Origin of the sequence: Nonomuraea sp. NPDC050404, assembly GCF_040655495.1 — a bacterium.
Classification (GTDB): domain Bacteria; phylum Actinomycetota; class Actinomycetes; order Streptosporangiales; family Streptosporangiaceae; genus Nonomuraea.
Window position 1 is genome coordinate 1 of sequence record NZ_JBFAKB010000044.1, and the last position, 91,264, is coordinate 91,264.

Below are 91,264 nucleotides of genomic sequence, written 5' to 3' on the forward strand. Positions count from 1 at the left end.
GCGCAGGAGAGGTCAGCCGGTTGGCCACCAGCACCTCGATCACCTGCCCATGCGTCAACTCGGCCACGTCCCGCACCGGGCAGGCCGCATCCACCCACTCCCGGATCCGCAACCGCGAGCAGAACGCGGCCACCACCGGTAATGCCCCGAGCATCTTCTCCACACTGGCCTGGCCCCACTGCGCACGCTGTCTCACGAGCCCAGGTCATACCGCGCGACGATCACCACGGCAAACTCAACGATCTTCACTTAACTCCACGTGCGGAAAACGGGGCTAGCCGCCCGCGCCTGCAAGCCGGTTAAAGGTCCAGCCGCCAGCCGATCCACTCGTCGAACAACTCGAACCCCATGGCCTCGTTGATGGCGAGCATGTGGGCGTTGGACGTGGCGTTCCAGGTGATGACGCGTTCGACGCCGGGCTCCCGTTCCCGCAGCCAGAGCGCGTTGGAGAGCTTGAGCAGCAGGCCCAGCCGGTGGCCGCGGTGCTCGCGCAGCACCGTCGTGTCCGCCTGCTCGGCCCAGCCGGCGGCGCCGTCGGTGGCCAGCACGATGCGGGTGTATCCGGCGGGAGCCCCGTCGGCGTCGCGGCGGGCGACCATGGTGTACGCGGTCAGGCCGCTGCGCGGGATGCCCTCCTCGCGGGCGCGCAGGCGTTCGAGGCTGTAGTCCGTATCCTCGGAGTCGTCGTCGCGCGGGGCGTCGTTCATGCCGGCCGCGATCGTGGCCAGGTCGGGCAGCAGTTCGGGGGCGGCCGGGCCGATCCAGCGTTCCAGGCTGTAGCCGTCAACCTTGGGGATCATGCGCTCCAGGGCCGTCCAGTCGGCCTTGCGCAGGTCGAAGGTGCGGCGAGCCTCCACGATCGACTCCGTCAGGCCGTGCGCCCGGACGAAGCGGGCGCCGGTGCCGATGGCCGGGGTCTCGGTGAGGAGCAGGGTACGGCCGTGCGCGCGCAGGCGGCCGATGGCGTGCTCCAGGAGCGCCGAGCCGACGCCGCGGCCCCGGTGCCCGGGGCGTACGGCCAGGAAGGGCATCTGGCCGACGTGGCGGTTGTCGAGCTGGTAGAGCCGCACGGCGTAGCCGCCGATGACCTCACCGCCCTCGATCGCCGCCCAGGCCTCGATGCGCGCGCCGGGGGCGTGCGTACAGACGTTGTTGCGGAAACGGGGCAGATGGTACGGGGGTCCCGGGTTCTCCCCGGCGTAGGCGGCCTCGTACGCCGCGTGCAGGTCCGCCACGAGCTCGTGGGGCGGCCCGTCCGCTTTGTCTGCCTTGTCCTCGATGGGGATGGGCTGGATCACCATGCCCTCAGACAAGCGCACACCACCCTGCCGGGGCGACCGATTTTCCACCGGCGGCAGTTGTCTACTGGCGGTAGTTCTGCACCTCGCCCGCCGGCCGGGCGGCGGCGCCGTCCGGGTCCCCGCCCGCGTCGCGCCTGGCCCGGCGCTGCCTGAGCAGGTCCCAGCACTGGTCGAGGGCCGTCTCCAGCTCCTTGACGCGCGCGTGCTCCGCCTCCGAGGTGACCTCGCCCTTGGAAAGCCGGCCGCGCAGCTCGTGTTCCTCGGTGACCAGCGCGCTGATCCTGGTGAGAATCTCGTCGTCCCGCATGCCCAAGACTCTAATCACCGCGTGATAGAACACGCCCTATGTCTGGTATGGCGCTGGTAAGAAAGCCCGGTCCGCGGATCGCCGAGGGCATCGTCACGCACATCGAGCGGGAGCCGGTCGACTACGAGCGCGCCGCCGCCCAGCACGACGCCTACGTCGAGGCGCTCGCCGCGGCGGGCTGGCGGCCGGTGTACGTGCCACGCGCCGACGACCTGCCCGACGCCCCCTTCGTGGAGGACACGGTGCTGGTCTCCGGGCGGCTGGCCGTGCTGACCAGGCCGGGGGCGCCGGAGCGGCGGCCCGAGGTGGAGTCGGTGGCGCGGGTGGTGCGCGAGCTGGGGCTGAACTCGGTCAGGATCGCGCCGCCCGGCACGCTGGACGGCGGTGACGTGTTGCAGGTGGGGTCCACTGTGTACGTGGGGAGGTCGGGGCGTACCAACGACGAGGGGATCGGGCAGCTCATGGCGCTGTTGCCCGAGCGGGAGGTGGTGCCCGTCGAGATGAGCGGGGTGCTGCATCTGAAGTCGGCGGTGACGGCGTTGCCGGACGGGACGTTCATCGGGGATCCGGTGCGTGTTGACTTGCCGGGGATGGTGGTGCCGGAGGAGGAGGCGGGGGCGCATGTGGTGCAGTTGGGCGGTGACCGGCTCCTGCTGGCCGCGTCGGCTCCCCGGACCGCCGCAATGCTCGAAAAGCGCGGATTTTTCGTTGTTACGGTGGATATTTCGGAATATGAGCGCCTGGAAGGCTGCGTGACCTGCCTCAGCGTCCTCATACCGGACTGACCCTGCCTCAGCGTCCTCATACCGGACTGACCCTGCCTCAGGGTCCTCGTACAGACGTGGCCTCCTCATCGTCCTCGTACGGACTGGCCTGCCTGAACCTCACCCGTACCGGAATGACCCTCCCAGGCGTTCCCGAACGAACCTGGCCTGTCCTTTCTCAGGATCTGAGATCCTGGGCGGTGCATGCCGAGACGTCTGGTACCGTTCATGACATGCTTCGCGGCCTCCTTCTTAGCTGCCGCGGCGGGGGCCTCTAAGGCCGGCTCCCTCGCCGCGGAGCGAGCCGTGCGCGTCGGCCATTTTCTTTCTGAGACCGACGAGGAGCACTCGATATGACCGCTCAGCAGCCCAGTCGCATGCCGATTCACCGCTATGAGTCCTATCAGCCCGTCCGGCTGACCGACCGCACCTGGCCCGACAAGGTCATCACCGAGGCGCCGCGATGGTGCGCCGTGGACCTGCGTGACGGCAACCAGGCCCTGATCGACCCGATGGACTCCCACCGCAAGCTGAAGATGTTCGAGCTGCTGGTGAAGATGGGCTACAAGGAGATCGAGGTAGGCTTCCCCGCCGCCTCACAGACCGACTTCGACTTCATCCGGCAGATCATCGAGGAAGACCGCATCCCCGGCGACGTGGTCATCCAGGTGCTGACGCAGGCCCGTCCCGAGCTGATCGAGCGTACCTTCGAGTCCATCGAGGGCGCCAAGCAGGCCATCGTGCACCTGTACAACTCGACCTCCACCCTCCAGCGCCGCGTCGTCTTCGGCCAGGACAAGGACGGCATCACCGCCATCGCGGTCGAGGGCGCCAAACTGGTCAAGAAGCTGGCCGACGCCAGCGAGGTGGACGTGCGCTTCCAGTACTCGCCCGAGTCGTTCACCGGCACCGAGCTGGAGTACGCCGTCGAGGTGTGCGACGCCGTCAACGACGTGTGGCAGCCCACCCCCGACCGCAAGGCCATCATCAACCTGCCCGCCACGGTCGAGATGGCCACCCCCAACATCTACGCCGACCAGATCGAGTGGATGCACCGCAACCTCAAGCACCGCGACTCGATCGTCCTGTCGCTGCACCCGCACAACGACCGCGGCAGCGCCGTGGCCGCCGCCGAACTGGGCTACATGGCCGGCGCCGACCGCATCGAGGGCTGCCTGTTCGGCAACGGCGAGCGTACCGGCAACGTCTGCCTGGTCACCCTGGGCATGAACCTGTTCTCCCAGGGCGTGGACCCCGAGATCGACTTCAGTGACATCGACGAGATCCGCCGCGTCACCGAATACTGCAACCAGCTGCCCGTGCACCCGCGCCACCCGTGGGGCGGCGAGCTGGTCTACACCGCCTTCTCCGGCTCCCACCAGGATGCCATCAAGAAGGGCTTCGAACACCTGGAGCGCGCCGCGGCCGCGGCCGGCGTGCCGGTGGACGACTTCACCTGGGCCGTCCCGTACCTGCCGATCGACCCCAAGGACATCGGCCGCTCCTACGAGGCCGTCATCCGGGTCAACAGCCAGTCCGGCAAGGGCGGGGTCGCCTACATCATGAAGGCCGACCACCAGCTCGACCTGCCGCGCCGGCTGCAGATCGAGTTCTCCAAGGTCGTGCAGGCCCGCACCGACCAGGAGGGCGGCGAGATCAGCCCGGCCGCGATGTACGACATCTTCCGCGACGAATATCTGCCCAACCCGGCCAACCGCTGGGGCCGCCTCAGCCTCCTGGCCCACCGCCACGAGTCCACCGTGGACGAGAAGGACCGCATCAGCGCCGACGTACGCCTCGACGGGGAGATCCGCGAGATCGCCGGCACGGGCAACGGGCCGATCTCTGCCTTCATCGACGCCATCGCCGGGGTGGGGATCCAGGCCCGGGTCCTTGACTATGTGGAGCACGCGATGAGCGCCGGAAGCGACGCCAAGGCGGCCTCTTATCTGGAGTGCGAGGTTGACGGGAAGGTGCTGTGGGGGGTTGGCGTCGACGCCAACGCCACCACGGCCTCGCTGAAGGCGATCATCTCCGCGGTGAATCGCGCTTCTCGCTGATTTTGTTTCCGGCCGCGTCCTCTGGTTGGTGGGGGGCGCGGTCGGTTTTTGCGCTGGGGGTGCAGTTGTGCAGCTTGCCGTAGCGGGTTTGCGCGATGCGCATGAGGTCGATCAGGTCCTTGATGGCGTCCCTGCCTTTCGCGACCTGGGGCAGATAAATATCGATCAGCCGGTCCACACCATCGCAGGGAAATCTGGAGCTTGCTCGGTAGGGCTGCTCGGCGAAGGGCGCACTGGCCACATACGCGACCAAGCCGTCGCCGAGATCGGCGGGAAGCGCGACACCGCCATGCCTGCTGTACAGCCGACGTCTGTCTTTCATGAGGAAGTCCAGGTGTTCCTTGCCCGTCTTCCCGTCCGCCTGCAGCCAGTTCACTTGGAGAGACCGAGGGGTCGTCTCGGGAGACTGGCATTCACCGCTCTCCTCCGTGCCGGTCGTTTCCTCCCCGAAGGATCCGCTGGCTCCGCTCACCAAGCGAAATGCCTGTGCAGAGACGAGCTTGCAGACGTAGGGCGGAGCATCGACGATCGGCTGTGGGGGTGCCGGGGCGGAAACGATGGCTTTCTCGGGGGTGCAGGCGGATATCAGCAACACGAGAGCAGCAGCCAGGCGAAAAGGCCTCATTTTTCAACTCCGGAGGAGGCGGATGGGATCCGCAGCCCGAGATAGTCGTTCACTTTGCTGGTTTCGCGAGAAGCACCGGCGAAGCGGTCGAGCAGGGAACTGCTCCCGCCCTTCGCCCGGGCCCAGCGGAGGAAAGCGCTGTATTCTCGTGAGTTCATTGCGGTGAAAGGCTTTATCGCTGGTGGAGTTCCGGTGGTGAAGATTTCGCCTTCTCTGGGCGCCTGGTCGAGCGCGCCCTTGTTCAGCAGGGCCGTGGCGAGCAGTTGCTCCCCGAGCCTGTCCACCGCCAGTCGATTGCCGGCCAGCGTCTCGTGCGTGTCGTCCATGGTCCGGCCGTGGTTGCCCATTCGCTGCCCGACCTGTTTGGCGATCTCGTCATATGCCACTCCGGCGAGCTTTTCGTAGTCCTTGCCGAGCATCTCGCCGAAGGCTCCCCTGGCCAGTTCGCTCACCTGTTTCGCGCCCGGAACGGGGAGCAGTCCTACCGCGTTGCTCACCATGGTTTTGAGTGCCTCGTCCGCCTTCTTGTCGTCCAGTCCTTGCGCGATCAGCACCTGCCTGCGAATTTCCACGAGTTGCCCGAAAGCCTCCCCCTCCTCCACGGACCGGTCTTCCAGGAAATGCAGGAGGTCGTCCTTGTCGACGAGCCCGTTCTGGTTGAGGTCGTACTGCTTGACGTCCGCCTTCGAGAAGCCGAACAGTTCGGCGTTGGCCGCGTTGAGTCCCACCGGTGGCACCGTGTCGAGTGCGGCTCGCATGTGTTCGGTCTGGGCTGCGATCAGGTTCTCGAAGGTGGTGTCGTCGGCGGTGGCCAAGGTCAGGGCGTATGACAGGTGTTCGGCTGTGGCGTCGCCGAACTTTTCGTGGTTGAGGAGGAGTTGGGAGAGTTGGTCGATGTGGGCCGAGATGGCGCGTCCCAGTGGGTAGGCCAGCGGTGTGTAAAGGTCGAACAAATCCCTGTTCCGGAGTTCCAGGTTGCCGTCCGGGGACATGCCGAAGGCGCCGCGTACTTGGTCGGAAAGGATTTTGGTCAGGTCGGCGGCGAGTTTGGCCGAGGTTGGGTCCTGGCCGGTGGTTGCGGTTACCAGGAGGTCTCTGAGTGGTTTGTGGTCGTCCAGGTGGTTGGCGGCGCCCCAGCGGGTGGTCAGGAGGTAGTCCAGGATGGACTCCTTCCAGCCGGGCGGGGTGTGGTGGAGCAGGGCGTGGGAGGCGTCCCGGCTGAAGGTCGCGGCGTGGAGGAGGTTGTCCACCATCGCGGTCTGGTGTTTGGCGTCCGGGGGGTTCGCGTGGGTGCCGGGGTGTAGCAGGGTGCCGAGGCCGAGGGCGGTGGCCAGGTCGGTGATGGGGAGGTGGCGGGTTCCGTAGGCGGTGTTCAGGGTCCAGGAGTTCTTGCGTTGCTCCTGCTCGTAGACGATCACGTCGCGTCCGACGGTCTCCATGAACTCCTTCGAGTACGGTGGCCTGCCGTCGTGGGCGCGCCAGATGAGCGCCTGGGCCTGGTAGCCCGCGTAGGTGACGCTTCCTGCCTTGTGCTCGGCTCTGCCCTGTTTGGTGAGGTCTGTGAGGAAGTCCGGGCCCTGGTAGGCGGGGCTTCGCCGGTCGGTGCCGGTGGCCAGCGCCGTGCTGAGCATGCGGAGGATGCTTTTGCCCTGGCGCGAGAGTTGGGTCACGGCGGCGGTGTCCTGGCGGGTTCTGGCGTCGCGGATCTGCCGGGCGAGTGAGCCGGGCAGGCGGGTGAGGCCGGCGGGGCCCAGCAGGCCGAGGAAGGTCCTGACGAAGTCGGGCTGGCCGGCGCGTGAGGCGTACTTCTCCAGTTCGGCCACCGCCTTGGCGTCCCCGTCGGCGGCCCGCAGTGCGGCGCGGCCCGCCAGGGTGCCGTCCAGGAGGCCCTGGGCCGCCTCCAGACTGTCGGGCAGTTCCAGGTAGCCGCCGGTGGGTGTGCAGCCGCCGAAGGTGACCTGCCGGCGTTGCAGTTCGTGGAGGAGTTTCTGACGTCGCCGCAGGTCCTGGGCCTGGTCGGTGATCCGCCCCGCCAGTTGGCGCAGTCGTGCGGCCGGGAGGGTGTCGAGGCCGGCGCCGGAGAGTTCGTCATGCAGGCTCGCCGCGAGCTCCGCCAGGCGGGTGGCGGCCTCGGTGTGTTTGGTGGCCATCGCGTCGAATTCGGGCTGTCTGACCCCGGTGAAGTCGGTCATTTCAGGTCCGGGGTCGAGGCCAGCCGCTGGTTCGCGCTGTGGACGGCCTGGGCGAGCATGTCGCGCAGTTCCCGCTGGTCGGCGTGGACCTGGGTGTCGAACCGGCGGCCGGCCGGCCCGACCCACGCGTCCTGCTCCATCAGGCGGCAGGGGAGGTCGAGCGCCTGCCAGTGCTCGTCGGACAGGCGCTGGATCCGCTCCGTCGCGGCGCGCATCGCCTGGCGGTCGAGGTCGGGCACGTGGATCCCCTTGTACGGGTCGGCAGGCGACTACGGGCGGCAAGCGACACGGACGGCAGGCGACGTGTTCGCGCGTGTACACACCGTAATCAAGGTGGGTCGGCGGAACAAGCGAAGTCTGGTGAATGGCATGACTTGGCTGTGGGTGATAGTGAACGTTGCGTTTCTATGCGGCGAAGCCTATTCTGGTTAGAGAACGTAGCGTTTACTAAAGGGGCGGTGTCATGGGGCTCGTGTTGGCGGGGTTGATACTGGCGATGCTGCTCGGCGCCCTGGACCAGACGATCATGGCGCCCGCGCTGCCCGCCGTGGCCGGCTCGCTCGGCGGGCTCGACCGGATGCCCACCGTCATCACCGCCTACGTCGTCGCCGCCACCGTCGTCATGCCCGTCTACGGCAAACTCGGCGACCGCTACGGCCGCAAACCCACCATGCAGGCCGCCATCGTCCTGTTCGTCACCGGAGCCGTGCTCTGCGCGGTGGCCACGTCCATGCCGCAGTTCATCGTCTTCCGCGCGCTGCAGGGGATGGGCGGCGGCGGGCTGATGATCGGCGCGCAGGCGATCATGGGGGAGATCGTGAGTCCCCGGGAGCGGGGGCGGTATCTCGGGTACATCGGGGCCGCCTACGTCGTGGCCGCCGTGGGCGGGCCGCTGGTCGGCGGGTTCTTCGTCGATGAGCTGAGCTGGCGGTGGATCTTCGCCATCTATCCGCCGATGGGGCTGCTGGCACTGGTGGTGCTGAGCGTCGCGCTCAAGCTGCCACGGCCGCGAATCCGGGCACCGCTCGACGTGGCGGGGGCCGTCACGCTGGCCGTCGCCGTGGTGGGCGTGGTCATGGTAGGGGAGAGCGGCAGTCCCGCCTACCTCCTGCTCGCGGCCATCGGGCTGGTGGGGTGGCTGGTCAGCGCGCGGTACGCGAAGGACCCGATCCTGCCGCTGCGGCTGTTCAGGGACCGGGCGTTCGCCGTGCCCGTGCTGATCAGCCTGCTCATCGGGTTCGCGCTGTTCGGGACGATCACGTACATGCCGGCGTACGTGCAGGTCGCCTGGCACACCAGCGCGACGGGAGCCGGGCTGCTGGTGACCGCGCTGATGGGCGGCGTGCTGCTCACCACCGTCGTGTCGGGGCGGCTCATCACGCGCACCGGGACGTACAAGCCCTATCCCGTCGCGGGCACGGCCTTGGCGGCGGCGGGGCTCGGGCTGATCGGGCCGGGTGGCACCTCGCCGGTGCTGCTGGGCCTGGCGATGTTGCTGACCGGGCTGGGGGTCGGGCTGGTCATGCAGGTCATGGTGCTGGCCGCGCAGAACGCCGTCGAGTACGCCGACCTGGGCGCCGCCACCTCGTCGGTCACCTTCCTGCGCCAGATCGGCGCCTCGGCCGGGGTCGCGCTGGTGGGCGCCCTGATCACGCTGCGGTCCGGCATCTCCGGCACCGCGACCGCCGACCTGCCGCCACACGTACGCGAGGCGTTCGCCGCCGCCGCGCCGCCGGTGTTCGCGGCCATGGCGCCGCTGCTGGTCGTGGCCTTCTTCCTCGCGCTGGCCCTGCCGGCGCGCCCCCTTCGCACCACCGCATACGCCGAGGAGAGATCTTGAAACTCGTCGCACCCCTGAACGCCTTCGGCCGCGCCGACCTGGCCATGGCCGGTGGCAAGGGCGCCAACCTGGGGGAGCTGGTCAGGAACGCCTTTCCGGTTCCCGGCGGCTTCGTCGTCACCACGCACGCGTACGAGATCGTCGCCCGGGGCGGACGGAACGTGCGTGCGTACTTCGAGCGGGTCGAAATGCCCGGTGAGCTGCGTCAGGCGATCACCGGCGCCTACGCGGCGCTCGGCGGCGGGCCCGTGGCCGTGCGGTCGAGTGCCACCGCCGAGGACCTGCCGGGGGCCGCGTTCGCCGGCCAGCAGGACACCTACCTCAACGTCGTCGGCGAGCAGGCGCTGCTGGATGCCGTACGCCGCTGCTGGGGCTCGCTCTGGACCGACCGCGCGATCGCCTACCGCGCCAGGCTCGGCATCGACGACGCCGAGGTGAAGATCGCGGTGGTCGTGCAGAGCATGGTGGCGGCGGAGGTGGCGGGCGTCATGTTCACCGCCGATCCGGTCAGCGGGGACCGGGCGCGGGTGGTGATCGACGCCAGCGGCGGCCTGGGTGAGGCCGTCGTCTCCGGGCTGGTCACGCCGGATCACTATGTGGTGAGCGGCCGGGACGGCAGGATCGACTTCACGCCAGGACGCCGCGAGGTGGTCATCAGGGGCGTCGCCGGCGGCGGTGTCACCCATGAGAGCGGGACGGCGGAGGCGGGCGCGCGCCTGCCGGACGAGGTGGTGACAGAGCTGGTCAGGCTGGGGCGGGAGGTGGCCGGGCACTTCGGCCGGCCGCAGGACATCGAGTGGGCGTACGCGGGCGGCCGCGTCCACCTGCTGCAGGCCCGGCCGATGACCGCGCTGCCGCCGCCCCCGGTGGGCAGGCTCAACCCGGTGCAGCGCCGGTTGGCCACGGTCCTGCTGGAGTACCTGCCCGAGCGGCCCTATCCGATCGACATGTCCACCTGGGTCCCGTACGGGCCTGCGGGGCTGATGAGCAGGATCATGGGGAGCTTCGGCGTGCGGCACGCGTTTGAAGGGTTCCTGCGTGAGGAGGACGGTGTCGCCTACGCCCTGCTGCCGCGAACACCGCGCCCGACCGTGCGTACGCTCGCCGCGCCGTTCCAGGTGCTGGCCAAGGCGCGCAGGTACGACCCCGCCCGGTGGACCGGGGACCGGCGGTTCCGCGACTACCTGGCGCAGGTCGAGGAGCTGGCCGCGCGGGACCTGAAGGCGATGCCGTGGGCCGAGTTGGTGCGCGTGCCCAGGCAGGCGCTCGCCCTGGTGGCGCCCGTCGCCGACCTGCGCACGGACTACCTGCCGGGTGCCGGGCTGGCGCTGCTGCGGCTGCTGGTGACGCTCGGGTTGTTGCGGCGCCGCGTGTTGTTCGCCGATCTGCTGCACGGGGCGCGCACCCGTACCTCCGACACCAATCGGGCGCTGGAACACCTGGCCGAGGTGGCGAGGCGGACGAAGGCGCTGGAGGCGGATCCGCTGCCGCCGGAGTTCGCGGCCGGGCTGGCGGCGTTCCTGGCGGAGTACGGTCACCGCGAGACCGCGAGCCCCATCCTCGTCACCCCACCCGCGTGGGCCGACGCGCCCGAGGTGGTGCTCGACCTGATCAAGGTGCTGGCCGGGGAGAGGGCGCCGACCGGGGAGCCGGTGCCGGACGGGGCTCGGGGGCCGATCGGGGAGCCGCACCCGTGCGGGGAGACGGACGACGCGCTCGCGCGGTTGCTCACCCACCCCCTGCTGCGCGGGGCGGGCCGCCGGGCCAGGATCGTGCGCTGGGTGGAGGCGGCGCGCGCGGGCGTGGCCTTCCGGGAGGACAGCCACTTCTACTTCACGATGCCGCAGCCCATCCTGCGCAGGTCGCTGCTGGAGCTGGGAAACCGGTTGTGCGAGGCCGGCGTGCTGGAGGAGCCGGAGGACGTCTTTCACCTGCGGCTGGAGGAACTGGAGGCCATAGGGGACGTGGCGGACCTGGAGGCCATAGGGGACGTGGCGGACCTGCAAGCGGGGGAGTCGGGGGACGTGGCGGGGCCGCGGGTGGCGGAGGGCGAGCGGTTGCGTGAGACGGTCAGGGCGCGGGCGGCCAAGCGGGAGGAGTTGTCCGGCGTGCGGCTCATCGATCCGGCAGCCGTCTTCCCCGTGGCCGAGACGGGCGAGGCGCTGCTCAGGGGCGCGCCGGCCGGCGGGGGATCCGCGACGGGACCGGTGAAGGTGATCAGGAAGCCCGCCGACTTCGGCCGGCTAGCCTCCGGAGACGTGCTCGTCTGCCCGTACACCAACCCCTCCTGGACGCCGCTGTTCCAGAGCGCGGCGGCCGTGGTCGTGGACACGGGTGGCGCGGCCTCGCACGCCGCCATCGTGGCCAGGGAGTACGGCATCCCGGCCGTCATGGGTACCGGCAGCGCCACCTCGGTGCTGCAGGACGGCCAACTGGTCACCGTGAACGGTGACACCGGCACGGTAACCCGGTCTACCTAAAATGCATCACATGGTCAACGACCACCGCAAGCTGCCACGACGCCGGGGCGAGGCGCTCAGCGCCGCCATCTACCAGGCCACGCTCGACGAACTGGCCGAGGTCGGCTACGCCGGGCTGACCATGGAGCGCGTCGCCGAGCGCGCCAAGGCCGGCAAGGCGTCGCTGTACCGGCGCTGGCCCACCCGGATCGAGCTGGTGATGGAGGCGGTCTACCAGTCGCTGCCCACTCCGGAGAGCGCGCCCGACACGGGCAACCTGCGCGACGACCTGGTGGCCATGCTCACGCTGACGGCGCGCGCCCTGTCGGGCCCGGCGGGTGAGGCGATGCGCGGGCTGCTCGGTGAGGCGCTGCGCGGGGAGTCGCCGCTGGGCACCCTGCGGCGCAACTCCCAAGGCACGGCCAGGAAGCTGATGGAGGAGGTCGTGCGCCGGGCCGTCGAGCGCGGCGAGATCGACCCCGAGCGGGTCACCCCTCGCCGGCTCGACGCCGGACACGCGCTGCTGCGCCACAACTTCCTCTTCGAGGGCCCGCCGATCGCGGACGGACTCGTCGTCGAGATCGTGGACGAGGTTCTCATGCCGCTGCTCAAACCGGGATCGGGCTGAGCTCCGGCTCGTACGGGGCGCGCCTGAGCACGGTACGCGCGACGAGCGCCGTCAAGCCGGTGCTGACCAGCGCGCCGGCCGCCACCGAGGTCACGTACCACGGCGACGCCTGCCCCAGCCCCAGCGCCAGCAGGCCCGTCACGGTCAGCCATGCGATCGCGTTCAGCATGGCCGCCACCGCCAGCGACTTGCCGGCGGCGCGCGCCGCGCCCGCGATCGCGGGGGAGGATGCCGCGATCAGCGGCAGCGGCAGCACCAGGACCATGAGGGTCGGCACGAAGAAGCCGGCCGCCATGGCGTCGCCGAGCGCCCCGAAGGGATGGGTCAGCTCAAGGACGAGGTAGAAGCCCAGGACGAGGACGATCGGGCAGGCCACGACGACCGCCGTCCTGAGCACGCGTCGCCCGGCCGTCCGCGCCTGCACGCCGTAGGGGGCCCGCTTCCCGGCGGCGCGCGCGGCGATGCCGAGCTGCCAGGGCGACAGCAGCGCCATCGCGCCCGCCGCGGTGAAGCACGACGTGGCCGTCCTGAACAGCCAGCCCACGTCCGCAGCCTGTGCCACCGAGAACTCGAGGCGAGCCGCGCCGCCCACGGCCGGGCCCCACAACAGCCACAGGCCGCACAGCCCGGCGACCAGAACCGCAGCGAGCGGCGGGCGCAGCGGCCGGGCGCCCGGGATGCGCCGGTGGTGCAGCCAGGCGTCGCCCGCCCCGCGGACCAGGTCGGCCACGGTCCGCAGCCGCGCCGGCCGCGCCTCGATCAGGTCGGCGACCTCCTCGCCGTAACGCTCCCGCCACGCCGCCGGATACAGCCTCAGCATCCCCCGCGCCACTGCCCGCATCATCATGCCGTCCCCCATGCCACGCTCCGCCTGACCCCCGCCTGCTCGATCCTGCGAAGCGTGGCGAGCTGCTCGCGCAGCGCGTCACGCCCGCTCTCGGTGATCCGGTACGGCTTGCGCCGCTCCGCCGACGCGACGGCCTCGATCCAGCCGCGCTCCTCCAGCCGCATCAGCGCCCCGTAGAGCGTCCCGGGCTCCAGCGATGTCCCAGAAAACTCCTCTATGTCGCCGATCATCCGATATCCGTGTTTCTGCCCCTCTGCGAGGCTGATGAGCACCAGCAGCGCCACGTCTGTGAAGCGGCCGAGCTCCTGTGACCTACGAGCCATGTATTCAGTAAAACTTAGTAAGTCTCACTGAGCAAGTCCGATCGTCTCCGCCATCCGCCGCATCGCATGGTCGAACGCCCCGCGCCGATCCACGAACGAGTGATTGAACTGCCCGAACACCTCGAAGCTGACCCACCCGTACAGTGCCGTCCATGCCGTCACCGCCCGCCAGATCACGCCGTCGGGCACCCCGGGCATGAGCTCGCGGAAACCCTCGACCCCCTCCTCCAGCTCCTGCGGGACCTCCTCCGCCGGGGTGCGCAGCGCGCCGGCCCGCCAGGCGTCGGAGGCGATGCGGCCCAGCACGGTCACGTCGCGCACCCGGGCCGCCACCGTGTCCTGGGGCGCCTGGTAGCCGGGCACGGGGGAGCCGTAGACCAGCGCGTACTCGTGCGGGTGCGCCACGGCCCAGTCGCGCACCGCGTGGCAGGCCGCGAGCCAGCGCGCCGTGTGGTCCTCCTGCGGGGCCGCCGCGTCGGCGCGTTCCACGGCCTCGCCGAGCGCGTTGTAGCTGTCGATGATCAGGGTGGTGAGCAGGTCGTCGCGGCTCGGGAAGTAGCGGTAGATGGCCGAGGAGACCATGCCCATCTCCCGCGCCACGGCCCGCAGCGACAGGCCGCCCGCCCCCTCGGTGGCGAGCTGGCGCCGGGCGATGTCGGTGATCTCCTTGGTGAGCTCGGCTCGAACCCGTTCTCTGGCGCTTCGGCTGGCTGTCATGTGCAGGAGGTTATCAGAGCAGTGGAAAAAATCGAGAGCACTGCTCTTGACGAGCGCCGCTCTTTTGAGAGAGCATTGCTCTCGTAAGCGACCCGCCCAAAACGGAGATCACGGAGGCTGCAATGCTGGTCCTGGCCAAGAACGCCAATGCGTTGCTGATGTTCCTGCTGGAGCTCGGCGTGCTGTTCTCCGTCGGCTACTGGGGCTTCACGCTCAGCGCGGGCTGGGCCGTCAAGCTGCTGGTGGGGATCGGCGGCCCGGCGCTGTTCGTGGCCGCCTGGGCGCTGTTCGGGGCGGGCGGTGGCAAGAACGCCACGTACCCGCTCACCGGCCTGGCGCGCGCCGCGCTGGAAATCCTCTGGTTCGGCGGCGGCGCCCTGGCGCTCTACGCCTCGGGGCTGGCGGCCTCCGCCGCCGTCTTCTACGGGCTCTTCATCGTCAACGCGGTCCTCCGCATCGTCTGGAACGAGGTCTGATCATGGGTAAGCACGTCGTCGTCGGTTCCGGCCAGGTCGGCGGGCACGTGGCCGCCAAGCTCATCGCACGGGGGCACGAGGTCGTCGTCGTGACCCGCTCGGGCAGCGGCCCGGAAGGCGCGGTCAAGGTGGCCGCCGACGTCGCGGACGCGGCCAGGCTGAGCCAGGTCGCCAAGGGCGCCGACGTCCTGTACAACTGCGTCAACCCGCAGTACCACCGCTGGCTCACCGACTGGCCGCCGATGGCCGCCGCCTTCCTGGCCGCCGCCGAGTCGAGCGGCGCCGTCTACACGATGCTCGGCAACCTCTACCCGTACGGCCCCGTCACCGGCCCGATGACCGAGGACCTGCCGCTCGCCTCCACCGACCCCAAGTTCCGCGTACGCGCCAAGATGTGGACCGACGCCCTGGCCGCCCACGAGGCCGGCCGGATCAGGGCGACCGAGGTGCGCGCCTCCGACTTCTTCGGCCCCGGCGCCTCCGACCAGGGCTACCTGGGCGACCGTTTCCTCGTGCCGCTCCGGCAGGGCAAGACGATCTCGCTGATCTGGCCCGCCGACGTACCGCACAGCTGGAATTACCTGCCCGACGTGGCCGACGCGCTGATCACGGCCGGGAGCGACGAGCGGGCCTGGGGCCGGCCCTGGCACGCGCCCACCGCGGAGCCGCTGACCTTCCGCCAGGTCGGCGAGCGCATGGCCGAGCGGCTCGGCAGGCCCGCGCCCAGGATGCGCACGCTGCCGTGGCCGGTGCTGAGGGTGACCGGGCTGTTCGTGCCCATGCTCGGCGAGCTGGGGCACGTCCGCTACCAGTTCACCGCGCCGTTCGTGCTCGACTCCTCGGCCTTCCAGCGTACGTTCGGCGCCGCGCCTACCCCGATCGACGAGGCGCTCAAGGCTACCCTCGACGGATGAAGACAGCCATGATCGGCCTGGGCGACATCGCGGAGAAGGCGTACCTCCCCGTGCTGGCCGCCCAGCCCGCTCTCGATCTGCACCTGTGCACCCGCAACGAGGCCAGGCTCGACCGGCTCGGCGACGCCTACCGGATCGGCGCCCGGTACACGAGCGTGGACGACGTGATCAAGGCCGGGATCGAGGCGGCGTTCGTGCACGCGGCCACCGACGCCCACCCGGAGATCGTCGAGGCGCTGCTCAGCGCGGGCATCCACGTCTACGTGGACAAGCCCATCGCCTACACCCTCGCCGAGTCGGAACGCCTCGTGCACCTGGCGCGGGCCCAGGACAGATCCCTCATGGTCGGCTTCAACCGCCGCCACGCCCCCGGCTACGCCGGCCTGGCCGCCCACCCCCGGCATCTCATCGTCATGGAGAAGAACCGGCACAACCTGCCCGACAATCCGCGCAGGGCCGTCTTCGACGACTTCATCCACGTGGCCGACACACTCAGGTTCCTGGCTCCCGGCGAGATCACCGGCACCTCGATCAGGACCCGCGTCAGGGACGGCCTCATCGAGCACATCGTGCTGGAGTTGTCGGGCGACGGCTTCACCGCCATCGGCGTCATGAACAGGATGAGCGGGGCCAGCGAGGAGACCTGCGAGGCCATGGGCGAGGGCGCCAAGCGCCGGGTGGTCAACCTCGGCGACGTCATCGACTACCAGGGCGGCGAGACCCTCGCCAGGCGGCCCGACTGGGTGCCGGTCGCGGGGCAGCGCGGCATTGAGCAGGTCAGCCTGGAGTTCCTGGCCGCGGTGCGCGAGGGCCGCCGCATCGACGCCGCCGACGCCCTGGCCACCCACGCACTGTGCGAAGAGATCGTCCAGGCGGCGGAGTACCGGGCGGGCGTCCAGGCGGCCGAGGGGGCCGTCAGCGCGTCGGGGTGAGCCGCATCTCCCGGTCGGCCCTGGCGTACATGCGCTCGAAGGGTCTTCCCCCCAGCCGGGTCAGCACGGTGTAGCCCTTGGCGTCGCCCAGCGGGCTGGATGAGGACACGACGCCCGCCACCGCGCCGCCGTACAGCGCGGGGCCGCCGCTGCCGCCCGCCGCGGCGTGACAGTTGCGGGTCACCATCAGCCCGGGACCCTCGGAGACCCCCTCGACCGTGTCGCCCAGACAGCGGTACATCGTCGAGCCCGGATAGCCCTTGCCCGCCGGATAGCCGAGCAGTTCGAGCCCGCGCAGCGCGGTCCCCCTGGTGGTGGGCATCGGCCGCAGGCCCCGGCCGGTGACCTCCTCCAGCGGGCGCGCGCGGCGCACGACGCCGACCAGGCCCACGTCGTACGGCAGCAGCTCCGAGGAGAAGGGCCGGTTGCGCCACCGGGCCGGCACGTACGTGCGCACGACCGGCCACACGCCCAGCCGCGGCCTGCCCTCGTCGTAACCCGGCAGGAACGCCAGGTGCTTGAGCAGCCGCCCGCCGTGGTAGAGGCAGTGCGCGGCCGTCAGCACCAGGCTGCGGCTGCGCGAGCCGATCACCGTGCCGCCGCACAACACGTCCGTCTTGGCGACCGGGTCACGGCCGAGCAGCACCCCGGTCAGCCGCCGCGCCCCCGTGAAGGGGCGCGGGACCGGCGCGTAGCCCAGGCGGTCCCCGTCAGGGGTCAGTACGCGGGGTACGGGGACGTTACGATGCGACACCTCGGCGACGGCGGCTGGATCGAGCAGGACCAGAGACAGCACCAACCTGAGCACCCTCCCACCATAGGACGGTGATGATCAGTGCCCTGAGCTGCGACATCAAGGTTTACCCTAACTTGTGTACGCGGAACCCAGAGCCCGCAGCCGGGCGTGCGCACCCTCGTAGACCGAGGTCCGGCCCAGATACGTCTTGGGCATCTTGGCGACCATCGTGTAGTTGGTGTCGCACACGTTCCCGACCGGCGCCTGCCCGGCCTGACTGACGAGCTGGTAGGCGTCGAGGGTGTCCAGGCCGGTCAGCTCCGAGGCCCAGGTGACCAGGTCGTGCTGGCTGATCCGGTAGGCGTCCTCCAGCGGCCTGGCCGATCCCGTGGACATCAGGTGCAGGTCGTCCTCCAGCCGCGGCCACGGCGTGGCGACCCCCTTGATCAGCTCGACCGCGACCACCGTGTTCATCGCCGACTCCACCGCGGTCCCGCACACCTCGCCGTGCCCCTGCAGCCCGTGCCCGTCACCGACGGCGAACAGCCCGCCCTCGACGTTGACGCCCAGGTAGACGGTGACGCCCGCGCGCAACTCGGGGGTGTCCATGTTGCCGCCGTGCGCGTCGGGGGTGATCGTCATGCGGGCCTCGTTCGCGCCCGGGGCCACGCCGACCGTGCCGTGCATCGGGTCGAGCGGCAGCGCCACGCTGAAGTCGCTGTTGCGGGCGTGGTAGACGGCCACGTTCCGGTCCAGGTCGATGTCGTAGCGCCAGACGCGCTCCTCCAGCGGCGGTTGCAACATGGCCGTGGTGTGGGTGCCGGTCAGCGCGCCGAAGTGCGGGAACGTCGTGGACACCGCCCAGTCCCTGGCCGGCGTGATCTTGATGAAGTGCAGCGCCAGCGTGTCGCCCGGCTGGGCGCCCTCCACGTGGAAGGGGCCGGTCACGGGGTTCAGGTACGGGAACTCGCACACCCGCGAGGGCAGGTCGTCCACGGTCCGCACCAGGCCGCCGAAGCAGTCCTCGGTGTACAACTCCAATATCGTGCCCGGCCGTACCTTGGCGACGGGCGAGCGGCCACCGAAGGTGTAGCTCAGCTCGTCCGGCTCGGGACGGTAGGAGAAGACGTTCATTTGACCTCCGAAGGCAGTACGGGCCGGCGGCCCAGCAGGTAGGAGACGCCGAGGACGACCAGGCCGGCGGCCAGCCAGATGCCGCCGGCCCACTGGGCGGCGACGTTCTGGTTGATCACGACGGCCACCAGGACGGCGAAGCCGATCACGGGCGCCACCAGGTGGGCCCAGTAGTTGCGGCTGCGCTGCTTGATCGCGTAGTGCACCACCACGGCGACGTGCAGCAGCAGGAAGGCGCTCATGGCGCCGAAGTTGACCAGCGAGGCCAGCTCGCCCATGCCGTTCTCCCTGATGCTCATGTAGATGCCCAGCACCAGGGAGATGCCGGCCACCGCGAGGGTGGCGTTGACCGGCACGCGGCGCTTGGCGTCCACGGACGACAGGAAGCGCGGGAGCTGGCGGTCGCGGGCCATCGCGAACAGCAGGCGCGAGGTGGCGGCCTGCGCGACCAGCGAGTTGGCGAAGCCCCACGCGACCGCGGTGGCCACGGCGGTGAGCACCGACAGCCACTGGCCGCCGGCGAACGCGGCCATGTCGTAGAACGCGCTGCCGGCGGCGTCGCCCTCGGCGATCAGCTTCGCGCGGTTGGGCGTGAGCAGCGCCGCCACCCACGTCTGGACCACGAACAACACGGCCGCCACGGCGAGCGCGGCCACCATGGAACGGCCCAGCCGCCGGGCGTCCTCGCGGTTCTCCTCGGCCAGGGTGGAGATGCCGTCGAAGCCGAGGAACGACAGCACGGCCACCGACGCCGCGGCGAACACCACGCTCCAGGTGAAGGAGGAGGAGTCGAAGAGCGGGGTGAGCGCGCCGGCCTGCGCCTTGCCCTGGGCCAGCGCGAGGCCGCCGACCACGAGGAAGATCGCCAGCACCGCCAGCTCGGCGACCAGCATGATGCGGGTGATCCTGGCCGTCATCTGGATGCCCAGGTAGTTGACGACCGTGTTGAGCAGCACGAACAGCACCAGCCATGCCCAGACGGGGACGCCGGGCACGAAGGAGTTCATCGCCGTGCCGGCCACCAGGTAGAGCAGCGAGGGGACCAGTACGTAGTCCAGCAGGATCGCCCAGCCGGCCATGAAGCCGACCGGGGGCGCGATGCCGCGCCCCGCGTAGGTGTAGACCGAGCCGGCCATCGGGAAGGCGCGGGCCATCTGCGCGTACGACAGCGCCGTGAAGGCCATCGCCACCAGCCCGATGACGTACGCCAGCGCCACCATCCCGTGGGAGATGGCGAAGACGTTGCCGAAGATGCCGAAGGGTGCGATCGGCACCATGAAGATCAAGCCATAGATCATCAGATCGGCGAAGCCCAGGGAACGCTTGAGTTCCTGCCGGTAGCCGAACTGCTCGATTGTGCTCATTACGGCTCCAAAGTGCTTGGGGGGCGTCTCGCACCTTAAAGCCAAAGTTTTCTACTGAAAAGGTTTCTCCAGGAAGAAGTCAAGGCCGTCGGCCCTGCCCAGATGTACGGGCCGGCGCACCTGCCGGTCCAGCAGCGTGAGCCTGCCGCGCGCGCTCGTGATCGTGGTCCCGTCGGCCACCGCGTCCAGTTCGGGCACCGCCAGCGAGCCCGCCCGCGCGCACAGCGCGGCCAGCATGGCCACCGCCTCGTAGCAGCCGTGGCCGTGGGCGTTGAGCATGGGCGCGTCCCGGCCGAACCTGGCCGCGTAGCGCTCGGCGAAGTCGAGGCCGGCCGTGGTGGTCAGGTCGCGGAAGTACCCCATGGATGAGAACAGCCCGCCGGTGGCATCGCCGCCGATGCCCAGCAGGCCGTGTTCCTCCAGCGCCCCGCACAGCCGGGCCGCGCCGAGCCCGGCGGCGGCGTAGGCCCGGTTGAAGGCCACCAGGTCGCTGCCGATCAGCGTCAGCAGGATGGCGTCGGGGCGCGTCTCGGCCAGCCGGTCCAGCCAGCCGGTGGCCTCGCCGTACCGGACGAACTTCTCGCCGATCACCTCGGCACCGGCCGCGCGCAGCCGTCTGCGGGCGCCGGCGTGCACCAGCCGGGGCCAGATGTAGTCGTTGCCCAGCAGGTACCAGCGGCGCGCCCGGCGCGGTCCCGCCAGCCACTCGATGCCCGGCGCGAGTTGCCGGTCGGGGGTCTCGCCGAGGAAGTAGACGCCGGGCGCCCTGCCCCCGCCCTCGTACGGCGGGGCGTACACGAACGGCACCCGCCCCGCGATCGCGGCCACCACCGCCACCCGCACGTCGCTGGCATGGGTGCCCGCCACGGCCGCCACCGTGCCCGATCTGACCAGCCCGGACACCTCGGCCGCGACCTGCCGCGCCGGTTGCCCGCCGTCGATGAGGACCAGTTCGACCGGCCGCCCCAGCACGCCGCCCCCGGCGTTGACCTCCTCGGCGGCCAGCACGGCGCAGTTGATCGCGCACGGGCCCACCAGGCCGAGAACCCCGGACACGGGGACGATCAGGCCGACCCTGATCGAGTCCGAAGGCAGGAGCCGGGCTTCGAGAGGATCGACGGTCGCCGCCACGCCGACGAGTATCCTCCCTCTTAACTCCCAGATGAAAGGACATTTCCCCATGACCGCTTCTGGGCTCGGGTCCTCGCTCGCCTACCTGCTGAGCCGGGCGGAGCGCAGCGTCAACAGGGGGCTGGCGGCAGTGCTCGTCGGCGAGGAGGTCACGGTCGAGCAGTGGCGCATCATGCGGGCGCTGGCCGACGGGCGGGGGGAGTCGATGGGCGAGCTGGCCGAGGCCGTGCTGATGCCGCATCCCACGCTGACCAAGGCCGTGGACCGGCTGATCGACCGGGCGCTGGTCTATCGCGGGCCGTCGAAGGGGGATCGGCGGCGGGTGGCGGTGTTCGTCTCGGGCCGGGGGGCCGAGCTGCTGGCCCGGGTGGACGGGGCGGTGGCCGAGCAGCAGGCGGTGATCGCGCAGGCGTTCGGGCGTGAGCGTACCGAACAGCTCATGCGCGACCTGGAGAGCCTGATGGAGGCGCTGGACTACGCCGAGCTGAGGATGTGACCTCAGTCCCGGTTGGTCTTCACGGCGGTGGCCGCGAGCAGCAACAATCCGCCGATCGCGGCCGTTCCCAGGCAGACGGGCACGGACAGGTCCACCAGCCGGGGCAGCAGACCCCATTGGCCGTCGAACCACTGCAGGCCGACGAAGGCGATGAGCCCCTGAGTGAACGCGATCACGCCGGCGATGTTCAGCAAAGATTTCATGTCTCCACGATCGCGAAACGGGGCCCGCCCCGGCATCGAACCTTGGGCGAGCCCCGTGCTACCAAAGCCGCGTGCTACTTGGGCCGCGTGCTACTTAAGTAGCACTCACGGATACAGTCCGCGCATCTGGTGCGCCTCGGCGACCCGGCCCACGCCGATGACGTGCGCCGCCTGCCGCAGCGACAGGCCGCGCTCGGCGGCCAGCGCACTGACCTCGGCGAAGGCGCCCAGCATGAGGTCGCGCAGCTTGAGCTCGATCTCGCCCGAGCTCCACGCGTACGCCTGCATGTTCTGCACCCACTCCAGGTAGGACACGATCACCCCGCCCGCGTTGGCCAGGATGTCGGGCACGACCGTGGTGCCGTTCGCGGCGAGGATCTCGTCCGCCCCGGGCGTGGTCGGGCCGTTGGCGCCCTCGACGATCAGGCGGGCACGCACCCTGGGCGCGTTGGCCTCGGTGATCACGCCTTCCAGCGCGGCCGGGACCAGCACGTCCACGTCCAGCTCGATCAGCTCGTCGTGGGTCAGTTCCTCGGCCTCGGCGAAGCCGCGCACGCCGCCGGTCTCGGCCACCCACGCGCGCAGGCGGGAGATGTCGAGACCGCCCGCGCGGTGAACAGCGCCGGTGGCGTCGGAGACCGCCACCACCTTGCAGCCGGCGTCCGCCAGGTACTGCGCGGCCGGCCCGCCCACCTTGCCGAAGCCCTGCACGGCCACGGTGACGCCCTCGGGCGAGCGGCCGAGCGCGGCCAGCGCCGCGATCTGCACGCCGCGTGAGGTCGCGCCCGCGCGCCCGAGCGAGCCGCCCAGCGTCATCGGCTTGCCGGTGACCACGCCGGGCACCGAGTAGCCGGCGCTGACGCTGTAGGTGTCCATGATCCAGGCCATGGTCTGCTCGTCGGTGCCGACGTCGGGCGCGGGGATGTCCTTCTCCGGGCCGATCAGCGGCAGGATCTCGCTGACGTAGCGGCGGGTCAGCCGCTCCTTCTCGCGCGTGCTGAGCGCGGCCGGGTCCACGGCCACGCCGCCCTTGGCGCCGCCGTACGGGATGCCGACCAGCGCGCACTTCCAGGTCATCCACATCGCCAGGGCGGTGACCTCGTGGATGTCGGTGGCCGGATGAAACCGGAGCCCGCCCTTGGCGGGGCCGCGCGAGACGTTGTGCTGGACGCGGAAGCCCTGGACGACGTCCAGGCGGCCGTCCTCGCGCCGTACCGGGACCGAGACGGTCAGCGAGCGGCGCGGCGTGGCCAGCATCGTACGGAGCCCGTCGTCGAGCCCGAGATGCCCGGCGGCCTGGTCGAGTTGGTGGAGAGCGGAGTCGAGGGCCTGACGGCCGGGTGAGGCCGGGCCTGGCGTATACGGGTACGGAGCCGTGGTGATCAGGGCAGCCGGCGTCTTTGACGGCACCATGATGCTCATGGAAGACAGTCCTCCTGTTGTAACGCCCGTTTGCGGGAAAAGCGCCGTTGCTTTCCCCTTTTGGGCGTTGTTGTCGCGATCATCCTAGAGCGGGTGGTTTGACCTTGCCTAGTTGTTGGTAGAAATCCAAGCCGTTGATCGGATGTTGTGGACCGTGCCACTCTGGCAGGCTTACGGGCGAGAGTGTGCCGGAACGTCGAATCGTCCGGAACGTCGAATCAGGAGGGTGAATGCCCGCACTCGTGGTGGGGCCGATGCTGCGCTACGTCGACTCTGTCAGCGCCTCGATCTGGGTGGAGACCGCCGAACCCTGCACGGTCACCATCGAGGCTGACGGCAGGGCTTACCGGTCGCCTACCTTCACCGTGCACGGGCACCACTACGCGATCGTGGATCTCGTTGAGTTGTCCCAGGATATCGCGTCGTATTCGGTTCGGCTCGACGGGGAGCAGGTTTGGCCCCTGGCGGGTCGCGCGCCGAGCCGGATCAGGCTGCTGCCCGCCGACGGGGTGCGCAAGCTGGCGTTCGGCTCGTGCCGCACCAGCGTGCCGCACGACGCCGCGCACGTGCGCACGTACGGCGACGACGTCCTGCGCGCGTTCGGCGCGCACCTGCCGGAGGCGGACGACGAGGAGTGGCCCGACCTGCTGCTCCTCCTCGGCGACCAGGTCTACGCCGACAACCCCTCGGCCGAGATGCTCGACTACATCCGCTCCCGCAGGAGCAACGAGCCGCAGGGGGAGATCGCCGACTTCGAGGAGTACGCCGAGCTCTACCGCCAGGCATGGACCGATGAGGAGATCCGCTGGCTGCTGTCCACGGTGCCGACCGCGATGATCTTCGACGACCACGACCTGCGTGACGACTGGAACACCTCGCAGCCGTGGCGCGAACAGATGGCCAAGACGTCGTGGTGGCGCCACCGGGTGGTGTCGGGGCTGGGGGCGTACTGGGTCTACCAGCACCTCGGTAACCTCTCACCCGCCGAGCGCGCCGACGACCCGCTGCTGGCCAAGCTCATGGCCGGCGACGGCGGGGCGGCGCTCGACGACTTCGCCGAGAAGGCCGACGTCGAGCCGAGCAGCAACCGCTGGAGCTACTCCCGCGACCTCGGCTCCACCCGTCTGATCGTGGTGGACACCCGGTGCGCCAGGCAGCTCACGCCCGGCGACCGGCGCATGCTCGACGCCAGCGAGTGGGCCTGGCTGGAGGAGCAGGTGACGCGGCCGGCCGACCAGCTGATCATCGGCTCGTCGATCCCGTTCATGCTGCCCGAGGGCGTGCACGGGGTGCAGAACTGGAACGAGGCGCTCTGCGACGGCAAGTGGGGCCCGGTCGTGCGGCGGTGGTCGGAGACGCTCAGGCAGGCCATCGACCTGGAGCACTGGGCGGCGTTCCGGCGCTCGTTCGACGACCTGGCCAGGCTGCTGATCGGGCTGGGCAAACCGGTGATGATCCTGTCGGGCGACGTGCACTACTCCTACCTCGCCAAGGCCGACAGGGGCCAGGTCTTCCAGATCGTCTGCTCACCGATCCGCAACCCGCTCAGCCGCATGCTGCGCTGGGCCAACGTCTTCACCCAGTTCTCGATCGCCACCCTGGTCGGCGCCCTGCTGGCGCGGCTGGCGGGCATCCCGCGCCCGCCGTTCCGCTGGCGGGTGGTCAAGGGGCCGGTGTTCCAGAACGCGCTGGCCACGCTCACCCTGCCGGAGGACCGGGTCACCTGGTACGGCTCCACCGGCGAGGTGGTCAAACCGATCGACAGTGTCCCTCTGCGCTGATGGGGGTCTTCCATCCGTTACGCGGTGCCGTGGTCTTCCACCCGCCGCACTTCGGCCGATGGCCCTCCAGGAAACGGCCGCTGATCCCTTCACCGGTGGCCCGCCGTTACGCGAGCCCACCTTGACCGGTCCGGTGGCAACAGAGCGCCGTGACGGCGCTCAGGCGGTGAACCGGAGAAGCGTCTCCCTGGACAGGGCCCGGCCACGTGCGGTGGGTGGGCCCTGCCGGGCGAAGCCGTAAAAGATCTATGTGGTTTTGAGCTCGTAGATAACGTCGACGAGCTGGTCGATCGCCCAGAGGAGGTCTTCCTCCGAGACCACGATCGGCGGGGCGAGGCGCAGCGTCGAGCCGTGCGTGTCCTTGGCCAGCACCCCCCGCTTCAGCAGCGCCTTGGACACCTCGCGTCCCGTGCCGATCGCCGGGTCGATGTCCACCCCCGCCCACAACCCGCGCCCGCGGACCTCCACGACCCCCTTGCCGATCAGCTCGCGCAGCTTCACGTGCAGCACGTCGCCGAGCTTGGCCGCCCTGGCCTGGAACTCTCCGGTGCCCAGGATCTCGATCACCGCGTTGGCGACCGCGCACGCCAGCGGGTTCCCGCCGAACGTCGACCCGTGCTGCCCCGGGTGGATGATCCCGAGCACGTCCCGATCGGCCGCGATGGCCGAGACCGGTACGACGCCCCCGCCCAGCGCCTTGCCCATGACGTAGATGTCGGGCACGACCCCTTCGTGGTCACACGCGAACGTCTGCCCCGTACGCCCCAGCCCCGACTGCACCTCGTCGGCCACCATCAGCACGCCCTCGGCCGTGCACAACGCCCGGATCTCGCTCAGGTACCCGTCCGGCGGCACCAGCACGCCCGCCTCGCCCTGGATCGGCTCCACCAGCACCGCGACGGTGTTCGCGTCCACGGCCCGCCTGATCGCCTCGATGTCGCCGTAGGGGACCAGCCGGAAGCCCGGCGTGTACGGGCCGAAGTTGTCGTGCGCCTCCGGATCGGTGGAGAAGCTGACGATCGTGGTGGTGCGGCCGTGGAAGTTGCCCTCCATCACGATGATGTTCGCCTGGTCCGGCTCGACGCCCTTGACCTCGTAGCCCCACTTCCGCGAGACCTTGATGGCGGTCTCGACGGCCTCGGCGCCGGTGTTCATGGGCAGGACCATGTCCTTGCCGGTCAGATCGCCGAGTCCGGTGCAGAACTGGGCGAACTGGTCGTGGTAGAAGGCCCGGCTGGTCAGCGTGAGCCGTTCGAGCTGCTCCTTCGCCGCCTCGATGATCTTCGGGTTGCCGTGGCCGAAGTTGAGCGAGGAATAGCCGGACAGGCAGTCCAGGTACCGCTTGCCCTCGACGTCGGTGACCCAGGCGCCGTGCGCCTCATGGATCACCACCGGCAGCGGATGGTAGTTGTGCGCCCCGCGGCGCTCGCTCACTTCGATCAGCTCTGCGCTGGTGGTCATGATCAGTTCTCCCCCCTGATCTCCAGTGTGCAGCACTTGGGTCCGCCACCCGCCTTACGCAGCTCCGACAGCTCGACCGGGATCACCTCGTACCCGCGCCGCTTGAGCTCCAGTTGCAGGTTCGACGCCTCGGCGTTGACGACCACGTTCGTGCCGTCGCTGACCGCGTTCAGCCCCAGGACCCCGGCGTCCTCGGCGGTCGCGACCACCGCGTCGGGGAACATGCGGCGCAGCACCGCGAGGCTGCCGGGCGAGAACGCGCCCGGGTAGTAGGCGACGTTGTGCCCGTCGAGCGGGAACAGCGCCGTGTCGAGGTGGTAGAAGCGCGGGTCCACCAGCGTCAGCGAGATCACCGGGCGGCCCAGGTACTCCTGCGCCTCCTGGTGGGCCACCACGTCCGTGCGGAAACCGGTGCCGGCCAGCACGACGTCCTCCAGCGTGAGGAAGTCGCCCTCGCCCTCGTTGACGTGCGCCGGAGCCAGCGCCGGGTAGCCGCGCTCGGTGAACCAGCGCAGGTAGGCGGGGCCCTCGGGGCCGCGCTGCGGGTAGGCGAAGCGCGCGCCGTAGACCCGGCCGCCCACGACCAGGGCGCCGTTCGCGGCGAAGACCATGTCGGGCAGGCCCTCGATCGGGTCGATCAGGTCCACCTTGTGGCCGAGTTCCTCGTACGCCGCTTTCAGGCCCTCCCACTGCCGGACCGCCACCTCGCGGTCCGCGCCGGTTTCGGGGTGCATCCACGGATTGATCGCGTACTCCACCGCGAAGTAGTCCGGACGACACATGAGGAAGTGTTTGGGCATGCAGCGCTCCATCGGCTCAACAAGGGAGGGAACCCCATCGGTGGGGATGCTCCCAGGGTAGGAATCGGAGTTTGCGCAGGCCAAGGGGTTGACATTGCGTGATGGCGGCGGTCTGTTGCGTCTCTCAGGGTGCGGTGGGGGATTCGTTGCGCGGGTCCGGCGCACCAGGCACGGGAGGGGGCACCGCGGCGCCCGGAGGGGTGTCCACGAGCCTCGACAACACGATGGCGCTCTTGGTCCGCACCACGAACGTCATCGCGGCGATGCGCTCGATCACCCGCTCCACGTGGCGTACGTCGGTGGCCCTGATGTGCAGCAGCGCGTCCGCCTCGCCCGTGATCGTGGCCGCCGCCACCACCTCGGGGAACTTCGACACCGCCAGCGCGATGTCCGACGGCTTGGTCTTGCCCTGGCAGAACAGCTCCACGTACGCCTCGGTCGTCCAGCCGAGCGCCCGCGGCGCCACCCGCGCGCTGAACCCCGTGATCGCCCCGGCCCCGCGCAGCCGGTCCACCCGCCGCTTGACCGCCGACGCGCTCAACCCCACCTGGTGGCCGATCTCGGCGTAGGTCTGGCGGGCGTCGTCCACGAGCGCCGCGATGATGTCACGATCGAGCTGGTCCAGTTCCACGCGCCCTGTATACCCCCTGGCCAGGCTGGCGCGCGACGAGCCGGGCGCGGGAGACTGGGTGCTTCGACCATGACGTGAAAGGCCGCCGCCGCGATGAGCACCTCGACTTTCCCCCGCGATTTCGTCTGGGGGGTTTCCACCTCGGCTTTCCAGGTCGAAGGGGCCACTTCCGCCGACGGCCGCCGGCCGTCCATTTGGGACACCTTCTCCGCGGACCGGGCCGAGGCGTGCGACCACTACCACCGATATCCAGAAGACGTGCGGCTGATGAAGGACCTGGGAATGGCCGCCTACCGGTTCTCGGTGAGCTGGGCGCGCGTTCTCCCGGAAGGGCACGGCAAGCCGAACGCGGCCGGCCTCGACTTCTACGACCGGCTGCTCGACGAATTGGTGGCGGCCGGCATCACGCCGTACGCCACCCTTTACCACTGGGATCTGCCGCAGGCCCTGGAGGACCGCGGCGGCTGGCCGGAGCGCGAGACGGCGCTGCGTTTCGCCGACTACGCCGCCGCCGTGCACGAGCGGCTCGGCGACCGGGTGGACACGTGGTTCACGCTGAACGAGCCGTGGGTGGCGGCGTTCCTGGGGTACGGCTCCGGCGTCCACGCCCCCGGGCGCAAGTCGGCGGCCGACGCCTTCCGCGCCGCCCACCACATGTTGCTGGCCCACGGCCTCGGCGCGCAGGCCCTGCGCGCGGCCGGCGCGGCGAAGGTGGGCGCGGTGCTCAACCTCTCGCCCGTCATGACGCCCGCCCAGGTGAGCGACTTCGGCAGGGAACTGTCGGAGGAGGACGCGGAGGCCGTGGCCAGGATCGACGCGCTGGCCAACCGGCAGTTCCTGGAGCCGATGTTGCGCGGCGCGTACCCGGCCGAGTCGCTGGCCGTCGCCGAGCGCAACGGCGGGGTCGAGCACATCAGGGACGGCGACCTGGAGCTGATCGCCCAGCCGCTCGACGTGCTCGGCGTCAATTACTACACCCCGTTGGTCGTGCAGGCGCAGCCGAGCGAGCCCGCCGACCCGGCATATCCCGGCAGCACCGGAATCCTGTTCTGCACGATTCCCACGGCGGTCACCGCGATGGGCTGGCCCATCGTCCCCGGTGGCCTTTCCCTGCTGCTGCGCCGCATTTCCCGCGAATACCCGGACCTCGACCTGATGGTCACCGAGAACGGCGCCGATTTCGTGGACGTCGTGACCGGCGACGGCATTCACGACGTGGACCGCATCAGCTTCATCGAGGAACATCTGCGGGCCCTGCGCGCGGCCATCGAGGAGGGCGCGCGGGTACGCGGCTATTTCGTCTGGACGCTGCTGGACAATCTCGAATGGTCCGAGGGCTACCGGCGTAAATTCGGCCTCGTGCACGTGGACTTCGCCACCCAGCGGCGGCGGCCGAAGGACAGCGCGCTGTGGTACCGCGACGTCATCCGGCGGGGCGGCCTGGCCGAGACCCGCCCCGCCCGCCCGACCCTGGAGACGGTGGCCGCCCGCGCGGGCGTGTCCAGGGCCACGGTCTCGCGCGTGGTCAACGGCGAGTCGTCGGTGAGCGCGCAGGTGCGCGAGTCGGTGATGCGGGCCGTCAACGAACTCGGCTACGTGCCCAACCTGGCCGCCCGCAGCCTGGTCACCCGCCGCACCAACGCGGTCGCCCTGGTCCTGTCGGTGCCCAGGCAGGGCGGCGACGCGCTCACGGCCGCCGTGGTCCAGTACGTCACGAGCCTGCTGGAGGGCGCGGGCAAGCAGATCACGCTCATGCTCGCCGACACGGCCGAGAGCCACCGGCGCATCGTCGCGCACGTCGAGGCCGGGCTGGTGGACGGGGTCGTGCTGCTGCCGCCCGACCGGGCCGACACGCTGGCCGAGCGGCTCTCGCGCACCGGGGTGCCGGTCGTGTTGCTGGGCAAGCCGGCGATCGCGTCGCTGGTGCCGTACGTGGACGTGGACAACGCCGGCGGAGCAGCGGCCGCCACCGAGCATCTGCTCGCCCGGGGCCGGACCACCATCGGCATGGTGTGCGGGCCCATGGACCTGGTCGCCGTGCAGGACCGGCTCGCCGGCCACCGCGCCGCGCTCCAGCGTGCCGGACTCGGGCCGCGCCTGGCGCTGGCCGACGGCCTGACCCGCGCGGCGGGCGTCTCGGCCACCCTGCGGCTGCTCGGCGACGAGCCCGCGCTGGACGCCGTCTTCGCCGCCACCGACCAACTCGCCATCGGGGCGCTGTGGGCGGCTCGGGAGGCGGGCAGGCGGGTGCCGGAGGACCTGGCGGTCGTGGGCTTCGACGACGTGGACGCGGCCTCGGCCACCACGCCCGGCCTGACCACCGTCCGCGTCCCGGTCGCCGACCAGGCCCTGGCGCTGGCCCGGCTGCTGCTCTCCCGCCTCGAAGGCCGCCACACGACCTCGGTTGTGGTCCCGGCCAGGCTGGTCGTCAGGGAGTCCGCTTAGAGCCGCTGCCGGGTGAACAGATGCGGGAAGACCTTGGCGACCTTGGAGAGCAGGTACTCGCCGTAGGTGCCGGTGAAGTCCACCTGGCCGTCCCAGCGGTGGCCGGGGGCGTAGGGGAGGGGCGGGACCTCGCTGTCCCGGCCGGGGTCGAAGAAGAAGGGGAAGCTGAGGCGCTCGTTGCCGCTGCGGTTGCGTACGCGGTGCGGGGTGGAGCGGTATTCGCCGCCGGTGAGCTTGTCGAGCATGTCGCCGATGTTGCACACGAACGTGCCGTCGATCGGGGGCGCCTCGATCCATCCCGACTTCGTGCGTACCTGCAGCCCGCCGTTGGAGTCCTGCAGCAGCAGGGTGAGCAGCCCGTAGTCGGTGTGCTCGCCGACGCCCCACGCGTCAGGGACGTCGGCCGGACCCGGCGGATAATGAAATATCCGGAAAAGGATGGTGGGGCGGGCCGTGTAGCCCGTACGGAAGTAGTCCTCGCTCAGGCCCAGGCTCAGCGCGATCCCGCCCATGATGGCCTGCCCGAGTGCCGTCATCGCGCCGAGGTAGGCGAGCACCGCCTCCCGCAGCTCGGGCACCTGGGCCGGGAACAGGTTCGGCCCGCGCAGCGGCAGCGGGCCCGGTGGTTCCTCGGCGCCGAAGTAGACGCCCTCCTTCAGGTCGGGACGGCCGGAGGTCAGCTCGCCGCCGACGGGGAAGAAGCCCCGCCACGCCCGGCCGCCCCGCTCCATGGCGATCTCGTTCTTCGCCTCTTCCGGCAGCGCGAAGAAACGCCGGCCGGCCGCGTCGAGCCGCTCGATGAGCTCCGGCGGCACGCCGTGCCCCGTCACGTAGAAGAAGCCGGTCTCCCGGCACGCCGCGCCGATCTCCCGCGCCACGGCCCGCCGGTCCGCGCCCGCCGTGAGAAGAGGTGACACATCAATCACCGGAAGTTCGCTCACTCCTACCATTGTTCCCGGATTTCTCCGGCTTTCATTCCGGGAATTAGCATCGAAGGCAGAACCCCCGCCGGGGAGGCCCGATGCGCTCATTCCGCCGCAACCGCCGCTCGGGACGGCGAACGGAACCCGATGCCGGCGACCAGATCACCCGCATCGCGCCCGTCATGGCCTACGACGGGGACCTCTACCGCCTGCCCGACTGGGCGCGCCGCCGCCGCGAGGAGCGCGAGCTCGGCCGCGCGCACGCCGCCGACGGCCAGATCGACACGCTCACCCTGCAGACCGGCAGCGTGCCCCGTTTCCACGAACTGGAGGACGAGCGGCTGGAGGAGCTGGCCAAGCTCGACGAGCGCGCGGAGCAGGAGGGCCAGCTCGCGCGGGCCGAGTTCGAGGGGCAGAAGATCCGCCTGGCGGAGTCGCAGCGCACGTTCGGCGAGGTCAGGAAGGCCCTGGAGGACAGCAGGCAGCGGGTCGCGGAGCTGGAGCAGCCCAGCCGCCGCCCCGGCGACGGCCGCCCCAGCTCGATCGCCGTCTCGGGCGGGCAGTGGCCCGTCGTCCGCCGCTGGCTGCCCGCCGCGCTGCTGCTGCTCCTGCTGCTCATCGTCGAGGTGCCGATCCTCTATCAGGTCATCCTGAGCTGGGGCGACAGCGTGGCGATGACCGCGCTGCTGGCCGCGGGAGCCGCGCTGATCATGCTGGTGGCGCCGCACATGTACGGGCGGGCGTTCCGGTCCTGGCAGGAGCACGGCTCCTCGGCCAAGGGGCGCCTGCTGCTGATCGGCGTGGCGGCCGTGTGGCTCGGCCTCATCGTCGCCGTGGCCGTACTGCGCCGTGACGCCCTGGTCAGGCCGCTGGTGGTGGACGGGCAGGAGATCGGGCCCACGTCCGGCGGGGTCGGGCAGTTGCCCACCATGATCCTGCTCCTGGCGCTCCTGGTGGCCACCGCCCTCATCGCCGCCGACCTGGGGCGGCGCATGCACAACCCCAACGACCGGCGGTTGTGGGAGCTGCGGGCCAAGCGCGACGCCGAGGCCAGGGCGTGCGCCGCCGCCCAGGCCGACTACCAGCGGGACGCGGGGTACGCGGAGAGCATCGCGCAGTACCTGCAAGGGGTGGAGCGGCGGCGGGCCAGCCGGCTGCGGCAGCTGGAGAGCGGTTTCGACAGCCTCGCCACGGCCTACCTCGGGGGAGTGGTGGAGGGACTGCGGGATCCGGAGGCGGCGAGCTGGGCCGAACGCATCGTGCTGCGCCGCCGCACGACGGCCCGCGACGGCCCGGACCACCCCTCCTGACTTTGGGCCGGGTACGGATTGACCCGGCCTCCCGGATGCTCTTGTCATCCGAGAGGCCGGGGGCTTGGGGGCTCGATCAGGAAGTGGCGAAGGTGAACCAGTTGACGTTGACGAAGTCGGCGGGCTGGCCGGAGGAGAAGGTCAGGTACACCGTGTGGGTGCCCGTCACCCCCGAGATGTTCGCCGGCACCGTACGCCAGCTCTGCCATCCACCCGTGTTGGAGATCGAGAAGTCACCGATGGGCGCGGCGGTCGGGCTGCCCAGGCGTACCTGCACCAGGCCGCCCACCCCGGCCGCAGCCCCGGAGGCCACCCGCGCCCTGAACTGCCTGGCCGCCGTGGAACCGAAGTTGACGCCGTCGAAGCGCAGCCAGTCGCCATTGGCGATCGCCCCGATGTTCTGCCCGCCGCCCGAGTCCGTGGTGGTCTCGGTTATGGTCCCCGACTGCGCCTGGTAGCGCTCGGCCTGGATGGTCGAGCGGGCGTCCACGCCACCGGGGTCGGGCGGGTCGGTCGGGTCGGTGCCGCCGCCGTTGCTCTGCCAGACCGCCACGTAGTCGACCATCATCGGCCGCCCGGGCACGGTCGCCGCGGTGGGGGTCTGACCGCCCAGCGCGTTGGGGAACGCCCCGCCCATCGCCACGTTGAGCAGCAGGAAGTAGCCCGCGTGGCCGGTCATGTTGTTCCAGGTCGTGGCGTCGAACTGGCCCTGGTTCACGCTGTGGAACTGCTGGCCGTCCACGTACCAGCGCAACTGGTTGGGGCTGACGCTGCGGTCCCACTCGAAGCGGTAGGTGTGGTAGGCCGACTGGCAGGTCGAGCCGGGGCAGGCGCGGCTGGCGCCGAGCCCGGTGGTCTCGTTGCACGGCCCGCCGGGGCTGACGCCGCAGTGCAGCACGCCCCACACGGAGTTGATGCCGTTGACGTTCTCCATGATGTCGTACTCGCCGATGCCCGGCCAGTTCCAGTAGTTGCCCCGGTACGGCGCACCGAGCGCCCAGAACGCCGGCCAGTAGCCCAGAGCGGCGTTGCCGGTCACGTTCGGCATCTGGATGCGGCCCTCGATGCGCAGGACGCGGCCGGCGGCGGGCTTGAAGTCGCTGCGCCGGGTCTCGATGCGGGCCGAGGTCCACTCGCCGGAGGAGCTGCGCAGCGGCGTGATGCGCAGGTTGCCCGAGCCGTCGAGGCTGAGGTTGGAGGTGCTGGAGGTGTAGTTCTGGACCTCACCGGTGCCCCAGTTGGCCGGGCCTCCCGGGTAGGAGTGCCCGGTGTCGATGATCCAGTTGTTCGACGAGGGAAGGGTGTTGGCGGAGCCGTTGAAGTCGTCGGACCAGACGAGGGACCAGCCCGACGGGGTGGGCGGCACGGACGCCAAGGCGCTGACCGCCGTGTGGACGAGCAGGCCGCTGAGTGTCACTAACGCCGCGGCCACGGCCGCCAGGCGGCTCCGGTGCCGTTTCGCTGTTGTCATACTCACTCCTGGGGGGTGCCTGAGCGCCGAGAGAGAGCGCTCTCTGCAAGATCTGAGCACACCCTTAACTTGCTGTCAATAAACCAAACAGGCGGCGGAGTAGTGGGGTGCGAGCGGTTCTGGAGAGCGCTCTCGACAGGGAATCCGCATGCCCGGCCTCTCCGGTCAGAGCAGGTCAACCGGGGATGCGCCGGACGCCTCGAACGCCTCCCGCCAGAAGCTCTCCAGCAAGGGGAAGCGATCCGGGTTCGACGTCTTCTCCCGCAGGAAGCCATGGACGATCACCGCGTACCCGGTCAGGTCCGGCAGGAGCCGTGCGTCGCGCAGCTCCTTGATCTTCTGCTGCTGGGCGCTCTCGGCCAGGTCCAGCCGGTTGATGTCCAGCTCGCCCCGGTTGTTGATCAGGTCGCTGAACACGATGATCTGGTGCGCCTTGTCCGGCTGACGCTGCGCGCTGAGCTGCTTGACCAGGTAACGCAGGGCGCCCAGGACGTCCGAGCCCTCACCCTCGGGCGGGCAGTCGAACAGCTTGACCGCCCTCGGCAGGACCTCCGTGCCGCGGTGCTCCCTGACGCGCTCCTCCACGACCGGGTTGTCGTTGGGGTTCTCGGCCCGGGTGGCGGCGATGGGCACGGGGTCCTGACGGCAGGTGCTGCTCTCCGAGCTGCCCGTCACCGCCGCGAAGCCGATCCAGTCGCATTCCCGGGCGAAGGCGGGGAGCTTGGAGGTGACGTCGGTTCTGGAGGTGGCGGGGTCGGCGTAGCTGGTGGAGTCCACGATCACACCACACACGGCCCTGGCCTCGGTGCCACACGCCGCCACCCCGGCCGTGGCCACGACCAGCAGGACGCCTAACGCGGCCGCGTGTGCTGGTCGTCCGCGGCGCGCCATGGGGGTTCCTGACTCGGCCGGGCGGGCTGGTTGTCTGCGGCGCGTCATCAGGGGCGGCCCTCACGTGAGTCGCCACTTCGCGGCGAGCCGTCCCTTTCCGAGGGCTCGCCGGCCTCAGAGGAGGTGGCGTCGGGGTTCGACTGCGCGAGTTGGGCGGGGCCGTGGTCGTGGGGGAGCCGTCCGGGGGCGGGGTCGTGGTGGAGTTGGGCGGGCATGACCTGGGCGTGCCAGAGCTCGATGCGGTGCTCGACCTCGCGCAGGATCCGCCCGATCTCCTCGCGCCCCGAGGCCGCCTCGGCCGTCTCGCCTCCGGCGTTCATCGCGATCACCTCGCCCTTCCACAGCGGCGGGATCTCCTCCTTGCGCGGATGGCTGCGCAGCACGCCGCTCTTGTAGGCGGCGATGAGCCGTTCGGCCCTGGCGTGCACGGCCTCCACCTCGTGGTCCCGCTCGATCAGCGCGCTCTCCCACTCCTGCGTGAGGTGCTCGATGCGGGCCCTGGCCCGCTGCACGCCGGCGTCCGACTCCTCGACCACCGCCCGCCGCCGCGCCTCCGCCCGCCGCACCCTGGACTCCGCGATCGAGATGAACGGGTCAGCCTCGCGAACATCCTCGCGAGCACTCTCATAAGGGGAGCGATCCTCGTGAGGGGCGGGTTCAGGCGGCCGGGGGCGGTCCGTGGCGGGTCGTGGGGTGACCGCGCGCACCGCGTGCCCGTTCACCTGCGAACGCGTGTCGCTCCTGCTCAGCTCGCGCAGGATCGTCTCCCGCTCCCCGAGCGCTCGCTCCAGCAACGCCGTACGCGTGGCGGCCAGCCGCCGATCGACCTGCGTGACCTCCTCGCGGACCCGGGCCCGAACCTCCGTCACGTACGCGGGCTGGAACTCCGGATCCGTGAACTCGCCCAGGGGATGCCGCCGGGCGTCCCGCATCCCCAGCCGGCGCGCTTGTTCCCGCTCGGTCGGCGGGTCGCCCGTATTGAACAGCCGCGACAAGAACGCCATCCGCGTCTCCTGGCTCCGGCCGGACCGGCAGCCGGCCCACGTGTTCGTCAAACCAGACTAAGTGGTCAGTTCCCGCGATGGAGGTCATGTCACTCGATAGCGGAAGGTATCGGCTCGACCACCTCGTCGGCCCAGGTGGCGCCGTTACGGTGGCGCGCCACTGAAGGGTCAGAGGCGTCACCCTGGAAGGTGCTGTGGCCGGTGCGGGTTGGGGGGTTCGGGGGCCGGCCGTACAAGATGGGAAAAAACACAGACGGCGCCGCACTGAGCGTGCGGCGCCGCATGAGGAGACGGCGAAGAAGAAAAACTAGCCCTTCTCCGCCTCGCCGGTGGCCTGTTCGAGGGCGTCCTCGGGGGAGGCCTCCAGGTCCTGTTCGGCGTCGGCGGTGGACTGGGCGGAGGCCTTGTCCAGGCGCACCCAGCTCGTCACGCTCTCCACCGCGAACAGCACGAACAGGTACGCCGTCAGCACCGCGAGCACCGGCGTCAGCCGGTCGAGCGCCGCGCCGACGCCGATGATCAGCAGCCGCAGCTCCCAGCCGAGCCCGGCGTAGAACACCCAGGCGGGCGGCCAGATGCTCTGCCGGGTCCGGTAGACGGTGTCGTAGGTGTGGTAGCCGACGACGTACACCAGCACGAACAGCAGCCACTTCGGCGCGTCCGCCGCCAGGCCCAGGGCGATGATGGTGAAGAACTCCGCGGCGCGCAGCAGCGGCGGGGTGAGCCAGTCGAAGCGGCCCAGGTGGTTGCGCGGCGTCGTGGGCAGCACGAGCAGCAGCACGATCGCCACGGGCAGCAGGAGGATGGGGCCCGGCTGGAGCAGCCCCGTGACCGTGATGGCGACCACGGCGAGCAGGGCCACGAGCGTGGCGGGCACGGGCGGCAGACCGGGGCCGAGCTTGTCGGACAGGGCGCTGGCGAGCGGGCCGTCGTCGCGGTAGGCGACGAGACGGGCGGTCTGGATGCGGCGGCGCTCCTCGTCGGGGTCCGGCGTGGGGGTGGCCATGGCCTGCGGGTGGGTGATCATACGAGCGACCTCATGAGGCGTCCGGTGAGGGTGTAGGCGGCGGCGACGGAGCCCCAGACCATCAACGTGATGAAGGTGATCCGGGCGTCGAAGAGTGCGGCGGTGATCGCGATGGCCGCGAAACGCTCGCCGATGGGGAAGACGATCATCTTACGCGCCCAGTGGACCGCCCGGTGCTTACCGGCCTTCGTCCACATCTTCAGCAGGCCACGAACGCCCTGGTTGCGCTCCTCTTTCCGGCGCACGAGCTTCTGACGCAGCTCGCGGTCGTCGGGGGCGTCCAGCGCGATCGTGGGCAGCGGAGACGGGGGCTTGCGGCGGTTCGCGGCGCCGAAGGAGAAGTCGAGCAGATGGCGTACGGACTGCAGGCCCAGCGCGGCCAGCGCCAGAATCCAGATCTCCTCGCCGTTGCCGGAGACCACCCAGCCGACGGCCAGGCCCGCGAAGACCACATACTCCTTGAACCGGTCGAACGTGGCGTCCAGCCATGCCCCCAGCACGCCGAACTTGCGGGCATACCGGGCGACCTGCCCGTCCACGCAGTCGAAGACGAAGGCGAAGTAGATCAGGATCCCGCCCAGCACCATCCACGGGCGGTCGCCGGTGGCGAAGCAGGCGGCCGCGGCGATGCCGAGCGCGATCGAGATCAGCGTCACCTGGTTGGGCGTCAGCCCGCGCCGGGCGGCCCAGCGCGCGATGTAGCGGGAGTAGGTGGAGACGAAGTACGTGGTGAAGAAGCCGTCGGCGCCCTTGACCGCGTTGTTGAGGCGGGAGCGGTCCTCGTCCATGCCGGCCATCTCGGCGCCGGCCTCGTTGATCTCCTCCTGGGTGGTGACCCGGCGGTAGAACAGGTCGCGGCGGCCCCTGATGCCGACCGACACGCCGTTGCGCACCAGGCCGAAGGCGATGAGCTGGACGAGGTCGTCGTCCGGGCCGAACCGGTCGGCCATGTCCGCCAGTTCGCGGCAGGTCTGCGCCAGGGTGGGCGCGTTACGGGCGCTGACGTGCAGCGGGCCGAGGATGATGCCGTTGGGTCTGGTGACGGCGTGCGAGGCGGTGCCCACCGAGACCAGGCGCGACTTGCCGACACGGGCGCGCACGGGCAGCCCTTCGAGGCGGTTGAGCCCGATCTCGGGCTCGGCCTCGTCGATCGGAATACGATCTTCGCCGCCGTTGTCGTCGGCGGTGTTGTCCTCGGGACCGTTCTCTTCCTGGCCGTTGTCCTCCGTCACCCCCACACGCGGCTCTTTCGCGACGAGCGCCAGCGCACCGCGCTTGGACTTGATGATCTGGTAGATCAGCTCGTCGTGGACGACCGAGTTCTCCGGGATGATGAACAGGCTCTCCGTTGCTGACTCGGCGACGTCGGCCACGGCGCGCAGAGCGGTGGCCACGTCGTCCGACGGGATCGCGGCGAGACGCGGATCCATCGAGGTGAGCTGGCTGCGCAGACGTTCGGACACGGTCGGATTGCCGGAGAGCGCGGCCAGCCTCAGGCCGGTCGGAGAGATGTCGGGGCCGGGCGAGGCGCCCAGCAGGACCACGCGGGTCATGACTCCCTTTCGAGGCGGTAGCGGGGGGTTGAACAACGGGTAATGCGGGGGACTGACGCCAAAGTCTAGTGATGGTGACGCAAAGTCGCGTCACCAGAGCATGCCCGTAACGTCCAGTCTGCCGGTATAGGTGGCGGCCGTAAGATGTTCGAGTGAGTCTCTACCGTGACGAAGGCGTGGTCCTGCGCACCCAGAAACTCGGGGAAGCCGACCGCATCGTCACCATCCTGGCCAAGCGCACCGGCAAGATCAGGGCGGTGGCGCGCGGGGTGCGCCGCACGACCTCGCGCTTCGGCGCGAGGATGGAGCCGTTCACACACGTTGACGTGCAGTTCCACACCGGCCGCACCCTCGACGTGGTCACCCAGGCGGAGACGATCAGACCCTACGGAGAGGCGCTGGCCGCCGACTACCCCCGTTACACCGCCGGCAGCGCGATGCTGGAGACCGCCGACCGCCTGACGCACGGCGAGAAGGAGCCGGCGCTGCGGCAGTTCCTGCTGCTGGTGGGCGGCCTGCGCACGCTCGCGGAACGGCAGCACGAGGCCAGGCTGGTCCTGGACGCCTACTTCCTGCGCTCCCTGGCCGTGGCCGGCTACGCCCCCGCCCTTGAGGAGTGCGCGAAGTGCCAGACGCCCGCGGTCAGGGCGTTCGCCATCGTCGCAGGTGGCGTGGTGTGCGGAGGATGCCGCCCGGCGGGCGCTGCCGTGCCCGCGGGTGAGACGATCGGGCTCATGACGGCGCTGCTGCGCGGCGACTGGGCCACCGCGGACGCCTCGGAGTCCCGCCACCGCAGCGAGTGCAGCGGCCTGGTGGCCGCTTATCTGCAATGGCACCTCGAACACGGCATACGCTCTCTTCGACACGTTGAAAGGGAGCCCGTGTGAACGTACGACCGCCGACCCCGCACCCGTCGGGAGCGACTCCGCCGGCCATCCCGAAAGAGCTGGTGCCCCAGCATGTCGCCATCATCATGGATGGCAACGGCCGCTGGGCCAAGGCTCGCGGGCTGCCCCGTACCGAGGGGCACAAGGCGGGTGAATCCTCGTTGTTCGACGTCATCGAGGGGGCGCTGGAGCTGGGTGTTCCCTATCTGAGCGCGTTCGCGTTCTCGACGGAGAACTGGAAGCGCTCGCCCGATGAGGTGCGTTTCCTGATGGGGTTCAACCGCGACGTGATCCGGCGCCGGCGCGACGAGCTCAACGCCATGGGCGTACGCGTGCGCTGGGCGGGCCGGCCGGGGCGGTTGTGGAAGAGCGTCATCTCCGAGCTGCAGACGGCCGAGGAGATGACGGTGAACAACCGGAAGCTGACATTGCAGTTCTGTGTCAATTACGGCGGGCAGGCCGAGATCGTCGATGCGGCGCTCAAATTGGCGCAGGACATCGCGGCCGGCCGGGTCAAGCCGTCCAAGGTCAACGAGAAGGTGTTCGCCCGTTACCTGGACGAGCCGGAGATCCCGCCGGTGGACCTGTTCCTGCGCTCGTCGGGGGAGCAGCGGTTCTCCAACTACCTGTTGTGGCAGTCGGCCTACGCCGAGATGGTCTTCCTCGACCGGCTGTGGCCCGACTTCGATCGGCGGGACCTGTGGGAGGCGTGCGAGATGTACGCCAAGCGCGACCGGCGCTACGGCGGAGCGATCCCGAACCAGGTCTAGGACCGGTTCCAGGACCGTTTCCTCCAGCGGGTTCGCTCCGGGGTTCTACGCGGGTTCGCTTCGGTAGCGGCCGGGCGTGGTGCGGGCTCTATGCGGGTTCGCTTCGGTAGCGGCCGGGCGTGGTGCGGGCTCTATGCGGGTTCGCTTCGGTAGCGGCCGGGTGCGGTGCCGAACTCGCGTTTGAACGCCTTGGCGAAGGCGAACTCCGTGGCGTACCCGCTGCGTTCGGCCACCGACCGCAGCGGCAGGTCCGTCTCGCGCAGCAGCCGGGCGGCCAGGGTCATGCGCCACCACGTCAGGTACGCCAGCGGCGGCGCGCCCACCGTGCCCGCGAACCGCTGCGCGAACGCCGCCCGCGACAGCCCCGCGCGGGCCGCCAGCGTCTGGACCGTCCACGGGCGGGCCGGGTGCTGGTGGATGGCCCGTAGCGCCGCCGAGACCGCCGGGTCACGCAGGGCGGCGCCCCAGCCGGTGGGCCGCTCCTCGTACCAGGCGCGCAGGATGTACAGCAGCAGGACGTCGAGCAGCGCCGACGTGGCGGCGTCCGCGCCGGGGCCGGGTGCGGTGTCGAGTTCGCGGCCGAGCAGTTCGATCGCGCCGTTGAGCGAGGGGTGGCGGCCGACCCTGGCCGGGATGTGCATGACGGCGGGCAGTTCGGCCAGCAGCGGGTGGAGCCTGGCCTGGTCGAGCCGGTAGGCCCCGCACAACATCTCGGTCAGCGGCCCGGGGCCGTCACTGCGGATGCGGCCGACGGGGGAGCCGTCGTCGTACTCGGGTGCGGCGTCCACCAGCGGGGTCGTGACCGCGTCCGCGAGGCCGTGACCGAGCTCGCGCGGCAGGAACACCACATCGCCCACCCCCAGCCGGACGGGCTCGGCGTCGGCGGGCAGCAGCCAGCAGGAGCCCTGCAGGATGACATGGCACCCCGCCCCCTCCTGCGGCGGGAAGCGCACACCCCACGGGCCGTGCATGCGCGTGCGGGCGGCGTGCGGCAGGCCGTTGCGCATGGCGGTGATGGCGTCGCTGAGTACGTCCATGTCCCTACGGTAGTCGCTGCTGGACGATCGGATATGCCCGCCGGATCTCCTGACATGGCCTCCCTGCCCTGGTGTCCCTAGCGTGAGCTGCGGAAACCAGAAGGAGGTCAGGCGATGAGGATCGCGGTGTATGGGGCCGGCGGGTTCACCGGACGGCTCACGGTGGCGGAGTTGCGGCGGCGGGGGTTCACGCCGGTGCTGGTCGGCAGGGACAAGGAGCGGCTGCGTGCGGCGGCCGTCGAGGCGGAGGTCGCCGGAGCGGAGATCCGGGTGGCGGGGCTCGACTCGCCGGGGGCGCTGGCGGACGCGTTCGGGGACTGCGCGGTGGTGATCAACTGCGCTGGGCCGTTCACGCTGCTGGGGGAGCCCGTCATCCGGGCGGCGATCGCGGCCGGGGTGCACTACCTGGACACGACGGGGGAGCAGCACTACATCAGGAAAGTGCTCGACGGGTTCCACGAGGAGGCCGTACGGGCCGGGGTGACCGTCGTGCCCGCGATGGCCGACGACGGCGGGCCGGGGGACATGATCGCGTCCCTGGTGGCCGGGCGGGTGGCAGGGGAGGTGGCCGAGGTGCTGGTCGCGGACCTGCGCGGGCCCGGGGCCGCGTCGCGGGGGACCGCCCGGTCCATGGCGGCGGTGTTCGATCAGGGGTCGCTGGCCTATACGGATGGCCGCTGGCATCCGGCGCCGGACGCGGAGCCGGACTCGATCGTCATCCCCGGAGAGGACGGGCAGGCACCGGTCGGGGTCTTCGCGCTGCCGGGGGTGGTCACCGTGCCCAGGCACGTACGCGCGCGGCGGGTGCGGGCCGTGATCCGGGCCGAGGTGGCGGCCCTGTTCTCCGCGCTGACGCCCGAGGTCGTGGACAGCGTCCCCGAGACCCCGGACGCGGCGGCCAGGACGACCTCACGCTGGCTGATGCTGGCCGAGGCGACGGGGACGTCAGGAGAGCGGACGCGGGGGTGGGTGACGGGACTCGACCCTTATGGGATGACCGCGAAGATCGCCGTCGAGGGTGCGCGCCGCCTGGCCGAGGACAGCGCTCCGGCAGGGGCGCTGACGCCCGCGCAGGCCTTCGACCCGGCCGCCTTCCTGGACCACCTCACCACGCACGGCGTCACCTGGCACATCACGCCCGCCTGACGCGACCCCGGGCGTGCCGGTCACGCGCGGCGGCGGGCACAGCTCAGGCGCGGGTCAGGCAGTTCGGGCACGCGCGGCGGCGGGCGCGGGTCAGGCGCGGCGGCGGGCGCGGTAGGCCGCGACGTGCATGCGGTTGCCGCAGGTGCGGCTGTCGCAGTAGACGCGGGAGCGGTTGCGCGACTCGTCCACGAACACGCGGTCGCAGTCGGGGGCCGAGCAGGTGCGCAGGCGCTCCACCTCGCCCTCCACCAGCAGGTGCGCCAGCGCCACCCCGCAGTCGGCCGCCACGTGCTCGGCCAGGGTCGAGTCGGCCGCGTGATAGTGCACGTGCAGCGGGTGGCCGTCGTGCTCGGTCAGCCGGGGCGTGATCCGGGTCTCGGCCAGCAGGGCGTTCAGGGTGCGTACGGCCGTCGGCTGGTCGGGGGCGGTGAACACGCGGTGGAAGGCCTCCCTGACCATGCGGACCTGGCCGAGGTCGCGGGGCGTGAGCGTGCCGATGTTGCTGACCTCGCGGGACTCCACGAACGCCTGCAACTCGGACAGGGTGGACAGGCCCTCGTCGCCGCCTGTGGATGGCGAGGTGTTGACCAGTTCGACAACGGTGGCCAGAGAATGCACCATGTCATGGCCAAAGGGCATGTTGACTCCTGTCCGGGCGGGATTCTAGCGTGGTCGCAGCGTATCTCCTGTATGAGGCCCGGGGGGTTTCCATGAGTGCACATCGCCGTATCGTGCTGATCGCGATCGTCGGTGCGCTGATCATTTCCACCTCCGGCCCCCTGGTGCGCTTATCAGGTGTATCGCCGGCCACGTCGGCGTTGTTCCGTTGCGCGTACGCCGTACCGCCCATCCTGTTCCTGGCCTGGATGGAACGGCGCAGGCTGGGGCCGATGACCCGCAAGGGGGTCGTGGCGTCCTGGCTGGCGGGCGTGGTGTTCGCCTTCGACCTGCTGTTCTGGCATCACGCGATCGATTATGTGGGCGCGGGGCTGGCGACGGTGCTGGGGAACCTGCAGGTGTTCATCGTGGCGTTCGCCGCCTGGGCGCTGTTCAAGGAGCGGCCGTCCAACCGGTTGATGATCGGCACGCCGGTCGTGTTCGCCGGGGTCGTGCTGATCTCGGGGGTGTTCGACAGCGCCGCGTACGGCAGCGACCCGATGATGGGCGTGCTCGCCGGGGTCGCGACGTCCATCTCCTATGCCGCGTTCCTGCTGCTGCTGAAGGGCGGCTCCGATCGGGCGGCGGGGCCGCTGGCGCACGCGACCGTGGTGACCACGATCAGCATCGCGCTGCTCAGCCCGCTGTTCGGCGGGGCGGACTTCGTGCCGCAGTGGCCGGCGCACGGGTGGTTGTTGCTGCTGGCGCTGGGGCCGCAGGTGGTGGGGTGGTCGCTGATCACGTACTCGCTGCCGCGCCAGCCCGCCGCGCTCACCGCGTTGCTGCTGCTGGTGCAGCCCATGACGACGGTGGCGATCTCCACGGTCGCGCTCGGCGAGCGGCCCTCGATGTTGCAACTCGCCGGGTGCGCGGTGGTCGTGGCGGGAGTCCTGTACGGCTCCCGCCGCTCTCCTCAACCGGTGGTCGCTGCTCCAGGACCGCCGGAACTCCCGGTGGCCGCGGCCCCGGGACCCCCAGGGGCGTCGAAGGCCCCGGACAAGCCCTCAGGAGTGCCGGGGGCCCCGGATAAGCCCTCAGAGGCCCCGGACAAGCCCGAGGGTGAGGCTGAGCGGACGACCGCCGTCTGAGGCGGTTGTCAGCTCGTCTTGGCCGGTGCCGAGCAGGTGGAGCAGGTGCCGAAGACCTCGACCGTGTGCGTGATCTCGGTGAAGCCGTGCTCGCTGCCCACCGTCTCGGCCCAGCGCTCGACGGCCGGCCCGGCCACCTCCACGGTGCGCCCGCACCGGCGGCACACCAGATGGTGGTGATGGGTGTCGGTCGCGCATGCCCGGTAGACGGACTCCCCGTCGTCGGTGCGCAGCACGTCGACCGAGCCCTTGTCGGCCAGCGCCTGCAGCGCCCGGTATACGGTGGTCAGCCCGATCTTCGCCCCGTGCAGGCGCATCTCGGCATAGACGTCCTGCGCGCTACGGAAACTCTCGCTCTGGCGGAGTGTGTCGTGCACGGCATCGCGTCTCGTCGTCATGCGACCTCCTCGACGCGCAGTTTTCGGCGCTCGCTCAATGTCGACTCCTGGGTACGGCCTCGACGTACGAATTTACCGACACCTAGGGCCAGGACGAAGCCGACGAGCGCAAGAAGCACGATTGCGGCGCCGGGAGGCACCTCGGAGGAGTAGGTGGAGGCCAGCAGCCCGCCCACGGAGGCGAGCACGCCGAACACCATGGCCAGCCCCATCGTGGTACGGAACCCGCGCGTGAGCTGCTGGCTGGTCGCCACCGGGATCACCATCAGCGCGCTGACCAGCAGCAGGCCGACCACCCGCATGGCGATGACCACGGTGAGCGCGGCGGTGACGGCGATGAGCAGGCTCAGGAAGCGCACCGGCAGGCCGCTGGCCTTGGCCATCTCCTCGTCCTGGCAGAGCACGAACAACTCCCTGCCGAAGATCACCACGACCGCGATCACGGCCACGGCCAGCGCGGCGATGACCCAGATGTCCTCGACGGTGACGCTGGCGATGGCGCCGAACAGGTAGGAGTTCAGCTTGGCGTTGCTGCCGCCGGGCGCCAGCGCCATGAGCATGACGCCGCCCGCGATGCCCCCGTAGAACATCAGCGCCAGCGCCACGTCGCCGCTGGTGCGCCCGCGCGCCCTGACCAGCTCGATGGCCACGGCCCCCGCGACGGAGACGAGGACGGCGGTGAGCACGGGCGCGGTGCCGGTCAGGAAGCCCAGCGCCACGCCGGTCAGCGCCACGTGCCCGATGCCGTCGCCCAGCAGTGACAACCGCCGCTGCACGATGAACGTGCCCACGGCGGGCGCGCAGAGTCCCACCAGCAGCGCCGCGATCAGCGCGAGCTGGAAGAGCTCCTCCTGCAGAAGTTCAAAGATCACCTTGGTTCCCCCTGCCACCCGGCGAGCGGGCCCACCACGGGCTCGTCCGCGTGCGGGTGCTGATGCTCGTGCCCCGGCCTGGCGCAGTCGCCCTCGGGGCGCGGCGGCGGGCCGTCGTGGGCCACCCGGCCCTCGCGGATCACCACGCCGCGCGTGATGACCGGCTCCAGCGGGCCCAGCTCGTGCGCCACGAGCACCACGGTCCTGCCCGCCCGCACCAGCCCGGCCAGCGTGTCGGCCAGGAGCTGCTGGGTCTCGGCGTCCACACCGGCGGTGGGCTCGTCCATCACGTACGTGTCGGGCTCCCCGGCCAGCGCGCGGGCGATGAGCACCCGCTGCTGCTGCCCTCCCGACAACGACTGGACGGGGTCATTGGCCCGGTCGGCCAGCCGGACGGACTCCAGCGCGCTCGCCACGGCGGCCCTGTCGGCGGCGCTGGTCCTGCGCAGCCTGCTCTGCCTGGCGATCCGGCCCGAGGCGACGACCTCGCGGACGGTCGCGGGCACGCCGCCGCCGACCTGCAGCCGCTGCGGCACGTAGCCGATGCGCCACCAGTCGCGGAACCTGCCCGGCGGGGAGCCGTACATCAGGGTCTTGCCGCCGGTCAGCGGCGTGAGGCCGAGCAGCGCGCGGACCAGCGTGGACTTGCCCGAGCCGTTGGCGCCCAGGAGGGCGACGACCTCCCCGGGACTGACGGTCAGATCGATGCCCCGAAGGACGGGCTTGCCATCGAAGGAGACCCGGCCGTCGGTCATCGCGAAGGCCGTTTCGCTCATGCCGTACACCCCAGTGCTGTTTGTAGGGTTTTGAGGTTATCGCGCATGGCGGACAGGTAGTCGCCGGAGGGCTTGCTCTCCAGCGGGTCGAGCACGGCCGTCTTGGCGCCGACCTGGTTCGCGAGCACCTCGGCCACCTTCGGGCTGACCAGGGCCTCGGTGAAGATCGTGGTGACGCCCTCCGCCTTGGCGAGCTTGGCGACCTCGGAGATGCGGGCCGGCGAGGGCTCGGTCTCCGGGTCGAGCGTGATGCCGACCTGCTTGAGCTTGTAGCGGTCGGCGAGGTAGCCGAACGCCTCGTGCGCGGTGACCAGCGTCTTGGTCTTGCAGGTGCCCAGGCCCTTGGTGAACTCCTGGTCCAGGGTGCCGAGCGTGGCGGCCGTCCTGGCGGCGCGGTCCTTGTAGCCCTGGGCGTGCGCGGGGTCGGCCGTGGCCAGGCGGTCGCCGAGCTTGGTGGCGACGGTGGCCAGGCGGGAGGGGTCCAGCCAGAGGTGCGGGTCGTAGGCGACCTCCTCGTGGCCGTGCTCCTCCTCCCCTTCCTCCTCATGCGCGTGCTCGCCGGCGGGGATCGTGGTGACGGCGGTGGCGGCGTCGAAGCTCTTCGCGGGATCGACGGCGTCGTCCACGGCCGGCTGGATGCCCTTGATGTAGACGGCGAGCGCGGCGTTCTTGACCTGGGTGACCTGCTGGATGCCCAGCTCCACGTCGTGCGGCTCGACGCCGGGCGCGGTCAGGCCGGTCACCTGCGCGTCAGGTCCCCCGACCTGCTCGGTCAGCCACTGCAGGGGGTAGAAGGCGGCGACCAGTTCGGGCTTGGCGCCTTCGGCGGGGGCGGCGGTCTCGGCGGAGCCGGAGCCGCAGGCAGTGGCGGTGAGCAGGGTGGCCGTGGCAAGCAGACCAACGGCAGTCGATCGGGAAAATCCTGACATCATACAAGTCAGTATGCGTCGGAATGAAAATGGTTGTCAAAATCTGGGGAGTGGGATGCCGTACGGCGGGTTTGCCGGGGGCAGGGCGCGCCGTGCGGCATCCCGTTCGTCACCCCGGTGATCGTGCGCCGGCAGAGCCGTTGCCGGCGCCCGAGGCGACGCTTTCGCCGGCGCTCAGCCGCCGCTCTCCCGTGTAGACGTTCATCGAGTTCCCGCGCAGGAACCCGATCAGCGTCAGCCCTTCCTCGGCGGCCAGATCGACCGCGAGCGAGGACGGCGCGGAGACCGCGGCGAGCACCGGCACGCCACCCATGACCGCCTTCTGCACCAACTCGAACGACGCCCTGCCGGACACCATCAGCACGACGCCGCGCAGCGGCAGCCGCCCCTCGCGCAGCGCCCAGCCGAGCAGCTTGTCCACCGCGTTGTGGCGGCCGACGTCCTCGCGTACGCACAACGGCTCGCCGGCGGCCGTGAACAGGCCGGCCGCGTGCAGGCCGCCGGTCCTGTCGAAGACCCGCTGAGCCGCGCGCAGCCGGTCGGGCAGGACGGCGACGGTCGACTGCGCCAGCTCGACCGGGTCGTCGGCCGCGCTCCAGCGGGCCACCGTGCGTACCGCCTCCAGCGACGCCTTGCCGCAGACGCCGCAGGAGGAAGTGGTGTAGAAGTTGCGCGGCTCGGGAGCCGGTACGCCCGGCGCGAGCCGTACATCCAGGACGTTGTAGGTGTTCTCGCCCTCCACGGTCGCGCCCGCGCAGTAGCGGATCGTGGAGATCTCCTCCGCCGAGGCCACGGCCCCCTCACTGACCAGGAACCCGGCCGCCAGGTCGAAGTCGTCGCCCGGCGTGCGCATGGTCACGGTCAGCGGGGTGCCGTTGAGCCGGATCTCCAGCGGCTCCTCGGCGGCCAGCGAGTCGACCTTGCGCACCCTGGTGGTGTTGTTCACCCGCAGGATGCGCTTTTTTACGGAGACCCTAGACATATCCGTACCCGAAGCGGCCCTTGACGCAGAGGTTGCCCTTCGTGACGGGGTTGTCGTGCGGCGAGGTCACCTTGACGATCTTGTTCTCCTGCACGTGCAGGGTCAGGTTGCAGCCGACCCCGCAGTAACTGCAGATCGTCGTGGTCTCGGTCTGCTGAGACTCGTCCCAGGTGCCCTCGGCCCGCATGTCGAACTCGGTCTTGAACGACAACGCGCCCGTCGGGCACACCTCCACGCAGTTGCCGCAGTAGACGCAGGCCGAGTCCGTGAGCGGGGCGTCGAACTCCGTGGAGATCGTCGAGTCGAAGCCCCGGCCGGCGACGCCGATGGCGAAGGTGTTCTGCCACTGGTCGCCGCAGGCGTCCACGCACTTGTAGCACAGGATGCACTTGGCGTAGTCGCGCACGTACAGGTCGTTGTCCACCTTGGCGGGCTGTTCGACCGTGGCGGCCTCGTCGCCGAACCTGGCGGGGTCGGCGCCGTACTCGGCGTTCCACTCGGCCACCCGTGGCGTGGTGGACATGTCCACCGAGGAGCCGAGCAGTTCCAGCACGACCTTGCGGCTCTGCCTGGCGCGCTCGGTGTCCGTGGCGACCTTCATGTTCGCCTCGGCCTTCCTGGAGCAGGCCGGCGCCAGCGTCCTGGCGCCCTCCACCTCCACGACGCAGACCCGGCAGGCGTTCTTCGGGGTGAGCGTGTCGCCGTAACAGAGGGTCGGGATGTCCTTGCCCGCCGCCTGGCAGGCGTCGAGGATCGTCGAGCCCTCTGGCACCCGTACGGCCTCGCCGTCGATGTCGACGTCGATGAGCCGGCGGGGCGGCTGGAGCGGGATCATTTGTACACTCCCAGGCGATCGATGGCCGATTCGACGGCGTTCCAGGCGGTCTGCCCGAGGCCGCAGATGGAGGCGTCTCGCATGGTCTGCCCGACTTCGCGCAGAAGTACCAGGTCGGTGTGATCGACCCGGCGCGAGAGGCGGTGCAGGGCCTCCTCCTGACGTACGGTGCCCACCCGGCAGGGCACGCACTGGCCGCAGGACTCGTCACGGAAGAACTCCGCGATGCGCAGCAGCAGCCTCTTCAGGTCCACGGTGTCGTCGATGACGAGCACCACGCCGGAGCCGAGCGTCGCGCCCGCGTTCCTGGTGCCCTCGAAGGTGAGCGGGATGTCCAGCTCGGTGACGAACGCGCCGGCCGCGCCGCCGAGCAGCACCGCCCTGGTCGTGCCGGTGGTGCCGGTCAGGTCCAGCAGGTCGCGCAGCGTCGCGCCGAACGTCAGCTCGTACACGCCGGGTCGTTCGACCGCGCCCGAGACGCAGAACAGCTTGGGCTCGGCCGCCGCGTACGCCTGCGCGCCCCGCTCCAGGATCGGCAGCACGTTGACCAGCGTCTCGACGTTGTTGACCACGGTCGGCTTGCCGAACAGGCCCTTCTCCACCGGGAACGGGGGTTTGCTGCGCGGCTCGCCCCGCTGCCCCTCGATGGAGTTGAAGATCGCGGTCTCCTCGCCGCAGATGTAGGCGCCCGCGCCCCTGCGCAGCTCGATGTCGAACGACAGCCCCTTGCCGAGGATGTCGTCGCCGAGCAGCCCACGGGAGCGGGCGGTCGCGATCGCGTGCTGGAGCCGCGCGACCGCGCTCGGGTACTCGCCCCTGATGTAGAGGTAGCCCTTCGCGCAGCCCGTCGCGTAGGCGGCGATCGTCATCGCCTCCACCAGCGCGTACGGGTCGCCCTCCATCACGACCCGGTCCTTGAACGTGCCCGGCTCGCTCTCGTCGGCGTTGCACACCAGGTAGTGCGGGTGGTCGGGCTGGCGGGCGGCGGCGTCCCACTTGCGGCCGGTGGGGAAGGCCGCGCCGCCCCTGCCGACCAGGCCGGACTCCAGCACCTCGCGGATCACCCCGGCGGGGCCGAGCTCGAAGGCCCGCCGCAGCGCGGTGTAGCCGCCGCTCGCCCGGTAGTCGTCCAGGCTGCCGGGATCGACCACGCCGACCCGCTTGAGCAGCAGCAGGTCCGGCTGCCCCGACTGCGGCACGGCCGCGGCCACGGGCGCGTCGCCCGCCACGTTGATGCGTGGCGTGCTGCCGTTGGGGCTCGGCGCGGTGGGGATGGCGTCGGCGGCGGTCCTGACCATCTCGTCGGGGTTCGCGGGGGCGTACACCTCCGCCCGGTGTGGCCGGCCCGCCTCCAGGGCGAGCGCGGCCGGGGCCCGCTCGCACATGCCCAGGCAGGGGCTCTCCTGCCAGGACTTGCCGGGCGGGCCGAGCCGCTCCTCGACCTGGTCGCGTACCCGCTGCCCGCCCTTGGCCTGGCAGGCCAGGTCGGTGCAGACGTGCAGCACCCGCTTGGGCCGCTCCTCCATGGAGAACAACGAGTAGAACGTCGCCACCCCGTACGCCTCGGCGGGCGGGACCGTCAGGCGGCGGCAGATGTACTCCAGCGCCCCCTCACTGATCCACCCGACCCGGTCGTTGACCGCGTGCAGCGCGGGCAGCAGCAGGTCGCGGGCGGCTTCGGCGCGGGCGGCCACCCGCAGGTCCTTGTCGGTGCGCGAGCCGCCCTCCCATGCGGTGGCCGGCGGCCCGAGGAGGTCGTCGACGGCGGCGCGCTCTTCTTGCGACGGCTCCGCGCCGCGGAATCTCAGATCCATCCGTCACCCAGCCTTCACGAGCTTCTCGACGCGTACGGCCGCCGCCTTGAACTCGGCAGTGCCCGCGATCGGGCAGGTGGCCTCGATGGTCAGGGCGTTGGTGTCCACCTCGTCCGGGAAGTGGAAGGTCATGAACACCAGCCCTGGCCGCAGCCCGGGGTCGATGAAGACAGGCGCCACCACCGAGCCGCGCCGCGAGCTGATCCGCACGTCCTCGCCCGCGACCACGCCGAGCTTCTCGGCGTCCTCGGGGCACAGCTCGATCGTCTCGCCGCGCCGCATCGGGGAGGCGAACCCGGAGGACTGCACGCCGGTGTTGTAGGAGTCCAGCCGCCGCCCGGTCGTCAGCCGCAGCGGGTACTCCTCATCCAGCAGGTCCACCGGCGGCGAGTGCCGCAGCACCGCGAACGGCGCCGGCGTGCCCCGCTTGACCGGGTCGTTGTCCCACAACCTGCCGTGCAGGAAGGGCGGCTCCAGCTCGTCCTCCGACGGGCAGGGCCACTGGATGCCCTGCAGGTCGGCCAGCCGCTGGTAGGTCATGCCGTGGTGCTGCGGGGACAGGGCGCGCAGCTCGTTCCAGACCTCCTCCGCGCCGTCGTAGTGCCAGTCGTGGCCCATCTTCTGGGCGATCTGGCACATGATCTCGATGTCGTCGCGCGCCTCGCCCGGTGGCTCCAGGGCCTTGCGCACCCGCTGGACGCGCCGCTCGCTGTTGGTGAACGTGCCGTCCGCCTCGCACCAGGCGGCGCTGGCCGGCAGCACCACGTCGGCCATCTGCGCGGTCTTGGTGAGGAAGATGTCCTGCACGACGAGGTGATCGAGCATGGACAGCCGCTTGATGCAGGCCAGCGAGTCGGCCTCGGACTGGACGGGGTTCTCACCGATCATGTAGCAGGTGGTCACCTCGCCCTCGGCCATCGCGTCCAGCATCTGGGTGAGGTTGAGGCCGTAGCGGGGCTGGATCGAGCGGCCCCAGACGCCTTCGAACCGCTCGCGGATGCCCGGGTCGAGGATGTCCTGGAAGCCCGGCAGGCGGTTGGGGATGGCGCCCATGTCGCCGCCGCCCTGCACGTTGTTCTGACCGCGCAGCGGCGACAGGCCCGAGCCGTAGCGGCCGACGTGGCCGGTCAGCAGGGACAGGTTGATCAGCGCCCGTACGTTGTCGGTCGCGTTGTGGTGCTCGGTGATGCCGAGCGTCCAGCAGAGCTGGGCGCGGTCGGCGCGGGCGTAGGTGTGGGCCAGTTCGCGGATGGCGTGCGCGGGCACCCCCGTCACCTGCTCGGCGACGGTGAGCGTCCACGGCTCGACGCACTCCTTGAACTCCTCGAAGCCGGTCGTGGCCCGCTCGATGAACGCCTCGTTGTGCAGGCCCGCGTGGATGATCTCGCGGGCGACGGCGTGGGCGAGGGGGATGTCGGTGCCCACGTTCAGGCCGAGCCACAGGTCGGCCCACTGGGCGGTGCCGGTGCGGCGGGGGTCCACCGCGAACATCTTGGCGCCCTTGCGGATGCCCTTGAGCACGTGCTGGAAGAAGATGGGATGGGCGTTTCTCGCCGCCGAACCCCACATCACTATCACGTCGGTGTCCTCGACCTCCTGGTAGGAGGAGGTGCCACCGCCGCTGCCGAACACCGCCGACAGGCCGGCCACGCTGGGGGCGTGACAGGTGCGGTTGCAGGAGTCCACGTTGTTCGTGCCGACCACGACGCGGGTGAACTTCTGCCCGATGTAGTTCATCTCGTTGGTCGAACGGGCGCACGACAGCATCGCGAAGCTGTCGGGACCGTGTCGTTCTATGTTGCGGCGGAAGCCTTCTGCCGCAAGCTCCAGCGCCTCCTCCCACGACGCCTTGCGCAGCACGCCGTCTTCGCGTACCAGTGGATGGGTCAGGCGGTCATAGCTCATGATCCCTCCATTCAGTATACAATCTACGGTATTCCGAGCTAAACCGCACGGACCACGTTCTCGTTCAGCAGATCGCTCACCGCGTGGATGGCCCGCAGTGTGGGCACCTCCGCACCGGTGAGGTCGGCCAGCTCGACCACCGCGGCCAGCAGCACGTCGAGCTCCAGCGGCTTGCCCTTCTCCAGGTCCTGGAGTGTGGACGTCTTGTGCTCGCCCGCCTTCTCCGCCCCGCGTAAGCGGCGCTCGATGGAGATGCCCGGATCGCAGCCCACCCGCATGGCCACGTCCACCGTCTCCCGCATCATGGCCACGACCAGCTCCCTGGCGCCGTCGTGCCGGCAGATCCCGGCCATCGTCGCCCTGGCCAGCGCGCTGATCGGGTTGAAGGCGATGTTTCCCATGAGTTTGATCCAGACGTCCCGGCGGAGGTCGCGCTCCACCGGGCACTTCAGCCCGCCCTCGACGGCGGCCTGGCTGAAGGCGGTGCATCGTTCGGTCACCTCGCCCTTGGGCTCTCCGATGGAGAAGCGAGTGCCCTCGAGATGGCGGATGACACCCGGCTCCTCGATCTCAGTGGCAGCGTAAACGACGCATCCGATCGCGCGGTCCAGGGGCAACGCGGATGTCACCGCACCGCCTGGATCGACGCTCTCGATGCGGTAGCCCTCGTAGGGGCCCTGGAGTCCGTGGAAGTACCACCACGGGATGCCGTTCTGCGCGGCGATGATGCCGGTGGTCTCGTGCAGGAGCGGCTCGATCATGGGGCCCGCGGAGGCGTAGCTGTTCGCCTTGAGGCCCAGGAAGACGTGGTCCACCGGACCGACCTGGGTGGGGTCGTCGGTGGCATGGGGATGGGCGACGAAGTCGCCCCTGGGGGTGAGCACCCGCACACCGGCGCGCCGGATCGCCTCAAGGTGCTGGCCCCTCGCGATGAGGTGCACCTCGACACCCGCCCGGTGAAGGGCGGCCCCCACGTATGCGCCGATGGCGCCGGCGCCAAGAACAGCGACTCTCATGCTGCAGCTCCGTTCTCGCGTCGGATCGTGTATTCCGTATACAGTATGGAAAAACACGGGTCAAGGAGTGTGCCGATGACCGTTCTGAGGCATGGACCAGTGGTGGAAGCGATCTCATGGGGTTCTGCGCGAGCCCTCGCGGCGGGTGCCGCCAGCGTGTTGAAGCCTGCTCCGGTGCCGCTTGCTGATGCTCTCGGGTGCAGGTTGGCCGGGTCTTTGACGGCGTTGGTGCCCGTGCCCGGAGTGGACGTCTCGGCGATGGACGGCTACGCGGTGGCGGGTCCTGGGCCGTGGCGAGTGATCGCCCAGGTGCTGGCCGGAGGTGTGCCCCTGCGAGGGCGGTTGGCGGCGGGGGAGGCGGTGGAGATCGCGACCGGCGCTCCCGTTCCCGCCGGGACGGAGGCGGTGCTGCCTTGGGAGCACGCTTCCGCGCCGCTCGGCATGGGGGCCGCGTGGGTGGACGGGACCATCGAGCCCGGCAGGCACGTGCGGCGCCGTGGCGAGGACATCGCCGAGGGCGCCGTCGTGCTCGGGGCGGGCGCGGTGGTGACGCCGGTCGCGCTCGGCCTGGCCGCCGCCCTGGGTCACGACACGCTGGAGGTACGGCCCCGGCCGCAGGTGTCGGTGCTGGTCACCGGGGACGAGGTGGTCGATCGTGGGCTGCCCGCGCCGGGCCGGGTCCGCGACGCCATCGGGCCGTTCCTGCCGGGGCTGGTGGAGTGGGCCGGTGGGCGCGTGACGGACACGCTCCGGCTCCCGGACGGCCCCGCCGCGCTGCACGCCGCGCTCGGCGGTGCGCAAGACGTCGTTGTGGTGTGCGGGGCGTCGTCACAGGGCCCGGCCGACCACCTGCGGGCCGTGCTCGACGAGGTGGGCGCGGAGGTGCTGATCGACGGGGTGGCCGTGCGTCCCGGGCATCCGCAGCTCCTGGCCCGGCTACCCGACGGCCGGCTGCTCGTGGGGCTGCCGGGCAATCCGTTCGCGGCGCTGGCCGCCGCGCTCACCCTGCTCGCCCCCATCCTGCGCGCGTTCACCGGCACTCCCGCCGCCACGGAGACGGGCACGCTGGCCGAACCGGTGCGTACGCACCCCCGTGACACCCGGCTGGTTCCGGTGAGAAGGTCGGCCGGGAGAGTGATTCCCGTGGGACACGACCGGCCGGGTTCGTTGTGGGGAGCGGCGCTGGCCGAGGCGCTGGCGGTGGTGCCGCCGGGGTGGTCCGGCGAGCGGGTCGAACTGATCGAGTTGCCCGTCTAGGGCTAGACAGGCCGAACGCGAGAGAGTAACCATTGCGTTCATACGGTATGCAGTATGCGGAAGACAGCATTTCGTCGCCGGGAAAGGGTGGCATGATGTCGGAAACGATCTCTGGTGGTCATCTCGTAGCCAAGGCACTCAAGGCCGAGGGCGTGGAAGTGATCTACACGCTCTGCGGTGGCCACATCATCGATATCTACGACGGCTGCGTCGATGAGGGCATCGAGGTCATCGACGTACGCCACGAGCAGGTGGCCGCGCACGCCGCAGACGGGTACGCCCGCATCACGGGCAAACCGGGCTGCGCGGTGGTCACGGCGGGACCGGGCACGACCGACGCGGTGACCGGCGTGGCCAACGCCTTCCGCGCGGAGAGCCCGATGTTGCTCATCGGCGGCCAGGGCGCGCTGAGCCAGCACAAGATGGGCTCGCTGCAGGACCTGCCGCACGTGGACATGATGACCCCGATCACCAAGTTCGCGGCCACGGTGCCCAGCACGGAACGGGTGGCCGACATCGTGTCGATGGCCTTCCGCGAGTGCTACCACGGCGCTCCCGGGCCGTCGTTCCTGGAGATCCCGCGCGACGTGCTGGACGCGAAGGTGCCGGTGGAGAAGGCGCGCCTGCCCAAGCCGGGCCACTACCGGGCCTCCACCCGCCAGCAGGGCGACCCCGAGGCCATCGAGCGGCTGGCCGACATGCTGGCCCACTCGGAGAAGCCGTGCATCCTGCTCGGGAGCCAGGTGTGGACGTGCCGGGCGACCGACTCGGCGATCGAGTTCGTCAGGTCGCTGGACGTGCCCGCGTACATGAACGGCTCGGGCCGCGGCACGCTGCCGCCGGGGGACCCGCACCACTTCCAGCTCAGCCGCAGGTACGCCTTCACCGAGGCCGACCTCATCATCATCGTCGGCACCCCGTTCGACTTCCGGATGGGTTACGGCAAGCGCCTGTCGCCGACGGCCAAGGTCGTCCAGATCGACCTCGACTACCGCACTGTCGGGAAAAATCGGGACATCGACCTGGGGATCGTGGGCGACGCCGGCCTCATCCTCTCCGCGGTGGCCCAGGCCGCCAGCGGCCGCATCGAGAACGGCGCGGCCCGGCGCAAGGAGTGGCTGGAGGAGCTGCGCAACGTCGAGACCCAGGCGTACGAGAAGCGGCTGCCCCGCCAGCTCTCCGACGCCCAGCCCATCGACCCCTACCGCCTCGTCCACGAGATCAACGAGTTCCTGACCGAGGACACCATCTACATCGGCGACGGTGGCGACATCGTCACCTTCTCCGGCCAGGTCGTGCAGCCCAAGTCGCCCGGCCACTGGATGGACCCGGGCCCGCTCGGCACGCTCGGCGTCGGCATGGCCTTCGCGATGGCCGCCAAGCAGGCGCGCCGCGACAAGGAGGTGCTGTGCCTGTTCGGCGACGGCGCCTTCAGCCTGACCGGCTGGGACTTCGAGACCATGGTCCGCTTCGACCTGCCGTTCATCGGGGTCATCGGCAACAACTCCTCGATGAACCAGATCAGGTACGGCCAGGCCGCCAAGTACGGCGAGGACCGCGCCCGCGTCGGCAACACCCTCGGCGACATCCGCTACGGCGAGTTCGCCAAGCTCCTGGGCGGCTACGGCGAGGAGGTCCGCGACCCCGCCGAGATCCGCCCCGCGCTGGAGCGGGCCCGCGAGTCGGGCAAGCCGTCACTCATCAACGTCTGGGTCGACCCAGAGGTGTACGCCCCAGGAACCATGAACCAGACCATGTACAAGTAGGGGAAACGCAGAGATGAAGGCTCTCGAAGGTGTCCGCGTCCTCGACATGACCCATGTCCAGTCCGGCCCGTCGGCCACCCAGATGCTCGCCTGGCTGGGCGCCGACGTGGTCAAGCTGGAGGCCCCGACCGGTGACATCACCCGGCAACAGCTCCGCGACGTGCCCGATGTCGACAGCCTCTACTTCACGATGCTCAACTGCAACAAGCGCAGCATCACCCTGAACATGAAGAGCGAGCGCGGCAAGGAGATCTTCACCGAGCTGGTGAAGAGCGCCGACGTCCTGGTGGAGAACTTCGGCCCCGGCGCGGTGGACCGCATGGGCTTCTCCTGGGACCGCCTCCAGGAGCTCAACCCCCGCCTGGTCTACGCCTCGATCAAGGGCTTCGGCCAGGGCAAGTACGCCAAGTTCAAGGCGTACGAGGTGATCGCCCAGGCCATGGGCGGCTCGATGAGCACGACGGGCTTCGAGGAGGGCCCGCCGCTGGCGACCGGCGCGCAGATCGGCGACTCGGGCACCGGCATCCACGCGGTGGCCGGCATCCTGGCCGCCCTCCTGCAGCGGGAGCAGACGGGGCGCGGGCAGCGCGTACAGGTGGCCATGCAGCACGCAGTGCTGAACCTGTGCCGCGTCAAGCTGCGCGACCAGCAGCGCCTGGCGCACGGGCCGCTGCGCGAGTACCCGAACAGGACCTTCACCGACGAGGTGCCGCGCTCGGGCAACGCCAGCGGCGGCGGCCAGCCCGGCTGGGCGGTGCGCTGCGCGCCCGGCGGGCCGAACGACTACATCTACGTCATCGTCCAGCCGGTCGGCTGGAAGCCGATCTCGGCCATCATCGGCCGGCCCGAGCTGGCCGAGGACCCCGAGTGGGCGACGCCGGAGGCGCGGCTGTCGAAGCTGGACAAGATGTTCCAGCTCATCGAGGAGTGGACGATCCGGCACGACAAGTGGACGGTGCTCGACACCCTCAACGCCGAGAACATCCCGTGCGGGCCGATCCTGTCCACCAAGGAGCTGGTGGAGGACGAGAGCCTGCGCGAGGAGGGCATCGTCGTCAAGGTCGATCATCCGACGCGCGGCGAGTTCGTGACCGTGGGCAGCCCGCTGCAGCTCTCGGACTCGCCCGTGGACGTCGTCACCCCGCCGCTGCTCGGCGAGCACAACCAGGAGATCTACGGCGAACTCGGCGTCAGCGCGGACGAGCTGGCCGAACTCAAGACGAACGGAGTCATCTAGTGGCCAGGGAAGTCATCGAGAAGGCGCTCGCCGAAGGGCGTACGGCGCTGACGGCTCCCGAGGGCCGGGAGTTGTGCCAGGCGTACGGCATCGCCACCCCCGGCGAGGGGCTGGCCACCTCGGCCGACGAGGCGGCGCGGCTGGCCGGGGAGATCGGGTTCCCGGTCGTGCTGAAGATCGTCTCGCCCGACATCCTGCACAAGACGGACGCCGGCGGCGTGCTGGTGGGCCTGAAGAGCGAGCAGGAGGTACGCGAGGGCCACGACACGATCCTGGCCAACGCCCGCGCCTACAACCCCGACGCCAAGATCGACGGCATCCAGGTGCAGCAACTCGTCGGCGGCGGCCACGAGGTCATCGTCGGCGCGGTCACCGATCCCACCTTCGGCAAGGTCATCGCGTTCGGTCTCGGCGGCGTTCTCGTCGAAGTACTTAAGGACGTGACCTTCCGACTTGCCCCGGTTTCGGGTGATGATGCGCTTAAGATGCTGGACGACATCAGAGCGGCCGAGGTTCTGCGTGGTGCCCGTGGGGCCGAGCCGGCCAACAGGCGGGCGCTGGCGGAGCTGATCGAGCGCGTCGGCAGGCTCGTCACGGACATCCCCGAGATCGTCGAGGTGGACCTCAACCCCGTCTTCGCCGACGCGAACGGCGCGGTCGCCGCCGACGTGCGCGTCATCATCGGGGAGCCGCAGCCCGAGGTCGCCAGGCTGCCGCGCGAGGAGATCCTGCGGCAGATGAACCGCATCTTCAAGCCGCGCTCGGTCGCCGTCATCGGGGCCTCCGCCGAGGCCGGGAAGATCGGCAACTCGGTCATGAAGAACCTCATCAACGGCGGCTACCAGGGGCAGATCTATCCGATCAACCCCAAGGCCGACGAGATCATGGGGCTCAAGGCGTACAAGAGCGTCGCGGACGTGCCCGGCGACCTGGACGTGGCCGTGTTCGCGATCCCCGCCAAGTTCGTCGCCTCCGCACTGGAGGAGGTCGGCGAGAAGGGCGTGGCCGGGGCGGTCATGATCCCGTCCGGGTTCGCCGAGACCGGCAACGTCGAGGGCCAGAAGGAGATCGTGGAGATCGCCCGCAGGCACGGCGTGCGCATGCTCGGGCCCAACATCTACGGCTACTACTACACGCCGGAGAACCTCTGCGCGACCTTCTGCACCCCGTACGACGTTCGCGGCAGCGTGGCGCTGACCTCGCAGAGCGGCGGCATCGGGATGGCCATCCTGGGCTTCAGCCGCACCACCAAGATGGGCGTCTCGGCCATCGTCGGCGTCGGCAACAAGGCCGACGTGGACGAGGACGACCTGCTGACCTTCTTCGAGCAGGACGACAACACCAAGGCCGTGGCCATGCACCTGGAGGACCTCAAGGACGGGCGCGGCTTCGTGGACGCCGCCCGCCGGGTGGTCAAGGAGAAGCCGGTCATCGTGCTCAAGGCCGGGCGCACCGCGATGGGCGCGCGGGCCGCGGGCTCCCACACCGGGGCGCTGGCCGGCGACGACAAGGTCTACGACGACATCCTGCGCCAGGCCGGGGTGGTGCGCGCGCCGGGGCTCAACGACATGCTGGAGTACGCCCGCGCGCTGCCGATCCTGCCCGCCCCCAAGGGCGAGAACGTGGTCATCATCACCGGCGCGGGCGGCTCGGGCGTGCTGCTGTCCGACGCCATCGTGGACGCCGGGCTGACCCTCATGGACATTCCCGACGACCTGGACAAGGCGTTCCGCGCCTACATCCCGCCGTTCGGCGCGGCGGGCAACCCCATCGACATCACCGGCGGCGAACCCCCCTCGACCTACGAGAACACGGTCCGCCTCGGCCTGACCGACGAGCGCATCCACGCGCTCGTCCTGGGCTACTGGCACACGATCGTGACGCCGCCGATGGTCTTCGCCGAACTCATCGCCCGTGTGGTGGCGGAGGAGCGGGCGAAGGGCAACACCAAGCCGGTCGTGGCCTCACTGGCCGGCGACACCGAGGTTGAGGAGGCCAGCGAGTACCTATTCGAGCACGGCGTGGTCGCGTACCCGTACACGACGGAGAAGCCCGTGGCGGTCCTCGGTGCGAAGTACCGCTGGGCCAGGGCGGCCGGTCTGCTGGGCTAGAGCCGAGCACAGCAGCGCCAGGCGAGGGGGCATTTTCGGGGCGCAGAGGAAGGCAACAACCCCCCAGGAGGTCCGTAGGTGGACACATCTAACACACCACCGGCGACGGCCACGCCGCCGGTCGAGGATCAACGAGTATGGAAAGCGGGCCGGCTTGAGCCGATGCCCATCAGGAAGCTCCCCGACGCGCCTCCCTCGGTGCACATTCTCGGGCCGACGGTGTTCCTCGTCGCGCTCGGCGTGGGCATGGGCGAGTCGTACATGTGGCCGCGTCTGGTGCTGCTGTTCGGGCCCGAGATCAGATGGTTGTTCCTGATCGGTGTCACCCTGCAGGCCGTGGTGATGCTGGAGATGGCCCGGTACGCCATGGCCACGGGGGAGAGCATCTTCTCCGGCGCGGCCAGGGTCTTCAAGCCGCTGATGTGGTTCTTCTTCATCGTGGCGATCGCCGTCTACATCTGGCCGGGACACCTGTCGGCGGGAGCGGCGGCCTTCGAGGAGATCACCGGAATACCCTGGGTGGTGACCGCGGTCGCCGGGTTGATCCTCGTCGGCGTGGTCTTCACCCTCGCCAAGGTGATCTACAACCTGCTGGAGAGCGTGCTGTCGCTGCTCATCGGCGCACTCGTGCTCGGCACGGCCATCGTCGCGGCCATGGTCGGCTCCTGGGGCGACGTGGTCACCACGATCACCGGCATGTTCTCCTTCGGCTACCTGCCGGCGGAGGCCATGACGGCCGCCTGGTTCCCCGTCATCGTCGGCGCCTGCGCCTTCGCCGGTCCCTCGGGCATGCAGCAGATGTGGTACACGCTGCACCTGCGCGACTCCGGCGCCGGCATGGGCGTGCACCAGCCGAAGATCCGCGGTCTGGCGCATGCCGGCGAGGAGGAGGAGCGGCCCTCGCGCGGGTTCATGTTCGACACCGACGACCCCGCGGAGATGGCCAAGTGGAAGGGCTGGCGGCGCTGGGTCACCTTCGACGCGCTGCTGCTGTTCTGGGGCATCACGATGCTGGTGACGATCTCGTTCACGGTGATCGCGCAGTCGGCGGTGCGGCTGGACCCGGGCGTGCGCACGGCCATCCAGGGCGACGACCGGGAGGTGGCGCTGACCGCGATGTCCAACGCCGTCTCCGCCGCGGGCAGTTCGGTGCTCGGGGCCGTCTTCCTCGGGTTCATCGCGCTGATCGGCCTGAACGCGACGCTGGGGCTGTTCGACTCGTTCTCGCGCGGCCAGGCGGACATGACCTTCAACTTCGTCCCCGGGGCGAAGAAGCTGGGCATGTCGAAGTTGTACGCGGTCTTCCTGTGGGGCGTGATCCTCTTCGGGATCCTCATCCTGCTGTTCGGACCGGCTGACGGGCCCAGCGGGATCCTGGATACGCTCGCGTTCCTGTCGACGTTCGCCATGGGGGCGTACTGCGTCACCCTCCTCCTGGTGAACAACCGCATGTTGCCCAAACCGATCAGGCCCAAGTGGTGGACCAACGTGATCATCGGATTTGGCGCGGTGTTCTACCTGGGCATGTTGTTCTACAGCCTGTTCGCCTTCGGCGTGGTCGTGGGCTGATGATCGGACGGCACAGCCTCGAACTCGCCCTGCCGGGGGCGTCGATCGGAGCCGTAGCCGGAGCCATGGCCGGTGGGCTGACCCTGTTCGCGGGGCAGCCCACCGGGATGGCGCTGCTGGCGGCGCTGGCGCTGGCCACGCCGCTCGGCCTCTTCGGCGGTCTGTACGGCATGCTGCTCGGCCAGGGCGTCTTCCGGCCGGGCACCTTCGGGCCGATCGGCCTGTACTGGATGGCGGCCTTCCCGCTGTCCAGGCTGACGCAGGAGACCCTCGCCCCCACCGGCGGCCTGCTGGAGGGCGTGGGGCCGTTCCTGGCATACCAGGCGATGATCGCCCTCGGCTTCGCGATCGGCTTCCTCTGGCTGCACGAGCGGCTCATGCCGCACTGGCTCATGCGCCGGGCGGCGGACAACCCGCAGGCCAAGCAACTGCTTGAGCAGTATCTACGTTTCGCCCGGTTGGTGAGCGCCCGCAAGAGTGCCAGGAAGGGGGCGCGTAAATGACGGCCGCGATGGAGCTGCCCCTGTGGATCTGGCTGGCCACCATCGGCGGCTTCTGCGTGGTGCTCGCCTTCGACTTCTGGCTCGTGGCCCGCAACCCGCACGAGCCCAGCTTCAAGGAGTGCGTGGGCTGGGTCTCGTTCTACGTGGGACTGGCCGTGGCCTTCGGCGTCGGCCTGCTCCTGCTGTCGGGCCCGGCGCACGGAGGGGAGTTCTTCGCCGGCTGGATCACCGAGTACTCGCTCAGCGTGGACAACCTGTTCGTCTTCCTGCTGATCATGAGCCGGTTCCAGGTGCCGCGGCAGTACCGGCAGAAGGTGCTGCTCATCGGCATCATCCTGGCGCTGGTCATGCGCGGAGCCTTCATCGCGGCCGGCGCGGAGGCCGTCACCAGGTTCGACTGGCTCTTCTACGTGTTCGGCGCCTTCCTCGTCTACACCGCGTGGAAGCTGATCGGGCACGAGGAGGAGGACGCGGAGTTCTCCGAGAACCTTGCCCTGCGCACGGTACGCCGGGTGCTCCCGACCACCGACACCTACCACGGCGCACGGCTCACCGTGCACCACGGCCGCAGGATGGTCACCCCGATGCTGATCGTGATGGTCGCCATCGGGACCACCGACCTGCTGTTCGCGCTGGACTCCATCCCGGCCATCTTCGGCCTGACCAAGGAGCCGTACCTGGTCTTCACCGCCAACGCCTTCGCCCTCATGGGGCTGCGGCAGCTCTTCTTCCTGATCGGCGGCCTGCTCGACAGGCTCGTCTACCTGAGCAAGGGCCTGTCGGTGGTGCTGGCCTTCATCGGCGTGAAGCTGATCCTCGAAGCCCTGCACCACGATGGGGTGTCCTGGGCGCCCGAGATCCCGATCCTGGTCTCTCTGGGGGTCATCCTCGGCACTCTCGCCGTCACCACGGTGCTGAGCCTGCTGAAGACCTCTCGCGACGCCAAGAAGGAGAAGGTGGAGGAGCGGGTGTAGCGCGTGCCGCGTGCGGGGGCGGTGGCTGCTTTCGGGTGGCCGCCCCTTCGCCGCGGCTCGGGCGTGCGAGCCCCGGGCTCAGATGTGGGGGCTCCGGGCTCAGGCGTGCGGGCTCTTGCGGACGTCCGGCTCCGTTGTAGCGCTCCACTGGCGCAGGTAGCGGTCCGCGTCTTCCGCCGAGTAGTGCTTCCTGAGCGCCGCGCTCAGGCCGATGCCGATGGCCCCGCCGTCGGCCGGCTGGCCCATGGGATCACCAAGGAGAAAGCGGATGAACGCCTTCATGGTCATGCACCTCCAATACGTACGAGCTCCACCCTCTACCCGAGGTGTTTCGGAGCATGTGGCTTTCTGTGAACGTGAGGTCAACCGAGCTGGCGCGGCCGGCGGCGGCGCACCGGCTTGGGGGCGGGCTCCACCGGCTCGTTCTCCCGCTGCTCCATGTAGGAGGCGCGGGTGTGCTCGGTGTGCTCGCGCATGATCTTCGCCGCCCGGCGTTCGTCGCCGGCCTCGATGGCGTCGATCAGCGAGGTGTGCTCCTCCCACGAGGCCATGCCACGCTGGCGGGCCACCGGCGTGTGGTACCACCGCACCCGCCTGGCCACCTGGGCGGCCAGCTCGGCCAGGACCGCGTTGCCGGACAGGTCGGTCACCAGGGCGTGCAGCTCCTGGTTGGTCGCCACGGCGCCATCGACGTCGTCGGACTGCACGGCGGCGATGCCGCGGGCGCACAACGCGCGCAGCCGCTTCACGCCGTCCTCGCCGACGTGCTGGGCGGCCAGCCTGGCGGACTCGGTCTCCAGCAGCGTGCGGACCGCGAGCAGCTGGTCGGCCTCCTCCAGCGTCGGGACGTGCACGAACGCGCCCTGACCCGGGTGCAGATCGACCCAGCCCTCGCCGCTGAGCTGCTGCAGCGCCTCGCGGACCGGCTGCCTGGAGACCCCGAGCAGCTCGGCCAGCTCGCTCTCCACGAGGTGCTGACCGGGCTTGAGCTGGCCGGAGACGATGAGCTCCTGGATAGCCTCGATCACGCTCTCCCTGAGCGTGGCAGGGCGGGGAATCTTGGCGGCCGCCGTCTGGCCGGCCTGTTCCGACACCAACATGGTCACGTCTCCAGGGATGCGTTACGGTTTTTGGTCGACTGCCTACAGCATACCGTGTGGGGGTTATCCACGGTGGTGAGTCTCATCACAGGGGGATGGTGGCCGGCAGACCCGGTATCCGCAGGCGGGGCGTGGCGAGGGCGGGCAGCGCGGCGAGCGCGGCGGCGGCCAGCAGGGCGGGTCCCGGGGCCGTCAGGGCGGTGAACGCCAGGGTTACGGCCACGATTCCCGCCACGGCCTTGGCGCTGTAGACGACCGCGTGGATCTCGGTGGCGCGTTCGGCGCCGAACAGTTCTCGTACGAGGCTGGCGAGCAGCGGATAGAACGCCCCGCTCCCGAGCCCGGCCGCGACGGCCCCGAGCCACAACAACGGCCCGCTGACCGCCGTCACGCCCCCGGCCGCCGCCATGCCCGCCGCCGTTTCCGCTGCCGGGCCGTTTTGGACGGCCATGGCAAGCAGGACCTGGCCGAGTGCGAGGGAGCTGAAGACGGCGGCCAGGACGCGGCGGCGGCCGAAGAGTTCCGCCGCCCGCATGGCCGCCGACCTGCCCGCGCCGTTCAGCGCCACGAGCAGGGCCAGCGCGCCCCACGACCCCGTGGCCGCCACCACGATCACGTCGAACACCGACACCGCCCCGGCGCAGATCAGCAGCAGGGCGAGCGCCGGCAGGGCGCGGGTGCGCAGCGCCTGCGCGAGCCCGAACTGCTTGACCGCCTCGGGGGAGGTGCGCAGGCGGGCCGCGTCCAGGGCGTGCCCGCGCGGGTCCACGTCGTCGGGCCACCACAGCGGCGGCGGCAGCCGGAGGTGACGGGCGGCGGTCGCGACCACGGCCACGGCGAGGGCGGCGCAGACCAGGAAGGCGGCCGGCGTGGCTCCGGGGGCGATCCCGGCCCAGAGCAGCAGGGGCACGGCGCCGTAGCCGAAGGCGCCGGTGATGAGGCCGACGCGGGCGGCGGGCCGTTCCGGATACCAGGAGGAGACGACCTCGCCGCAGACCCCGTAGACCAGCCCCGCGCCCAGCCCGCCGAGCAGGGCGTAACCGATGAGCGCGAGGAGCCCGCCGGTGGACGCCAGGGCGTTCGGGGCGCCGGCGTCCGACGTCAAGGCGTTCAAGGCGCCGCTGCCCGCTGTCAGGGCGGCGGTGGCCAGGCCGAGGCCGCTCAGGACCCCGCCGGCGGCCAGGCTGGCGCGCACGCTCAGGCGTCGCCGGCGTACGAAATGGAGGGCGGGGAGTGCGCCGACGGCCTGGCAGGCGATCCAGACGGCCAGCAGGGTCAGGCCGCCGCTCTCGCGGGTGAGCAGCGCGGCGAAGCCGTACTGGAGCGGGCTGATCACCGCCATCGAGGCCAGGGCCAGCCGGAACATGCGGGTGCGGTCGGGCGGGACAGGGCCGGGCAGGTACGAGCGCCCGCGCCAGTCCTTGATTGCATTCTCCATACTGTATGGAATATCCACCAAGCGGCAGCCTGTCGAGGCCCTAGACGAAGAATACTCCATACGGTATACCGTCTACAAAGGAGGCTCGAATGGACCTGTACGAATTCCAGGCGAAGGAGCTCTTCGGGCGACACGGGATCCCGGTTCCAGCGGGCCGGGTGGCGGCCACACCGGCCCAGGCCCGCGACATAGCGGCCGAGCTGAACACGCCCGTTGTCATCAAGGCCCAGGTGAAGACCGGTGGACGGGGCAAGGCAGGCGGGATCAGACCGGCGGCGGGGCCGGTCTCGGCCGAGTTGGAGGCCGATCGTGTTCTCGGAATGGACATCAAGGGGCACATCGCGCGCCGGGTGCTGGTGGAGGCCGCGACGGTGCCGTTCGAGGAGTACTACGCGGCCTTCCTGGTCGACCGCGCCGAGGGCGGATTCCTGGCGATGGTGTCGGCGCAGGGCGGCATGGAGATCGAGGAACTGGCCGCCACCGACCCCGACGCCCTGGTGAAACTGTCGATCGACCCCGTGACGGGCGTGGACGCCGACGTCGCCCGGCTGCTGGCCGCCAAGGCCGGCCTGCCCGAGCAGGCGGCCGGGGTGCTGGAGAAGCTCTGGCAGGTGCTGGTCGCGGAGGACGCCCTGCTGGTCGAGGTGAACCCGCTGATCTGCACCACCGACCAGCGGATCGTGGCGCTCGACGGCAAGGTCACCTTGGACGGCAACTCGGACTTCCGGCACGACTGGGAGGAGTACGCGGAACCGTCCGACAGCCTGGAGGACCGCGCCAGGGCCAAGGGCCTCAACTACGTCAAGCTGGACGGCTCCGTCGGCGTGATCGGCAACGGCGCGGGGCTGGTCATGAGCACCCTCGACGTGGTGGCGGGGGCGGGCGCAGACCCGGCGAACTTCCTGGACATCGGCGGCGGCGCGTCCGCCCAGGTGATGGCCGACGGGCTGGAGATCATCCTGGCCGACCCCGACGTGCGCTCGGTGCTGGTCAACGTCTTCGGCGGCATCACGGCCTGCGACGCGGTGGCCAACGGCATCGTCACCGCGCTGCAACTCCTCGGCGAACGCGGCCACGGCAGGCCCATCGTCGTACGGCTGGACGGCAACAACGCCGAGGTGGGCCGGCGCATCCTGAGCGACGCCAGGCACCCGGCCGTCCGCCAGGTCGCAACCATGGACGGCGCCGCCGAGATGGCGGCCAGACTCGCGGCAGGTGCGTAAATGGCGATCTTTCTGACCAGGGACAGCCGGGTCCTCGTCCAGGGCATGACGGGCGCGGAGGGCACCAGGCACACCACCCGCATGCTCGCCGCCGGCACCGACGTGGTGGCCGGCGTGACGCCCGGCAAGGGCGGGCGCTCGGTGGACTTCGGCGAGCGCGCCGTGCCGGTGTTCGGCTCGGTCGCCGAGGCTATGTCGCGGACCGGGGCCGACGTGTCGGTGATCTTCGTACCGCCCCGGTTCACCGCCTCGGCCGTGGAGGAGGCGGTGGCGGCCAAGGTGCCGCTGTGCGTGGTGATCACCGAGGGCGTGCCGGTGCACGACGCCGTACGTTTCCGCGCCCTGGCGAACGGCCGTACCAGGATCATCGGGCCCAACTGCCCCGGGCTGATCAGCCCCGGCCAGTCCTCGGCCGGGATCATCCCCGCCGACATCACCTCCGCCGGGCGCATCGGGCTGGTCTCCAAGTCGGGGACGCTGACGTACCAGCTCATGTACGAACTGCGCGACCTCGGCTTCTCCACCGCCGTCGGCATCGGCGGCGACCCCGTCATCGGCACCACGCACATCGACTGCCTCCAGGCATTCCAGGACGACCCCGACACCGACGCCATCGTGATGATCGGCGAGATCGGCGGCGACGCCGAGGAGCGGGCCGCCGCCTACATCGCGGCGAACGTCACCAAGCCCGTGGTCGCCTACGTCGCCGGCTTCACCGCCCCGGAGGGCAAGACGATGGGGCACGCGGGCGCGATCGTCTCCGGCTCCTCCGGCACCGCCCAGGCCAAGAAGGAGGCCCTGGAGGCGGTCGGCGTACGGGTCGGCAAGACCCCCTCCGAGACCGCCCGCCTGATGCGATCGGCGTTGTCATGAGATTCGACGTCAACCTCTCCATCCTGTTCACAGACTTACCGCTCCTTGAGCGGCCCGCGGCGGCGGCCAAGTGCGGGTTCGACGCCGTCGAGCTGTGGTGGCCGTTCGACGGCCCCGACCCCGGCGGCGCGGCCCTGGCGGAGCTGCGCCAGGCCATCGAGGACGCCGGGGTGCGCCTGGCCGGACTCAACTTCGACGCCGGCGACATGGCGGCGGGCGAGCGCGGCCTGCTCGCCAGGCCCGACGGCTCGGCCCGTTTCCAGGCCAACATCGACGTCGTGGTCCGGCTCGCCGGCGAGCTGGGCTGCCCGGTGCTGAACGCCCTGTACGGCAACGGCCCCGGCACCGACAGGGACCTGGCGGTGGCGAACCTGCGCAGGGCGGCCGACGCGGCGGCCGGCATCGGCGCGACCGTGGTCGTCGAGGCGCTCAACTCCCACGAGAACCCGCTGTACCCGATCACGTCGGCGGGCGCCGCCTTCGAGCTGATCGACCAGGTGGACAGGCCCAACGTGGCCTTCCTGGCCGATCTTTACCACCTGCACCGGATGGGCGAGAACGTACTGGCGCTCATCGACCGGCACGCGGCCAGGTTCGGCCACGTGCAGATCGCCGACGATCCCGGCAGGGGACGGCCGGGGAGCGGGCACATGCCCTACCCGGAGATCTTCGCCCGCCTGGAGGCGGCGGGTTACCGGGGGCACGTCGGCCTGGAGTACCGGCACGAGGGGCCGGGCGCGTTCGACTGGAGGCGACTGTGAACATCGGCTTCGTCGGCCTGGGGATCATGGGCAGCCCGATGGCCGCCAACCTCCTCAAAGCCGGATATTTCGTGACCGGGTATGACGTGTCCGCAGAGCGCGTCGAACAACTCGCCGCGCTCGGCGGCAAGGGCGCGTCGGGCGTGGTGGACGCGGTCGCCGGCGCGGACGTGGTGATCACCATGCTGCCCGATTCGCCGCAGGTGGAGGAGGTCGCACCGCTCGTCATCGAGTACGGCAAGCCGAACCTGCTCTACATCGACATGAGCACGATCAAGCCCGAGACCTCCCGCCGGGTCGCCCGGCAGGCCGCGAGCGCCGGCGTACGGGCCCTGGACGCCCCCGTCAGCGGCGGCGAGCGCGGCGCGATCGACGGCACCCTGTCGATCATGGCCGGTGGCGCGCCGGAGGACTTCGAGGCGGCCAGGCCCGTCCTGGAGCGCCTCGGCGTCACCGTCGTCCACGTCGGCCCGGCGGGTGCGGGACAGACCGTCAAGGCCGCCAACCAGCTCGTCGTCGGCGGCATCTACGGGCTGGTGTCGGAGGCGATCGTGTTGCTGGAGGCGTCGGGCGTGGACCCGGCCGCCGGGCTCGACGTGCTCGCGGGCGGCCTGGCCGGCTCCCGGATCCTGGAGCTCAAGCGGCACACCATGGTCAAGCGGGAGTTCGTCCCCGGCTTCCGCATGGACCTGCACCACAAGGACATGGGCATCGCCCTGGCCGCCGCCCGCGAGGCCGGCGTCAGCCTGCCACTCACCGGGCAGGTCGCCCAGCTCGTCGCGGCCGCCAGAGCCCAGGGCCACGGCTCGCTCGACCACTCCGCCCTGCTGAAGGTGATCGAAAGGCTCAACGCATGAGCGAGCGTAGCGAGAGAACAAGGAACACTGCGAGAAGTTCTTTTGCGGGTGACGAAGGAGCCCGCAAAAGAAGGCCGTGCATGGAGGCCGTGGTGGAGGTGCTGGAGTCGGAGGGCGTGGACACGGTCTTCGGCATTCCGGGCGCGGCCATCCTGCCGCTCTACGCCGCGCTGCAGAACAGCTCGATCAGGCACATCACCGTACGCCACGAGGAGGGCGGCACCCACGCGGCCGACGGCTGGGCCCGGGTCACCGGGAACGTCGGCGTCTGCATCGGCACGTCGGGACCCGCGGGCACCAACATGATCACCGGCCTCTACACCGCGCTGGCCGACTCGATCCCGATGATCTGCGTCACCGGCCAGGCGATGACCTCCAAGCTGCACCAGGAGGCGTTCCAGGCGGTGGACATCGTGGAGATCGCCAAGCCGGTGACCAAGTGGGCGGTGCAGCTCAAGGAGCCCGCGCAGGCGCCGTGGGTGTTCAGGGAGGCGTTCAGGATCGCCCGGTCGGGACGTCCCGGGCCCGTGCTCATCGACCTGCCGATCGACGTCCAGCGCGGCTCCTGCCGCTATGACCGCAACCTGGACGCGCCGCTGCCCGTCGAGGTGCCCAAGCCGCTGCCCAAGGTCGTACGCGCGGCCATGGACCTGCTGGAGGAGGCCGAACGGCCGATCATCCTGGCCGGCGGCGGCGTGATCATCGCCGACGCCTGCGACGAGCTGCGCTCGCTGGCCGAGCACCTTCAGGTCCCGGTGCAGGTGACGCTCATGGGCAAGGGGGCCTTCCCCGAGGACCACCCGCTGTTCGCCGGGATGGCCGGCATCCAGACGCAGACGCGGTGGGGCAACGCCGCGTTCCTGGAGAGCGACCTGGTCCTGGCCGTGGGCGCCCGCTTCGGCGACCGGCACACCGGCGACCTCGACGTCTACCGGCGCGGCCGCAAGTTCGTGCACGTGGACATCGACCCCCTGCAACTCGGCCGGGTCTTCGAGCCGGACCTGGGCGTGGTCGGCCACGCCCGGCCGGTGCTGGCCGACCTGCGCGACGAGGCCCGCCGGCGCGGCGGGCCCAGGAAGCCGGGCAAGTGGGCGGCCAAGGTGGGCGAGCTGCGCGGCACGATGGCACGCAGGGACGACTTCGACGACGTGCCGATCAAGCCGCCCAGGGTGTTCAGGGAGATCAACGAGTACTTCCCGAGGGACACCACGTTCGTCACCGCGATCGGGCTCTACCAGATCTGGTCGGGGCAGTTCCAGACCACGTACCTGCCGCGCCGCTACCTGGTCTGCGGGCAGGCCGGCCCGCTGGGCTGGGAGGTGCCCGCCGCCATGGGGGTCAAGCTGGCCCATCCGGAACGGAACGTCGTGGCGGTGGTCGGCGACTACTCCTTCCAGTTCCTGATGGAGGAGGTGGCGGTGGCGGCGCAGTACCGGGTGCCGTTCGTCATCGTCATGATCAACAACGAGTATCTGGGGCTCATCAGGCAGGCGGAGCTCCCGTACGGCATGAACTACGCCGTCGATCTGCACTACGGCGAGGGCGGCATAGACCATGTCAAGGCCATGGAGGCGTTCGGCTGCCCGGCGCGCAAGGTGGAGCTGCCCGGGGACATCCGCGACGCGCTGGCCTGGGCTTCGGCCGAGGCGGCTGAGAAGCGGCTGCCGGTGCTTGTGGAGGTGATGGTCGAGCGCGAGGCGAACGCGGCCATGGGGCCCTCGCTGGAGGCGATCACCGAGTTCGAGCCGCTGCCCGAGCTGATCACCGCCGACTGGTCCGACTGAGGAGGAGGAGCTCATGCGACTCAAGCCGGGCACATCCTGGCGGGACGCCTACGAGCAGTGCTGCGTGGCGGTCCCCGAAGCCTTCCACGACGACCGGGTGCTGAACCACTGGGGCGGCGTCTGGCACCGCGACGGGCGTCCGGTGCCCGGATTCTCCCCGCTGGACGGCACCGCCATCGCCGGCCCGCCCAGGCTCGACCGGGCGGGCGCGGCCCGTGCGGTGGCCGGCGCGGTGGAGGAGCACCGGCGCTGGCGGCACATCCCGCTCGCCCAGCGCAAGGCGATGGTCATGGCCGCCGTGGAGTCCATGGCCGCGCACCGCGACCTGCTGGCCCTGCTGCTGGTCTGGGAGATCGGCAAGCCGTGGAAGACGGCCCGCGCCGACGTGGACCGCTGCCTGGACGGCGTGCGCTGGTACGCCGGGGAGATCGACCACATGGTGGCCGGGCGGCAGCCGCTGCCGGGCCCGGTCAGCAACATCGCGAGCTGGAACTATCCGATGAGCGTGCTCATGCACGCCATGCTCGTGCAGGCGCTGGCCGGCAACGCGGTGATCGCCAAGACTCCCACGGACGGCGGGTTGTCCTGCCTGACCCTGGCCTGCGCGCTGGCGGTGCGCGAAGGGCTGCCGTTCACGCTGGTCAGCGGGGGAGGCGCGGAGCTTTCGCCGGTGCTGGTGGGCTCGGCCTCGCTGGGGTGCGTGTCGTTCGTGGGTGGCAGGGACGCCGGGGCGAAGGTGGCCACCTCGCTGGCCGACCTCGGCCGCCGGCACGTGCTGGAGCAGGAGGGGCTCAACTGCTGGGGCGTCTGGGAGTACGGGGACTGGGAGCTGCTGTCCCGGCAGATCCGCGGCTCCTTCGACTACGCCAAGCAACGTTGTACGGCCTACCCGCGCTTCGTCGTGCAGCGTTCGCGCTTCCACGAGTTCCTGGGCGCCTACCTGGACGCGGTCGGATCGCTGCGCTTCGGGCATCCGCTGGCGGTGTCGGATCCGGACGACCCGCTGCCGTCGCTCGACTTCGGGCCGCTGATCAACGCCTCGAAGGCCAAGGAACTGGCCGACCAGGTGGACGAGGCGGTGACGAGGGGCGGCGTGCCCATCCATCGCGCGTCGCTGGACAGCGGACACTTCCTCCCCGGCCAGGATATTTCCGCGTACTTCGCTCCGACGGCCCTCCTCAACCCGCCGCCCTCCTCACCCCTGCACCACGCCGAGCCGTTCGGCCCCGTGGACACCATCGTGCTGGTGGACACCGAGGCGGAGCTGCTGGCCGCCATGAACGCCAGCAACGGCGCCCTGGTGGCCACGCTGTCGTGTGAGGAGGAGGAGACCTTCGCCCGGCTGGCGCCCGAGGTGCGGGCCTTCAAGGTCGGCCACAACAGGCCGCGCTCGCGCGGGGACCGCGAGGAGCTGTTCGGCGGGCTCGGCGCTTCGTGGCGCGGCGCGTTCGTCGGCGGCGACCTGCTCGTACGCGCCGCCACCACCGGCCAGGACGGCGAACGCCTGCCGGGCAACTTCCCCAGCTACACGCTGCTGCCCCAGGCGTACTGAGTCAGGAGATCGCCCCGAAGCGGGTCGCCGCCAGCAGGACGAGGAACGTCAGCATGGCGACCCGCAACACCTTCGCGCCGATGCCCAGCGACGGCCACGACAGGTAGGCCAGCCACCCGACGAACGCGAGCACCGGCAGCACCGCCACCCCGCCCAGCGGATTGGCCACGGCGAAGCCCACCAGCAGCAGGATCACCAGCACGACGGGCGCCACCCACCGGGGCACCTGCGTGAACAGGAACGTCATCGGCACCGCGCTGCGCCGCTCGACCGCCTTACGCAGGCCGGTCGCGCCCGGCGTGAAGAACTGCTCGCCCTGCGGCAGCGGGCGCTTGTCGCCGCGTTTGTTTTCGGGGGCCACGTCCAGAGCCTACGGGAGTTCTGGCCACGCGTGGGGCGAGCGCCTTTAGGCTGGTCGCGTGCTCGCCGTGATCCGATACACCGTTCCAGAGTCCCAGTCGCAGGACTTCGTCAAGCAGGGCCACACGATTCTCGACACGTTCGCCGGTCAGCCGGGTTACCTGCGGGGCAGGCTGGCCCGCTCGGTGGACGAGCCCAATCTGTGGGCGTTGGTCACGGAGTGGGAGGGGGCGGGGTTCTATCGAAGGGCGTTGTCCGCCGCCAGAATGGTGATGTATCCGCTGATGATCCTTATGCTCAACGAGCCCAGCGCGTACGAGGACGTCTACACGCGGGACGGGGCGTAGCATAACTCCCGCGCGAGCGCGGGAGTCGTCCCCTAAGCTGGGATCTCACCAATTTCCCTCGCCGACCTCCAGCCGGAAAGAGAATCAACCAAAATGGCACGACGCACCGACGTCATGGACACCATCGTCAGCCTCGCCAAACGCCGCGGGCTCGTATACCCGTCGAGCGAGATCTACGGCGGACTGCGCGCGTCGTGGGACTACGGTCCGCTGGGTGTCGAGCTGAAGAACAACGTCAAGCGGCAGTGGTGGCTGTCGATGGTCCAGTCGCGCGACGACGTGGTGGGCCTCGACTCCTGTGTCATCCTGGCGCCCGAGGTGTGGCGGGCCAGCGGCCACGTCGAAACCTTCACCGACCCGCTGACCGAATGCCTGTCCTGCCACAAGCGCTTCCGCGCCGACCACCTCATCGAGGCGTACGAGGACAAGAACGGCAAGACCCCCGAGAACGGCCTGGCCGACATCACCTGTCCCAACTGCGGCAACAAGGGCACCTTCACCGAGCCCCGGCAGTTCAGCGGCCTGCTCAAGACCTACCTCGGCCCGGTCGAGGACGAGTCGGGCCTGGCCTACCTGCGGCCCGAGACCGCGCAGGGCATCTTCATCAACTACCTCAACGTGCAGCAGTCGGCCCGCAAGAAGATCCCGTTCGGCATCGGCCAGCAGGGCAAGTCGTTCCGCAACGAGATCACGCCGGGCAACTTCATCTTCCGCACGCGTGAGTTCGAGCAGATGGAGATGGAGTTCTTCGTCAAGCCCGGCACCGACGAGGAGTGGCACCAGTACTGGATCGACGAGCGTTTCCGCTGGTACTCCGACCTGGGCATCAACAAGGACAACCTGCGCCTGTACGAGCACCCCGCGGACAAGCTGTCGCACTACGCCAAGCGCACCGTCGACATCGAGTACCGCTTCAACTTCGCCGGCAACGAGTGGGGTGAGCTCGAAGGCATCGCCAACCGCACCGACTTCGACCTCACCTCGCACTCCAAGGCGTCGGGGACCGACCTCAGCTTCTTCGAGCAGGAGAGCGGGGAGCGCTACATCCCCTACGTCATCGAGCCGGCGGCCGGCGTCGACCGCGCCACGCTGACGTTCCTGCTCGACGCCTACACCGAGGACGAGGCGCCCAACGCCAAGGGCGTCATGGAGAAGCGCACGGTGATGCGGCTCGACCACCGGCTCGCGCCGGTCAAGGCCGCGGTGCTGCCGCTCTCGCGCAACGCCGACCTGTCGCCGAAGGCCCGCGACCTCGCCGCGCAACTGCGCCGGCGGTGGAACGTGGAGTTCGACGACGCGGGCGCGATCGGCCGCCGCTACCGGCGGCAGGACGAGATCGGCACGCCGTTCTGCATCACGGTCGACTTCGACACCCTTGAGGACAACGCGGTCACCATCCGCGAGCGGGACACGATGGCTCAGGAGCGCATCGCTCTGGACGGGGTCGAGCAGTACCTCCGTCAGCATCTGAACGACTGATCCTCTTTTCCGAGGGGGCCGCTCTTTCCGGGCGGCCCCCTTTGTCGTGCCGTGGTGAACCACGTGGATGGCCGAGGGTGCGCGCGTCGCGGTGGTGCGGCGGTGAGGCGGAGGAGCGTCTCCCTGGATGGTCGGCCAGGTGGGGCGGTGGGTGGAGTCCAGTTGGCTGTGCCGTAAAAGCAGGATTTGGTTGAAGTTTGACCACATGTGGCCGTCGTGATTGACAAAGGCCCGGCGCACGCGGACATTGCGGGCATCCCTAGTGGCAAATCGGGGGCTTCTTCACGGAGGCGCGATGAAGCGCACATTGATCGTGTTCGCAAGCATGCTCCTGTTACTTGGCTCATTCACGATTCCGCCCGCCTCAGCGGTGCCCAAGCCCGCGGCGGGCCCGGACGGGGTCTTCGTCTATACCGGCGAGCTCACCGCGGAACAGATGGCCACCCTCGTGGCGTCCGGTGTGGACCGCGAGGAGATGCGGATCGTCAAGCGGGCGGACGGCAAGGTCAGCGTTGAGGTGATTCTCGCGTCCGCCCTGGCCGACTCGCTCGCCAAGCAGGGGGTCTCCCTCAAGGCCCAGGCGGTCGGCGCGCGGGCCGCGCAGCAGGCGGACGGGGTGTTCAAGAGGTATGGCGGGGCCGGGGGCATCCGTGAGGAGCTCGTCGCCGCGGCCAACGCCAAGCCCGGCATCGCCAAGGTCGTCGACCTGGGCAACAGCCTGAACGGCACGCCGATCACCGCGATCAAGGTGACCAAGGACGCCCGCAAGCTGCGCGACGGCAGCCGCCCGGCCATCCTCTACTCGGCCGCCCAGCACGCCCGAGAGTGGATCACGCCCGAGATGGTGCGGCGGCTCATGCACCACTTCCTCAACGGCTACGGGACCAACGCCGAGCTGACCCAGCTCGTCAACACCACCGAGTTGTGGTTCCTGCCGGTCGCCAACCCCGACGGCTACGACCACACCTTCACCGAGGGCAACCGCCTGTGGCGCAAGAACCTGCGCGACAACGACGGTGACGGCCAGATCACCAGCAACGACGGGGTGGACCTCAACCGCAACTTCGCCTACAAGTGGCGCTACGACGACGAGGGCTCCTCCAGCCTGTTCTCCAGCCAGACCTACCGCGGCGCGTCCGCGCAGTCCGAGCCGGAGACCGTGGCCTACGACAACCTGACCAAGCGGGTGAAGTTCAGGTACCTGATCAACTACCACTCGGCGGCCATGCTGCTCCTGTACGGGATCAGCTGGCAGCAGGCCACCGTCGCCCCCGACGACGTGATCTTCGAGGCGTTGCTGGGCGACGACGCGAACCCGGCCGTGCCCACGTACGACCCGGACCAGGGCGCCGAGCTCTACACCACCAACGGCGACACCGACGGGCACACGACGAACGTGCGCGGCATCATGTCCATCACGCCCGAGATGTCCACGTGTGAGGCGGCGGCGGCGAAGTACGACGACGACGAGTGGACGGTCGCGGGCTGCGCCGGCGGGCTCGGGTTCACCTTCCCCGACGACGAGCGGCTGATCCAGGAGGAGTTCGCCATGAACGTCCCCCTGGCCGTCGCCACCGCCAAGACCGTGCACACGCCGGACAGGCCGGTCTCCGTGCTCGGGCGTACGGTGCCCGACTTCAGGCCGGACTCCTTCAGCGTCTCCTACGGCGACCCGCAGCCGGTGGCGGTCACCGCCCGCCGGTCGCTGGGCGCCAAGACGCTGCGTTACCGCATCAACGGCGGCCGGACGCACACCAGGTCACTGAGCGAGTGGGACGGCGGCGAGCGCTACGGCGACGAGAACGACCTGTACTTCGCCGAATACCGCGCCAATGTGAGCGGCGCGAGACCCGGTGACAGGGTGGAGGTCTGGTTCACCGGCCACAAGGCCGGCGCCGGCACCGTCTCCAGCGAGCGCTTCACCTACACGCTGGCCAAGGACTCCAGGGCCAAGGTGCTGGTGGTCGCCAACGAGGACTACACCGGCTTCAACCCGGACTATCCGGCCACGGTGACGGCGCCCAAGCACGCGGCCACGTACCGGCAGGCCCTGCAGTCCGCCGGGTACGCCTCCGAGACGTGGGACGTGGACGCCCAGGGCGTGCCGCACCACCTCGGCGTGTTGTCGCACTTCAAGGGCGTGGTCTGGGAGCTCGGCGACAACCGGCTGACCATGGACCAGCAGGACCTGGTCACGGTGACCCCGCTCGGCAACCTGCCCGACGCCGACGTCAAGGCCTCGCAGCAGGACCTGACCATCTCCATCCGCGACTACCTCAACGAGGGCGGCAAGCTCCTCTACACCGGCGAGACCGCCGCGTACTACGGCATTCTCGACACCATCGTCGGCGGCATCTACTACGGCCTCGACGGCGACCCCAACGCCGACTGCGTGGTCACCACCGTTCCGGGGTTGTTCGACGAGTGCCTGCTGCTGGCCGACGACTTCACCCAGTACTACATGGGCATCGCCGGGCGGCTGCCGCGCGCCAACCCCAGCGGCTTCACCGGCGCCGGCCCGCTGGCCGGGATCAGCGGCACGTTCGGCGGCCCCGCCACGGTGGACAACCCGCTGGACGAGGCCGGCGTCCTGCTGCCGATGGGCACGGACTTCCCGAGGTTCACCGGCACGCCGGCGGCCGACTACCAGCTCGGCACCCCGGGACCGTTCGACCCGCCCGAGGGCCAGTGGTACATCTCCGGAGCGCACGGCGACGACGCGTACATGCGGCTGACCAGGACGATCAACCTGGGCTCCGTGACGGCGGCGCAGCAGCCGCAGCTCGCCTTCCAGCTCTCCTTCGACACCGAGCCCGGCTATGACAACGTCATCGTCGAGGCCCACACGGTCGGCCAGGAGAACTGGACCACGCTGCCCGACCTCAACGGCGGCACCGACACCGGGGTGCCGACCGAGTGCGAGGCCGGGTTCTACCTGGAAGAGCACCCGTGGCTGCTGCACTACCTGACCCCGGGCAACCCCTGCACGCCGACCGGCACCTCGGGCGCGTGGAACCGGTTCACCGGCAGCTCGGACGGCTGGCAGCAGGTGGCCTTCGACCTGTCCGCGTACGCGGGGCAGCAGGTCGAGGTGTCGATCAGCTACGTGACCGACCCGTCGACCGGCGGCGTGGGCGCGTTCGTCGACGACACCCGGTTGCTGGTGGGCGGCACGGCGGCGGAGTCCGAGGGCTTCGAGACCGGGCTCGGGCCGTGGGCCATCCCCGGTCCGCCGGCGGGCAGCCCCACCGGCGCGGCCGACTTCGTCCGCGACCAGGCGGACACCACGGCGGCCGTGACCACCAGGGACACGGTGCTGCTCGGCTTCGGGGTGGAGCAACTGGGCAGCGCCGCTGAGCGAAGCGCGGCACTGAGGAAGGTGATGCGGTATCTGATCGGCTGAGCTCACGCGAGGAAGGTGATGCGGTATCTGATCGGCTAGAGCTCACGCACGGGACGGCCACCCTGCGGGGGTGGCCGTCCCCCTTTCATGCCAGGTGGCGGCCGAACCAGTCCAGGACCCGCTCGTACGCCTGAGCCGCCGCCTCCGCGTTGTAACGCTGCCCGGTGTCGTTGAAGAAGGCGTGCCCCACCCCGGGGAAGGTCACCAGCTCGTGCGTCAGTCCCGCCTTGGTCAGGGCGGCCTCGGCGGCGTCCCTGCCGGCGTTGACGCGATCGTCCTGCTCGGCGTAGACACCCAGCACGGCCGCCTTCGTGCCGGTCATGTCCGCGTTGTCCGGCAGCGGCCCGTAGAAGGGCGCGGCGGCCGACAGGCGCGGCTCGGACGACGACAGTAGCAGCCACGTCATTCCGCCGCCGAAGCAGAAGCCCATCATGCCCAGCTTCGCCCCCTCGGCCCGCCTGCCCAACTCGCCCACCGCCGCCTTCATGTCGGCCACGAACCGCTCGTCGGTGATCTCGCCGAGCTTGGCGGTGGCCTGCGCGGTGTCGGCGAATGTCGCGGTGCCGCCCTCGCGTGAGAGCAGGTCGAGGGCCAGCGCCGAGTAGCCGCTGGCGGCCAGGCGACCGGCGACCGAGCGGATGTGATCGGTGAGGCCGCGGTTCTCGTGGATCACCAGCACCGCGCCCCTCTGCTCTGCGGCGGCGGCCCAGGCGGCCTGGAGCGTGGTGCCCTCTGGCCCGTCGAACGTGATCGCCTCCGTCGGCAGCGGCGTGGGCCCGGCGGGGCTGTTGGTGGTGGCCGGGGGCGCTGTGGTGGGGCTCGCCGGGGGAGCGGTGGCCGTGGGGGACTCCGTGGGTGCGCCGCAGGCTGCGAGGAGAGCCGTGGCCGCGGGCAGGCCCAGGCCGAGCAGGGCCAGTCGCCGCAGCGCTTCGCGGCGGGGGATCAGGCCGTCCACGTGGTCGTGGGCGACCTCTTCTGCGAGGTAGCGCTGGATGGGCGTCATGCCGGAGGTGTAACGCCATCGACCGAAAAATCGTGTAAAGGCGGTGGTTACGCGGGCTTTCGCGGTCACTTGATGTCATTCGTCGTACGCCAATACGAGGGACGAGGAATCAATGCGTACATCACGGTTCGCACTTGTGCTGCTCGCCGCCGGCGCGCTGCTCATGACCGCAAGCGCGGCGTTCGCCGACCCCGAGCCGACTGCTCTGGAACTGCGCGTGGTCGTGGACGACTGCCACAAGGGAAGCATCCAGCCATGACGGACACCGCACTGCTCGAACGGGCCCTGTTCGAGGTCAAGAGGGTGATCGTCGGTCAGGACCAGATGGTCGAGCGGCTGCTCGTGGCGGTGCTCGCCAAGGGGCACTGCCTGCTTGAAGGGGTCCCCGGCATCGCCAAGACGCTGGCCGCCGAGACCCTGGCCACGGTGGTCGGGGGGACGTTCGCCCGGATCCAGTTCACGCCCGACCTGGTGCCGGCCGACATCGTCGGCACCAGGATCTACCGGCCCTCCACCGAGACGTTCGACGTCGAGCTCGGGCCGGTCATGGTCAACCTGCTGCTCGCCGACGAGATCAACAGGGCGCCCGCCAAGGTGCAGTCCGCCCTGCTGGAGATCATGGCCGAGCGCCAGGTCAGCATCGGCGGCGTCACGTACGAGGTGCCCAGGCCCTTCCTGGTGCTGGCCACCCAGAACCCCATCGAGTCCGAGGGCGTCTACCACCTGCCCGAGGCCCAGCGGGACCGCTTCCTGCTGAAGATCGACGTGGACTATCCCAGCGAATCGGAGGAGCTGGCGATCGTCTACCGCATGAGCGTCGACCCGCCCGCCGCCCAGAACGTTCTGGACCCGGCGCAGGTGGTCGCCATGCAGCGCCGGGCCGAGGAGGTCTTCGTGCACCACGCGGTCGCCGAGTACGCCGTCCGGCTCGTCTACGCCACCCGCGACCCCGACCGGTACGGGGTGCAGGACGTCGCCCGGCTGCTGGCCTTCGGCGCGAGCCCCAGGGCCACGCTCGGACTGCTGGCGGCGGGCCGGGCGCTGGCGCTGCTGCGGGGGCGCGACTACGTGCTGCCGGAGGACGTACGGGACTTGGCGCACGACGTCATGGCCCACCGGCTCGTGCTCTCCTTCGACGCGATGGCGGAAGGGATCATGCCCAGGCAGATCGTGGACCGGGTGCTGGCGGCGGTTCCACTGCCCATCATCGCGCCCCAGCAGCAGGACGCCGTGGCATGAAGCCGTACCTGATGGCCGAGCCCGCGCTGCGCAGGCTCGAACTGACGATCACCAGGAGGCTGGATGGGCTGCTCCAGGGCGAACACCTCGGCCTGCTGCCCGGTCCGGGCAGCGAACCGGCGGAGGCACGGCCCTACCGGCCGGGCGACGACGTGCGGCGGATGGACTGGAACGTCACCGCCCGCACGAACGAGCCGCACGTCCGTGACCTGGTCGCGGACCGGGAGCTGGAGATCTGGGCGCTGCTCGACGCCACCGCCAGCATGGACTTCGGGACCGCGGCGATGGAGAAGCGGGAGCTGGCGTTGTCCGCCCTGGCCGCGGTCGGCTTCCTCACCCAGCGGACCGGCAACCGGATCGGCACCCACCTGCTGCACGGCGGCGGCGTCAGGACGCTGCCCGCCAGGACGGGCCGGCCGCACCTGATGGCGCTGCTGCAGGCCGCCTTCGCCCTGCCGCGCACCCCGCCAGGCGTGCGTGAGCCGCTGATCGGCGTCGCGGCCGAGCAACTCGGCCGGGTGGTACGCCGCCGCGGCCTGGTCGTCGTGGTGTCGGACTTCCTCGACGCCCCCGAGACCTGGGAGCTGCCTCTGCGCAGGCTCACCGCCCGGCACCAGGTGCTGGCGGTGGAGGTGGTGGACCCGCGCGAGCTGACGCTGCCGGACGTGGGCATCCTCACGCTGATCGACCCCGAGACGGGACGGCGGCGCGAGGTCGCGACCGGGAACGCGCGGCTGCGGCGCAGGTACGCCGAGGCCGCGGCCGGGCAGCGCGACGCCATCGACCGCGCGCTGCGCCGGGCCGGGGCCACCCACCTGCGGCTGCGTACGGACCGGGACTGGGTGCGCGACCTGATGCGGCACGTCATGCGCCAGCGCCGCCTGGCCGCCCTCGCCGCCGGCCCCGGCCTGCACCGGGAACGCCCACCTGACGCCGGAGGCCCGCCTGAAGCTCCGTCGGGTGAGGGAGGTGACGCGGCATGAGCCTCATCGCACCGCTCTGGCTGCTGCTGCTCATCCCGGTGGCCCTGCTGGCTGTCGCGTACGTGCTCATGGCGCTGCGCAGCAGAACCTCCTACGCCGTCCGCTTCACCAACCTCGACCTGCTCGACAAGGTGGCCCCGCGGCGGCCCGGCTGGCGCAGGCATGTGCCCGCGGCGGCGCTGCTGCTCATGTTCGCCCTGCTCGTGGTGGGTTTCGCCCGCCCCACGGCCGAGCTGCAGGTGCCGAGGGAGCGGGCCACGATCATGGTGGCGTTCGACGTGTCGGCCTCCATGGGCGCGACCGACGTCTCGCCGAACCGGTTCGAGGCGGCCAAGCAGGCGGCCAGGCAGTTCGTCCAGGGGCTGCCGGAACGGTTCAACCTGGGCCTGGTGTCGTTCTCATCCGACGCCTCCGTCGCCGTGCCGCCCACCCTGGACCGGCAGACGGTGCTGGGCGCGATCGACCGGCTCGACCTGGACTCCGGCACCGCCATCGGCGAGGCCGTCTACTCCTCGCTGGAGGCCATCGCCTCGCTGGACGCGCAGGAGGAAGCGCCGCCCGCGCACATCGTGCTGCTGTCGGACGGCTCCAACACCACCGGCCGCACGGTGAGCGACGCGGCGAACGAGGCGTCCTCGCGGGGCGTGCCCGTCACCACGATCGCCTACGGCACGGCGGAGGGCACCATCAGCCTGTCGGGCAACGAGGTCCCCGTGCCGGTGGACGGGCCCGCGCTGCGGGATCTGGCCGAGGCGGCCGGGGGTGGTTTCTACGAGGCGGCCAGCGGCAGCGAACTGCAGGCCGTGTACGAGGACATCGGCACCTCGGTCGGCTACCGTACCGAGGTCCAGGAGGTCTGGCAGTGGTTCGTGGGGGCGGGGCTGATCTTCGCGCTGATCGCGGCGGCGACGTCGATGTTGTGGTTCTCGAGGCTGCCATGAGGGGGATGGGCCGGCCGCGCGGGCCGGAGTTCCAGACACTGCCGCTGTACGTCCGCCAGGAGGTCCCGCGCGACGGCGTACCGACCGCACCGCCTCCGATCATCGGGCCGCCACCCAAGCCCGCGACCACCCCTGTCACCCCCACGACGTCGCCGCCCCGGGGACGCATCCTGCTGGCCGCCGCGCTCGTCGCGGCGCTCACCGGGGTGGCGGCGGGCGCGGCGGGGGCTCGGCTCTTCGAAGGGTCCGAGCCGGCCCCCGCCGCCGCCCTCCCGAGGGTGGCCCCCGCGCCGTCGGCCGGCCTGACCGGGCTGAGCGCGACGGCGGCCCGGGTGCTGCCGAGCGTGGTCTCCATCGAGACGGGCCGTACGGGCGGCACCGGCTTCGTGGTGGACGACCGCGGTCACATCCTCACCAACGCGCACGTCGTCAGCGGCAGCACCTCGGTGACCGTGGTGCTCAACGACGGCAGCCGGCTGTCGGCCAGGGTGGCCGGCGCGGACGACGACGAGGACCTGGCAGTGCTGGAAGTGGACTATCCGCGGGAGCTGACGCCCGCCACGCTCGGCAGGTCCGCCGACCTGTCCGTAGGCGACCAGGTGCTGGCCATCGGCTCGCCGCTGGGCCTGTCCGGCACGGTCACCGCCGGCATCGTCAGCGCGCTGGACAGGGAGGTACGGCTGGGCGGCTCCCGTCGTACGGCCGTGCAGACCGACGCCTCCATCAACCCGGGCAACTCCGGCGGCCCGCTGGTGAACGCCCGAGGCGAGGTGGTGGGAGTGAACACCGCGATCGCGGCGTCCCGTGGAGGTGGGAACATCGGCATCGGTTTCGCCATCCCCATCGACAGGGCGGCGCCCATCGCGGAACGAATCATCCGAAACTAGGGTGCTGGGCATGCGACTGCTGGTGGTTGAGGACGAGGAGGACCTGGTCGACGCGTTGCGCGTTGGCCTCGTCCGCGCCGGGTACGCGGTGGACGTCGCCTACGACGCGCCCTCCGCGCACGAGAAGCTGCAGGTCAACACCTACGACCTGGTCCTGCTCGACCTCAACCTGCCCGGCGGCGACGGTTTCCAGCTCTGCCGCGCCGCGCGCGCGGCCGGAAAGGGCGTGCGCATCATCATGGTGACCGCCCGCGACCGGCTGGACGACCGCGTCCGCGGCCTCGACGAGGGCGCCGACGACTACCTGGTCAAGCCCTTCGCCTTCCCCGAACTGCTGGCCAGGGTCCGGGCGCTGCTGCGCAGGGACGCCGCCGGCGGCGGCACCTCCGTACTGGAGGTCGGCGGCCTGCGGATCGACACCGCCAGGCTGGAGGTCTCGCTGGACGGCAGGTCGCTGGCGCTCACCCCCAAGGAGTACGGCGTGCTGCACTACCTGATGACCAGGCCGGGACACGTCGTGTCCGCCGAGGAACTGCTCGAACACGTCTGGGACGAGCACACCGACCCGTTCACCAGCACCGTCCGCGTCACGGTCGGAAACCTGCGCCGCAAGCTGCAGGAAGAGGGCCTGATCGAGACCGTGATCAGCCGGGGCTACCGGTTGAAGGAGCCGACATGATCCACACCATCCGCTTCCGGATCACGGTGCTCTATTCCGGCCTGTTGTTCGTGCTGGCCACCCTGGTGCTCGGCGGCATCTACTACGCCATGTCCAAGACCACCCAGCAACGGCCGGTCACCACCGAGTTCGCCAAGACCTACAGCGGCAACCAGTACCTCGGCAAGCGCGAGGTGGTCTTCGTGGAGGAGGTCGAGAACGCGGTCAACGTCGCGACGATGGACACGCTGCGCACGTACTCGCTGCTCACCCTGGCCGGCCTGTATGCGGCCAGCCTGGGCATCGGCTGGGTGCTCGCGGGCCGGGTGTTGCGTCCCGTCCGGTCGATCACCCGTACGACGGAGGAGATCCAGGCCACCGACCTGCAGCGGCGCATCGAGCTGCACGGGCCGCGCGACGAGCTGAAGGACCTGGCCGACACCATCGACACCATGCTGGACCGGCTGGAGGAGGCGTTCCGCGCGCAGCGGCAGCTCATCGACGACGCCTCGCACGAGTTGCGCAGCCCCCTGACCATCATCAGGGCCAACGTGGACGCGGTGCTGGCCGCCCCCGACGCCAGCGAGGAGGAACGGGCCAGGGCCGTGGTGATCGTGGACCGCGCGACCACCCGGATGACCAGGCTGGTGGAGGACCTGCTGGCCACCGCGCGGCGGCAGGGCGCCGCGTTCGCCGACGCCGACCTCGACCTGGCCAGGGTGGTGGGGGAGGCGTGCGAGGAGTACGCCACACCGGCCGCCGAGCGCGAGGTGACGATCACCCGCGAGCTGGGCGCCGGGCTGGAGATGGCCGGTGACGCCGACGCGCTGCGCCGCGCCGTGTCCAACCTGCTGTCCAACGCCGTACGCCTGTCGCCGTCCGGCGGCACGATCCGGGTCGGGGCGGGCAGGACGGAGGGCTGGTTGTGGGTGGCGGTCGGCGACGACGGCCCCGGCCTGCGGGAGGCCGACCAGGCGCGGGTGTTCGACCGCTTCTGGCGCGGCGAGGCCAGCCGCAGGGACCGCCACACGGGCCTCGGCCTGGCCATCGTCAGGCAGATCGTGGAGTCGCACGGAGGGCGTGCCGGGGTGTTCTCGCAGGTCGGCGAGGGGGCGACGTTCGTGCTCTGGCTCCCTCCGCGAGACGGTGTGCCCGGGGTGCCGCCCGAGCACAACCCGCTACGCTGACCTTCTGCGGCACACGGCCCGGGTGATCAGGAAGGCCACCACCGGCAGCACGAACACCGCCACCCGCAACCCCGCGACGACCAGCTCGTACGTGCTCTGCGGCACGGTCAGCAGCGCCGGCGGCGCGGGCGGCGGAGCGGGGAACCCGGGCGCGGAGTGCATCACGGGCGGCACCGCCGAAACCCACATCCCCGCCCACAACACCACGAAGAACGTGATCACCGCGACGCCCAGCGCCGTGCGGACCGGGACCTGCGAGGGCCGGTCCAGCAGGTGGTGGTAGTCGCCGTCGCCGGTGTAGCGGCGCTCGATGAACGGGTAGAAGAACAGGACACCGAAGAAGGCCAGCAGGATCAGCGGGGGTATCCAGAGCCCGAGCTGCACCACGTACGAGCCGATCGGGATCTCCCACCCCGGCACCAGCCGCTGCGCGCCCTCCAGCACCCCGTAGTACCAGAACGGCTGCGCCGAGGGAGGATAGGCGTGCTCCCGGTAGGCCCCGTGCTCCCACACCGGGTTGACCCGCACGAACGTGGCCAGCAGCGCGACGAACCCCAGCGTGAACAGGGCCGTGGCGCCGTTCTTGACCGCGAAGTAGGGGAAGAACGGCCCGCCGGTCACCGTGTTCTCGTCGGTGGCCGTGGCCCGCCGCTCGGTGTGCTTCTGCCGCCAGGTGAGGATCAGCGCGTGCAGCGGCACGACGGCCAGCAGGATGCCCGGGACGAGCAGCACGTGCAGCAGGAAGAGCCTGGGCACCACGTCACCGGGGAAGTCGGTGCCGCCGAACGCGAACGACGCCAGGTAGGTGCCGATCAGCGGGACCGACAGCAGCACGCCCTGCGCCTGCTTCAGCCCGGAGAAGGCGAGCTGGTCGCCCAGCATCGACACCCCGGCGAAGGAGTTGAACAACACCAGCGCGAACAGCACCACGCCCAGCATCCAGCTCAGCTCGCGCGGCTTCCTGAACGCGCCGGTGAAGAAGACCCGGCACAGGTGCGCCACGATCGCCAGCACGAACACGGTCGCCGACCAGTGGTGCAGCTGGCGCATCAGCAGCCCGCCGCGCACCTCCAGGCTGATCTCCCGTACCGACTCGAACGCCACGTCCGGGTTGGGTTTGTAGAACAGCGTCAGGAAGACACCGGTCAGCAGCAGGAACACGAACGAATACAGGGCCAGCTCCCCGAGCAGGAACGACCAGTGGCTCGGGAACAGCTTGCGGAGCTGGGGCCGCAGCCAGCGGCCGAGCGGCAGGCGGTCGTCGAGGTAGATCGCCGAGTCGACGGCGGCCTTGGCCGAACCGGCCACGAAACGAGGGCGCCGCTTGGGCTTGGTAGGAGTGGCCATGGGGGCCTCCTGGTGGGGGTGTGATCTGATTCTGCACCCGCTTCCCGTCTTTCTCAAGAATTGGTTTAAACCAATTGGTCTAATCCAATTTTTGGTAGTTCGGTCGTATAATTGGATTAGACCTGTCGTAGACCGTTTACCAGCACAAATGCTGACTTAAGCGAGGAGTGCAGTTTCATCATCAATTTCACCGGTAGAGTCCGGGCAGAGGCGCAGGATTGGAGCTGTGGTGGCCAAGTACGTTTACAACTTCACTGAGGGCAACAGGAATCTCAAAGATCTTCTCGGCGGCAAGGGAGCGAACCTCGCCGAAATGGTCAATCTCGGGCTGCCCGTTCCCCATGGATTCACCATCACCACCGACGCGTGCCGCCACTATCTGGCGGAGGGCTCCGTACCGGCCGGGCTGGACCAGGAGGTCGCCGGCCACCTCAAGGCGCTTGAGTCCGAGATGGGCAGGAAGCTCGGCCAGGCCGACGACCCGCTGCTGGTGAGCGTTCGTTCAGGGGCGAAGTTCTCCATGCCCGGCATGATGGAGACCGTGCTCAACATCGGGCTCAACGACGAGTCCGTGCACGGCCTGGCCAAACAGTCCGGCGGCAACGAGCGCTTCGCCTGGGACTCCTACCGCCGGCTGATCCAGATGTTCGGCAAGACCGTGCTCGGCATCGACGGCGACCTGTTCGAGCAGGCACTGGACGAGCTGAAGGGCCGCCGCCAGGACACCGACCTGAGCGCGCCGGAGTTGCAGCAGCTCGTGGAGACGTACAAGGGCGTCGTACGCGAGCAAACCGGCAAGGACTTCCCCTCCGACCCGCGCGAGCAGATGCGCCTGGCCGTCATGGCCGTCTTCGACTCCTGGAACGCGCCGCGCGCCATCCTCTACCGCCGCCAGGAACGCATCCCCGCCGACCTCGGCACCGCCGTGAACATCATGGCCATGGTCTTCGGCAACTACGGCAACGACTCCGGCACCGGCGTGGCCTTCACCCGCGACCCCGGTTCGGGCCGGCAGGGCATCTACGGCGACTACCTGCAGAACGCCCAGGGCGAGGACGTGGTGGCCGGAATCCGCAACACCATCCCCCTGGAAGACCTCGAACACCTCGACAAGCCCTCCTACGACCAGCTCGTCGGCATCATGGAGACCCTGGAGAACCACTACAGGGACCTGTGCGACATCGAGTTCACCATCGAGCACGGCAAGTTGTGGATGTTGCAGACCAGGGTCGGCAAGCGCACGGCGGCGGCCGCGTTCTGCATCGCCACCCAGCTCGTGGACCAGGGCCTCATCACGATGGACGAGGCCGTCACCCGCGTCACCGGCGACCAGCTCGCCAACCTCATGTTCCCCCGCTTCGACGCGAACGCCGAGAAGAAGAAGATCGCCAAGGGCATGAACGCCTCGCCGGGCGCCGCCGTCGGCAAGGCCGTCTTCTCCTCCGAGCGCGCCGTGGAGCTGTCCTCGCAGGGCGAAGAGGTCATTCTGGTACGCCGCGAGACCAACCCCGACGACCTGGCCGGCATGATCGCCGCCAAGGGCATCCTGACCAGTCGCGGCGGCAAGACCTCGCACGCCGCCGTGGTGGCCCGGGGGATGGGCAAGACGTGCGTGTGCGGCGCGGAGGAGCTGGAGGTGCTGACGGCCGAGCACCGCTTCATCGCTCCCGGCGACGTGGTGGTCTCCGAAGGGGACGTCATCTCCATCGACGGTACGACCGGAGAGATCTTCCTCGGGGAGGTGCCGGTCGTGGACTCGGCCGTGGTCGAGTACTTCGAAGGCGCCCAGGAGCCTGTCGACGGCTTCGACGGGGCCCAGGAACTGGAGGACGACCTGGTCAGGGCGGTGGACCGGATCATGCGCCACGCGGACCAGGCCCGCAGGCTCGGCGTACGGGCCAACGCCGACACCCCGGACGACGCGGCCCGCGCCCGTCGCTTCGGCGGGCAGGGGATCGGGCTGTGCCGTACCGAGCACATGTTCCTGGGCGAACGCCGCCAGCTCGTGGAAGACCTGGTCCTCGCCACGACCGACGGGGCCCGCCAGGCCGCCCTGGACGCCCTGGAGCCCCTCCAGAAGGCCGACTTCATCGGCATATTTCAGGCTATGGAGGGTGACCCCGTCACCATCCGCCTCATCGACCCGCCCCTGCACGAGTTCCTGCCGGACATCGTGGAGCTGTCCATCAAGGCCGCCACGGGCCAGGCCACCGACAAGGACCGCAAACTCCTGACCGCCGTCAAGCGCCTGGACGAGCAGAACCCGATGCTGGGCCTGCGCGGCGTCCGCCTCGGCCTGGTCATCCCCGGCCTGTTCGCCATGCAGGTCAGGGCCATCGCCCAGGCCGCCGCCGAGGTGCCCGGGGCGCGGCCGGAGATCATGATTCCGCTGGTGGCGGCCGTACAGGAGCTGGAGTCGGTACGCGAGGAGGCCGTCAAGATCCTCGCGGACGCCGGCGTCTCCGCCCTGATCGGCACCATGATCGAAGTCCCCAGAGCCGCTCTCACGGCGGCCCAGATAGCCGAATCCGCCGAATTCTTCTCCTTCGGCACCAACGACCTGACCCAGATGGCATGGGGCTTCTCCCGGGACGACGTGGAATCGGCCTTCTTCTCCCGCTACCTCGACCTCGGCATCTTCGGCGTCTCCCCCTTCGAGACCATCGACAGGGAGGGCGTCGGCCGCCTGATGCGGATCGCCGTCGAGGAAGGCCGCTCAGCCCGCCCGGACCTGCACCTGGGGATCTGCGGCGAACACGGCGGCGACCCCGACTCCGTCCACTTCTGCCACGACATCGGCCTCGACTACGTCTCCTGCTCCCCCTTCCGCATCCCAGTGGCCCGCCTGGAAGCAGGCCGAGCCGCCCTAACCAACACCACCTCCGACACCCGCTAACCCCCACCCATGGACCGCCCACCCCGATCCGGCATCGGCGGCCAGCCCGCCCGTGGGCTGGTTACCGGCTGGGCTGGCGACGCCCGCCCTGGTTCGGCCTCGCCTCCGGCATCGGCCACCAGCCCACCCGTTGCCCGGGTTACTTGGTGGGCCGTCTGATGTCCGCCCCGAATGGTCCTCGCCTCCGGCGAGGGCTGTTCTTCCTGGGGGCGCCTTCGGCGCGCGAGCAGGCCTTCCCATGGGGCGCTTCGCGCAGAAGAACTCAGGCGCCCTTTCAGGCGCCTGCGGCGCCCCAGCGCCTGCCAGCTATCGGCTTGCCCGTTGCCTCTATCAAGCTGACCTCGAAAGCCCTCCCTTGAGCTTTCGTCATCCAAGGCGTGGTCGGCTGAGTGGCCCGGCTGAAGGTTGAATTGCATGCTGTGGTCGGCATGCTGGCGCGGCTGCCACGTTGGGTGGGCGGGTTCCACAGTCCGCCGATGTTTCCTTTCTTCCAGCCTGTGGCCGGTCAGATTCAGCGGGCTGGTCAGCTCGGCGCCCCAGGCGCCGTGCCGCCTGTACCGGTCGGTGTCGTAGGCGGGCGTCCATGCGCTGGCGGCAGGTGGAGGACTGCCTGCTGCACCTCTCCGGTGAAAGTGAAACCGACCGATGCGCTGATGCGGGAACTACGTACAGCAGTATACCGTTCGCTATACTGCTGTCCGTGGCAGACGAATGGGACGTCTTCATCGTCGATGAGGTGCGCGAGTGGATCGAGCAACTCGACGACGCAACACACAGACGTGTTGTGCAAGCGATCGACGCGCTTGCCGAAGGAGGGCCAGGTCTGGGACGACCGCTGGTCGATACGATCACCGCTTCACGTCTGCAGAACTTGAAGGAGCTTCGGCCGGGAACTGTGCGAATCTTGTTCGCTTTCGATCCATGGCGATCCAGCATCCTGCTTGTCGCAGGTGACAAGGCCGGACAGTGGAACCCTTGGTACAGGCAGGCCATCCCCATCGCTGAGCAGCGCTACGAGATCTACATCAAGGAACGGCAGGCGGAGGAGAGCGGATCATGACAGGGTATGCACGCTGGAAGGACATTCGAACTGAGCATGTCGAACGTGCCGGCGGCGAGGACGTCGTCGAGGCCGGTAAGCAGGAACTCCTCGCCAAGGTACAAGGGCACCGGCTTGCTGAAATCCGCCGTAGTCGAGGGCTGACCCAACAGGCCCTCGCGCAGCGCATGGGAGTCACCAAGGGCCGCATTTCGCAGATCGAGCAGGGCAAGATCTCGGGGCAGGACGTGCTCGCCCGATACGCCACCGCTCTGGGTGGTCGGCTTCATCAGTCGATCTACTTTGACGATGGTGACATTGCTGCCATCGCCTGAGGCGCGGCGAGAGGCCCGTATGTGCTGGCTGCCTTGGCAGATCATGGGACGCATCCTGTCGGTCTTGCATATTCCTATCAGTCTGAACGTCACGATGTTGGAGCGTTCTCCTTCCGCAGAGTTGACAGCTGTGAAGAATTAGGGCGTTGCGGCCCTGTCGCATCGATCTTCCCCATGGGCATCAAGGTGATAGGTAAGTTGAATCACCGGAGCGCTGCAGGAGGGCAAAGGCGGCCGTGGAAACATCCCAAGTCAAGCGAGCGGTCGACGCAGCCGCGGCCACTGCCGCCGCACTCGGCCTTCGCGTTGATGATGCGGTTGTCATTCACAATTCTGACCGCATCGCCGTGCGTCTGACTCCCTGCGACGTTCTCGCCCGGGTAGCGCCATCAGCGTGGCGAGCGGGCATGCAGTTCGAAGTAGAGGTCGCCCGCCGTCTCGCGGACACCGACAGTCCGGTAGGTGAGCTTGAGCCTCGCGTGGACCCCGGAGTCCACGTACGCGACGCCTTCGCCATCACGCTATGGACCTTCTATCAGCCTGTCATTGCGGACCCGGACCAACGAACCGGCCCGGCGTACGAGCATCTTGGGATGTCCACCAACCTCCCGCCGGCGGACTACGCTTACGCACTCGTCCGCTTCCACCGAGGCCTACGCCAGGTCGACCTGGCGGCACCTCACATCACCGCCCGAATCGATGATTGGGCGGCGGGGCTTGTCGACCGGGAACGGACTCCAGAACTTCGCGATCGTGACCGTGAACTGCTCATCGACACACTGAACCTTTTTCAGGCTCCGCGGCGAGTGCCCTGGTCACAGCATGATCGCGATGCCGTGGTTCGACCGGTAACAGCAAGAAGCTCCTGGTAGACG

At 70.1% G+C, this 91,264-nt stretch carries 83 protein-coding genes; 42 read left to right on the forward strand and 41 right to left on the reverse strand.

Going from position 1 to position 91,264, the window contains the following annotated elements:
- The 3 genes from AB0I81_RS59035 to AB0I81_RS59045 all read right to left on the reverse strand — a co-directional run.
- Nucleotides 1–196, reverse strand: a 196-nt coding sequence (locus AB0I81_RS59035; protein ID WP_360678278.1) for a DUF4277 domain-containing protein, incomplete at its 3' end; no start/stop codon positions are given.
- A 103-nt stretch (nt 197–299) separates the two neighbouring features.
- Entirely contained in the window at nt 300–1,313 is a 1,014-nt protein-coding gene (locus tag AB0I81_RS59040) for a GNAT family N-acetyltransferase (RefSeq protein ID WP_360678280.1), read from the reverse strand.
- Nucleotides 1,314–1,362: 49 nt separating this feature from the next.
- On the reverse strand, nt 1,363–1,608 hold the full coding sequence (locus tag AB0I81_RS59045; protein ID WP_360678282.1) for a DUF2630 family protein: 246 nt from the start codon (nt 1,606–1,608) through the stop codon (nt 1,363–1,365).
- 38 nt (nt 1,609–1,646) lie between these two features.
- On the opposite strand from AB0I81_RS59045, the gene ddaH (AB0I81_RS59050) reads away from it, so the two are divergent.
- Both ddaH (AB0I81_RS59050) and leuA read left to right on the forward strand, forming a co-directional pair.
- On the forward strand, nt 1,647–2,393 hold the full coding sequence (ddaH, locus tag AB0I81_RS59050; RefSeq protein WP_360678284.1) for a dimethylargininase: 747 nt from the start codon (nt 1,647–1,649) through the stop codon (nt 2,391–2,393).
- Nucleotides 2,394–2,725: 332 nt separating this feature from the next.
- Nucleotides 2,726–4,432 carry a 2-isopropylmalate synthase gene (gene leuA, locus AB0I81_RS59055; protein WP_360678286.1) on the forward strand — a complete coding sequence of 569 codons (1,707 nt, stop codon included), beginning with the start codon at nt 2,726–2,728 and terminating at the stop codon, nt 4,430–4,432.
- Here leuA and AB0I81_RS59060 read toward each other — a convergent pair.
- Genes AB0I81_RS59060 through AB0I81_RS59070 form a run of 3 tightly spaced genes read right to left on the reverse strand, consistent with a single transcriptional unit; the run spans nt 4,401 to nt 7,488 of the window.
- Nucleotides 4,401–5,027: a hypothetical protein gene (locus AB0I81_RS59060; protein WP_360678288.1), complete on the reverse strand. Its 627-nt coding sequence runs from the start codon at nt 5,025–5,027 to the stop codon at nt 4,401–4,403. The two genes, leuA and AB0I81_RS59060, sit on opposite strands and share 32 nt — an antisense overlap.
- A gap of 26 nt (nt 5,028–5,053) precedes the next feature.
- Nucleotides 5,054–7,249: a hypothetical protein gene (locus AB0I81_RS59065; protein WP_360678290.1), complete on the reverse strand. Its 2,196-nt coding sequence runs from the start codon at nt 7,247–7,249 to the stop codon at nt 5,054–5,056.
- Entirely contained in the window at nt 7,246–7,488 is a 243-nt protein-coding gene (locus AB0I81_RS59070; protein ID WP_360678292.1) for a hypothetical protein, read from the reverse strand. Before AB0I81_RS59070 ends, AB0I81_RS59065 begins: the two co-directional genes overlap by 4 nt.
- Nucleotides 7,489–7,712: 224 nt before the next feature.
- Between AB0I81_RS59070 and AB0I81_RS59075 the strand changes: the two genes are divergently transcribed.
- Genes AB0I81_RS59075 through AB0I81_RS59085 form a run of 3 tightly spaced genes read left to right on the forward strand, consistent with a single transcriptional unit; the run spans nt 7,713 to nt 12,176 of the window.
- Nucleotides 7,713–9,089, forward strand: coding sequence for an MFS transporter (locus AB0I81_RS59075; RefSeq protein ID WP_360678294.1), 1,377 nt, complete (start codon nt 7,713–7,715; stop codon nt 9,087–9,089).
- Between the two features lie 44 nt (nt 9,090–9,133).
- The gene (locus tag AB0I81_RS59080) at nt 9,134–11,569 is read left to right on the forward strand and encodes a PEP/pyruvate-binding domain-containing protein (protein ID WP_360678432.1); all 2,436 of its coding nucleotides are present in this window, start codon (nt 9,134–9,136) and stop codon (nt 11,567–11,569) included.
- Between the two features lie 10 nt (nt 11,570–11,579).
- Nucleotides 11,580–12,176, forward strand: coding sequence for a TetR/AcrR family transcriptional regulator (locus tag AB0I81_RS59085; protein ID WP_360678296.1), 597 nt, complete (start codon nt 11,580–11,582; stop codon nt 12,174–12,176).
- Here AB0I81_RS59085 and AB0I81_RS59090 read toward each other — a convergent pair.
- The 3 genes from AB0I81_RS59090 to AB0I81_RS59100 are packed head-to-tail and all read right to left on the reverse strand — an operon-like array spanning nt 12,157 to nt 14,063.
- Nucleotides 12,157–13,023: a hypothetical protein gene (locus AB0I81_RS59090; RefSeq protein ID WP_360678298.1), complete on the reverse strand. Its 867-nt coding sequence runs from the start codon at nt 13,021–13,023 to the stop codon at nt 12,157–12,159. The two genes, AB0I81_RS59085 and AB0I81_RS59090, sit on opposite strands and share 20 nt — an antisense overlap.
- A complete protein-coding gene (locus AB0I81_RS59095) occupies nt 13,020–13,346 on the reverse strand; it encodes a helix-turn-helix transcriptional regulator (RefSeq protein WP_360678300.1) in 327 nt (108 codons plus the stop codon). Before AB0I81_RS59095 ends, AB0I81_RS59090 begins: the two co-directional genes overlap by 4 nt.
- 24 nt (nt 13,347–13,370) lie before the next feature.
- The gene (locus AB0I81_RS59100; RefSeq protein ID WP_360678302.1) at nt 13,371–14,063 is read right to left on the reverse strand and encodes a TetR/AcrR family transcriptional regulator; all 693 of its coding nucleotides are present in this window, start codon (nt 14,061–14,063) and stop codon (nt 13,371–13,373) included.
- Between the two features lie 122 nt (nt 14,064–14,185).
- Between AB0I81_RS59100 and AB0I81_RS59105 the strand changes: the two genes are divergently transcribed.
- From AB0I81_RS59105 to AB0I81_RS59115, 3 genes are read left to right on the forward strand one after another with little or no spacing between them, the layout of a single operon-like run.
- On the forward strand, nt 14,186–14,539 hold the full coding sequence (locus tag AB0I81_RS59105; protein ID WP_360678304.1) for a YrdB family protein: 354 nt from the start codon (nt 14,186–14,188) through the stop codon (nt 14,537–14,539).
- A gap of 2 nt (nt 14,540–14,541) precedes the next feature.
- On the forward strand, nt 14,542–15,453 hold the full coding sequence (locus AB0I81_RS59110) for an NAD-dependent epimerase/dehydratase family protein (RefSeq protein ID WP_360678306.1): 912 nt from the start codon (nt 14,542–14,544) through the stop codon (nt 15,451–15,453).
- Complete coding sequence (locus tag AB0I81_RS59115) at nt 15,450–16,385, forward strand: Gfo/Idh/MocA family oxidoreductase (RefSeq protein WP_360678308.1); 936 nt, start codon at nt 15,450–15,452, stop codon at nt 16,383–16,385. Before AB0I81_RS59110 ends, AB0I81_RS59115 begins: the two co-directional genes overlap by 4 nt.
- Here the strand turns inward: AB0I81_RS59115 and AB0I81_RS59120 are convergent.
- From AB0I81_RS59120 to AB0I81_RS59135, 4 genes are read right to left on the reverse strand one after another with little or no spacing between them, the layout of a single operon-like run.
- The gene (locus AB0I81_RS59120; protein ID WP_360678310.1) at nt 16,369–17,193 is read right to left on the reverse strand and encodes a trypsin-like serine protease; all 825 of its coding nucleotides are present in this window, start codon (nt 17,191–17,193) and stop codon (nt 16,369–16,371) included. The two genes, AB0I81_RS59115 and AB0I81_RS59120, sit on opposite strands and share 17 nt — an antisense overlap.
- Before the next feature lie 57 nt (nt 17,194–17,250).
- Nucleotides 17,251–18,255 carry an acetamidase/formamidase family protein gene (locus tag AB0I81_RS59125; RefSeq protein ID WP_360678312.1) on the reverse strand — a complete coding sequence of 335 codons (1,005 nt, stop codon included), beginning with the start codon at nt 18,253–18,255 and terminating at the stop codon, nt 17,251–17,253.
- A complete protein-coding gene (locus AB0I81_RS59130) occupies nt 18,252–19,619 on the reverse strand; it encodes an APC family permease (protein WP_360678314.1) in 1,368 nt (455 codons plus the stop codon). The genes AB0I81_RS59125 and AB0I81_RS59130 overlap by 4 nt, the downstream gene beginning before the upstream one ends.
- A 51-nt stretch (nt 19,620–19,670) precedes the next feature.
- A complete protein-coding gene (locus AB0I81_RS59135; RefSeq protein WP_360678316.1) occupies nt 19,671–20,750 on the reverse strand; it encodes a substrate-binding domain-containing protein in 1,080 nt (359 codons plus the stop codon).
- Between the two features lie 49 nt (nt 20,751–20,799).
- Between AB0I81_RS59135 and AB0I81_RS59140 the strand changes: the two genes are divergently transcribed.
- On the forward strand, nt 20,800–21,246 hold the full coding sequence (locus AB0I81_RS59140) for a MarR family transcriptional regulator (protein WP_360678318.1): 447 nt from the start codon (nt 20,800–20,802) through the stop codon (nt 21,244–21,246).
- Nucleotides 21,247–21,248: 2 nt separating this feature from the next.
- Here the strand turns inward: AB0I81_RS59140 and AB0I81_RS59145 are convergent, their stop codons facing one another.
- Together AB0I81_RS59145 and AB0I81_RS59150 are read right to left on the reverse strand one after the other, a co-directional pair.
- On the reverse strand, nt 21,249–21,449 hold the full coding sequence (locus AB0I81_RS59145) for a hypothetical protein (protein ID WP_360678320.1): 201 nt from the start codon (nt 21,447–21,449) through the stop codon (nt 21,249–21,251).
- A gap of 105 nt (nt 21,450–21,554) precedes the next feature.
- Nucleotides 21,555–22,871, reverse strand: coding sequence for a Glu/Leu/Phe/Val dehydrogenase (locus AB0I81_RS59150; RefSeq protein ID WP_360678322.1), 1,317 nt, complete (start codon nt 22,869–22,871; stop codon nt 21,555–21,557).
- 230 nt (nt 22,872–23,101) lie between these two features.
- Here AB0I81_RS59150 and AB0I81_RS59155 point away from each other — a divergent pair, with 230 nt between their 5' ends.
- Nucleotides 23,102–24,652: an alkaline phosphatase D family protein gene (locus AB0I81_RS59155; RefSeq protein ID WP_360678324.1), complete on the forward strand. Its 1,551-nt coding sequence runs from the start codon at nt 23,102–23,104 to the stop codon at nt 24,650–24,652.
- Nucleotides 24,653–24,898: 246 nt separating this feature from the next.
- Here AB0I81_RS59155 and rocD read toward each other — a convergent pair whose 3' ends face one another.
- From rocD to AB0I81_RS59170, 3 genes are all read right to left on the reverse strand, one after another.
- On the reverse strand, nt 24,899–26,113 hold the full coding sequence (gene rocD / locus AB0I81_RS59160; protein ID WP_360678326.1) for an ornithine--oxo-acid transaminase: 1,215 nt from the start codon (nt 26,111–26,113) through the stop codon (nt 24,899–24,901).
- 2 nt (nt 26,114–26,115) lie between these two features.
- Nucleotides 26,116–26,913, reverse strand: a complete 798-nt coding sequence (gene ddaH, locus AB0I81_RS59165) for a dimethylargininase (RefSeq protein WP_360678328.1) — start codon at nt 26,911–26,913, stop codon at nt 26,116–26,118.
- A 124-nt stretch (nt 26,914–27,037) separates the two neighbouring features.
- Entirely contained in the window at nt 27,038–27,544 is a 507-nt protein-coding gene (locus AB0I81_RS59170; RefSeq protein WP_360678330.1) for an Lrp/AsnC family transcriptional regulator, read from the reverse strand.
- Nucleotides 27,545–27,637: 93 nt separating this feature from the next.
- Here AB0I81_RS59170 and AB0I81_RS59175 point away from each other — a divergent pair, with 93 nt between their 5' ends.
- A complete protein-coding gene (locus tag AB0I81_RS59175) occupies nt 27,638–29,989 on the forward strand; it encodes a GH1 family beta-glucosidase (protein ID WP_360678332.1) in 2,352 nt (783 codons plus the stop codon).
- Here AB0I81_RS59175 and AB0I81_RS59180 read toward each other — a convergent pair.
- The gene (locus AB0I81_RS59180) at nt 29,986–31,020 is read right to left on the reverse strand and encodes a 2-oxoglutarate and iron-dependent oxygenase domain-containing protein (protein ID WP_360678334.1); all 1,035 of its coding nucleotides are present in this window, start codon (nt 31,018–31,020) and stop codon (nt 29,986–29,988) included. The genes AB0I81_RS59175 and AB0I81_RS59180 overlap by 4 nt on opposite strands.
- Here AB0I81_RS59180 and AB0I81_RS59185 point away from each other — a divergent pair.
- Nucleotides 31,011–32,222, forward strand: a complete 1,212-nt coding sequence (locus AB0I81_RS59185; protein ID WP_360678336.1) for a hypothetical protein — start codon at nt 31,011–31,013, stop codon at nt 32,220–32,222. The genes AB0I81_RS59180 and AB0I81_RS59185 overlap by 10 nt on opposite strands.
- Nucleotides 32,223–32,298: 76 nt before the next feature.
- Here AB0I81_RS59185 and AB0I81_RS59190 read toward each other — a convergent pair whose 3' ends face one another.
- The 5 genes from AB0I81_RS59190 to AB0I81_RS59210 all read right to left on the reverse strand — a co-directional run bounded on the left by AB0I81_RS59190 (nt 32,299) and on the right by AB0I81_RS59210 (nt 38,168).
- Nucleotides 32,299–33,693, reverse strand: a complete 1,395-nt coding sequence (locus AB0I81_RS59190; RefSeq protein ID WP_360678338.1) for a glycoside hydrolase family 16 protein — start codon at nt 33,691–33,693, stop codon at nt 32,299–32,301.
- A 165-nt stretch (nt 33,694–33,858) separates the two neighbouring features.
- On the reverse strand, nt 33,859–34,584 hold the full coding sequence (locus AB0I81_RS59195) for a hypothetical protein (protein ID WP_360678340.1): 726 nt from the start codon (nt 34,582–34,584) through the stop codon (nt 33,859–33,861).
- 47 nt (nt 34,585–34,631) lie between these two features.
- On the reverse strand, nt 34,632–35,588 hold the full coding sequence (locus tag AB0I81_RS59200) for a hypothetical protein (RefSeq protein ID WP_360678342.1): 957 nt from the start codon (nt 35,586–35,588) through the stop codon (nt 34,632–34,634).
- Nucleotides 35,589–35,895: 307 nt separating this feature from the next.
- Nucleotides 35,896–36,615, reverse strand: coding sequence for a DUF5941 domain-containing protein (locus AB0I81_RS59205; RefSeq protein WP_360678344.1), 720 nt, complete (start codon nt 36,613–36,615; stop codon nt 35,896–35,898).
- Nucleotides 36,612–38,168 carry a CDP-alcohol phosphatidyltransferase family protein gene (locus tag AB0I81_RS59210; RefSeq protein WP_360678345.1) on the reverse strand — a complete coding sequence of 519 codons (1,557 nt, stop codon included), beginning with the start codon at nt 38,166–38,168 and terminating at the stop codon, nt 36,612–36,614. Before AB0I81_RS59210 ends, AB0I81_RS59205 begins: the two co-directional genes overlap by 4 nt.
- Nucleotides 38,169–38,320: 152 nt before the next feature.
- Between AB0I81_RS59210 and recO the strand changes: the two genes are divergently transcribed.
- Nucleotides 38,321–39,055, forward strand: coding sequence for a DNA repair protein RecO (recO, locus tag AB0I81_RS59215; RefSeq protein ID WP_360678347.1), 735 nt, complete (start codon nt 38,321–38,323; stop codon nt 39,053–39,055).
- Nucleotides 39,052–39,825, forward strand: a complete 774-nt coding sequence (locus AB0I81_RS59220) for an isoprenyl transferase (protein WP_360678349.1) — start codon at nt 39,052–39,054, stop codon at nt 39,823–39,825. Before recO ends, AB0I81_RS59220 begins: the two co-directional genes overlap by 4 nt.
- A 131-nt stretch (nt 39,826–39,956) precedes the next feature.
- On the opposite strand, the gene AB0I81_RS59225 is transcribed toward AB0I81_RS59220, so the two are convergent.
- The gene (locus AB0I81_RS59225) at nt 39,957–40,862 is read right to left on the reverse strand and encodes an AraC family transcriptional regulator (protein WP_360678351.1); all 906 of its coding nucleotides are present in this window, start codon (nt 40,860–40,862) and stop codon (nt 39,957–39,959) included.
- A gap of 114 nt (nt 40,863–40,976) precedes the next feature.
- Here AB0I81_RS59225 and AB0I81_RS59230 point away from each other — a divergent pair, with 114 nt between their 5' ends.
- Nucleotides 40,977–42,008 carry a saccharopine dehydrogenase NADP-binding domain-containing protein gene (locus tag AB0I81_RS59230; RefSeq protein WP_360678353.1) on the forward strand — a complete coding sequence of 344 codons (1,032 nt, stop codon included), beginning with the start codon at nt 40,977–40,979 and terminating at the stop codon, nt 42,006–42,008.
- A 90-nt stretch (nt 42,009–42,098) separates the two neighbouring features.
- Here AB0I81_RS59230 and AB0I81_RS59235 read toward each other — a convergent pair whose 3' ends face one another.
- Nucleotides 42,099–42,647, reverse strand: a complete 549-nt coding sequence (locus tag AB0I81_RS59235; RefSeq protein ID WP_360678355.1) for a CGNR zinc finger domain-containing protein — start codon at nt 42,645–42,647, stop codon at nt 42,099–42,101.
- A gap of 71 nt (nt 42,648–42,718) precedes the next feature.
- On the opposite strand from AB0I81_RS59235, the gene AB0I81_RS59240 reads away from it, so the two are divergent.
- Nucleotides 42,719–43,753, forward strand: coding sequence for a DMT family transporter (locus AB0I81_RS59240; protein ID WP_360678357.1), 1,035 nt, complete (start codon nt 42,719–42,721; stop codon nt 43,751–43,753).
- Between the two features lie 8 nt (nt 43,754–43,761).
- On the opposite strand, the gene AB0I81_RS59245 is transcribed toward AB0I81_RS59240, so the two are convergent.
- From AB0I81_RS59245 to AB0I81_RS59285, 9 genes are all read right to left on the reverse strand, one after another.
- Nucleotides 43,762–44,151, reverse strand: a complete 390-nt coding sequence (locus tag AB0I81_RS59245; RefSeq protein WP_360678359.1) for a transcriptional repressor — start codon at nt 44,149–44,151, stop codon at nt 43,762–43,764.
- Nucleotides 44,148–45,020, reverse strand: a complete 873-nt coding sequence (locus AB0I81_RS59250) for a metal ABC transporter permease (RefSeq protein ID WP_360678434.1) — start codon at nt 45,018–45,020, stop codon at nt 44,148–44,150. Before AB0I81_RS59250 ends, AB0I81_RS59245 begins: the two co-directional genes overlap by 4 nt.
- Nucleotides 45,020–45,799, reverse strand: coding sequence for a metal ABC transporter ATP-binding protein (locus tag AB0I81_RS59255; protein ID WP_360678361.1), 780 nt, complete (start codon nt 45,797–45,799; stop codon nt 45,020–45,022). Before AB0I81_RS59255 ends, AB0I81_RS59250 begins: the two co-directional genes overlap by 1 nt.
- Nucleotides 45,796–46,731 carry a metal ABC transporter substrate-binding protein gene (locus AB0I81_RS59260; RefSeq protein ID WP_360678363.1) on the reverse strand — a complete coding sequence of 312 codons (936 nt, stop codon included), beginning with the start codon at nt 46,729–46,731 and terminating at the stop codon, nt 45,796–45,798. The genes AB0I81_RS59255 and AB0I81_RS59260 overlap by 4 nt, the downstream gene beginning before the upstream one ends.
- A 106-nt stretch (nt 46,732–46,837) precedes the next feature.
- On the reverse strand, nt 46,838–47,710 hold the full coding sequence (fdhD, locus tag AB0I81_RS59265; RefSeq protein WP_360678365.1) for a formate dehydrogenase accessory sulfurtransferase FdhD: 873 nt from the start codon (nt 47,708–47,710) through the stop codon (nt 46,838–46,840).
- Entirely contained in the window at nt 47,703–48,545 is an 843-nt protein-coding gene (locus tag AB0I81_RS59270) for a 2Fe-2S iron-sulfur cluster-binding protein (protein WP_360678367.1), read from the reverse strand. Before AB0I81_RS59270 ends, fdhD begins: the two co-directional genes overlap by 8 nt.
- Nucleotides 48,542–50,359 carry an NAD(P)H-dependent oxidoreductase subunit E gene (locus AB0I81_RS59275; RefSeq protein ID WP_360678369.1) on the reverse strand — a complete coding sequence of 606 codons (1,818 nt, stop codon included), beginning with the start codon at nt 50,357–50,359 and terminating at the stop codon, nt 48,542–48,544. Before AB0I81_RS59275 ends, AB0I81_RS59270 begins: the two co-directional genes overlap by 4 nt.
- 3 nt (nt 50,360–50,362) lie before the next feature.
- Nucleotides 50,363–52,264, reverse strand: coding sequence for a molybdopterin-dependent oxidoreductase (locus tag AB0I81_RS59280; protein ID WP_360678371.1), 1,902 nt, complete (start codon nt 52,262–52,264; stop codon nt 50,363–50,365).
- Between the two features lie 38 nt (nt 52,265–52,302).
- Nucleotides 52,303–53,280 (reverse strand): 2-dehydropantoate 2-reductase, encoded by a 978-nt coding sequence (locus tag AB0I81_RS59285; RefSeq protein WP_360678373.1) that lies wholly within the window; start codon nt 53,278–53,280, stop codon nt 52,303–52,305.
- Between the two features lie 99 nt (nt 53,281–53,379).
- On the opposite strand from AB0I81_RS59285, the gene AB0I81_RS59290 reads away from it, so the two are divergent.
- From AB0I81_RS59290 to AB0I81_RS59320, 7 genes are all read left to right on the forward strand, one after another.
- Complete coding sequence (locus AB0I81_RS59290; RefSeq protein ID WP_360678436.1) at nt 53,380–54,537, forward strand: molybdopterin molybdotransferase MoeA; 1,158 nt, start codon at nt 53,380–53,382, stop codon at nt 54,535–54,537.
- A gap of 92 nt (nt 54,538–54,629) precedes the next feature.
- Nucleotides 54,630–56,303: a thiamine pyrophosphate-binding protein gene (locus tag AB0I81_RS59295; protein WP_360678375.1), complete on the forward strand. Its 1,674-nt coding sequence runs from the start codon at nt 54,630–54,632 to the stop codon at nt 56,301–56,303.
- Nucleotides 56,304–56,316: 13 nt separating this feature from the next.
- A complete protein-coding gene (gene frc / locus AB0I81_RS59300; protein WP_360678377.1) occupies nt 56,317–57,540 on the forward strand; it encodes a formyl-CoA transferase in 1,224 nt (407 codons plus the stop codon).
- A complete protein-coding gene (locus AB0I81_RS59305) occupies nt 57,540–59,651 on the forward strand; it encodes an acetate--CoA ligase family protein (RefSeq protein ID WP_360678379.1) in 2,112 nt (703 codons plus the stop codon). Before frc ends, AB0I81_RS59305 begins: the two co-directional genes overlap by 1 nt.
- A 78-nt stretch (nt 59,652–59,729) precedes the next feature.
- Nucleotides 59,730–61,220, forward strand: a complete 1,491-nt coding sequence (locus AB0I81_RS59310; RefSeq protein ID WP_360678381.1) for an Nramp family divalent metal transporter — start codon at nt 59,730–59,732, stop codon at nt 61,218–61,220.
- Entirely contained in the window at nt 61,220–61,723 is a 504-nt protein-coding gene (locus AB0I81_RS59315; protein ID WP_360678383.1) for a hypothetical protein, read from the forward strand. The genes AB0I81_RS59310 and AB0I81_RS59315 overlap by 1 nt, the downstream gene beginning before the upstream one ends.
- An 8-nt stretch (nt 61,724–61,731) precedes the next feature.
- Nucleotides 61,732–62,697 (forward strand): TerC family protein, encoded by a 966-nt coding sequence (locus tag AB0I81_RS59320; protein WP_360678438.1) that lies wholly within the window; start codon nt 61,732–61,734, stop codon nt 62,695–62,697.
- Between the two features lie 99 nt (nt 62,698–62,796).
- On the opposite strand, the gene AB0I81_RS59325 is transcribed toward AB0I81_RS59320, so the two are convergent.
- The 3 genes from AB0I81_RS59325 to AB0I81_RS59335 form a co-directional block, all read right to left on the reverse strand.
- Nucleotides 62,797–62,979, reverse strand: coding sequence for a hypothetical protein (locus tag AB0I81_RS59325; protein ID WP_360678385.1), 183 nt, complete (start codon nt 62,977–62,979; stop codon nt 62,797–62,799).
- Nucleotides 62,980–63,059: 80 nt separating this feature from the next.
- Nucleotides 63,060–63,797 (reverse strand): GntR family transcriptional regulator, encoded by a 738-nt coding sequence (locus AB0I81_RS59330; protein WP_360678439.1) that lies wholly within the window; start codon nt 63,795–63,797, stop codon nt 63,060–63,062.
- 85 nt (nt 63,798–63,882) lie between these two features.
- The gene (locus AB0I81_RS59335; RefSeq protein WP_360678387.1) at nt 63,883–65,235 is read right to left on the reverse strand and encodes a hypothetical protein; all 1,353 of its coding nucleotides are present in this window, start codon (nt 65,233–65,235) and stop codon (nt 63,883–63,885) included.
- Between the two features lie 89 nt (nt 65,236–65,324).
- Here AB0I81_RS59335 and sucC point away from each other — a divergent pair, with 89 nt between their 5' ends.
- From sucC to AB0I81_RS59365, 6 genes are all read left to right on the forward strand, one after another.
- Nucleotides 65,325–66,458, forward strand: coding sequence for an ADP-forming succinate--CoA ligase subunit beta (sucC, locus tag AB0I81_RS59340; protein ID WP_360678389.1), 1,134 nt, complete (start codon nt 65,325–65,327; stop codon nt 66,456–66,458).
- Nucleotides 66,459–67,331, forward strand: coding sequence for a succinate--CoA ligase subunit alpha (gene sucD / locus AB0I81_RS59345; RefSeq protein ID WP_360678391.1), 873 nt, complete (start codon nt 66,459–66,461; stop codon nt 67,329–67,331).
- Nucleotides 67,328–68,092, forward strand: coding sequence for a TIM barrel protein (locus tag AB0I81_RS59350; RefSeq protein ID WP_360678393.1), 765 nt, complete (start codon nt 67,328–67,330; stop codon nt 68,090–68,092). The genes sucD and AB0I81_RS59350 overlap by 4 nt, the downstream gene beginning before the upstream one ends.
- On the forward strand, nt 68,089–68,949 hold the full coding sequence (locus AB0I81_RS59355) for a 2-hydroxy-3-oxopropionate reductase (protein ID WP_360678395.1): 861 nt from the start codon (nt 68,089–68,091) through the stop codon (nt 68,947–68,949). The genes AB0I81_RS59350 and AB0I81_RS59355 overlap by 4 nt, the downstream gene beginning before the upstream one ends.
- A gap of 80 nt (nt 68,950–69,029) precedes the next feature.
- Nucleotides 69,030–70,733 (forward strand): glyoxylate carboligase, encoded by a 1,704-nt coding sequence (gene gcl / locus AB0I81_RS59360; protein ID WP_360678397.1) that lies wholly within the window; start codon nt 69,030–69,032, stop codon nt 70,731–70,733.
- Nucleotides 70,734–70,746: 13 nt separating this feature from the next.
- The gene (locus AB0I81_RS59365) at nt 70,747–72,285 is read left to right on the forward strand and encodes an aldehyde dehydrogenase family protein (RefSeq protein ID WP_360678399.1); all 1,539 of its coding nucleotides are present in this window, start codon (nt 70,747–70,749) and stop codon (nt 72,283–72,285) included.
- Between the two features lies 1 nt (nt 72,286).
- Here AB0I81_RS59365 and AB0I81_RS59370 read toward each other — a convergent pair whose 3' ends face one another.
- Nucleotides 72,287–72,646, reverse strand: coding sequence for a DUF6703 family protein (locus tag AB0I81_RS59370; protein ID WP_360678401.1), 360 nt, complete (start codon nt 72,644–72,646; stop codon nt 72,287–72,289).
- 58 nt (nt 72,647–72,704) lie between these two features.
- Between AB0I81_RS59370 and AB0I81_RS59375 the strand changes: the two genes are divergently transcribed.
- The 3 genes from AB0I81_RS59375 to AB0I81_RS59385 all read left to right on the forward strand — a co-directional run bounded on the left by AB0I81_RS59375 (nt 72,705) and on the right by AB0I81_RS59385 (nt 77,874).
- Nucleotides 72,705–72,992 (forward strand): antibiotic biosynthesis monooxygenase, encoded by a 288-nt coding sequence (locus AB0I81_RS59375; RefSeq protein WP_360678403.1) that lies wholly within the window; start codon nt 72,705–72,707, stop codon nt 72,990–72,992.
- A 93-nt stretch (nt 72,993–73,085) separates the two neighbouring features.
- Nucleotides 73,086–74,471, forward strand: coding sequence for a glycine--tRNA ligase (locus AB0I81_RS59380; RefSeq protein ID WP_360678405.1), 1,386 nt, complete (start codon nt 73,086–73,088; stop codon nt 74,469–74,471).
- Nucleotides 74,472–74,766: 295 nt separating this feature from the next.
- Nucleotides 74,767–77,874 (forward strand): M14 family zinc carboxypeptidase, encoded by a 3,108-nt coding sequence (locus tag AB0I81_RS59385; RefSeq protein WP_360678407.1) that lies wholly within the window; start codon nt 74,767–74,769, stop codon nt 77,872–77,874.
- 85 nt (nt 77,875–77,959) lie between these two features.
- Here AB0I81_RS59385 and AB0I81_RS59390 read toward each other — a convergent pair whose 3' ends face one another.
- On the reverse strand, nt 77,960–78,877 hold the full coding sequence (locus AB0I81_RS59390; RefSeq protein ID WP_360678409.1) for a dienelactone hydrolase family protein: 918 nt from the start codon (nt 78,875–78,877) through the stop codon (nt 77,960–77,962).
- 112 nt (nt 78,878–78,989) lie between these two features.
- On the opposite strand from AB0I81_RS59390, the gene AB0I81_RS59395 reads away from it, so the two are divergent.
- From AB0I81_RS59395 to AB0I81_RS59425, 7 genes are read left to right on the forward strand one after another with little or no spacing between them, the layout of a single operon-like run.
- Nucleotides 78,990–79,136 carry a hypothetical protein gene (locus AB0I81_RS59395; protein WP_360678411.1) on the forward strand — a complete coding sequence of 49 codons (147 nt, stop codon included), beginning with the start codon at nt 78,990–78,992 and terminating at the stop codon, nt 79,134–79,136.
- Nucleotides 79,133–80,116, forward strand: coding sequence for a MoxR family ATPase (locus AB0I81_RS59400; RefSeq protein WP_360678412.1), 984 nt, complete (start codon nt 79,133–79,135; stop codon nt 80,114–80,116). Before AB0I81_RS59395 ends, AB0I81_RS59400 begins: the two co-directional genes overlap by 4 nt.
- A complete protein-coding gene (locus AB0I81_RS59405) occupies nt 80,113–81,099 on the forward strand; it encodes a DUF58 domain-containing protein (protein ID WP_360678414.1) in 987 nt (328 codons plus the stop codon). Before AB0I81_RS59400 ends, AB0I81_RS59405 begins: the two co-directional genes overlap by 4 nt.
- Entirely contained in the window at nt 81,096–82,040 is a 945-nt protein-coding gene (locus AB0I81_RS59410) for a VWA domain-containing protein (RefSeq protein WP_360678416.1), read from the forward strand. The genes AB0I81_RS59405 and AB0I81_RS59410 overlap by 4 nt, the downstream gene beginning before the upstream one ends.
- A 5-nt stretch (nt 82,041–82,045) precedes the next feature.
- A complete protein-coding gene (locus tag AB0I81_RS59415; protein WP_360678418.1) occupies nt 82,046–82,927 on the forward strand; it encodes a trypsin-like peptidase domain-containing protein in 882 nt (293 codons plus the stop codon).
- 10 nt (nt 82,928–82,937) lie between these two features.
- Complete coding sequence (locus AB0I81_RS59420) at nt 82,938–83,606, forward strand: response regulator transcription factor (RefSeq protein ID WP_360678420.1); 669 nt, start codon at nt 82,938–82,940, stop codon at nt 83,604–83,606.
- The gene (locus AB0I81_RS59425) at nt 83,603–84,772 is read left to right on the forward strand and encodes a HAMP domain-containing sensor histidine kinase (protein WP_360678422.1); all 1,170 of its coding nucleotides are present in this window, start codon (nt 83,603–83,605) and stop codon (nt 84,770–84,772) included. Before AB0I81_RS59420 ends, AB0I81_RS59425 begins: the two co-directional genes overlap by 4 nt.
- On the opposite strand, the gene AB0I81_RS59430 is transcribed toward AB0I81_RS59425, so the two are convergent.
- Nucleotides 84,764–86,119 carry a cytochrome b N-terminal domain-containing protein gene (locus AB0I81_RS59430; RefSeq protein WP_360678424.1) on the reverse strand — a complete coding sequence of 452 codons (1,356 nt, stop codon included), beginning with the start codon at nt 86,117–86,119 and terminating at the stop codon, nt 84,764–84,766. The two genes, AB0I81_RS59425 and AB0I81_RS59430, sit on opposite strands and share 9 nt — an antisense overlap.
- 229 nt (nt 86,120–86,348) lie before the next feature.
- Between AB0I81_RS59430 and ppdK the strand changes: the two genes are divergently transcribed.
- The 3 genes from ppdK to AB0I81_RS59445 all read left to right on the forward strand — a co-directional run bounded on the left by ppdK (nt 86,349) and on the right by AB0I81_RS59445 (nt 90,389).
- The gene (gene ppdK, locus AB0I81_RS59435; protein WP_360678426.1) at nt 86,349–89,015 is read left to right on the forward strand and encodes a pyruvate, phosphate dikinase; all 2,667 of its coding nucleotides are present in this window, start codon (nt 86,349–86,351) and stop codon (nt 89,013–89,015) included.
- 700 nt (nt 89,016–89,715) lie between these two features.
- Nucleotides 89,716–90,075 carry a type II toxin-antitoxin system RelE/ParE family toxin gene (locus AB0I81_RS59440; protein ID WP_360678428.1) on the forward strand — a complete coding sequence of 120 codons (360 nt, stop codon included), beginning with the start codon at nt 89,716–89,718 and terminating at the stop codon, nt 90,073–90,075.
- Complete coding sequence (locus tag AB0I81_RS59445) at nt 90,072–90,389, forward strand: helix-turn-helix transcriptional regulator (protein ID WP_360678430.1); 318 nt, start codon at nt 90,072–90,074, stop codon at nt 90,387–90,389. The genes AB0I81_RS59440 and AB0I81_RS59445 overlap by 4 nt, the downstream gene beginning before the upstream one ends.
- The last annotated feature ends 875 nt before the right edge of the window (nt 90,390–91,264 follow it).

Coding starts and splice junctions, on each gene's coding strand:
- AB0I81_RS59045 (WP_360678282.1), bottom strand. CDS start 1,608: ATGCGGGACGACGAGATTCTCACCAGGATCAGCGCGCTGGTCACCGAG.
- ddaH (WP_360678284.1), top strand. CDS start 1,647: ATGTCTGGTATGGCGCTGGTAAGAAAGCCCGGTCCGCGGATCGCCGAG.
- leuA (WP_360678286.1), top strand. CDS start 2,726: ATGACCGCTCAGCAGCCCAGTCGCATGCCGATTCACCGCTATGAGTCC.
- AB0I81_RS59065 (WP_360678290.1), bottom strand. CDS start 7,249: ATGACCGACTTCACCGGGGTCAGACAGCCCGAATTCGACGCGATGGCC.
- AB0I81_RS59075 (WP_360678294.1), top strand. CDS start 7,713: ATGGGGCTCGTGTTGGCGGGGTTGATACTGGCGATGCTGCTCGGCGCC.
- AB0I81_RS59080 (WP_360678432.1), top strand. CDS start 9,134: ATGGCCGGTGGCAAGGGCGCCAACCTGGGGGAGCTGGTCAGGAACGCC.
- AB0I81_RS59085 (WP_360678296.1), top strand. CDS start 11,580: ATGGTCAACGACCACCGCAAGCTGCCACGACGCCGGGGCGAGGCGCTC.
- AB0I81_RS59090 (WP_360678298.1), bottom strand. CDS start 13,023: ATGATGATGCGGGCAGTGGCGCGGGGGATGCTGAGGCTGTATCCGGCG.
- AB0I81_RS59095 (WP_360678300.1), bottom strand. CDS start 13,346: ATGGCTCGTAGGTCACAGGAGCTCGGCCGCTTCACAGACGTGGCGCTG.
- AB0I81_RS59100 (WP_360678302.1), bottom strand. CDS start 14,063: ATGACAGCCAGCCGAAGCGCCAGAGAACGGGTTCGAGCCGAGCTCACC.
- AB0I81_RS59105 (WP_360678304.1), top strand. CDS start 14,186: ATGCTGGTCCTGGCCAAGAACGCCAATGCGTTGCTGATGTTCCTGCTG.
- AB0I81_RS59110 (WP_360678306.1), top strand. CDS start 14,542: ATGGGTAAGCACGTCGTCGTCGGTTCCGGCCAGGTCGGCGGGCACGTG.
- AB0I81_RS59115 (WP_360678308.1), top strand. CDS start 15,450: ATGAAGACAGCCATGATCGGCCTGGGCGACATCGCGGAGAAGGCGTAC.
- AB0I81_RS59125 (WP_360678312.1), bottom strand. CDS start 18,255: ATGAACGTCTTCTCCTACCGTCCCGAGCCGGACGAGCTGAGCTACACC.
- AB0I81_RS59130 (WP_360678314.1), bottom strand. CDS start 19,619: ATGAGCACAATCGAGCAGTTCGGCTACCGGCAGGAACTCAAGCGTTCC.
- AB0I81_RS59140 (WP_360678318.1), top strand. CDS start 20,800: ATGACCGCTTCTGGGCTCGGGTCCTCGCTCGCCTACCTGCTGAGCCGG.
- AB0I81_RS59145 (WP_360678320.1), bottom strand. CDS start 21,449: ATGAAATCTTTGCTGAACATCGCCGGCGTGATCGCGTTCACTCAGGGG.
- AB0I81_RS59150 (WP_360678322.1), bottom strand. CDS start 22,871: ATGAGCATCATGGTGCCGTCAAAGACGCCGGCTGCCCTGATCACCACG.
- AB0I81_RS59155 (WP_360678324.1), top strand. CDS start 23,102: ATGCCCGCACTCGTGGTGGGGCCGATGCTGCGCTACGTCGACTCTGTC.
- rocD (WP_360678326.1), bottom strand. CDS start 26,113: ATGACCACCAGCGCAGAGCTGATCGAAGTGAGCGAGCGCCGCGGGGCG.
- ddaH (WP_360678328.1), bottom strand. CDS start 26,913: ATGCCCAAACACTTCCTCATGTGTCGTCCGGACTACTTCGCGGTGGAG.
- AB0I81_RS59175 (WP_360678332.1), top strand. CDS start 27,638: ATGAGCACCTCGACTTTCCCCCGCGATTTCGTCTGGGGGGTTTCCACC.
- AB0I81_RS59185 (WP_360678336.1), top strand. CDS start 31,011: ATGCGCTCATTCCGCCGCAACCGCCGCTCGGGACGGCGAACGGAACCC.
- AB0I81_RS59180 (WP_360678334.1), bottom strand. CDS start 31,020: ATGAGCGCATCGGGCCTCCCCGGCGGGGGTTCTGCCTTCGATGCTAAT.
- AB0I81_RS59190 (WP_360678338.1), bottom strand. CDS start 33,693: ATGACAACAGCGAAACGGCACCGGAGCCGCCTGGCGGCCGTGGCCGCG.
- AB0I81_RS59195 (WP_360678340.1), bottom strand. CDS start 34,584: ATGGCGCGCCGCGGACGACCAGCACACGCGGCCGCGTTAGGCGTCCTG.
- AB0I81_RS59200 (WP_360678342.1), bottom strand. CDS start 35,588: ATGGCGTTCTTGTCGCGGCTGTTCAATACGGGCGACCCGCCGACCGAG.
- AB0I81_RS59205 (WP_360678344.1), bottom strand. CDS start 36,615: ATGATCACCCACCCGCAGGCCATGGCCACCCCCACGCCGGACCCCGAC.
- AB0I81_RS59210 (WP_360678345.1), bottom strand. CDS start 38,168: ATGACCCGCGTGGTCCTGCTGGGCGCCTCGCCCGGCCCCGACATCTCT.
- AB0I81_RS59225 (WP_360678351.1), bottom strand. CDS start 40,862: ATGGACGTACTCAGCGACGCCATCACCGCCATGCGCAACGGCCTGCCG.
- AB0I81_RS59230 (WP_360678353.1), top strand. CDS start 40,977: ATGAGGATCGCGGTGTATGGGGCCGGCGGGTTCACCGGACGGCTCACG.
- AB0I81_RS59235 (WP_360678355.1), bottom strand. CDS start 42,647: ATGCCCTTTGGCCATGACATGGTGCATTCTCTGGCCACCGTTGTCGAA.
- AB0I81_RS59240 (WP_360678357.1), top strand. CDS start 42,719: ATGAGTGCACATCGCCGTATCGTGCTGATCGCGATCGTCGGTGCGCTG.
- AB0I81_RS59245 (WP_360678359.1), bottom strand. CDS start 44,151: ATGACGACGAGACGCGATGCCGTGCACGACACACTCCGCCAGAGCGAG.
- AB0I81_RS59255 (WP_360678361.1), bottom strand. CDS start 45,799: ATGAGCGAAACGGCCTTCGCGATGACCGACGGCCGGGTCTCCTTCGAT.
- AB0I81_RS59260 (WP_360678363.1), bottom strand. CDS start 46,731: ATGATGTCAGGATTTTCCCGATCGACTGCCGTTGGTCTGCTTGCCACG.
- fdhD (WP_360678365.1), bottom strand. CDS start 47,710: ATGTCTAGGGTCTCCGTAAAAAAGCGCATCCTGCGGGTGAACAACACC.
- AB0I81_RS59270 (WP_360678367.1), bottom strand. CDS start 48,545: ATGATCCCGCTCCAGCCGCCCCGCCGGCTCATCGACGTCGACATCGAC.
- AB0I81_RS59275 (WP_360678369.1), bottom strand. CDS start 50,359: ATGGATCTGAGATTCCGCGGCGCGGAGCCGTCGCAAGAAGAGCGCGCC.
- AB0I81_RS59280 (WP_360678371.1), bottom strand. CDS start 52,264: ATGAGCTATGACCGCCTGACCCATCCACTGGTACGCGAAGACGGCGTG.
- AB0I81_RS59285 (WP_360678373.1), bottom strand. CDS start 53,280: ATGAGAGTCGCTGTTCTTGGCGCCGGCGCCATCGGCGCATACGTGGGG.
- AB0I81_RS59295 (WP_360678375.1), top strand. CDS start 54,630: ATGATGTCGGAAACGATCTCTGGTGGTCATCTCGTAGCCAAGGCACTC.
- frc (WP_360678377.1), top strand. CDS start 56,317: ATGAAGGCTCTCGAAGGTGTCCGCGTCCTCGACATGACCCATGTCCAG.
- AB0I81_RS59315 (WP_360678383.1), top strand. CDS start 61,220: ATGATCGGACGGCACAGCCTCGAACTCGCCCTGCCGGGGGCGTCGATC.
- AB0I81_RS59320 (WP_360678438.1), top strand. CDS start 61,732: ATGGAGCTGCCCCTGTGGATCTGGCTGGCCACCATCGGCGGCTTCTGC.
- AB0I81_RS59325 (WP_360678385.1), bottom strand. CDS start 62,979: ATGAAGGCGTTCATCCGCTTTCTCCTTGGTGATCCCATGGGCCAGCCG.
- AB0I81_RS59330 (WP_360678439.1), bottom strand. CDS start 63,797: ATGTTGGTGTCGGAACAGGCCGGCCAGACGGCGGCCGCCAAGATTCCC.
- AB0I81_RS59335 (WP_360678387.1), bottom strand. CDS start 65,235: ATGGAGAATGCAATCAAGGACTGGCGCGGGCGCTCGTACCTGCCCGGC.
- sucC (WP_360678389.1), top strand. CDS start 65,325: ATGGACCTGTACGAATTCCAGGCGAAGGAGCTCTTCGGGCGACACGGG.
- sucD (WP_360678391.1), top strand. CDS start 66,459: ATGGCGATCTTTCTGACCAGGGACAGCCGGGTCCTCGTCCAGGGCATG.
- AB0I81_RS59350 (WP_360678393.1), top strand. CDS start 67,328: ATGAGATTCGACGTCAACCTCTCCATCCTGTTCACAGACTTACCGCTC.
- gcl (WP_360678397.1), top strand. CDS start 69,030: ATGGAGGCCGTGGTGGAGGTGCTGGAGTCGGAGGGCGTGGACACGGTC.
- AB0I81_RS59365 (WP_360678399.1), top strand. CDS start 70,747: ATGCGACTCAAGCCGGGCACATCCTGGCGGGACGCCTACGAGCAGTGC.
- AB0I81_RS59380 (WP_360678405.1), top strand. CDS start 73,086: ATGGCACGACGCACCGACGTCATGGACACCATCGTCAGCCTCGCCAAA.
- AB0I81_RS59385 (WP_360678407.1), top strand. CDS start 74,767: ATGAAGCGCACATTGATCGTGTTCGCAAGCATGCTCCTGTTACTTGGC.
- AB0I81_RS59390 (WP_360678409.1), bottom strand. CDS start 78,877: ATGACGCCCATCCAGCGCTACCTCGCAGAAGAGGTCGCCCACGACCAC.
- AB0I81_RS59395 (WP_360678411.1), top strand. CDS start 78,990: ATGCGTACATCACGGTTCGCACTTGTGCTGCTCGCCGCCGGCGCGCTG.
- AB0I81_RS59400 (WP_360678412.1), top strand. CDS start 79,133: ATGACGGACACCGCACTGCTCGAACGGGCCCTGTTCGAGGTCAAGAGG.
- AB0I81_RS59405 (WP_360678414.1), top strand. CDS start 80,113: ATGAAGCCGTACCTGATGGCCGAGCCCGCGCTGCGCAGGCTCGAACTG.
- AB0I81_RS59410 (WP_360678416.1), top strand. CDS start 81,096: ATGAGCCTCATCGCACCGCTCTGGCTGCTGCTGCTCATCCCGGTGGCC.
- AB0I81_RS59415 (WP_360678418.1), top strand. CDS start 82,046: ATGGGCCGGCCGCGCGGGCCGGAGTTCCAGACACTGCCGCTGTACGTC.
- AB0I81_RS59420 (WP_360678420.1), top strand. CDS start 82,938: ATGCGACTGCTGGTGGTTGAGGACGAGGAGGACCTGGTCGACGCGTTG.
- AB0I81_RS59425 (WP_360678422.1), top strand. CDS start 83,603: ATGATCCACACCATCCGCTTCCGGATCACGGTGCTCTATTCCGGCCTG.
- AB0I81_RS59430 (WP_360678424.1), bottom strand. CDS start 86,119: ATGGCCACTCCTACCAAGCCCAAGCGGCGCCCTCGTTTCGTGGCCGGT.
- AB0I81_RS59445 (WP_360678430.1), top strand. CDS start 90,072: ATGACAGGGTATGCACGCTGGAAGGACATTCGAACTGAGCATGTCGAA.